Here is a 115,343-nt window from a genome sequence, read left to right as displayed (position 1 = left end):
GAGGCGGACGTGTGGTGGCGAACGGCCGGTCAGTTGCAGAATGCCGGAGAATTCGATGAGGCGCGCCGCTGGTGGCGGAAGGCGATCGCCCTTCGCCATCACGACCATTCGCCGTACGCGATGTACGAACTCGGCCTGATGGAAAAGCGCCAAGGCAATTTCGAGGAAGCCCGGCGCTGGTATGGCGAGGCGATCGCCAGTGGTCATCCCGAACACGCGTCCCGTGCCAAAGGCAGTCTGGGACTGCTGGAAAAGCAGCAGGGCAATCTGGACGAGGCCCGGCACTGGTTCGGTGCGGCGATCGCCACCGGTCACAGCGATTACGCGCCCTGGGCCATGGTCCATCTGGGCGCATTGCTGCACGAGAAGGATGAGATTGCTCCCGCCCGGCTCTGGTACGGGGAGACGATCGCCTCAGGCCATCCTGATCACGCGCCATACGCGATGAGCGACCTCGGGCTGCTGGAAAAGCAGCAGGGGCATGTGGAAGAGGCCCGGCGCTGGTATCGGGAGGCGATCGCCTCCGGTCACCCGGATGAGGCGCCCGGCGCGATGTACCGCCTGGCCGAACTGGAAATGGAGCAGGGCGACCTGGACGAGGCCCGGCGCCGCTACCGGGAGGTGGTCGCCTCCGGTCACTCGGAGGAGGCGCCCAAGGCGTTGCGCAGCCTCGCCTGGCTGGCAAGGGGCCGGAGCGATCTGGACGAGGCCCGGGACCTGTATCGGCAAGCGGTCGCCTCCGGTCATCCGAATGAGGCGCCTGCCGCGATGCGCAATCTCGGGTGGCTTGAGGAGCAGCAAGGGAAAATGGATGAGGCCAGGCGCTGGTATCGCCAGGCGATAGCCTCGGGCCACGCCGACCACGCGCCCGCCGCCAAACACAATCTCGGGTGGGTGGAAGAGCATCAGGGCAATGCGGAGGAGGCTCGGCGCTGGTATCGGGAGACCATCGCCTCCGGTCATCCGAACGAGGCGCCCGCCGCGATGCGCACCCTCGCATGGCTGGAAGACCACCAGTGGGGGAACACGGAGCGGGCGCGGCAGTGGTACCGCAAGGCGATCACGTCCGGTCACGAGAACCAGGCGCCTGCCGCGATGCGCAATCTTGGGGAGTTGGAGGTGCGGCAGGGGAATGCCGAGCAGGGCCGCCACTGGTATCGGGAGGCGATCGCCTCCGGTCACCCGGACGAGGCGCCCGGCGCGAAGCACAATCTCGGGTGGCTCGAGGAGCATCAGGGGAATGTGGAGGAGGCCCGCCGCTGGTACCGCGAGGCGATCGCCAGCGGACACGCGGAGACGGAGCCGCTCGCGCGCACGGCGCTGCGTGACCTCGAGAGGCGGGAAAAGGATCTACGGCGGGCCGAGCAGTACTCTCAATACGGCTATCTCGCCTACGCCGACCCGTCGATGATGCGGCCCCCGCACGCCCCGAAACCTGAGGAACCCCCGTCCCAGCAGGACCCTGCGCCGCCCCAATAACGCGACCAGTGATCGCTGAGCTGAGTGCCACGCGTTTCATCTCGTTTTTAAAAGCTCTTTTGGGAAACCCCCCGGGCCGGGCGCCGCCCTGCGTGCCGTTGGCCCGCTCGACTCGCCGAGCCCACGCATCGGTCGCGTATTTCAGAAAAATGTCCGTCAGGCTGCCGGCTTGGCTCCTGCCGCACAGAATTATCCCAAACCGAGCACTGATTCCGCTGCCCTCATAGCAGCGACGTTCCCCGCGACATCGTGGACTCGCACGACCCTCGCGCCCTGATAGACGCACGCCGTGTTCGCCGCAATCGTGCCGGCCTTCAGCGCTTCGCTGCCCGGTGCCACCCCGAGGCTTTCCCGGATGAAATGCTTGTTGCTGCATGCCACGAGCACCGGGTATCCCATTGCCGCGATCTCTCCCAAGCGGCGGGTTATCGTGTTCGAGTGCTCGGTGGTCTTGTTCAGGTCGTGACCCGGATCGATAAAAATCTTCTCCGGTCTGATGCCACAGCCGACCGCGGTGTCCGCCCGTTGCCGAAGGAAGTCCGCCACCTCGCTGACGACGTTCTCATAGTGGGGACGCGCTACCACTTCCCCCGGCCCGCCGATGCTGTGGGTGATGACGACGCTCATCCCTGTCTCGGCGATAAGGCTCGCCATCCCCGGCGCACGGAGCCCGTTCGTGTCATTGATCACGTCGGCACCCGCCTTGTAAGCCGCCTCCGCGACCTCCGGCAGGTGGGTGTCCACGCTGATCACGGCGTCACTCTTCTCCCGAATACCCTTGATCACGGGCGCCACTCGGTCTATTTCTTCCGCTCCCGACAACGGTGGCTGATCAGAGCGGAACGCCCGGCCCCCTACATCAAGCCATTCCGCGCCATCTCGTAGCGCCCGCTCCGCCGTCTTTATCGCCGCATCAGCCTCCATCGACCGATTCGGATCCAGGCCTGAGTTCGGCGTACGATTCACAATTCCCATCACGACTATGTGCCGGGACAGGTCGAATTCTCGCCTCCCCACTCGCCGTACCGGCGCAATAAGTTTTGGGTAGTACACTTGCATGACGTTCAGCTCCGTCCAAAATGAATGGTCCGCGCAAAGCCATGAAAAGGACCAGCATACGCCGCATCATGGGGGACGACCTAGCCGCCACCTCATTGGGGACCTGACCAGGGCCCTGGCGTAGTGGATATCTGTCCGGTTCCTTGGTCAGGTGAGGCCGAGGATGGGGAGGCTGCGGGTGGCGTTGCGGGAGATGCGGCGGGCGGCTTGGGCGAGGTTGTCGGCTCCGGCCAGGCGTAGGCCGCCGATGGCGAGGTTGCGCAGGGTGGCGTGCGGGAACAGCAGTCCCGCCTTGGCAGTGACGACCTTGAGCGTGCGGTGCTCGTCGCGTCCGTTCCCGCAGTCACGCTCGCGGTTCTGGATGGGGATCTGTTTCCACAGCAACCTCTTGACCTGGGCGTACAGGGTGGGCTGGTTTTTCTTGACGATGAGCAGGTAGTGCGCCCTCTTCTGCTCGGCCAGGAAGACGGCGTGATCGCGCTGCGTGTGCAGGGCATCGGCAGTGATCACGCAGTCGTTGAGATCGAGAGGTTGGAGCAGGGGTTGGAACCGGGTGATCTCGTTGGTCTTGCCAGGAGCGGGGGTTGTCCTGGCAGCTCGCTCAGCCGGCCACGAGCAGACCGCTTCGTCCAGCGCCCGTGCGTCGACCTTCTCCAGCAGCCGCCGCACGGTCGACTCATCCGGTGGTCGCCACTGCTTGCTCAGCGGGTCGCGCCGGACTCCCAGAGCGGCCATGACCTGGGCGGGTGCATCGGCGATCCACTCGCCGATCGCGGTGAACGACCGCGATCCTGCCAGCACGGCCGCCGAGGCGAGCGCCAACAGCCAGGCCAGCGTGTGGCGGACACCACGCGGGTCGCGTGGATCGGGGATGTGCTGGAAGCGTTCCAGAAGGCTGACGCAATCGGTGGCCGAGGCGGCCATCGGCGTCTGTTCGACCAGGTGGCAGAGGGCATCACTGATCGGCGATGACGGCAGGGCAGGCTCGGCCTTCTCAGGTGATCTTTTGGCGTAGAAAACCTCATGATCTCAAAGGTCGGGCCTGTTCGGTTGCCTCATGAACTGCTCAGCGGCCCGTGTCGGCGTACGCGTTCGAGTACAGAGCCAGACCTGATCGCATGCCGGGACGCGAGCTTGAAAACTAATAGACCAGTCTATAGATTTATCGCATGCGGATCCATCATCTCAACTGCGGGACCACGCGCCCCTTCGGCGGGCGTCTGGTCAGCGGCACCGGCAGCCCGCTGACCTTCGCGCGGAACGTGTGCCACTGCCTGCTTCTCGAGACTGACGCAGGACTTGTCCTGGTCGACACCGGGCTGGGGCTCGGCGACGTACGCAACCCCGGGCGACTGAGCCCGATGTTCCGGCGGCTGTCCCGCCCCGTACTGGCTGCGGACGAGACCGCTGCCCACCAGGTTGCCCGACTCGGCTACGAACTGGATGACGTCCGGCACATCGTGCTGACCCACCTGGATGTCGATCACGCAGGCGGGCTGGGAGACTTCCCGAACGCCAAGGTCCACATCTACGCAGCGGAACTGGAGGCCGCGCGGCGCCCACTCGACGCCCGCGAACGTTTCCGCTACCACGCCTCGCACTGGGCGCACGGCCCCGACTGGGTACCGCACACCACGACCGGTGACGACTGGTTCGGATTCTCCGGAGTAGGCGATCTGGCCGGACTGCCGTCATCGATCTTGCTCGTGCCGCTGGCCGGGCACACGCGCGGCCACGCCGGCGTCGCCGTCGACACTGGCCGCACCGACGGCGGGTCGAAGCGCTGGCTGCTGCATGCCGGCGACGCCTACTTCAATCACGCCCAGATGACGCACGATCCCTCCTGCCCACCGATTACCGGAGCGTTCCAGACCCTTCTGCAGGCTGACCGCGCCGCACGCATCCACAACCTGCAACGGCTCAACGACCTCGCGCGTACCGGAGAGGTGGACATCTTCTGCGCACACGACCCAGCAGAACTCGACCGCGCCCAGTCCGCGCAATCTTCCGGACGCGCCGCGAACACATCCAGCGCACCCGCCATCCCACCTGCTGCGGAGTAACCCATGGCGCCACGAGGCCAGACCAGGCAACAGATCCTGGACGCGGCCCAAGCTCTGTTCCAGCGGCAGGGCTACCACGCCACGGGGGTCAACCAGATCTTGTCCGAAGCGGGAGCGCCCAAGGGGACGCTGTACTTCCACTTCCCCGGCGGCAAAGAACAACTAGCCGTCGAAACGGTCACCCGAGCCGCCGTCGAATGGGGTCAGGCCATCGACGCAGTTCTCGCCCAGGCCGACCCTGCCGCAGCAGCGCACGCCATCACCGACCTGCTCGGCACCGTGCTGCAGCAATCAGGCTTCCGCGACGGCTGCCCGCTGGCCACCGTTGCCTTGGAGATCGCCGCCGACAGCGACCAGGTCCAAGCCGCCTGCTCCCACGGCTACCAACACTGGATCACCCTCATCGCGGCACGCCTGAGAGAACGCGGAATCCCCGACGCCGCGGCCGCTGAACTGGCGGTGTTCATCCTGTCCACCATCGAGGGCGCGCTCCTGCTCGCCCGAGTCCAGCGTGACACGGCACCCCTCCGGCAGGCAGCCACGCGGCTTGCGGCCCTCATCATCCAAGAAATCCCCGCGGTGACAGATGAACGCACAAACTGAGCCGCGGTGCGCAAGTGCCTTTCACCCTTACTCGGGAGCCGGTGGTCATCCGAGACGCTGAACAGCTCTGTACGTTTGCTTGTACGTGGTTCTGCGCTTGAAGCCGTACGCCGGCAGCCCGCGACATCGCCGGACCGTTCGTCCCTTGAAACGGACACCCAGGCCGTCAACGCCACCTCGCCAAGGCCCTGGGGACCTGACCGGTCGGCCACGTCGCGCTGCTGGGTTCCCGCCTCATCACAACGGCGGGCGGTGGCCAGTGCTGGAGGTCGACGAGCACGGGGGTGTCTTCCCGGCGAAGATCGACAAATGCCTGCATTTCATGATCAAGTGACGTTACCGTGGGGCCATCCGTATGGCGGCGCGTGCGCCGCCCACTGAGGAAGGACCATGTCTTGCGACAGAAAGCCGCACGGTTCGGCGTGACCCTGATGATGGCCGGCACCCTCGCTGTCGGTGCCCTCGCCGCCGCGACCCCGGCCAGTGCCACGGCGTCGGGCTGGGCCCCGTACCAGGGCTTCAGGACTCTTACGAACTGCGTCAAGGCGGGGACGGCCAAACTTGTCATGGAAAACTACAAGGAGTACGACTGCCGCTGGGACAGCCCGTTCTACATGCTCTGGTTGAGGAAGTAGTCGCGGGCGCGGTCAGGTGTTCCGCTGGCTGAGCCAGCACGCAGGAGACGTACGCCGTACATGGTCGCGCCCCGCGTGAGTTTGGCGTCGTCGCAGCCGGCGTGGGCCGGCGCGGCGACGCCGAGCCGCGCCGATGATCGCCACAGGCACGCATCCGTGACCAGCCGAACCCCGCGATCTCGGCCCCTACGAGTCACCGCGAAAAGTTCACAACCCAGCCACGGACAGTCCCCGCAACGGAGTGATCACTGCCATTGCAGCGAGCTTCGTGTCGTCCAGTACGTCTGAGCGCTCTCGGTCAGTACGGCCAGGCGCTCGTCCAGCTCCGTATCCCAGTCGACGCGGATCGCGGTCAGATTGCTGCTGAACTGATCCACCGAGGCGGCCCCGCTGAGCACCACGCCGGCCCACGGTTGGGCGAGGACGGCGGCCAAGGCCAGGGCGTCCGGCGTGAGGTCGCGTTCCCGGGCGGCCTGGGCGAGCACGGCAGGCGCGGCGTGGGAGGTCAGGCGGCCGTTCGCCACACCCTCCTTGACGATCACGCCCAGACCGGAACGGTGCGCCCGGGCCAGGGCCGGACCGGCGGATCGCTCCAGCAGGTTCCAGGTGGCCTGGACCGTGTCGAACAGACCGATCTCGACCGCCCGATCAATGGTGTCCGCCTGGCTCGGGCCGGTCGTGGACAGGCCGACCGAGACGCCCCCGGCGCGCAACTCGCGCAGCTCGGCCAGGATGTCCTTGTCGTCGAGCACGCCGCTTTCGACGGTGGCCGAGTGGATCTGGTACAGCGAAAGATGCTCGCCCAGCAGCTCTCGGGTCTGGTCCAGCTGGTGGCGCAGCCGGTCGGCGGACAGTTCCTTCACCTCGTGCCGGTCGGCGTCCATCTGCCAGTCGCCGACGTAGGCGTACCCCCATTTCGACCCCACGGTGACGGTCCCGGGCGCGATGGCGCGCTCACGCAGCCAGCCGGCGAGAAACTCCTCGGCCCTGCCGTAGGAGCGGGCCACGTCGAAGTACCGTACGCCGGCCGCCAGCGCCGCATCCAGCACCGCCCAGGTCCGCGCCCGCATCGCGGGGACGCTGCGATCACCGCCGAGATCTTCGTCCCTGCCGAGTGTGATGTACGCCGGCCGGCCCAGCGCGGCCAACCCGATCCCCACCGGCGTGACCGGCAACCCGACCCTGCCCATCGGCCGCACAGTCAGCTCATCACGCATCGCGGCGCCTCTGCTTTCTCAGTCGATACCGTTCGTCCGTCCACCACATGCTTACCGGGTCTCGCGCCGTGATCGGGATTAGGTCACGCCATCTTGGGCTCCCTGGACTGCTGGCACGCGCATCGGCCGGGACGGAACACTTCCACGGTCCGGTGTCAGGACGCCGCCAGCCGCAGGTCGCGGCCGCGTACGGGGTGTGTGGCGTTCGTCAGGAGTACCAACTCCGTGCGTCCGTCCTTACCCTCGGTAAGCGTCAAGCCTCCCTGGACGAATGGCCATCGGGCATGGCGTAGGTGACGCTGGTCCCCGACGTACCTCTACCCGCTTGCCCTGCTTGACCGCGCGTGGCTGCTGCTCCGGTGGCCGGCTCACTCCCGGGCGACGGGGTGAGGGCGTCTGGTCCGCACCCCGTCGCCCGTGGCAGCCGGCAGTTCCAGGTAGCTCCTATGACGCCCGTGCGGTCGCGGTGATCAGGCGGCCTTGCCGGAGGCGAGGTAGAGCTTCATGTCGGTGAAGTCGAGGGTGATGTTGTAGGGCTTCCAGAAGCAGTGGGCGAGGTGGGCCAGCAGGTCGAACCCGAAGGGGGCGATCGCGGCCTGTGGGTTCGTGTAGCAGTAGACGTCCTTGGCCACGGCGTGGCCGAGGCGGATCTCCTTCGGGTAGCAGGGGTAGGCGACAACTGGGTGGTTGTGGGCAGCAGTCTCGACCGGGCGGTCGTAGTCGGTGCGGATCTGCAACTGCTTGGCCGTTTCCCCGTGCATACCCGCGACGATCTCGCCGATTCCGCCGAAGTTCACGCCCACCACCCGTGGGCCGGAGCTGGCGCCGCCGGCGATGCTGCCCAGGCTGTGCAGCTGGTGCTCACGGGCCAGCCACAGCGGCAGGGGCTTGACGCCCGCCCGTTCGGCGGCGGCGCGTGCCTTGTCGGCCGCCTCGGGGGTCGGGCGGCGCAGGATCAGCGACCGGCCCGCGTAGTCGAAGGTGGTCAGCAGGTGGTAGAACACCCAGGTGCCGATCAGGCCGTCGCTGTCGGTGTCGACGTCTTCGCCCGACTCCGTCTCCGACCAGCCCACGGGGATGTTGCGCAGCTCGATGTCGCCCAGCTTGAAGGAGTCCAGCATTCCGTAGTGCGCCCATACGGTGCCCTGCCCGAAATCGGTCTCCTCACTGAAGATGGGGCTCAGCCCGGCCTCCTTGGCCACCGACCCGCGCAGGTTCAGATTCGGGGCGCCGGTGTAGGGCAGGAAGCGCCTCGCCGGTCCGCCGTTGAGCGAGGCCTCCACCAGCGGAAACGGGTCCATCTGCTTGATTTCCACCCGCGCGATGTCGCCGTGGATCTGATACGCCTCGCCGCTGATCGCCGCGAACCACTTGGCGTAGGTATCGTCGCCGGTCGCCTGCCAGCATCGTGCGGACAGGGCGAATTTGTCCTGCCGCATGTAGCAGTCGGCCAGGAAGTAGTTGGTGTCCTTGTCGTCGGGCGCCAGATGGAGGGCCATCTTGAGGTACTTCTCGGCCTCGGGGAACCGGTTGGACAGTAGCCCCACATAGCCGCGCTGGCGGGCCGCGCGCAGGTTCGTGGGGTCGGTGTTCAGGATCTTCTCGTACGCGCGGCCGGCCTCCTCGAACTTGCCGGCTTTGAACAGCGCGTCCGCGGCATCGGTGCCGACTGACGCCGTGGCCGCCGTGGCGGTCTTGCCCAGCAGCGGTGCGGTCGCGGCCGCACCGGCCACCACTGCGGCGCCCCGCAACAGCGAACGTCGGTCCCATTGCCTGCCATCAGCCATGTCTTCTCCTTTTCGTGATCACCTTCGCCGTAACGTTTCTGTCCGACGGACGGTCACAGCAGCTCCGGCCGGTTTCTCTCGCCCTGCTTTGATGAGGGCGACGCCGTGACGCCAGGCCGTACAGCGTCGTCCAGGTGCGGGTGGCCGGATTGCTTCGCCTCACGCTCCGTAAGTCGCCCGCCGGTCGAGCACGTCCACTGTCGGCCAGCCGTGTCTCTGCCTCGTCCGTGCCGTGTCATGGTCGTGTCACGGCCGCAACCGACGGTGGCAGCCGTCGACAAACCGCGACATCCGGCAGACGACGCGCGCACATTCGGCGCCAATACATCGCCCCCGATCGTGACCCGCGTACCGAAGTCGCCGGCGACTACCACCTGGACCGCCTGTTCGGGCCGGCAGCGACTTGACCCAGCGGGACCACAGCGGTTGTCGGGCCCGTATGTCCGTGGCGATCTCTATCATCTGGCCCAGTGATTGTCCGGGAGGGGACCCACCGTGGAGCGTCAGTTCGTGAGGATTGTCGATGGCCCGTTCGCCAGCTTTGATGCGGAGCTCGTCTCTGTGGACGGTGACAGGCTGACAGCGCAGGTGACGATATTTGGCCGGCAAACAGCGGTGGAACTCCATCGGGACCAGATAGAGCATCCCGAGGACGTACCCGAGCTGTGGTCCAGCGAGGCGGAGGCCGACGAGGAGGTCCTTGCGGGGCTGCGGGAGCGGATAGCGGCGCAATACGACGATCTCGAGTATGGGGCGAAGTTCGAGTTCTTTCTCGAGCGTGTCGATCTTCCCGAGGAGGATCTGGCCCAGGAGTGGGACGCTTACACCGCGTTGTGTGCCGAGGTTGACGCCGATGTGCGGCAGCGCAAGGCGGTGGCGTTGCGCGCGTTCGATCAGGAGATCGCTCCGCTGCCGGCCGGTGAGGCGAGACGGCGGGTGGCGGCCGACTCCGGCCGCTGGCTGCCGGCTGCGGCCGCCCGGGAAGAACGCCGGTCGCGGTATCCGGCCATCGACCGCTCCCATGCCGAAGAACAGTTGCTGGCCACGATATTCGGGCAGCCCGATCCGCCGCCGACGCTGTGGGAACGGGCCGACCGTCGGCGGGCCGCAGCGCGTTCCGCCGCCGATTTGCGGGACTACGCGGTGTGGAGGGCGGCGAATCAACCACAAGACCAGTCGGCTGCTGTGGCCCAGGTGGAGCACGAGCGCGCCGCGATCGAGGAACGCCTTGCCCGCGACTGGGGATTCCAGCTGCCCGACTCGATCTTCCGGTTCCGGGCCTTCCTGCTGTCCCTGGGCCCGACCGGAAAGCAGGCCCTCGACGACCTGGAACTGTACCCGTTCGGGATCATGGACCTGTTCGATGATCCCGCTCGCGGTTCCCGGGCCGGCATCGATGTGCGCGTACACGGCCGCTACTACCGCGACCCGCCCGAGTTCCTCACGTTCATGCACGGCGGCGGCGACGGGCTGCACTTCGGGCTCTGGTACGACGACGGACGCACCTGCACCGGCGTCGCCTCCTACTACAACAACGATGGTGGCGGCGTGGGTCTCCCGTCGCGTACCCCTCTCGAGGCCGTCCGGAACACGCTCGAATGGGGTTGGCGCCACCTCGGAGATTGGGACGATGAGCCGGCCGATCCCATGGACCTCGAGGTGGTCGTACGACGGCACCGGCTACGGCTCCTGCGCGAGGTCCTGATGACCTTCGAGACCGGCGACCGCGACGAGCAGGGCGAGGACTACCACAACGCTTACAAGGACTCGCCAGAACTGCTCGAGCGCGGAGATCCGGATCGGATCGAGACTCTGGACGGCGGCGGCGCGCTCGTCGACGGTGACACCGCAATTGAGCGCGGCCGTCAGAGGCCGTGGGAGGACTACGACTTCTGCACGGCCCTGCAAAAAGAGCTGACCGACGATCCAGCCGCCCGTGAAGCCCACGTCGCCGAGGCACGGCGCCGCTGCGAGGCCGGACACCCCGCCGACGCTCTCACCCTCGGCCGTGACCTGCACTGGATCAGCGCGGGAGACCCCGAGCTCGAACACCACGCCAGCGAACTACTCACCATGGCCTACCGTGCCCTGGGCCGCGACAACCTCGCTGCGATCGCCCAAGCCCACCACCGCCACCGCAGCCTCCCCCAGGTGCACGTCCTCGAAGAGACCTGATCGCAGTCACAAGTGCCGTTCAGCGGCACATCGCATCGATGAGATCCGGGAAATGCGGGAACTCCGCTCGTGCGCCAGTCACGATCTCGCTGGGGGAGCGGCGGCGGCCGGGTGCGTGTCGCTCGGCGATGGCGTGGAAGGCCTCGTTCGGCTCTGCCGGGGAGCCGGGGTCCGTGAAGGCCTCGGCGGGGCCCAGGCCGGCGGCGAACAGCCAGAGGAGGTCGCCGAGATCGCGGGCGATCACACCATACTCACCCTCGGAACCGATGTAGACGACGGGCTGGTCGGTGATCGCCGTGTCGGGCCGTACCAGCCAGAAGCCGGTGTAGTCACCCGCCCCGGTCGTGCCGAAGAAGCGGAACTCGCTGCCGTCGACCTCTTGGTTGCCGGTCCACAGGCGAAACCACCACGCTGTCCGGTCGGGCTCCTCGAACTGGTCGTACGGCTCGAAATCACAGCCGCTGGCCTCGTCGGTCTCCTCGTCCCACTCCCACTCGAAGCCGACCTCGGCCACCTCGGCCAGGGCGGTGGGCAATGCGAGATCTTCAGATGCGTTCGCCACCTCCGAAAGAGTAGACGATCGCTTGCGAGGAAGTTCCTGACGGCCCGAGGTCCCAGCTCCATGAACAACTCCTGGTTGTCTCTGCCGGCCTGTCAGTTGTTGGACACCCCGCGTCAGGCTCCGATTTGATGAGCGGCGCCGAGGGACTACAAGGCGGTGAAGCCGCCACCGCGAGCGCGAAAAACGCCTCATCCGGCCCCGGAACCCCTACATCACCCAAGGAGCGACATGACCGTCACCACCCCGGCGCTGGACCCTCGGACGGCCGCACTGCTCGTCATGGACTACCAGCCGGCCATCCTGGCCTCGCTCCCCGAGCCGGCCAACCCCGAAGCGCTGCTGTCACGGGTAGCCGGCACCATCGCCGACATGCGAGCCCACGGTGCCGCCATCGCCTATGTGCGGGTGGGCTTCACCGAAGCCGACTGGGCGGCGATCCCGCCGGCCAACAAGACCTTCTCCTTCATCGGCCGGCAGCGCCTCATGCACCACGAGGATCCCGCCACCGCCTTTCACGATCAGCTCGCCCCCGAGCCCGGTGACATCATCGTCCGCAAGACCCGCTACGGCGCCCTGTCCACGACAGACCTCGACCGGCAGCTCCGGGATCGCGGAATCACCACCCTGGTCATCGCCGGCCTCACCACCAGCGGCGTCGTCCTGTCCACCGTCATCGACGCCGCCGACCGCGACTACCAGCTCTATATCCTGTCCGACGGCGTCACCGACCCGGACCCGCAAGCCCACCACACCCTGATGACCAGCGTCTTCCCGAGACTGGCGCACATCATCGACACAGCCGAACTGCGATCGTTCCTGCACGAGTCAGCGATCGGCACGGTATAACCGGTCAGGCCGGTTCGGGGCCGCCGAAGTACTCGTCGTCTTCCGACTTGGCCGCGTCGGAGCCGGTCGCGCAGACCGCGCAGTCCTCGAGCTGGTGGAGGAGTACTCCGTACCAGCGGAGCACGCTCTGCTGGTCGATGGAGACCCCCATCGGCTCGAGTCCCGCGTGGGCCAGCTCCCGGCGGTTGATCCACTGGTGGATCGGGGCGACGAGGTCGGCGCCGAGGGTGGCGAAGGCGGGTGACTCGCCGTCGAGCAGTTCCAGCAACGCCAGCTTGACCATGTGGAGGGCGATGGGCACGATGTCGGTGGACAGTCCCGGCTGCGGGGCCACCGCGCGGTCGGTGTAGGAGACGCGCGCGGCGTCCTCCGCGCTGCTGATCTCGTTGTCGGCGGCCTGTTCGGGAAGCGCCTGTACGAAGCACTGGTAACAGGGCGTCAGACCGGGGACGACCCGCTGCACGATGCCGCCGTACGCGCGACGGTAGACACCCCCGAGGATCAGCGGAAGTCCCGCCTGCAGGCACATCCGGTTGATCAGCAGCCGGCTCTCCCGGGTGTCGGTCGCGCAGATCACCAGATCCGCCTCGATGTACTTGATCAGGTCCCTGACCTGCCGGCGGGTCTCTCCGTTCAGGTGCAGGCCGCTGGTGAAGACCCGCGCGGCGGGATGGTGCTGATGTACGACGTCGCGCATCGCGTTGGCCTTCAGCCGGCCGACGTCCGCGAGCCCGCACTCGTGCCGCGAGACGTTCCCCACCTCGAGCCGGTCATGGTCGAGGAGCAGGAAGCGGCCGACTCCGGCTTTGGCGAGTTCGCGCACGATGAAGCTGCCGCCGGAGCCCAGGCCGAGCACCGCGACGGACTTCTTCCGGAGCACGTCGGTCTCGAAGATGCCGTGCACTCGCTCGAAGGCGTCCGCGGCGGCGGGGACCACGGAGGTCCCGAGCCGTTCCCCGACCGGCCGGCCCAAGCCGGACGTGCGATGCGCGCGGATGCCGTCGTCTCCGGTCCAGCACACGATCAGCGGGCCGGGCTCGTCGAGGACCCAGTCGTCCGCGGGCTGTTCCGGCAGCACCAGAACGTCGTCGCCGGCCGCTCCCTCGACCGTTGCCAGGTCGCCCTGGTCACTCAGCCGCAGGCCCAGCCTCATCGGGCCGGGCGTCGCGACTCTCGCGATGACGGCGAGCGCGCTGTCGGTGAACACCACGTGGCGGGGCACGGTCGCCTGGTCAGTCATGAGCGAACGCCTTCATGTCCTCGGCAGACACGTTCGGGATCTGGTCGCCGGGCCGGTCGCCGACCGAGCGCACCTCGAACTTGCCGGTCTGCGGGTTGAGCACCATCCGCTTGCCGGACGGCGGGTTTCCCCCCGATGCCTTCATCTGTTCCATGAACGCCCGGATGTCGTTGTGTTTATCCGTGGCCATGGGGGCCTCCTGCGATTTCGGTTCTTTCACGCGTCTATGAGAAAATTCTTGATCGGCTTGCCGTCCTGCAGATGGCATTCATACGCGACGATCCACAGCAGGCCTTTCTCGACTATCTTCAGCATCGAGTGCTCGACCGACCAGTGCTCGGGGCGATAAGTGCAGATCTTCACCCACCCCGGCTGATCGGTCTTCCAGGTGTGCATATCGTGGCTGGTGCCATAAGACTCGATCGTCCGCCACCCCATATAGCCCTGCAACGGGCTGGGATAACTGATGTAGGTGCTCGGGCACTCGTCCGGGTAACCGGGCGGTACGGTGATCGTCATCCCGTAGCCGTTGCCCATGTTGCTCGTCCAGTAGCCGCTGACATATGTGTGACCGGTCGGCTCATAGAAGCTGAAGGACGGGAAGTACGTCCGCAGCCCGTTCGAGTCATCGACGAGTCGTATCCTCTGGTAGTAATCCCAGGCCACAGTTCCCCCCTAGAATTCAACGAAGCTTTTCCAGCAGCAGCACTCCCCACTTCAGCGGGACGCGCAGGTCGTACAGGTCCGCCCACTGCCGCGCGCGCCATTCCACGACCTCCTGCGACTTCCCGCGGACCACCGCGACCCTGCAGTCCGCGGTGACCGCACGTTCGCCGTCCCACGCGGCGAACAGGAGAAGACGCGTCGCGCGGCCGGGAATTCGCACGATCACGGCGATGCGGTCCGCGTGGATCACCTTGACCTCGACGTCGTAATGACCGGCCAGCGGCTGCACCGCGGGCTCGATGTACTGCGTGACGAAGTCGGGGAGATCAGGGATCGGCAGGAACGTGCTCCGGCCTCCAGAGGACAGCGACGGCTGCGGCGGCTTCGCGGGAGCCGCTGAGAGGTCCGTGGCATCTCGCGGTCGCTCCGGATCGTCCGGCCGCTTCTCGGAGACCGCCGAGCTGCCGGCCGGCTCCTCGGTTGCCGGCTTGACGTGCGAGGTCTCAAGTGAATCGTCAGCGCGATGGTCGTCGGCGACCTCGCCGACGTCCCCGGAGTCCGGCCGTACGCCAGAGACGAAGCGCCGCCACCCGGACACCGCCGACGCGGCTGACCCGGCGAGCCGGTAGGAGTCCTGCGGGAGGCGCGGAGCGGGCCGCATGGCCGTGCTGAGGCCAGGTCTGTCCACGAGCCCGCCCACCAGCCTGGCGAGGGTGCCGCGCAGCGGGCTCTCCCCGGGGAGCACGTGGAAGAAGGTCTCCGCCCTGGTGAGGTTGCGGGCGTCCAGATAGAAGAAGGGCGTGAGCTGGACGCGGTAGTCGGTCCCGGGCCTGCCCAGGCCGCGCCGGGAATTCGGCGGTTCCTGGCTGACGAAGTTGGCGAGTATCTCGGTGTACTGCGGACGGTGATACTTCTGCGCGTACCTGCGGGTACGTTCACGGTCGCCACTGCTCGGTTCCATCAGACCGATCCAGTGATGGGAGTGCCACATGCCGATGCACTGGACCCCGAACCCGTCCCAGGCGACCTGCTCGAGCGCGCGGGTCACCTGCGGGTCGAGTTCCAGAGAGGCCTGTCGTTTCAGGACCTCTCCCGCCGGACGCGTCGCGAGGAAGACGGTCGGCCCGCCGCCGTGGCCGAAGAGGCCGAAGAGGCTGCCACCGGTCTCCAGCTCGTGATGGTCCACTGTCTCGTCGGTGATCACCGCGAGCTCGGACTCGTAGATGCGGACCACGAAATGTTCGCTCATCCGAGCACCTCCACGATGTCCAGCAGGGTCCGTTCCGGTGACCAGATGGACGCGTCGAGCTCGAGGTGCTCCGGTCCGGTGTCCTCCACGAAGAAGACGTCGGGCGGAGTGGCGGGGAAGCCGGCGTCGAGCACGAACGAAACCCCCAGGGCGTTCGTCGAGACGATCAGCGCCACGCGATCTCGATCGAGCTCCAGGGTCTCCACGGTGAAGCCCCGTCGCTCGAGTTCCATGACTTCCATCTCCACCCGGCAGGCGAACACGTCCTGTGCCCCGACCTCCTGGGCTCCGATGGCCTGAGCCGGTGCGCCCACCGGGCCGGGCACGGGACCGCCGACGGGCCCGGCCGTGTCCGGGCGCAGGCTCACCGCGGCGCCGCGTAGCTGCCAGTAGGTCTCCACGCAGGTCAGTACGAACCAGGCCACGATCCCCGCGACGATCTGCTCGTCCGGGTAGTCCAGCTCGGTCATGTTGACGTACTGCCAGACAGGCAGCGCGCCCTCGCCGGGCCGGTCCGTGGTCGTCCGGTCGTCCCAGCCGAAGCACGCGATCCGGATCGGGAAGCCCGTCTGACCGTCGATCGTCGGGAAGAGGGAGCTCAGGTACGCGAACGCGTTGAGGTGATCTCCGTCGGCTTCGAAGTAGACGAGCACCGCCGGGTGCGAGGGGAACTCCAGGGCGCTGATCTCCGCCGCACCCGTCGAGCCCTCGATCAGCCGGCTCACCCCGCTGTCGCTGACGAACGCCCCGGTGTGCAGCGCGGCGTGCCGGGAGAAGTCCGGGATCTGGCGTAACGCGTCGTGGACCAGACCGGGGACCCGCCCACTCGTCCCACCGGCGAAGCTCATCGGCGAGACCAGCACCGCCGGCCGCTGATCGGTGGTCATCGAGCGCAGCCGCCCGATGGTGCCCAGCGGATAGTGGGTGTTCAGGTTTTTGTAACGTTCCAACAGGAGTTGTCGCTGATGCTCTTCGTCCAGGTAGGCCATCCGCGCGGCATGCCGTCGTTCGTCGGCGACCTGGCTCAGTCGGTCTTGGTGGTTCATCGTACGGATGACGCCGCGGGTGCGTAATTCGTCGCCGATGAGTTGCGGAATCAAGTTGACGAAGCCCTTGATCAGAGTTCCCCCGATGAGACCGAGAAACCACTCCATGCCTCATGTCCCCCTGTTACCTCTATAACGGGATTCCCCGGGTCCCGTGCACAGGAAGCCATCATAAACCGCTATGGCCGAAGAATCATGCAATATAACGGCTTTAGCAACGTCGCAGGATCGGGTCTGTTTCTTGAGGGAATGAATGGCTTCTATGGGCGGATTGTCAAAAATGCTCGCCGTAGTAGACGACTGACGCGATTGTTATAAATTGCCCGATATATGCTCGAAGTTGATCTAGATCTAGTAGTGTGCGGCGATGAACGTGAGAGAGCCCGACTGGGCATATGTGGCCAAGTCCCTTGTCAAGGTCGTGGCCGTCACCGCGGCGCTGTTACTGGTCCTCGGCGTGGGCGAGCGGGTCCTGTGGCTGTTCGTCGACTTCGACGACGAGCGGACGGCCCAGGTGTACGGCACGGCCGCCCGCGTCGTGAACCCGGACAAGCGCTTGGCGAACGGCCACACCGATGGCGGGGGACTGCGGGGGACGACTTACACGCTGTGGGGGGAGCCGCGCAAGGCCGGTCCCAGCGAGGGTGAGGAGGAGTACGAGATCGTGGAGAACTCGTTCGGGTCCGTCCGGGCTCCCTCCCTCGACGGGCCGTCCGGCAGCCTGGCCTACGCGATCGATTCCGTGCGGGAGGCCCCCGACGTCGACGAAGGGCTGAAGGAAGCGGCCCGGAAGGCCATCGACGCACTTCCCCAGACGCTCGACGCCGTCGCGGTCGTGGAGTTCGCGGGCACGATGACCACCGATCGGCTCGTCGCCTTCAACCGGAGGCACAGCATCTGCGGAGGAGAGGACGTCTCCTACCTCTACTCGCTGTCCTCCTACGACGACTCCAGCGATCCGCCCGCGGTGAACGCGGTCGTCTGGAACCGCGGCATGACCAAGGACGGCTTCTCGGCGGAGGTCACCTATCAGTGCGAGACCGAGCCGGTGGCGGCGCTGGCGGAGTTCCGCCGGTGGGTCGGGCTGCTCAACGAGGGGGATGACCTCGACGAGTTCGACCTGTACTACGAGCTGCTCACCGAGGACGCCGAGGACGGCGGCGTGTACGGGCTCGTCGTCGACCGCTGGAAACTGGCCGACCTGCGCAAGCTCCTCGACGACCCGGAGGTGCGGACGGTCCACCTCGCCGACGTCGCCTTCGACCTCGGCGAAGCCGATCAATCCCGACAAATATCATGATATATGGCCGAACGCAGTTACGATCTTACGCACCGTAGACTATCGTGACCTTCTGGAAATCCCGCTTTCCTGTTTGCCCATCGTTCCGCCGAGACCGAGGATGCCCATGTCGCCTGGCCCGGCCATGCCTCAGTCCGAACCGCATCAGGCACTCAACCGTGCCGGCGTCGCGGAAGGGCGCGCGTCACACCGACGCGATCCCAGCCTGCCGCTGCGCGAGACCCCCACGCGCCGCTAGCGCAGGCTCTCCGGCGGTCAATAGCTGTCCGCCGGTTTTCCCCCGACCCCAGGATCGCCATGCCGCCAGACTCCTTCAGCGTCCCGATAATGATCGGCGCCGCCGTTCTCGCCCTCGCCCTCGTGGGCGTCCTGATCCTCCACACGCGGGTACGCCGCGACCTCGCCCAGGCCCGTGGGCAGCTCGTTCAGGCCCGTCAGGCCCAAGTGCACCTGACGGGCGAGTCCAGCGCCAGGGACCAGCGGCTGGTGCGCGCGGAGCGCCAGGCCAAGGAGAGCGCGGAGTTACTGCGCGAGGCGCGCGCCCAGCAGGACCTCGTGCACGCCGAGAGCGAGTACCTGGTCTCGAAGCGGATTCCCGCCCTGCTGTCGCACCTGCGCGCCCCGCACGTGATCGTGCCCGGCGTACAGAACCCGGCGCTCGCCGGCACGAACGTCGACCGGCTGCACCGCGCCATCCTCGACACGCTCACCCGCGGCGTCCGCGAGGAGGGCGAGCGCATCGACGAGGCGGCCCAGGCGGTCGTCAGAGGCGCGATAGCCCGCGTGCAGACCCAGGCACTACGCGCCCAGGACCTGCTCGCGGACGTGCAACAGCGTTACAGCGGCGACGAGCACACCGCGCTGCTGCGCGAGGTGCTGGGGCTCGACATGTTCAACGAACTCATCATCCGCCGCGTGCAGGTCACCGGCATCGCCTGCGGCGCCACGCCCGGCCTGTCGCGTGACGACACCTATCTCGTGGACCTCATGGTGGGCGCCATCTCACGGGTGGAGAACTTCGAGCAGCGCATCGAGGGCCCGGCCAACCACCTGCGCCGCCGGATCGGGGTCGCCGCCCGGGCCGCGGAGTCGATCCTGTTCACCACCGCCGAGCTGCTGGCCAACGCGGTCCACCACTCCCACGGCACGCTGAAGGTGACCATCGCCGTGCACGAGACCAACAACGGCGCCGCCATCGTCATCGACGACGCCGGAGTCGGCCTCAACGAGGAGCAGTACGCCCGCGCGACCCGCCTGCTGAGCGGCACCCACCCGGTGCGCCTGGTCGACCTGGGCAACCCGCCCCGCACCGGCTGGGCCGCGATCGGTCGCCAGGTCGCGCACTACGGCATGCAGGTCACGATCAAGAAGAGCGCCTTCGGCGGTGTCCAGGCCGTGCTGAGCATTCCGACAGCCCTGCTGGTGGAGATGCCCGAGGACAGCAGGCCGTCGGTGCTGGCACCCGAGCCGGTCCGCGCCGGCGTCCCGACCGCCGCCACGGTCATCCGATCGGGACCCGCGGCCGCCTTCCGGCCGGAGCCCGTGCGGTCCGAGCCGGCGGAAGCGCGCCGTCCGGAACCCGCGACAGGGCCCCAGAAACGCCAGACGGAGGAGCTGGCGCCGCTGCCGCAGCGCCGCCGCCAGCCGGCGCGGGCCGCGTCCGGCTCCAAGCCCACCCGCTCCAGCGGTGCCGACGGCTCGGGCGGAAAGGTGCTCACCACTCCGGAGGAGGCCCAGAAGCGGTGGGGGGACTTCCAGGTCGGAGCCGAAGCGGGCCGCCGCGAAGCGCTCCCGCCGCAGCAGCAAGACATCACCGAAGGGAAATGACCGCTCCATGGACACTCACAGTGCTTCCGGTCGCGTTCAGACCAAGGGGCGCCCGTTGTCCCTCGACGTGTCCTGGGTCCTGTCGCCCCTGCTGGCGCTGCCCGGAGTCACCCGCGGCGTGGTGCTGAGCCGTGACGGGCTCATCCTCGGCGGCTCGTCCGACGTCAGCACCGAGACCGGCGAGCGCGCCGCCGCCATGACGAGCTCCGTCCTGGCGGCCGCCCGCGCCCTGTGCGACGGCCTCAGCGACGGCTCCGAGGACGAGGTGGTCGACATCGTCATCTCCGCCGGCAGCGGCTACTACTACGTCGCCCCGGCCGGCGACCGCGCCGCCATCGTCGTCGCGGCCACCGGAGCGGTCAACATCGGCTCGCTGGCCTACGAGGTGCAGCTCCAGGTGCAGAAGCTGATCAAGGCTCTGGACGAGGCCAGCGCGGCCAGGGTGCCCCGGACATGACCTCCGGACGGCAGCGGCGGCGGGTCGTCCCGGACTACATGGCCGCCGCGAGATTGACCGTGCCCGAGCACATCACCGTCGAACGCACGACCCTGGTGTCCATCGTGCCCGACGCCGCCACCGACGGGCTCGACCCTCCGGGGTCGCATCTGCTGGCCCTGCTGGAGGGCGGGCCGTTGTCGGTGTACGAATGCGCCGCGCATCTGGGCCTGCCGTACTGCGTGGTGCGGTTGCTGGTCGCCGGGCTCGTCGGCGGCGGAACGCTGCTGACCCGCGATCCGCCGGCCGCCGACCTGCCCGACATCGAGATCTTGGAGTTGGTGCTCAGTGGCCTCCGCGCTCTCTGACAGCCGTATCAGTACCGACCACATCCCGGTCAAACTGGTCATCGCAGGACCGTTCGGTGTGGGCAAGACGACCATCGTGGACGCGCTCTCGGAGATCAAGCCCCTCAACACCGAGGAGGTGCTCACCCAGGCGGGCACACTGGTCGACGACCTCACCGGCGTGAACCGGAAGACGACCACGACCACCGCGATCGACTTCGGCCGTCTCACCCTGCCGGGTGTGGTGCTCTACCTGTTCGGGGCGCCGGGGCAGACCCGGTTCCAGGTCCTGTGGAAGGAGCTGGTCCGTGGCGCGCTGGGGGTGCTGGTGCTGGCCGACACCCGCCGCATCGACGACAGCTTCGCCGTACTCGACCTGGTGGAGAACGCCGGCATCCGCTACGCGGTGGCCGTCAACCACTTCCCCGACTCGCCGGATTATCCGCTGGAAACCGTGCGCGAGGCGCTCGACCTGGACCCGAGCACGCCGCTGGTGGTGTGCGACGCCCGTGACCCCGCCTCCGCCCGCGCCTCGCTGATCGCGCTGGTGGAGCACATCAGAGAGCTGGTGCTGTCATGACCCTGCGCTACATGCCCGACGCCGGGCGGCTGTACGGGGAGGAGTACGCCAGGGACCCGCAGGCGGTCTACGCGGAGCTGCGCCGGCGGCACGGCGCGGTCGCGCCCGTGGAGATCTCCCCGGGCATCGGGGCCCACCTGGTGATCGGCTACCAGGCCGCCCTGGAGGTGCTCACCAACGCCGGCGGCGTCTGGAGCAAGAACCCCAGCGCCTGGCAGACCCAGCTCCCCGACACTCCCGAAGCCGCGGGAATGATCGCCATGCTCGGCTACCGGCCCAGCGCGCTGTTCGCCGACGGGGCCGAGCACGCCCGCTACCGGAAGGTGGCCTCCGACTGCTTCGCGCTGGTCCAGCCGCACAAGCTGCGCCAGATGGTGATCGAGGTGTCCGACTCGCTCATCGCCCAGTTCGCCGCGAAGGGCGAGGCCGACCTGGCCGCCGACTTCGCCCGGCCCATCCCGCTGCGCGTCTTCAACCTGCTCTTCGGGCGGCCCGACTCCGACAGCGCCACCCTGAGCAAGGCCCTGTCGGACATGATGGAAGCGGACGGCGAGGTGGGCAAACGGGGCAGCGACGCCTTCAGCCAGTACATCGGCGAGCTGATCCAGTCCAAGTACGCCCAGCGGGGCGACGACCTGACCTCCTGGTTCATCGACCATCCAGCCGGGCTGGAGGGCGATGAGCTGGTGCAGTCCGTGGTGCTCGTCATGGCGGCGGGCTTCGACCCCACGTCCAGCCTGATCTCCAACGCGATCTCCCGGATGGTCAGTGACGACCGCTACTACAGTTCCCTGTCCAACGGGGCGCTCAGCACGTACGACGCCGTGATGGAGGCGCTGCGCGCCGAGCCCGCCATGGCGAACTTCGGCCCGTACTTCGTGCGCCAGCCCGTGCACTTCCACGGCACCTGGATCCAGCCGGAAGAGCTGGTCCTCGTCTCCTACGCCGCGGCCAACACCGAGCCCACCAACGTCCCTGAGGAGCTGCGCTCCGACGGCGGCGCGTACCTGAGCTTCGGCGCCGGGCCGCACCGCTGCCCGGTCAGCGACCCGGCCCTGCTCATCGCCGTGACCGCGATCGAGCGACTGACCTCTCACCTGAGTGACCTCGAACTGACCGTGCCGCGTGCGGAACTGCCGTGGCGGCCGGGCCCGTTCCACCGGTCGCTGGCGCACCTGCCGGTGCGCTTCACTCCCATCCGTCCAGATCAGCCGGGAGATTCCCCTTGGGCGCCGCATTCCCCGTCGTCCTCGACCCCGTCGGGGCCGATCGCCCCGCCGAGCTCCACCAGCTACGTGACCTCGGCACCCTGGTCCTCGTAAAACGGGCCGGGTGTCGCATCGGCGCTTCAGCCCGCGAGGCGGAGCGCCTCCGCGGCGACCGCGTGGCGTAGGCCGCGGATGCCGTCGCGGCCGCGTACCGGGTGTACGGCGTTCGTCAGCAGCACCACGGTCAGCCCGCGCACCGGATCGACGACCAGTGAGGTGCCGGTGAACCCCGAGTGGCCGAAGGCGGCGGCGCCCAGCGGTCCCACGATGGCCGGGTCGCCGATGCGTACGCCGAGGCCGTGCCGGAACGCCGCGCCTTCCGCTCCCTGGTCGCGGAGCATCTCGGCCACGGTCTCCGGGCGCAGTAATCCGCCGCCGCCGAGCCGTAGCGTCTCGCCGAACGTCAGCAGGTCGTCGGCCGTCGCGAACACGCCCGCGTGCCCCGCCACGCCGCCCAGCCCGTACGCGGTCTCGTCGTGCACCTCGCCCCGCACACAACCGGGCACCTGCGGCTCGGGTGTCCCGCCCGCGACGGTCCCCTGGTGTTCCGACGGCCCGTCGGTGGCGGCGGACCCTTGGCGCTCCGGTTTCCATTCGGTGGCGGCGACCCGGGGGAGCGTCGCCGGTCCCGGCCGGTAGCCCGTGTCCGCCAGGCCGAGGAGGCCGGTGATCCGCTCGCCGACCAGCGTGTCGAGCGGCGCGCCGCCCGCCAACTCGGCGATGCGGCCCACCATGACCATGCCCACGTCGGTGTAGAGGTAAGGACCGCCGACCGGGCCGGTGACCGGGGTGCCGATCATCGCCGCCATGCGTGTGGCCGGGTCGGCGTCGGGGAGTTCGAGATCGATGCGTCGGGTGGGCTGCAGACCGGCCGTGTGGGTGAGCAGGCGCCGCAGCGTGACTCGCGGGTCGCCGACCGGCAGCCAGGCCGCCACCGGCTCGTCGAGGTCCAGGCGGCCCGCTTCGACCAGCGACAGCACCACGGCCGTGGTGAACAGCTTGCTGATCGACGCCAGGTCGAAGACCGAGTCGCGGGCCGCCGGTGGCCGGTCGGCGGCCAGGGTTCCTTCGGCGTCGGCATAGCGGACGAGCTCCCCGGCGACGGCCGAGGCCGCGACCGAGCCGTCCACGGCGATCAGCGCCACCGCCGCCGAGCACACGCGTGGCACGCCGTCCGCCAGGATGGCGTCCAGCCGATCGGACATCGTCCAGCCTCCCCGTAAATCCACCGGCTCGTGGGTTCACCGCGCCCACGAGCAGTTCCGGCTCACCCAGGAATCCGGCTCACCCAGGAATCCGGCTCACCCAGGAATCCGGCCCGCGCAGCAGGCCGGCCTGTAATACAAGCCCGGCGTCCGCCGGTCAGCTGCTCAGCGCGTCGCTGAGCCGCTCGCCGTGCGATTCGAGCAGCGCCCGCGCCCCACCGGCGTCGAGCCCGTGCTGGATCATCAGCACCGCTATCTTCACCTGGCCGCTCGCCGCGTCCAGCGCATTTTCCGCCGTGTCGTGGTCGGCGCCGGTGATGTCGCTGACCATGCGGACCGCCCGGTCCGCCAGCTTGCTGTTCATCGCCGACATCTCGACCATCTTGTTCCCGTACGTACGGCCGAGCCGGATCATGGAGATGGTGGAGATCATGTTGAGCACCAGCTTCTGAGCCGTGCCCGCCTTTAGACGGGTGGAGCCGGTCACCACCTCAGGTCCCACCACCACCTCGATCGCGTGCTCGGCGGCGGCCGACAGGGGCGCGCCGTCGTTGCACGAAAGGCCGACGGTCAGCGCGCCCCGGCGGGTGGCCTCCGCCAGCGCACCGAGGACGAAGGGCGCACGCCCGCTGGCCGACACGCCCACCACCGAGTCGAGCGCGTCCACCTCCAGCGCCGTGAGCGAGGCGGCGCCCGCTTCGGCGTCGTCCTCCGCGCCCTCGACGGAGCGGGTGAGCGCGTCGAGTCCGCCCGCGATGACGCCCTGGACGAGCGACGGATCGGTGCCGAACGTGGGCGGGCACTCGGAGGCGTCGAGCACGGCCAACCGCCCCGACGTACCCGCGCCGACGTACAGCAGCCGCCCGCCGTCGGCCATGCGCGCGGCGATCGCGTCGATGGCGGCGGAGATGGCCGGGATCACGACGGCGACCGCGGCGGGCACGGCGGCGTCGGCCTGGTTCATCAGCCGGGCGACCTGATCCGTCGGCAGCCGGTCGATCTGGCTGTAGCGGGGATCGCTCTGTTCGGTGGGCGGCTCAGGGAGCGGATTGATCATGACGCTAATTTCCACCCTCTACTTCTCTCTTGTAAATATCTTTCAGACAATGGGTTAATGACGAACGTACGCACCGGCGCTGAACGGCTGGCCACGGATCCCACCCTGGTGGGCGGCGACCGGCTGGGCCTGATCACCAATCCCACAGGCGTCCTGCCTGATCTGACCCCGACGACGGACGCTCTCAGAGCGGCCGGAGTGCCGTTGACGGCGCTGTTCGGCCCTGAGCACGGCATGCGGGGCACCGCTCAGGCGAACGCCAGCGAGCACGACACGATCGACGCCAGAACCGGCCTGCCCGTCTTCGACACGCACAAGGTCTCCGGCGCGGCGCTGGACGAGGTGGTGGCGCGATCCGGCGTGGACACGCTGGTGTTCGACATCGCCGACGTGGGGACCCGCTTCTACACCTACATCTGGACCATGTACGACCTGATGGCCGCCGCGAGCCGGCTGGGCCTGCGGTTCGTGGTGCTGGACCGGCCCAACCCGCTCGGCGGGACCGTCGAGGAGGGGCCGCTGCTCGATCTGGAGTTCGCCAGCTTCGTCGGCAGGTTCCCGCTGCCGGTGCGCCACGGCAGGACCGCGGGGGAGTTGGCCACGCTGTTCGGCTTCGACCTGGACCTTCAGGTGGTGCGGATGGACGGCTGGTGGCGTGGCATGACGTTCGGCGAGACCGGGCTGCCCTGGGTGATGCCGTCGGTCAACATGCCGACCACCGACACCGCGTACGCCTATCCGGGCACCGGGCTGTTCGAGGGCACGAACTTCTCCGAGGGGCGCGGCACCACCCGGCCGTTCGAGCTGGTCGGCGCGCCGTACGTCGATGACCGGTTCGCGCCCGCGCTCAACGCGCTCGGCCTGCCGGGGGTGCGGTTCAGGGAGACGTGGTTCACGCCGATGTTCCACAAGCACGCGGGCGCGACCGTGCACGGAGTCCAGCTGCACGTGTACGACCGGGACGCGTACCGGCCGGTGCTGACCGGACTGTCGATGCTGCACGTGGCCCGTACGCTCTACCCCGGCGAGTTCGCCTGGTGGGGGCCCGAGCTGTTCATGGACCACCTGTGGGGCTCCGACACGCTCACGCGGTGCCTGGACGCCGGGGAGGACCCGCGCACCCTCTGCCCGGACCCCGTCCACCCCGAAGGACGACTGCTCTATGCGTGACATCACGCCAGATCGCGTCGATAGAGCCAGAAGACGCGTTCCGTCCGCGCGCCCACGGCCCGCGAGTAGAACCGCAGCGGCCCGACCCAGCTGATCTGGGCGCTGGACTGCCCGGCGGCGCGCATGTCGGCCAGGCAGCGGCGGAGCAGCACCCCGCCCACGCCGAGCCCGCGCGCCTCGGGCGCCGTCCCCATCGGCCCGAACCAGGCGGGGCGCGACCCCCAGGCGGCGAATCCCAGGATCCGGCCGTCGCGCTCGGCGTAGTGCAGCCCGGTGGCGTTGACGGCCTCCCAGGCCCAGTTCTCGTTCCAATGCTCGCGCACGAACGCGGCGACCCGCTCGCGCCCCTGCTCGGCCGCCGTGTGGACGTACACGTCCCGCTGGGCCAGCCGTACCAGGTCGTCGTCGACGGACAGGTCCGTGGCGAGGCCGGCGGTCATGTTCCAGGCCATGTGGTAGCGCTCGTAGCCGAGGCTCTCCGCCAGGCACGCGGCGGCGGTGTAGCGCACGTCGATGCCCGGCCAGGCGTAGCAGGGCGGGTTCCCGGCGAAGCGCGCCTGCGTCACGCCCGCCGAGCGCAGCCACTCCTCGGCCGCGCGGACCAGTTCCCGGCCGTGTCCCCGGCCCCGCACCTCGGGGTGTACGGCCAGCAGGTCGATATGTCCGACGGCCGGATCCTTGCCGGACACCGAGGCCATGACGACCCCGCCATCGATCACCAGGGCGGTCCAGCGCCGGCCGGTGGGCGGGTTCGCCAACCGGTCGACGAGGGCGGGCCCCTCGCCCGGGTCCAGCGTGAGCGCCGCCCGCGCCACCTCCGCGGCGTCCCGCAACTCCGCGGCGGCGCTCGCCTGGCGGACAGGCGTCACGGCATCGCCGGCCTGGGCCACTGGGTCACACCTCGCTCATCGGGCGGGCGATGACGCTGCGCCGCTGCGGGTAGTAGCAGGCGTGCTCCTGCGGAACACCTTCCGTCACCCGGAGCAGCGGCCGCTCCTCCGTGCACCCGTCTCCGCGGAACGGGCACCGGGCCGCGAACAGGCACCCGCTCTCGGACTGGCCCTCGGCCAGCGACTCCAGCGGCACCACCGGCTCCTCGCCGGGCAGTTCCAGCCCGTGCAGCACGGGGATCGCCGACAGCAGGGACTGCGTGTACGGATGCACCGGGTCGGCGATGATCGTGTCGACCGGGCCCCGCTCCACGACCTGGCCGCGGTAGATGACGTACAGCTCGCCGTCGCCGCCGATGTAGCGCGCGGTGGCCACGTCGTGCGTGATGAACAGCACGCTGACCCCGAGCCGCTCGCGCAGGTCCTTCAGCAGCGCCAGGATGCCGAGCCGCAGCGACACGTCGATCATCGAGACCGCCTCGTCGGCGACGAGCATCTCGGGATCGACGGTCAGCGCGCGGGCGATCACGACGCGCTGCCGCATGCCGCCTGAGAGCTGGTGCGGGTAACGCGACAGGACCGTTCCCGGATCGAGGCCGACCAGGGACAGCACCTCGGCGGCCCGCTCGTCGATCCACCCCTTGGACCGGCCGGTCTGCCCGGCCCGCAGCGCCAGCGGCGCCTGGAGCGTCTGGTAGATCGTCCGGGTCGGGTTCAGGGCCGAGTACGGGTCCTGGTGGATCATCTGGATCTTGCGGAAGTGCGGCTGCCGGTGCTTGTGCTTGAGCGGCGACATGGGCGTGCCGTCGATCTCGATGTCGCCCGCGTCGTACGTCTCCAGCCCGGCGATGATGCGCCCGAGCGTGGTCTTGCCGCAGCCCGACTCGCCGATGAACGAGGCGGACCCGCCCTTGGCGATCTCGAAGTCCACACCGCGCAGCGCCGGGACCTCTCTGTGGCCGAGCACGTTGCCCCGCTGCTTGAACGTCTTGGTGATGCCCGTTCCGGTAATCACGAGGCGTGCTCCTTCACCGACACGGCGTGGCAGGCCACGACCCTGGCTCCGTCCGCCACGACCGTGGGATCGACGGTGTCGCAGACATCCATCCGCAGCTCGCAGCGCTCCCTGAACACGCAGCCCTCCTTCGGCACCGTCACCAGCGTCGGCGGGCGTCCCGGCAGCGCCCGGGCCTCGTCGATGTCGCCGACCAGCCGGGGGATGGCCCTGATCAGGCCCCTGGTGTAGGGGTGGCGGGGCGAGCCCAGCACCTGCCTGGTGGGGCCCTGCTCGACCAGCCGGCCGCCGTACATGACCGCGAGCCGGTCGGCCACCTCGGCCACCACGCCGATGTCGTGCGTGATCACCAGGGTGGTCAGACCGCGTTCGGCGTGCACCTCGCGGACAATCTTGAGGATGTTCGCCTGGGTGATCATGTCGAGCGCGGTCGTCGGCTCGTCCAGCACGACCAGGTGCGCGTTGAGCACCAGCGCCAGCATGATGCCGACCCGCTGCCGCATGCCGCCGGACAGCTCATGCTGGTGCGAGTCCAGCACGCGGGCCCCGTCGAGGCCCATCCGGCCGAGCAGCTCCTTGGCCTCGCGGACCAACCCGCGCAGGTCCTCGACGCCGTGCGAGCGGCCGAGGTCGAGCAGCTGCTTGCCGACGGTCTTGAGCGGATTGAGCGAGTTCTGGGCGGCCTGGAAGACGTACCCGATATGGGCGCCCCTGGCCTTGCGCAGTTGCTCGCCCGCGAGCCCGACCACGTCGCCGAGCCCGTCGATCTCGACGCTGCCCGCTGAGATCCGGCCCGGTGGCTGCACCGCGTTGAGCAGTGACAGGGCCAGCGTGGACTTGCCGGACCCCGACTCGCCGACGATGCCGGTGATCGTGCCGGGCTCCAGGGTCAGGTTGATGCCGCGTACGGCGGGCAGCTCGCCCGCCGACGTCTTGTAGACGACCGTGAGGCCGTCGATGCGCACTCCCGGCGCTTGGTCCGCCACTGCTACTCCTCACGCAGCCGGGGGTTGAAGATCTCGTCCATGGCGTCGACCACGAGCACGATGCCCAGGGTGAGCAGCAGGATCGCCAGCAGGGGCGCCAGCAGGTACCCGAGCGCGTTCGTGGTGATCATGGCGCCTGCCTGGAACACGGCCAGATTGAGCATCACACCCCAGTTGTCCGACTCATAGGGCAGGACGCCGAGGAAGAACAGGCCGACCTGCGCGTAGACGGCGCCGGTGACCGCGATGAGCATGTTCATCGCGATGTAGGGCGCCATGCTGGGCAGCAGTTCCTTGCTGATGATGTGCCTCGTGGACAGGCCGAGGCCGCGCGCGGCCTCGATGAAGCCGCGTTCACGCAGGGAAAGGGTCTGCGCGCGCACCGCCCGCGCCACGCCGCCCCAGCCCAGCAGGCCGAGCACCAGGCCCATCTGGATCGGGCTGCCGAACTTCCAGACGGTCGCCAGGACCAGCAGCAGGGGCAGGCCGGGGATGGTGAGCTTCATGTCGGTGACCCGCATGAGCACGGTGTCCCAGCGGCCCCGCTTGAACCCGGAGAACAGGCCGAGCGAGGTACCGAAGACGACCGTGATGAGCGCGGTCACCGCGGCGCTCAGCAGGACGTAGCGCGAGCCGGTGATGACCAGCGCGAGCACGTCCCGGCCCTGAGGGTCGGTGCCGAACCAGTGAGCCCAGCTCGGCGGCTGGGTGATGGCGTTGGGATTGTCCGGCAACTGCGCCGGGAAGAACATCGGCCCGAAGACGCCCATGAACGCGAAGCCGGCGATGATGATCACACCGAACATCCGGCTGGGCTTGCGCTTCATCACCCGCCAGACGCCGAGCCAGAAGTTCCGGCGCATGGTCGCGGAGGTGGACATCGTCGGCTCGGGGATCAGCGTGTCGCTCATGACGCGTCCTCTCCGCTCCGCACCCGTGGGTCGATCACCGTGTAGAACAGGTCGGCCACGATGTTCGCGACGATGATCGACGCGGTGATCAGCAGGAAGGCGCCGCCCATCAGGGCGTAGTCGCGATCGTTGACGCTGTCGATGAGCATCAGCCCCAGCCCCGGATAGTTGAAGATCTTCTCGATGAACACGGCGCCACCGAGGAGCAGCCCCAGGGAGAGGGCGAGGATCGTGAAGAGCGGCAGGATCGCGTTACGCGCGATGTAACGGAAGACGATCGAGCGCTTCATGCCCCGGAGCTCGGCGGCCAGGATGAAATCGTCGCCCAGCACGGTGACCACGCTGGACTTCATCGCCAGGACCCAGCCGCCGTAGGCCGACAGCGCGTACGTGACGACCGGCAGCACGGCGTGCTCGATGAGCGAGCCGATGTAGCCGGCGTTGAAGCCCGGATCGAACAGGATGTCCACCGGTCCGTCCGCGGGCAGGATGGGGATCAGCGTCGCGAAGATCACCACGAGCAGCAGCGCGAGCACGTACTGCGGGATGCCGTGCAGCAACGAGCCGGAGATGGCCAGCGCGTCGCCGAGCTTGCCCGTGCGCTTGATCGCCGCGTACACGCCGAGAACGACCCCGACCAGGAAGCTGAGCAGGGTGCCGACCAGGACCGGTAGAACGGTCCACTTGGCCGCTTCGGTCAGCACGTCGAGCACGGGAGTGCCCGGCCTGCTGACGGAGACGCCGAGGTCGAAGTGGAGCAGGCCGCCCATGAAGTCGGTGTACTGCTGCCAGAGCGAGCCTGTCGGCTGGAACCCGTAGAGCACCTTGACGGCCTGAGCGGCCGCCTCGGGCGCCATGCCCCCCTCGACCAGCTTCTCGTAGCGGGCGGCCATGGGGTCGCCCGGGATGTTGTTGATGATGAAGAAGCTGATCGTGGCGACTACCAGGATCATGACGAACCCGCGGGCCAGGTGGCCCGCGAGTCGCCGGGTAATGATCATCATAAATTTACTGCTTCGACTTGACCATGCCGAGCTGGATCCACACACCAGAGGCGAGAACGCCGGTGCCGAGACGGAGAATCTCGTCGTCGTGTGGCCAGCCGGTGAATCGGCTGTTGTTGACGAACTGGTTGTTGACGTAGTCCCAGAGCTGGATGACCGGGAGGTCCTGGTTGGCCGCCGTCGCCAGCTGCGCCATGATCGGCTTGGCCTGGTCCTCGGTGGCGGAGTTGAGCTTGCCGGTCAGCTCGCCCGGGTTGATCTTGGCGCCGTCGACCTCGATCTGCTCGGGGTCGCCCATCCAGTTGCCGCCCTTGCCCGCCGGGGAGTGCTCGATCTTGCCCGCGACGTTGGTCCAGCCGTTGGAGGCCCCGTAGAGGCGCTGGAAGATGTCATACGGCGCGGGGCCGAGCGCCATGAGCCAGAAGCCCACGTCGTACTTGCCCGCCGACAGTTCCTCGAGGTAGAGCGGGTAGTCCGTGGTGGTCACGACCTCCGCGTCGATGCCGGCCTTGATGAGCTGGCTCTTGATGTTCTCCTGCGCCGAGAGCCAGTCGGAGAAGCCGGCCGGCGCGTGCATGGACACCTTCCACGCCTTGCCGTCGGCCAGCATCCACTTGCCGTCCTTCTTCGTCAGGCCGGCGTCCTTGAACTCCGCCTCGGCCTTGGCCACGTCCGGCTTGTACGGATCGAGCTTCGGCAGCGTGTCGGGGATCCAGGCCTGCGCGGCCTTCTGGTGGATGCCGGTGGTGGTGATGGCCGGCGTGCCACCCTCGGGCGAGGCGACCTTGGTGACCTGGTCGCGGTCGATGAGGTAGGCCAGGCCCCGGCGCACGTGCACGTTGTCGTACGGCTTCTTGGACTGGTTGAAGGCCATGCTCACGGCCACCGGCGAATAGCCCTTGATGACCTCACTGCCCGGGGCCGCCTTGATCCGGTTCATCACGTCCGTGGGAGCGGCGACGAACCCGGAGGCGTCGAGCTTGCCGGCGGTGAGGTAGTTCCAGATCTGCTCGTTGCCGGTGTAGTTGAGGAACTTCACCTGCGCCGGAGCCACATTGGCGGCGTTGAAGAAGCTCTTGTTCTTGACCAGCAGCGCCTCGCCGGGGTTGACCCGCTCCAGCACGAACGGGCCGGCGGAGACGTCCTTGGGCGGCGCGAAGGTGAGCACCTTCTGCCCCAGGGCGGTGATCTCCTCGCGGGCCTTCTCGGCCTCCGCGCCCTCGCCACGGGCGGCCTTGAGCTTGTCCCAGAAGTCCGCCGGAAGAACGCTGCTCCAGACGTGGGCGGGCAGAACCGCCGTGTCGAGCACGCCGCGGGCGAACTTCGGACTGGGGTTGGCCATGTCCTGCGTGATCTTCAGCGTCTGCGGGTCCACGACGGTGACCTCGGCGGCGGCGCCCGCCGCGCCGGGCGTGACCGAGAAGGCCGTGCTGCCCTGCGTGTACGCGATGCCGATGGACATCTTGACGTCCTCGGCGGTGACCGGCTTGCCGTCCGACCACTTGGCGTTGGGCTGAAGCTTCAGCGTGATGGACGAGTTGTCCGGAGCGATCTCCCAGCTCGCGGCGATGCCGGGCAGAGCCTGGTTGGGATCCGTCAGGTGGTTCTTGACCCACGCGATGCGCATCGAGTTGAAGCCCGAGAAGGAGTTGCCCTTCGGGTTGTACGGGTTGGCCGGCGCACTCGCATCGAGGCCCGGCCGGTTGACGTCGATTGTGGTGAAGAGCCCGCCACCACCGCCCGAGCTGGACTTGTTGGTGGAGCCACTGCTGCACGCTGTGGCAGTGGCCAGGCCCAGCAACGCTACTACCGCTGCTAGTCGCTTCATGTACCGCTCCGGGGGATGTCTCGGACCTGTTGAGGATCGCGGGGGATTAGCCCGGACCCTACGGTCACGCACAGGTCACGTCAATAATCTCCAGATGTTGTGAGGGTAATGTAATTTTTCTTCATAGGCTTCTTGATGGAGCTCGGCGCCATCAATCCAGCATAAGGACCGCAGCCCCGTTGACCTGCCCGTCTGCCAGATCACGGAGCGCTACGTCGGCCCTGTCGAAGGTGTAGGGCGCCGTCGTCACGTGGGGCGGATGCCCGAGTGCCAGGTCGAAATATTCCCGTCCGTCGGCCCGGGTGTTGGCGGTCACGCTCCGTAGCGTCCGTTCCTGGAAGAGGTGGCGCTGGTAGTTCAGCGTGGGGATGTCGGTGAGGTGGATCCCGGCCACGGCCAGCGTGCCGCCCCGGTCGAGCGCCTCCAGCGCGGTGGGCACCAGATCGCCTACGGGCGCGAACAGAATCGCCGCGTCCAGCGGCTCGGGCGGCCTGTCTCCGGCGGACGCCGCGCCCAGTCGCAGGGCCAGCTCCCTGGCGGCGGCGGACCTGGTCACCACGTGGACGACGGCCCCATGGGCGATCGCCGCCTGGGCGGTCAGATGGGCGGACGCCCCGAACCCGTAGACCCCGAGCCGCCCGCCCTCCGGCACCTCGGCGCGCAGCAGCGCCCGATAGCCCACGATCCCCGCGCACAGCAGGGGTGCCAGCGTCTCGGCGGGCAGGTCTTCGGGCAGGGGATAGACGTAGGCGGCGGGCACGGTCAGATACTCTGCGTAACCGCCGTCGGCGTCCCACCCGGTGTAGGCGGACGAAGGGCAAAGATTCTCTTTACCCGCCAGGCAGTACCGGCAGGCGCCGCACGTCCACCGGAGCCAGGCGACCCCGACCCGCCCGCCGATGTCCCCGTCGCCGCTGACCACGCGCCCGACGACTTGATGGCCGGGCGAGATCCCCGGGTGCCGGGGCGCCAGGTCCCCTTCGATCAGGTGCAGGTCGGTCCGGCACACCCCACAGGCCTCGACCTGGACCAGCACCTCACCCATCCCCGGCTCTGGTATGGGCTTGTCCACCATGATCAGCAGCCGGGCCGGGTCCGGAATCCAGGCCTTCATCGGAAACCTCCTCAGACGGTCGACAACGCGCACGTCACGGCGCTCAGCTAATCCCACCTGAGGAGCGTTCCCCTGGACAGGGCCCCGCCACGGTCGGTGGGTGGGGCCGGCCCATGCTGGCCGTAAAAAAGTTTCAGGACGCCAGCCGGGACTGGGCGAGAGTGGCGTACAGGGCGGCGCCGTCCGGCAGGACGGCGTCGTCGAACTGCGCCTCCGGGGAGTGGTTGTACGGCGCGACCGCCGGATCGCGGTCCGGCGGGCAGGCCCCCAGGAAGGCGAACGCCCCCGGGACGTTCTCCAGCACGTACGAGAAGTCCTCCGACCCCATCACCGGCTGCGGTGTGACGAGGAACCGCCCGGGCCCGAACAGCTCCTCCGCCGTCCTGGAGACGAACTCCGTCTCGGTGGCATCGTTCACGGTGACCGGGTACCCCATCCCGAACGACGTCTCGACCGACAGCCCGTGCGCGGCCGCGACCCCCTCGACCACCTCCACCAGCCGCCGTTTCGCCAGCGTCCGGTTGGCCGCCGAGAACGTGCGCAGCGTCGCCTCGAAGCGCGCCTCGTCCGGGATCACGTTGTCGACCGTGCCCCCGTGGAAGGACCCGACCGTGACCAGCACCGGGTCGAACACGTCGAACGACCTGGTCACCATCGTCTGCAGCGACGCCACCATCTCGCAGCCCGCCTGGATCGGGTCGAGCGCGCGATGCGGGCTGGCGCCGTGGCCGCCGCGCCCCTTCACCGTCACCTTGAACACGTCGGCCGCGGCCATGAGCGGCCCCGGCCGGGAGGCGAACAGGCCCTGGGGCAGCATCGACGAGACGACGTGCAGCCCGTACGCCGCCACGGGCCGCGCGCCCGCCGCGTCCAGCACGCCCTCCTCGATCATGTACTTGGCGCCTTCATGGCCCTCCTCGCCCGGCTGGAACATGAAGATGACGTCCCCGGCCAGTTCCTCGCGCCGCGCGCTGAGCAGGTGCGCGGCGCCCGCGAGCATGGTGGTGTGCAGGTCGTGGCCGCACGCGTGCATCTGCCCGTCGATCTGCGAGCGGTAGGGCAGGTCGTTGCGTTCGGCGACCGGCAGCGCGTCCATGTCACCGCGCAGAAGTACGGCGGGGCCCGGCCGGCCGCCCCTGAGCACGGCGGTGACCGAGCTGAGCGCCTTACCGGTGGTGATCTCCAGAGGCAGCCCGTCGAGCGCCGTGAGGACCTTCTCCTGGGTACGCGGCAGCGTGAGGCCGATCTCCGGAGTGGTGTGCAGCGAGTGGCGCAGCCGGACGAGATCGTCCCGCATGTCCCGCGCGGATTCAGTGAACGACATGAAGAACATTCTTCATGTGCCAGTCAGGAAGTCGATATAGGACACTCTGTACGATGGGCCGGGTGACTCAGCGTAAACGGATCGATTCCTGGCTTTCCGACATGGACGGCGTGCTCGTGCACGAAGGCAGGCCGGTCCCGGGCGCCGACGTGTTCATCAAAAAGCTCAGCGAGTCCGGCAAGAAATTCCGGGTGCTGACCAACAACTCCATCTACACCCAGCGCGACCTTTCGGTACGGCTGGCCGCCGCCGGCCTCGAGGTGCCCGCCGAGTCGATCTGGACCTCGGCGCTGGCCACCGCCCAGTTCCTGCACGACCAGCGGCCGGGCGGCTCCGCCTACGTGATCGGCGAGGCCGGGCTGACCACCGCGCTGCACGAGGTCGGCTATGTGCTGACCGACCTCGACCCCGACTACGTGGTGCTCGGTGAGACCCGCACCTACAGTTTCACGCAGATCACCCGGGCCATCCGCCTCATCGAGGGCGGCGCCCGCTTCATCGCCACGAACCCCGACCCGATCGGCCCGTCCACCGAGGGCTCGCTGCCCGCCTGCGGCGCGGTCGCCGCGATGATCACCAAGGCCACCTCGGTCGAGCCCTACTTCGTCGGCAAGCCCAACCCGCGGATGATGCGCAGCGCGCTCAACGAGATCGAGGCCCACAGCGAGACCACCGCGATGATCGGCGACCGGATGGACACCGACATCGTGTGCGGGATGGAGGCCGGGCTCTACACCATCCTGGTGCTCACCGGCGTGACCCAGCGCGACCAGATCGACCGCTTCCCCTACCGGCCCTCGCTGGTCGTCGACTCGGTGGCGGATCTCATCGAGCTGATCTGAACCTGACGCCGGTTGACAGGTATGCCTGGGAGGGTCGTCCGCATGACGCGCATCTATCTGGAGGTCGGCCCGAAGAAGGTCTTCGCCTGTTCGCTGGAGTGGCCCGGCTGGTGCCGCGTGGCCAAGGGCGAGGAGGCGGCCATCGACCTGCTCATGGAGTACGTGCCGCGCTACCGGGTGATCGCCGGGCGGGCCGGGCTCCGGTTCGAGCCGGGTGATCCCGTGGTGGTCGCCCGCGAGCCGGGCAGCGAGATGACCGACTTCGGCGCGCCGTTCGCGATCCCCGAGCTGGACCAGGCGCCGGTCGACGCCGAGACCGCGGGCCGCTGGGTGGCGCTGCTGCGCGCCGCCTGGGAGCTGTTCGACGAGGTCTCCGCCGAGTCGCCGGAGGACCTGCGCAAGGGGCCGCGGGGCGGCGGGCGCGATCTGTCGAAGGTCATGGAGCACGTCGAGAACGCCGAGCGCGCCTACGCCAGGAAGGTGGACGTACGGCACAAGCCGTACAAGAGCCGGGAGGACCGTGACGCCATGCGCGAGGAGCTCGCCGAGGTGCTGTCACGTCCATGGCAGCCGCCGCAGACCACCGGCTGGCCGCCCGCCTACGCCATGCGGCGGACGGCCTGGCACGTCATCGACCATCTGTGGGAGATCGAGGATCGCCGATGAGGCGCGGCAGCGCGCTGATGTTGCGCGACAGGTAGGCGGCCACGGCCTCGGGGACGACGTGCCGGGAGGTGATCTCCGTCTCGCGCAGCGGTAACCGCACGACCTCGTACTCGCCGCGCGACGGGTCCTCCAGCTCGGGCCCGTGACGCAGGGCCGGATCCATGGCGACCAGGCGGCAGCCGTACACGTGCTGGGTCTTGATCCCGCCCTGCCACGGATAGGTGACCGTGGTCAGTGGCGTCACGCTCGAGACGGTCGCGCCCAGCTCCTCCAGCAGCTCCCTGTGCAGCGTGTGCTCCAGGCTCGCGTCCTGTGGCTCGACGTGGCCGCCGGGCACCGACCAGTAGACCTGGCGCCCCGGCACCGTCCGCCGGAAGATCATCAGTCGCTCGTCGTGATCGAGTAGGACGCCCCGGACACTTGGTCGCATAAGGTCACCCTATTTGGCCGCCGTGACCTTCGGGTAGCCTAACTTACGGTACCGTAACTACAGGGAGACGATCTTGATGGCGATGACTCAGACGGAACTTCTGCACGAGCTGGAGCCCGTGGTCGCCGGGGAGCTGGACCGCCATAACGCCATGGCGAAAGAGTGGTTCCCCCACGAGTACATTCCGTGGAGCGAAGGCCGCGACTTCGACGGCGTCTACGGCGGCGAGGCATGGCAGGACGGCGACTCGAAGCTTCCCGAGGCCGCCCGGGTCTCGCTCATCGTCAACCTCCTCACCGAGGACAACCTGCCCAGCTACCACCACGAGATCGCCACGACGTTCGGCCGTGACGGCGCCTGGGGCACCTGGGTGCACCGCTGGACCGCCGAGGAGGGCCGGCACGGCGTCGCGATCCGCGACTACCTCACGGTGACGCGCGCGGTCGACCCGGTCGCGCTGGAGCGGGCCCGCATGGCGCATATGGAGGCGGGCTTCGCCACCGAGTACGGCACCATGCTCCAGCAGCTCGCCTACGTCTCCTTCCAGGAACTGGCCACCCGCATCGCGCACCGCAACACCGGCCGGGCCTCCGGCGACGAGGGCTGCGAGCGGCTGCTGGCCCGGATCGCCGCCGACGAGAACCTGCACATGCTCTTCTACCGCAACCTGCTCAAGGCCGCCTTCGAGCTGGACCCCAACCAGACCATGCGCGCCGTGACCGACGTCGTCAAAACCTTCCAGATGCCCGGCTCCACCATCGAGGGCTTCACCCGCAAGGCCATGATCATCGCCCACGAGGGCATCTACGACCTGCGCCTGCACCTCGACGACGTGCTCATGCCGGTCCTGAAGCAGTGGGCCGTGTTCGACAAGACCGGCCTCGACGCGGGCGGCGAGCAGGCCCGCGAGGAGCTGGCCGCGTTCCTGGCCAAGACCGAGACGACGGCGGCCAGGTTCGTCGAGCGCAGGGCCGAGCGCAAGGCACGCGCCGCCACGCGATGATCGAGCAAGCCCTGGAGGTGATCACCAGCCGTAGCCGAACGGCTCGCGCGGCCGGTACGGCGCCTCCAGGCGGGCCTCCTCCTCCGCGGTGAGGACGAGGTCCACGGCGGCCAGCGCGTCGTCCAGCTGGCCGGGGCGCGTCGCCCCCACGATCGGCGCGGCGACGCCGCCGTTGCCGTTCCCGGGCCTCTTGCCGAGCAGCCAGGCCAGCGCCACCCGCGCGGGCGGCACGCCACGCTCCCCGGCGACGGCCCGCAGGGCCGCCACGATCCCCTCGTCCTCGGGCGCCCGGTCCTCGTGGGCCGCCCTGGTGGTGGCCCGCCCCTCCCCGCCGGCCAGCAGACCGCGGGCGAGCGGACTGTACGGCAGCACGCCCAGGCCCTGGTCGGCGCAGTAGGGGAGCACCTCGCGCTCCTCCTCCCGGTAGGCGAGGTTGTAGCGGGTCTGCATCGATACGAACCGGGTCAGACCCGCCGCCTTCGCCGCGTGCTGCGCCTTGGCCAGCTGCCAGCCGTACATGAGGGAAGCGCCGATGTAGCGGGCCTTGCCCGCCTTGACCACGTCGTGCAGCGCCCGCATGGTCTCCTCGACGGGCGTCTCGTCGTCCCAGCGGTGGATCTGGTACAGGTCCACGTGGTCGGTGCCCAGCCGGCGCAGCGAGGCGTCGATCGAGTCCAGGATGTGCCTGCGCGACAGGCCCCGGTCGTTGGCCCCCTCGCCCATCGGGAAGCCGACCTTGGTCGCCAGCACGTAGTCGTCGCGGCGATCGAAGAACCTGCGCAGCAGGCTGCCGGTGATCTCCTCGCTGACGCCGCCGGAGTACATGTCGGCGGTGTCGAAGAAGGTCACCCCGCCGTCCACCGCCCGGCGCACGATCGGCTCGGCGGCCTCCTCGGGCAGGAACCAGGGCGAGTCCGCCGGATCGCCGAAGCTCATCATGCCCAGGCCGATCCGCGACACCTTCAGGCCCGAGCCGCCCACGCGTGTGTATTCCATGGGGATCATCATCCGGCAAAGCCAGTGCTTCCCCTTGACCCGGAGCTGGTCTTGGACATCCCCGACATCGGGAAGGTTCCCGACTACGGGCAACACATCAACATCTCTAGGAGTGAAGGGTGAAAATTTTCGGGATCGCCGCGAGCCTCCACGCGGGATCATTTATCAACAAATTGCTGGAGGCAACGGGCAGGGAGCTGCCCCCGGGGGTGCGCCTGGAGTGCTGGCGGGGACTCGGCGCGGTTCCGCCCCACGCGCTCGGCCCCGTACCCGAGCCGGTGGCGGGCCTGCTCCGCAAGGTCGACGAGTGCGACGCGGTGCTGCTCACCGCGCCCGAGCACAGCCTGCTCCCGGCTGAGCTGGGCCACATGCTGCGCTGGATGGCGGCCGGCGGGCGCCTGGCGGGCAAGCGCGTCGCCGTGATGAGCGCCAGCGTGCGCGCCTGTGGCGCCATGTGGGCGCAGGCCGAGCTGTTCAAGGAGCTCACCGGCGCGGGCGCGGTCGTGATGGGCAGCGAACTGGTGCTCTCGCCCACCTGCCCGCACTTCGACGACCAGGGCCGTCTGACGGCCCTCTACCTGCGCGATCAGGTACGGGAGATCGTCGGCCAGCTCTGCCCCGTGCCGCTCACCGTGCGGCCGGTGTTCTCGGGCCGGCTCGTCCTGACGGGCCCTTCGGCATAGCCGGTCCCCGGGTCAGGGGCTGCGGCGCAGGCGCTTGACGTCGGAGCGGAGCTTCTTGGTGGCGATGCGGCGCTCGACCGAGCCCCGGCTGGGCTTGGTGGCGCGGCGGCGCTTGGGCGGGGGCGCGATGGCCTCGCGGATGCGCTGGGCCAGGCGCTGTTCGGCGGCCTCGCGGTTGCGCAGCTGGGAGCGGTACTCCGACGCGGCGATGGTGATCGTGGGTGCGCCCAGCCGGTCGAGGGCGCGGGCCTTGAGCGCCGGTGACAGAGCCGTCGTGGCGGAGACGTCGAAGACGAGTTCCACCCGGCTGTCGGTGGTGTTGACGCCCTGGCCGCCCGGGCCGGAAGAGCGGGAGAAACGCCAGACGAGCTCGGCGTCCGGGATGACGACCGAGTCGTTGACGACCAGCGGGCCGGGCATGTCGGGGTACTCCTGTTCCTTCAACGTGGAATGTCACCGTATCTGAGCGACATATCCCTAATGCAACGGCATTTCCAATAACGGAGGTCGCTGCGATTATGGAGACAACGATCTGTGGGGGAGGCCGATTCCGTGGTGCACGTGACAGCGGCGGCCGATTCCGTGATGCACGTGACGCCGGGACAGATAGCGCTGACGGTGCCACTGGCCATAGCCTCCGCCACGGGATTCCTCCTGCTCCGCTGCCAGGGCAGGGGCCGGCCCTTCGGCCCCGCAGGCTGGTGGCTGGCGGTCGTCATCATCCTGCTGACCGGCCTGGTCTCCTCCGGTGTGGCACTGGTGAGCGGTGCGCTGCTGGGCAATTCTCTGTCCACGGTGCTGGGCGCCGCCGCGCCGGGCGGACTGTGGCTGAGCCAGATGCGCTCCCGCGAGGACGAGCGGCGCTCGCTGGCCAAGGAGGCGGCGACGTTCTGGCTGGTGTCGCTGCTGGCCCGGCTCGACCAGGCGATGGCCGAGGACCAGCGGCGCTGGTGCGAGCGGCGGGTGGACGATTCGTGGAGCGTGTACGAGTTGAGCATGGCCGCCCACCGCTACCACGAGCGCATCGGCGAGCGCCTCTCACCGGAGGAGCGCAGGAAGGAACGGGTGCACGCCCGGCTGGACGCGATCGAACGGCGGCTGGACGTGGCGGCGCTGATCGAGGACGGGGCGCCACGCTCCAAGGTGATCACCGCGTTGCGCGGCTCCCGGCAGACGCGACTGGCAAGGTATGAGCGGTATGTCAATGACCTGACCCGGTTACACGGCATCCTCCGGCATGACGCGGAGAGCGACGTCCTGCGACTGCTGGCCTCGGCCTATCGGGCCGGGTATCGGTCGCTGCCCAGGTTCGTGCCGCCGGCGCGGTCACGGATCGCCGCGCCGCTCAGGCCCCACCCGTGAGTCCTCTACCTCTGAGTCTCTTCGACGAGCAGGATGGACTCCTCCTCGGCCTCGCTGAGCGTGAACTCGATGCGGGCGCCGAGCGCCTTGACGACGGCACCGAGTGTGCGGAGCGTGAGGTTCTCGTCTCCCGACAGGATCTGGCTCACCCTGCCCGGCGAAACGCCCATTGAAGCGGCCAGATCAGCACGGGACATCTTGTGCTCCCGCATATACCAGGTGATCTCGTCGACGGCGTCCTGGGCGAGACTGCCCGGACTCACCTCTTCGGGCGTGCTCCGGCGAAAGGCCATCTCGGTCTCGCTCTCAGCGCTCGGTTCCTTGTCTCTTCACTTTAGCTCTACCTAAACCTTTAGGCAAGCCTAAACCTGCATGCGAACTGCAAGTGAGGTGTGTCACTATCGCCGGGAATCACGGGGTGAATGGGGAGGCGCTGTGGCGGGCATCGTCGGCGTGCACGGGATCGGCAAGTACAACTACTACGTGGCGGCGGGCAACTCGGCGACGGGGGCGGCGGAGGCGATGCGCCTCAAGTGGGACCGCTACCTGCATGCGGCGCTCGGGGGAGAGAGCCGCGACTACTTCAGCGAGGTGGCCTACTTCTCCCACCTGCTGCACGACGGGCAGCCCGAGCAGGGCCCGCAGGCGTTCGCGGCCCTGCCGGCCCCCGCGCAGCAGGTGCTCGTCGACTGGGCCAGAAACCTGAACGTGGGCGAGCGCTTCACCGGAGCGCTCAAGATGTTCACCGGCTGGCTGCTCACCCGGCTCGACAGCAGGTCGGCGGCGTTCGCGTCGCTGTTCGCGCCGGAGGTGGCGGCGTACCTGACCGACCCGGCCAGGCGCGTGCGCTGCCAGGAGGCCGTCCGCGACGCGATCAGGAAGCACAGTCCGCGGGTGGTGATCGCCCATTCGCTGGGCAGCGTCGTGGCCTACGAGACGCTCTGGGCCAACCCCGACCTCGAGGTCGAGCTGCTGCTCACCCTCGGCAGCCCGCTCGGCATGCGCAACGTGGTCTTCGAACGCCTCCTGCCCGCCCCGATCAACGGCCTCGGCCGGCGGCCCACGGGCGTCAAACGCTGGGTGAACATCGCCGACAAGGACGACATCGCCGCCATCCCCGCCGATCTGCACGGCAGCTTCACCGGCGTGGACGTGGAGGAACAGGTCAATCTCGACTGGATCGACTTTCACACCGCCGAGAAATACCTGGGTTGCCCGGCGCTCGACCCGCATCTGCGACCATTCCTGCCATGACGTGGATTGTCTTCGACTACGGCAGTGTGCTGTCCCTGCCTCAGCCCGAGTCCGACGCCGACGAGATGGCCCGGGCGGTCAACACCGATCCCGAGGCGTTCAAGCGGCGCTACTGGGAGCACCGCCTGGAGTTCGACCGGGCGTCGCTGACCCCGGCCGCCTACTGGTCGGCGGTCCTCGGCCGGCCGGCCGCCATCGCCGAGATCGCCCGGCTGGTCGCGATGGACGTGGCGAGCTGGGCCTACCCCGACGAGGGCACGGTCGCCATCCTGAACGATCTCCTCGACCGTGGCGGTGACGTGGCCCTGCTGTCCAACGCGCCCGCCTGCGTGGCCGACGGCCTGGACGGGCTGCCCTGGATCGCGGCCATCGAGCAGCGCTTCTACAGCGGCAGGATGGGCCTGGTGAAGCCGGACCGGGAGATCTTCGACCGGCTGGCGGCCGAGCTCGACGCCGACCCGGCCGAGATCGTGTTCATCGACGACCGGGCCGAGAACGTGGCCGGGGCCGAGCGCGCGGGCATGACGGGCGTCCGGTTCACCTCCGCCGAGGCACTGCGAGAGACGCTCGAGGCGTGACACGCTGCGGCGGGAGGAGGAGGACCGGTGCTGTTCATCCAGCCTTGACTCCGCAGTCACGACCGGGTCAGCCAGGGTGGACATACCTGGACCGTGGACCGCAGATCCTTCCTCGCCGCGGCGGCAGTGACCTTCCTGTTGCCGTCCCAGCAGGCCGAAGCCCAGCAGACCCGAACCCTCAAGACCGATCCCTTCACCCTCGGCGTGGCCTCCGGAGACCCGTCGACCGACGGCTTCGTCCTCTGGACCCGCCTCGCCCCGAACCCCCTGTCCGGAGACGGCCGCGGCGGCATGCCCTCTCGCGGCGTGGACGTCGACTGGCAGGTCGCCACCGACGAGCGTTTCTCGTCGATCGTCAGATCCGGTACGGCCGAGGCCCGGCCGGGCGCCGCGCACAGCGTCCACGTCGAGGTCGCGGGCCTGGAGCCGGGACGCGACTACTTCTACCGGTTCAGGAGTGAAGGCAGGCTCTCGCCCGCCGGCCGCACCAGGACCACGCCGACGGGCGAGACGCCGCTGAGCTTCGCGGTCGCCGCGTGCGCGCACTACGAGCACGGCTACTACACCGCCTACCGGCGGCTGGCCGAGCAGGAGCCCGAACTGGTGGTGTTCCTCGGCGACTACATGTACGAGTACGGCCCGAGCGGCTACACCGCGCTGGCCGGGCGGGTCCGTACACACACGCCGGGCAAGTGCGAGACGCTGGCCGACTACCGGCTGCGGCACGCCCAGTACAAGAGCGACCACGACCTCCAGCGGGCGCACGCGGTGGCGCCGTGGCTGGTGGCTTTCGACGACCACGAGGTGGAGAACAACTGGGCCGGGTCCGTCTCCAGCACCGGCGCCCCCGCCCCGGCCTTCGCCCGGCGCCGGGCGGACGCCTTCCGGGCGTACTACGAGAACATGCCGCTGCGCCGGGCCAGTGTGCAGGGCGCGGTGCTGCGGGTGAACCGGCGCGTCTCGTGGGGCTCGCTGGCCCGCTTCCACCTGCTCGACACGCGGCAGTTCCGTGACGACCAGGCGTGCCTGGACGGGGTACGCGCCGGGTGCGACGACCGGCTGGCGGCCAAGCGCTCGCTGCTGGGCGCCGACCAGTGGCGCTGGCTGGAGGACGGCCTGCGCGAGTCCGGGACCCGGTGGAACCTGCTCGGGCAGCAGATCCTGATGGCGCAGCGCGACTACAAGGTGGGGCCGGGCCGCGAGGTGAACCTGGACTCATGGGACGGGTACGCCGCCGAGCGGACCCGCCTGCTGGGCTCGCTGTCCGGCACCTCGAACCCGGTCGTGCTGACCGGCGACGCCCACATGCACCACCTGGCCGACCTCAAGACCGACTTCGACGACCCCGACTCGCCCGTGGTGGCCAGGGAACTGGTGACCTCGTCGATCGCCAGCGACGGGGACGGGTATCGGGACAAGACGTGGATCGCCGAGGCGTTGCAGGAGAACCCGCACATCTCCTACATCGACCAGCGGCGGGGCTACATCATGGCCAAGGTCACTCGTGACGATATTTCCGTCGATTACCGGACGCTGGACTACATCTCCCGCAAGGGCGCCCCCGCCAAGACCGCCCACAGCCTCACGATCCCCGCCACCGCCCACGCCCGAACCTGAACCTGAACCCACCGGTCGATCCCGGCCGTCTCGGGCGTCCGACCCTGAACCCACGCCCGTCTCCCGCGCCCGAAGCTGAACGTCCGCTGGGAAAGGGCTGAGGGTTCGCTCAACGCAGAAGCGGCCGAGCCACCGAGGTGGCCCGGCCGGGGCCGTCAGCTCTCCGGCCAGCTGGTGTCCGGGAACTCGCCCGTGGCGCTGCCCGCCATCACCACCTGATCGCTCTCGCTCAGCCCCGAGGTGATCTCCACGTACTGGTCCCCGCGCACCCCCGTACGCACCACCCGCGCCGAGTCGTGCCCGCCCGAGCGCACGGTCACCACAGTCGTACCGTCCGCGCGGCTCTTCACCGCCTCGGCCGGCACGTAGATCCCGTCGTTGGCCGTGCCCGTCGTCACCGACACCGAGGCCGTCTGCCCGAGCATCAGCCCGCGCGGCGGCTGGTCGAAGGCGAGCGTCACCGAGTAGCGGACGAGCTTGTCGCTCACCGTGGCGGTCGGCGCGATGCGGGTGACCTTGCCCGCGTACTTCTCCGAGCCGCGCGTGGCCAGGGTGATGCTCGCCTCCTGGCCGAGTTTGAGCTTGTTCACGTCGGATTCGGTGACCAGCGCGTCGACCTGGAGCTCGTTCAGGTCGCCGAGGCTGATGAACGTGCTGGTGCCCGCCGTGTCGCCGACCGATCCGGCAACCGACAGGACCGTGCCCGAGGCGGGGGCCACGATCCGGGTGCCGCGTACCTCGTCGGCGGCCTGCTCAAGGGCGGCCTGGGCGCGGTCCACGTTCGCGCCGGCCTGGTCCTCGCTGATGCCGCCCTTGCCGTTCGCGCCGGCGCAGGGGCTGCCGCCCTGGGACTGGCGGGCTCCCGGCGTGGCCTTTCCGGTGGGCCTGCCCGAGGCGCCGGGCTTGCCGGTGGGCTTCCCCGTGGCCTTACCTGTGGGCTTGCCCGTGGCCTTGCCGGTCGGCTTGGCGGAGGACTTGCCTGTGGGTTTGGCGGACGGTTTGGCGGAGGGCTTGCCGGTGGCGGTGCCGGTCGGCGAGGCCGACGGCCGGCCGCCGTCCGGGGTGGCCGTCACGGTCGCGGTGACGGTCGCCGTCGCCGTGACGGTCACCGTGACCGTGGGCTGCGGCTCGTGGCCGCTCGGCGTGGGCTCCGGGGACGGCGTCCAGGTGGGCCGGGGGGTCGGCGTCGTGGCCGGCGTGAGCGTGGTGGTGGCGTCTGCGATGGGCACCGCCGAAGGCCCGAAAGCGCCCTTGGCCGCGACCGCCCCCACAACAGAGGCGGACGTGCCGCCGCTGCTCGGCGAGCACGTGGCCGTGCTGGTGGCGGCGGTCGAGGCGGTCTCCAGGGCCTCCTCGGCGGCGGCTAGGTCGGCGGCGGCGGCCGTGTAGCCCTCACGCGCCGCCGTGCCGTCCACCCGGGCCAGCACCTGCCCCTTCTTCACCTTGGCGCCGACCTTGACGTAGACCTTGGTCACCGTTCCGGAGCCGCCGAATCCCAGGTCGCGCCGCGAGCCGTCCACGGTGTTGCCCGCGGCCGTGACCGAGGCGGTGACGACGCCCCGCTTGGCGGCTGCCAGCCGTACCTGGGCGGTGGGCTCCGGATCGTCGCGGAGCGCCAGCACCAGGCCGGAGCCGGCCACCAGGACGGCAAGGGCGAGCCCGCCTAGCTTGAGCGCCTTAGGCGGGAAAGTCGGTCTCATGGGGGCCCATCATGGCGTGAGCAGGTTAGTACGGGGCTGCGAGGCAGCTCAGAGTTGTCTGTGTGTCGCCAGATGCGTGGACTTTGTCAGCGAACCTTCAGCTAGCTCGCGGCTGTAGCGCAGACTGGTGTGCAAGGGTCACCGGCTGTGAAGGTGTCGACAAGGCGCAGAGCGCTGATAACCAACGGAGCCCTAGGCGTGCTCCTGCTGGGCGGTGTCGCGTTCGCGTACGCCCAGCTCGGCACGGGCGAGGTGGCCACTGAGACGGCCACCCGGACGGTGACCGCCGGGCGCGGCACCGTGACCGCCTCGGTGTCCGCCTCGGGCGCGGTGGAGAGCTCCAGGAGCAGGGCGCTCGCGTTCGGGACGAGCGGGACCGTCGAGCGCATCTACGTCAAGGCGGGGGACAAGGTCCGCAAGGACGACATCCTGGCCAAGCTCGACGACGCGGCGGCGGAGGAGAGCCTGTCGGCCGCGCGCGCCACGTACAACAGCGCCGTCGATGACGGGACCTCGACCGCCCAGCTCTACGCCGCCTACATCAAGGCGCGCAACGCCTACCGGGAGGCCCAGCGGACGGCCACGGCGACGGTGCTGAGAGCGCCGTTCGCCGGCACGGTCACGGCCGTGAACGGCGCCGTCGGCGGTTCCTCCAGCGGATCCGGCACCTCCAGCGGCACCTCGACACAGAGCACCGGACAGAGCGGGCAGAGCGGCCAGTCCGGGAGCGGATCGGGGTCCGGGTTCATCGACCTGGCCGACACCGGCAAGCTCCAGCTCGTCGGCACCTTCACCGAGTCGGACGTCAGCAAGCTCAAGGTCGGCCAGGCGGCCACCGTCACGTTCGACGCGCTGCCGGGCGTCACCGCCACCGGCAAGGTCACCCAGATCGAGCCGGTCGCCTCCACCAGCAACAACGTCGTGCAGTATCCGGTGACGATCTCCTTCACCAAGGTCCCCAAACAGGTGCGCCTGGGGCAGACCACCACCGTCGAGGTCGTGACCGGCCAGGCGGAGAACGTCATCACCATCCCGTCCACCGCGCTCTCCACCAGCGGCGGCACGAACACGGTCACCCTGCTCAAGAACGGCCAGCAGGTCAGAACCCCGGTCGAGGTGGGCGTGCAGGGCGCCGCGCTGACCGAGATCAAGTCGGGCGTCGCCGAAGGCGACCAGATCGTCCCGCCCGCCACCTCCACCACCACGGGCACCGGCAACCAGCGGCAGGGCGGCTTCGGCGGCGGCTTCCCGGGCGGCGGCGGCGTGCCGGGAGGCGGGCGATGACGACTCCCGTTCTGCGCGTGCAGAACCTGGTCAAGGAGTACGGCGAGGGCGACGCCAGGGTACGGGCGCTGCGCGGGGTGAACCTCGACGTCGAGCGGGGAGACTACGTCGCCATCATGGGCGCCTCCGGCTCCGGCAAGTCGACGCTGATGAACATCCTCGGCTGCCTGGACGTGCCCACCACCGGCCGCTACCTGATCGACGGCGCGGACGTCGGGCAGCTCGACGAGCACCAGCTCGCCAAACTACGCAACCGCCGGGTCGGCTTCGTCTTCCAGTCGTTCAACCTCATCCCGCGCATGAGCGCGCTGGCCAACGTCGAGCTGCCGCTGGTCTACGGCGGCGTCGGCCAGGCCGAACGGCGGCGGCGCGCGCTGGCCGCGCTGGAGCAGGTCGGACTCACCGACCGCGTCCACCACGAGCCCAACCAGCTCTCCGGCGGCCAGCAGCAACGCGTCGCCGTGGCCAGGGCGCTCATCACCGCCCCCGCCCTGCTGCTGGCCGACGAGCCCACCGGCAATCTCGACACCGCCTCCACGCAGGACGTTCTGGAGATCATGGACAGGCTCAGCGAGTCGGGCCGCACGATCGTGCTCATCACGCACGAGAACGACGTGGCGGCGCACGCCAAGCGGGTCATCAGGCTGGTGGACGGCGAGATCGTGGAAGACATCCGGCAGGGGCCGATCGACGGGCCGCCGCCGCGGATGGCGGAGGTCGCCCGATGAACCAGCTCGAGATCCTGCGCTTCGCCCTGCGCGGGCTGCTGGCCAACAAGATGCGCAGCTCGCTGACCACGCTCGGCATCCTCATCGGCGTCGCCGCGGTCATCCTGCTCGTCGCCGTGGGCGAGGGCTCCTCGCAGAGCATCCAGAAGAACATCCAGCGGCTCGGCGCCAACACGCTGACGATCTCCCCGTCCTTCTCGGGCGGCGGCGGTGGCGGGGGCGGCGGATTCGCGCGGGCCGGGGGCGGCGGTGGCGCGCCCGGCGGCGGGCAGAACACCGGCCCGCGTACCCAGGCCAGGCAGCTCAGCCTCGCCGACGCCAAGGCCCTGACCGACAAGACGGTGGCGCCGTCGGTCGCGTCGGTCTCGCCGGTCGTGACCGCCTCCTCGGCCGCCACCACCTACGGGGCGGCCAGCCACTCGATCTCCCAGCTCATCGGCACCTACCCGAGCTACTTCGAGGCCACGAACAAGCCGGTGACCAAGGGCACGTACTTCTTCAACGACGACGTGCTGGCCGCCAGGAAGGTGGTGGTGCTCGGGCAGACCGTGGTGGAGGAGCTGTTCGGCACCCTCGACCCGGTCGGCAAGCAGGTGACGATCTCCGGCGTGCCGTTCACGGTCGTCGGCGTGCTGAAGGAGAGCGGGTCGACCGGCGGGCAGCAGGACGCCGACGACGTAGCCATCGCGCCGCTGTCGGCCGTACAGCAGAGCCTGACCGGGTTCGACTCGCTCAACTCGATCGTCGTGCAGGCGAGCGGCTCGGCGGCGACGGAGTCGGCGCAGTCCGAGGTCACGGCCATACTCAACCAGCGGCACGGCATCACCGGCACCGCCTCGGCCGACTTCCGGATACTCAACCAGGCCACCCTGCAGGAGACCGTCAGCGCGGCGACCGGCACGTTCACCGTGCTGCTCGGCGCGGTCGCGGCGATCTCGCTGCTGGTCGGCGGCATCGGCATCACCAACATCATGCTGGTGACCGTCACGGAGCGGACCAGGGAGATCGGCATCCGCAAGGCCATCGGCGCGCCCAGGAGCGCGATCCTGGGCCAGTTCCTGATGGAGGCCACGCTGCTGAGCCTGGTCGGCGGGCTGTCCGGGGTGCTGGTGGCGTTCCTGGGCACCCGCTTCACCATCGCGGGCATCGAGCCGGTGCTCGTCCCGTCGTCGGTCGCGCTTGCGCTGGGCGTGTCTGTCGGCATCGGCTTGTTCTTCGGCAGCTATCCCGCCAACCGAGCCGCCAAGTTGCGGCCGATCCAGGCCCTGCGCCACGAGTGACAGACCCCCCGAAGGAGACAGAAATGGCGAAACTAGACGCCTCGCCGTATCCGGACGACCTGAACAGCGAACTGGCCGTCCAGCCGCGCAAGCCGCTGTCGAAGGTGACGCTCGGGCTGATCGCGGGCGTGGTGCTGGTGGCCGGGGTGGTGATCGGCATCCAGGTACAGAAGGCGATGGGCGCGCCCGCCACGGCCGCCGCCGGCCAGCAGGGCTTCGGCAGGCAGGGGCAGGGGATGCCCGGCGGCTACGGCCAGCAGCCGGGCGGCAGAGGACAGATGCCGGGCGGGTACGGTCAGAGGATGGGCGGCGCCGGTGGCGGCGGCACCGTGGGCACCGTCGAGAAGGTCGAGGGCGGCAAGATCTACGTCAAGACCATGGACGGCAGCACGGTCACGGTCACCACGACCGACGCGACCACGGTTCAGGTGACCAAGCCGGGCAAGCTGGCCGACCTGCAGACCGGCACCAATGTCGTGGTGCGCGGCGAGAAGGGCGGGGACGGCTCGGTGGCGGCCACCTCGATCAGTCAGGGGGGAGGCATCAGATGACCGAGCCGGAGGCCAGGCTGCTGGTGGTGGATGACGAGCCCAACATCAGGGAGCTGTTCTCCGCCAGCCTGCGGATGGCCGGGTTCGAGGTGCTCACGGCGGCCGACGGCAAGGAGGCCCTGCGGGTGGCCGAGCAGAGCACGCCCGACCTGGTCATGCTCGACGTGATGCTGCCCGACCTCGACGGCCTGGCGGTCGCCGGCCGGCTGCGCTCGCGTGGCCGCCGGGTCCCGGTGCTGTTCGTGACCGCCAAGGACACGCCGGAGGACCGGATCGCCGGGCTCGGGCTCGGCGAGGACTACGTGACCAAGCCGTTCAGCCTGGAGGAGGTCATCGCCCGGATCCGGGCGGTGCTGCGCAGGACCAGGCGCGGCACGCCGCCACCGAACCGGCTGCGGATCGCCGACCTGGAGCTGGACGAGGAGACGCACGAGGTGTGGCGCGACGGCGTCCAGGTGCGGCTGTCGCCCACCGAATACCGGCTGCTGCTGTACTTCATGCTCAACGCGGGACGGGTGCTGTCCAAGACGCAGATCCTCGACCACGTCTGGAACGGCGACTGGCGCACCGACGTCGGGCTGGTCGAGTCGTACGTCTCCTACCTGCGCCGCAAGATCGACACCGGCGAGCGGAGATACCTGCACACGCTGCGCGGCGTCGGCTACATCCTGCGCCCGCCCAAGGATTGAGCCCGGCCGGGAAATGACATGAGGAGGTATCTCGCGCGGACGCCGCTCTGGCTGCGTCTCGTCTCGGCCACCCTGCTGATGGTCACGCTGGCCATCACGCTGACCGGGCTGTTCGCCGTACGGCTGCTGCGTGGTTATCTCGTCGAGCGCGTCGACCAGCAGCTACGTGCCGCCAGCACGCCGTGGCGCGGCGCTCCGCCGCCTCCAGATCCGCAGCCGCGCCCGCAGCCGCAGCGTTTCTACGGTCTGTTCCACTCGGTGCTCGTCGACCCGACCGGCGCCAAGATCAGGACCATGACCGAGTCGACCGAGACGCACACCCCGAAGCTGCCCAGGCTCACCACCGCCGACGTCGCCCGCATAGCCGGACAGCCCTTCACCGTCGAGTCGCAGGCCGCCGACGGCCCGTCCTGGCGGGCCGTCGCCATGCCGGGCCGCGACGGCGACAGCAGGATCATCGCGATCAGCCTGGGCGACCTGGACGACACGGTCTCCCAGCTGCTGCTGATCGTGGCGGTCGGGGGCGGCGGGACGCTTGTGGTGCTCGGTTTCGCCTGTTACTGGCTCGTACGGCGGAGCCTGCGACCCTTGGGGGAGATCGAGCGGACCGCCCGCCACATCGCGGACGGCGATCTGTCACGTCGGGTGCCACTCTGGGCGGGCACCACCGAGGTCGGCAAGCTCGGCCGGGCCCTGAACGGCATGCTCGGCCGGATCGAGGTGGCCGTGCGGGAGCGCGAGTCGGCGGCCGAGTCGGCGCGCGAGTCGGCCAGGGCGGCGCGGCGCTCGGAGGAGCTGACGCGCCGGTTCATGGCCGACGCCTCGCACGAGCTGCGGACCCCGCTCACCTCGATCAGGGGGTTCGCCGAGCTGTTCCGGCTCGGGGCGGACAAGGATCTGACGGAGGCGACCCGGCTGCTGAGCCGGATCGAGGGGCAGGCCGCGCGGATGGGCCTGCTGGTCGAGGACATGCTGCTGCTGGCCAGACTCGACCAGCGCCGCGAGCTCGACGCACGGCCCGTCGACGTCCTCAGCGTCGCCGCCACCGCCGTGATCGACGCCCAGACGCTCGCGCCCGACCGGAAGATCGAGCTGGTCATGCTGTACGAGAGCGAGGGGCCGGTGCTCGTGACCGGTGACGAGCCGCGGCTCGGGCAGGTGCTGGGGAACCTGGTGGGCAACGCGCTCTCACACACCCCGCCGGGCACGGCCTTCACCGTCGGGGTGGGGGCGCGTGACGGGCAGGCCGTCGTCGAGGTGAGCGACGAGGGGCCCGGGTTCTCGCCGGAGGTGGCCGAGCGGGTGTTCGAGCGGTTCTACCGGGCCGATCCGGCGCGTAGCACCGGTGGTGCCGGGCTGGGGCTGTCGATCGCGGCCACGCTCGTCGAGGCGCACGGGGGCAGCGTCTCCGCGTCGAGCATGCCGGGCAAGGGCGCCACCTTCCGTGTCACGCTCCCGCTGGCTCCGTCCCAGGTCGCGCCACCTCGGGTGAAGGGGTCTCTGCAGCCGAACGCGTAGCCTCGGTCGGTGGGTCGGTGGGTCGGTGGGTCGGTGGGTCGGTGGGTCGGTGGGTCGGTGGGTCGGCGGGCCGGCGGGCCGGTTGGTGGGTCGGCGGGCCGGTCGGTCGCTCAGCCTCGGCCGAAGGCGTAGCCGTACAGGCCGGGGCCGCTGCTCAGCTCGCGGACCTTCCCCGGTCGCAGCCCGGGACGGGTGCCCGGCTGGCGCGAGCCCGGCACGTACAGCACCTTGCCCTGGTCCGGCGCCGCCACCACCAGCCCATACAGCGGACGCTCCATGGTGAGCGACCGGTAGCGCCCGCCGAGCGCGGGCAGCGCGGCCAGTGACGCGCCGAAGTCCCGCCCCTTGCCCTTGATCAGCAGGTTGCCGTCCTTGGTCAGCCCGCCTTTCCTGGCTCCGGCCAGCACCTGGACCCCCTTCTCGCCGGGTACGCCGACGGCCAGCTCGTCGTCGCCGTCCCCGTTGAAGTCCCCGGCCGCCAGCGCGGCGCCGAACCTGTCGTAGTAGCGCGGCTCGCCCTTGAGCAGCCGCTGCGTCCACATCTCCGAGCGCGCGCCGCGCAGCAGCCCGCTCCCGTTCCCGTACAGCACGTGTATGGCTCCGTCGCCGTAGTCCATCGCCCGCTGGTTGGCGCTCAGCCCCTCGCCGGGTACGCCGACGACCAGATCGGAGTGCCCGTCGGCGTCGAAGTCGCCGGTCGTGAGCGATGCCCCGAACGCGTCCCACTTCTCCGCGGCGCCCTTGATCCCGGAGCTGCTCTGCGTCAGGAGCCGGGCCCGCTTGCCCCGTACGTCGATGACGGTGACCGAGCCCTGGCCGTCCTGGGTGACGCTGTCGGCGGGCGCGCCCACGGCCAGCTCGTCGCGCCCGTCGCCGTCGAAGTCGCCGGTCGCCAGCGCCGCGCCCCACTGGTCCGTCACGTTCGCCGCCTCCCGGATCCACGGAGTCTTCTGCGTGATCTGGTACGGCTTGCGGCCCTTCATCCAGTAGATCGTGACGCCGCCGCCCGTACGGTGGCCAGGGGCGCCCACCACGAGCTCGTCGCGCCCGTCGCCGTCGAGGTCGCCGGCCGCCAGCGACGCCCCGAACCGGTCGCTCGACGGCTTGGCCGGCGCCAGTTCCTTGCCCGGCCGCAGGCCCGCGGGCGAGCCGTGGAACAGCTCGACGACGCCGTTGCCGTCGGCCCCCGGCACGCGCTCGCCCGCGAACTCCTCCGACACGCCCACCGCCAGGTCGGCGCACCGGTCACCGTCGAAGTCACCGACCGCGAGCGCGGAGCCGAACGAGTCGCCCGGCTCGGCGCCCTCCTGGGTCAGCTTCACCTTCTGGCCGTTGCCGTACACGACCGTCACAGAACCGGCCCGCCGGTTGTCGTACGGGGCGGCCACCGCCAGATCGGGACGGCCGTCGCCGTCGAAGTCGGAAGGGGATCCGCCGCATGACGGAGCCGCGGCGTGGGTCGTACCCGAAACGAGGGGGAGAACCAGGCAGGCGGCCAGCAGAGCGTTCATACAGGTAGGTATGTCCGCCCCGCCCGAACCAGGTCTTAACGCCACGGGAACGTGCCAGGATAGGCGGGTGGACATCGACCTCGCGGATCTGGCTTTCTGGCGCCGGCCCCTCAAGGAGCGGCACGAGGCGTTCGCCAGGCTCCGGCAACTGGAGCATCCGGTGTTCTTCCCGGAGAAGAAGGTGCCGTTCCTCCGGTCGGGAAGCGGCTTCTACGCCCTGGTCCGGCACGCGGACGTGGTCGAGGCCAGCCGCGACGCCAAGGTCTTCTCCAGCGAGCCGGCCGTCACCAATCCGGAGCCGCCCGGCTGGGTCAAGCAGGTGTTCGGCGAGTCGATGGTCAACATGGACGACCCGCGTCATGCCCGGCTGCGCCGCATCGTCACCCGCTCGTTCAGCCCGCGCATGCTCTCCGGCCTGCAGGACGACATCGAGGCCGCCTGTCAGCGGATCGTCGACGACGTCGTCGAGCAGGGCCCGAGTGACTTCGTCCGGCAGGTCGCGGCCCGGCTCCCCATTCACGTCATCTGCGACATGATGGGCATCCCCGACGACCTGCGGGCCAAGGTCCACGAACACGTCGACGTCTCCACCGCCTACACCGGCGTACGCCCCAGCCTGGTCCGCAGCGTGCAGCTCGCCGGCCAGAACATGCTGGCCCTGCTCGCCCTCCAGCGCATGGTGATCAAGCTGGGGCACGAGCGGGCCGCCGAGCCGCAGGGCGACCTGGTGTCCCTGCTGGTCACCGCCAACCCCGACGGCGAGAAGCTCACTGACCGCGAGCTCGGCTCCTTCTTCGCCCTGCTCCTGGTGGCGGGTAACGAGACCGCCCGCAACACCATGGCCCACGGCATCAAGCTGCTCACCGACAACCCCGCGCAGCGCGAGCTGCTGATGGCGGACTTCGACGGCCGCATCGGCAACGCGATCGAGGAGATGGTCCGCCACGTGTCGCCGATCATGCAGTTCCGGCGCACGCTGACCCAGGACTACTCCCTGCGCGGCCTGGAGCTGAAGAAGGGCGACAAGGTGGTCCTCTTCTACGGCTCGGCCAACCGCGACGAGACGGTCTTCCCCGACCCCGACAGCTTCGACATCACCCGTGAGACCAAGCCGCACGTCGGCTTCGGCGGGCCGGGGCCGCACTTCTGCCTTGGCGCCAACCTGGCCAGGCAGGAGATGCGGACGATGTTCCGGGTGCTGCTGACCAGGTTGCCGGAGATCCGCGCGGTCGGCGAGCCAGACTTGCTGCTGTCCAACTTCGACAACAGCGTCCGCAGCCAGGGGTTCACGTTCTGAGCTGCTCCTCAGGGGCCAGGACGTTCCTCCTGATCGTCAGGCAGGTGATCAGCGCGGAGACGCCCATCAGCGCGGCGCTGATCAGCATCGCGGTGTGGAAGCCCGCGTTGAAGACGGGTGGGTTCTTGAAGGCGTCGCCGACCAGGCCGACCAGGGGCGGCACCGCGGCCACCGCCAGCAGGCCGCCGGTGCGGGCCACCGCGTTGTTGACACCGCTGGCCGTACCGGCGTAGCGCTCGCTCACGGTGGCCAGCACGGTCGCGGTCAGCGGCGCCACCACCGCCGTCAAGCCGAGCCCGAACACCGTCACCGCGGGAATGACCTGCAGCGCGTACGAGGCGCCGAAGCTGATCGTGCTCATCCACACGAACCCGAGCCCGGCCACCAGGATGCCGATCGTCATCGGCCAGCGCGGGCCGTACCGCTTGGCCACCTCGCCGGCGCGCGCCGACAGCAGCAGCATCAGGATCGTCACCGGCAGCACCGACAGCCCGGCCGCGGTCGGCGGGAACTTCGACACCACCTGCAACTGCACGACGAGCAGGAAGAACACCACGCCCATCGCCGCGTACACGAACAGCGTCACCACGTTCACGGCCGTGAACACCCCATCCCGGAAGATGCTCACGGGCACCAGCGCGTCGGGGGACCTGCGCTTCTCCAGCACCACGAACGCCACGCCCAGCACCATCCCCACGACCAGCGGTATCGTCGCCCCCCTCTCGATCAGGCCGTAGGTGAGGAAGGCCAGGGCCAGCGCCGCCAGCACCGCGCCCAGCACGTCGAATTTCCCCGCGGCCTGCTCGTCCCTGCTCTCGGGCACATGCCGCAGCGTTACCAGCACGACGATCGCCGCGAACGGCAGGTTGATCAGGAACGCCCACCGCCAGCCCGCCGTCTGCACCACCGTGCCACCCAGCAGCGGGCCGAGCGCGGCGGCCACCCCGCCCAGCCCGGACCAGGCGCCGACCGCGCGCGGCCGGTCGTCCCTGACGAACGACGCCTGGATGATCGCCAGCGCCCCCGGGGTGAGCAGCGCGCCGCCGACGCCCTGCAGTCCGCGGGCGGCCACCAGGAACTCGATGTTCGGCGAGAGCCCGCACAGCGCCGAGGCCAGCGCGAACCAGACCGTGCCGATCAGGAACACCTTGCGCCTGCCGTAGCGGTCGCCGAGCGAGCCGCCCAGCAGGATCAGCCCGGCCAGGGTGAGCGTGTACGCGTTGATCGTCCACTGCAGCCCGGCCATGTCGGCGTCGAGGTCCTTGCCGAGAAAGGGCAGCGCGACGTTCACCACGGTGCTGTCGAGCATGGCCAGGCCGGAACCGAGCACGGTCGCCGCCAGGATCCAGCGCCCACGGGCGGATTTCAGCGCTACGTGATCGTCGTCCATGGAGTCAATCTTGTCACCGCTTTCTGGTGCATTTGGGCTCCCCCCGGCAAGTGGGGCCATGTTGTCGTTCTACGAACATCTCCCGTCCTTTTACGACTTACCGGTCTGCGATCGGGAGGCCGCGCGGGAACTGCCCGCCGGCGCCGCCTCGCGCATCACCGGAATGTTCGCCTTACGGGGACTCGACCACGCCCTCACCCAAGGAAGACCTCGACAACCTGCTGAGCCGGGCCGACGGCCCGCGCATCCGCGCGATCGTGTGCTCGGCCCCGGCACCAGGCTCCGTGCCGCCGGGCTGGTGCCCACAGACGGCGACTGGACACCGGTCCCCGGCGAGGGCGGGCCGCCAGTGAGGGCCGGGCTACTGCCGCCTGCGGCCTTGAACTCGGCAGAGATGGCGGTCGAGTTGCTGGCTGGGGCCGCTGACCGGGTGTCCGCGCTGACCTGCTGTCCGCGCTGATCGGGTGCCGCGCTGCGCCGCCTTCGACGACTGGCGCTCCATCGCGGTTGCGGAGGGAGCGTGCTGACCTTTGTTGTCGGGAATCGCTTCTGGGGAGCGGCTGCGGGATCGGGCTGTTCGCCGCCGCTCTGGAGCGTCGGCGGCTGCCCGAGCAGTACGTGGTCGCCTGGGCCGACGTACGGGCCGGCCTGGCGACCGACAATTCACGGCGCGGTGTTGCCCAGGGCCCTCAGCACGAAGCCCGTCACCAGTTCCCCCGCCGTCTCGACGGTGACCGCGCCGCTGATCAGGGGCACCCGCTCCGCGCCGATCACTGCGAGGATCATGCGGGCCGTCGCCTCGACGTCGAGTACCTGGAAAGCGGCTGATTCGATCCCGCTCTCCAGGATCTCCACGAGGATGCGCTGCATGGGCGCCACGTGTTCGGCGAGCTGCTGGTAGGCGTCGGGACCGAGCGCGGCGCCGAGATCGGCCGCTCCCGGATGCGGGTGCGCCAGCAGACCGGTCAGCTGCAGCCGGACGAACACGCGCAGCCGGTCGGCGGGAGACGCCCCGGCCGGCAACTCCCGCTCGTAGTCTTCGATGAAGTAGCTGGTGACCCGCTCGGTGAAGGCCAGCAGCAGGGCGGCCTTGTCCGGATAGTAGTTGTAGAGGACGGTCCGGGTGATCACGGCCTCGTTCGCCACGTCCGTCATCGAGATGGCGTCGATCCCCTGCACTCTCGACAGGCGGGCGACGGCCTGCAGGATGCGATCGCGCGTCTGGGCTCGGTGCTCACCGATCGTGGCGGCGGAGATGCGGGGCATGGGTCCCATGGTAGGCCGGGGCACGGAGGCGGACGTTTATCCCGCTATAAGTTGACTTGTGCGCGGTCCGCATGGGCACCAACCCCACCTGCCGCGCCTGCTCCATGAATAGCACGTGCGGCACGGGCTGTCCGGCCGCCGTCATCTCCCGAGGCGGCCGAGTCGGCGACGTGGACGCCGAGCAGTGCCCTGCCCTGAGCCCGAGAAACACCCCAACCGTTCTACGGTGAACCCAGCGGGCCGAAGGTCCGCATTGCGATGCTCGGCCCGAGGGGGTTCCCGAAGACTTCTTAGCCGACTGGACGGGAAGCCCGGTGGTGGCCGTCAACTATCCTCAGTCGCTAGCCGCTGAGGGCGGTCCAACGATCTCATCGAACGCACCGTCGCTGAGACCATGACGGAATGCCAGGATCTCTGAGTCCGTGAAGTGCAGGACCTGGCCGTTGGGATCCTTGGAGTCGCGGACCTCGATCATCCCGTTATGTCTTCTCAGCTCAACGCAGTTGCCGTTGCCGCCGCTGTAGGGGCTCTTCTTCCAGTCGGTATCCACGAGCTCCATCCCGCGCCCCTTCCGTAACTGCGTCATGCGAGGCGTTCTGTTACTTCTATCAGCATAGATGCTGAATCGTTTGGGCTCAGTGCGCTGGCCTTCAGGTAGTCGAACACGGATTCGTAGGTGCCTACCTCTGGGGCTTCTTCCAGGTAGACGGCGCTGGTCATGTTCTCCAGGTACACGATGTCCATGTTGTTGGCGCCTGGGAACCGCAAGATGCTGAACGGTCCGGTCAGGGCGGCATGTGCGCCAGCCCGGAACGGCAGGACCTGAACCATGACGTTGGCTCTCTGATTCATTTCGGCCAGGTGCTTGAGTTGCTCGGCTCTGACGGAGGCACTACCTATGTGCTGGCACAGAACGGCCTCGCTCACGATCGCGGACAGGGTGAAGTCACGGTCGTTGATGCGTTCTTGGCGTTTGAGCCTGACCGCGACGAGATGATCGATCTCATCCGGCGAGTCGCCGGGCCGGAATGCGGCGGTGATCACTCGCGTATAGGCTTCGGTTTGCAGTAGCCCAGGCACGAGGCTCTGCTCGTAGTTCTGCACACTGCCGGCTTCAGCCTCAAGCCCGATCAGGGTGGCGTACTCGCCTGACAGAACGTTTCCGTACTGCCTCCACCAGCCTTTCTGCTGTGCTTCCCGATTGAGGGCCAGGAGCGCCTCTCGTTCTGGATCGACAATCTCATACAGATCGAGGAGGAATCGAAGATCGCGAGGGCGTATCCCTCGTCGGCCCGTCTCGATACGGCTGAGGGATGCAGTGGTAATTTCCATATGATCGGCAACCGCCTGCATGGACATACCACGCTCATTTCTCAACCGTCGCAGTTCGGACGCGAGGCGGCGTCTGCGCACTGTCGGGCTTGTCTCTGCTGTCATCGCGGCTCCACGGAATCTGCTTTTGGAAACTTCCAAAAGCAGCTACCAACTCTCGACTGTCTTAGGTAACTTCCAAGTGTAGGGCTCGACCACGCCGATCGTCCGCGAAATGGCGGGCACGGCGGGGCAATCGACGGTGCATCAGCGGAGGTTTGTCATGCCTTTCACCCACCACGATGTGCGACATCTCAGTTACCTAACGCTACTGGATCAAGGGCTGAGCCATCTCAACGCAGACGTCAGTTGGGACCTTCGCCCCGCTCGGCTCGTCCTGCGGACATGGTCCGCTTCGATCGGGATTCGCGCCGATTTCCGGCAGGGTCGTTGGATCTACACGTGGGGTCCGTGGCCCTGGCATCGGGTGGACGCCGACCACGAAGACGTGGCCGACCAGATCTACCGTGCGATGGGTGGCATGTGATGGGTCGGACTCTCGGCGAATGCCGATTGCCTGGTACGGCAGCCTCGGTCTGTGTGGCGCGGCAGTTCGTCAAGATGCTGCTGACCGTTATCGGTAGTGACAGTGGTGATGCGCTGCTGGTCCTTACCGAGCTGGCGGCGAACGCGGTTAGGCACACTTACTCCGGCTTGCCGGGCGGTCACATCCGGGTTCGTGTTGTGCGGCTCAATGCCGGTCTGATTCGGGTCGAGGTGCTTGACGACGGATCACAAAGTCTCCCCACGCTGCGCGATGCGAGTTTGAGCGACGCCTGCGGGCGCGGGTTGCGGTTGGTGGAGGAGTTGGCCTCAGAGTGGGGCTGGAGGCACTTCGGGGGGCAACGCTGCGCGGTCTGGGCGCTCATGAATGCGTCTGCGCTGCATGGCCAGAAAGGGGAGAATGGCGATGTCTGAGATCAGTTCGGGCCGGAACAAGGACAGCGTGATCTACTCGAGGCTGCAAGCTCGCGAGAGTGACCAGCCGGTCTCGATGTCCACCCTGCACGAAAAGAGGAATGCCGAACGGTACTCGCCCCCGGGGGCTGCACGAGAGGTCCTGCTAGGTGTCTTCGGTTCCATGCTGGCCGGCCCGGACAGGCGCCGGTGTATCGCGTACTACCTGTCCCCCTGAGTTGGGGTGGAGCAAGGGCAGCCGGTTGGTCGGCGGGCGGCGGGTTGTGCCCGTCGTGCTGCTCGGCGGCGCGCCGGGACCGTCCCCAGGCCGCATGCCCGGATGCGCCTTTGGCCGGGCCGCGCGGCGGTGCGGAGTGCCGCCGCCCTTGATGCCTATAAGAATCGACACGCTGGACTCCACAGGTTTCACCGACGCATACGCGTAAGAGCTGTTTCTTGGCCTCGATCTATCTCGTTCTTGATCTGGTGGGCTAAAGGGTTCGGCTGAAGGTCGATTTCCTTGCTGTGGTCAGCGTGGGTGCCCGGCTGTCGCGCCGGGTGGGCGGGGTTCCACGGGCCCGCGGGAGTGCCTTTCTGCTCGTAGAGACGGGTTGGCGCTGGTCAGGTCGGTGCCGGCAGGGCGTGTAGCCGGGTCAGGGCGGTGATGATTTGCCTGGCCCAGGGCCATTGGATCGGGATGCGGCGATCACCGTGGGCGACACCCCGGCGATCCGCATCTACACGGCCTGGTAGCGGCGCTGGGAGATCTCAACCTGGCGAGTCTTGCTGACAACCATGAGAGACCTCCCAATGCTGATGCCGACTGGATGGAAATTCCGAAATGGCGGCATGTCGTTTTGCCTGGTCAGTCGGCTTTCCACAGAGTCAGTTAACGAATTTTCCACGCCAAGTCAAGATCTTGTGTTCCCTTAAGGCCAGATGTGAAGATCTCCGACATACATCCACGTCTGAAACGAAAGGGACAAATGTGAATTTCTTGACACGCTACTTAGGTAGAGCAGCTCTGGGGGTGGTGCTAGCAGGCGCCTTATGCTCTACCCCGCTCGGCCCCATCGCTTCGGCACAGGCAGCCGACGATCCCGGAGCTGCAAAATCGACAGTAACCACATCGCCCCCGGGCCTGTCACCGCCCACGCAAGCAGATGGGGACGCTGCCCGAATCCGAGCGGCCAACGCCTCCATGCGCGAGGACACAAGCGCCGGAAGGAAGTCCACCTCACCTAGCAAGGTCACCTCGTCTCGCCCTTGTGAAGAGGTGAAGAAGCAGCTAAACAGTCTACGGGCCAAGGGTGTGGACAAGGTCATGTGCACCCGCCCACCCAAGCCGAAGATCTCCGCCGAGGAACCTCCGGGCGGCGTGCCCCCTAACGTACCCAGCTGGTGCAAGGACGAGAGCACTGGCTGGTACGGCTTGACCCGTTTCAATCAGTGCTTCTGGCAGACCGAAGGTATTGACTGGATCATCGTCGATACCGGTGAGGTCGTCGGCGGCATAGAATTCACTCACTACGTCGATATGGTCACCCTGTGGAACAAAGGCGAGCTCACCTATGGCGAGCACATCTATCCACACAGCGAGTGGGGCGACTGGAATACCGCGATGCAGATCAGCTTCGGTGGACACTGTAACCCCAACTGTACGGCGACATCCGTCACCGGCCCGAAGCCGCTGCAATTGCGCACATGGATGCAGTTCAACGCGACGTTCGCGGTCAGCCTTCCCGCCAGGACGGTTGAGAACATCAGCTTCGACTCTCAGATCACCTGGGCCGCCCCCGACAGCGGCGACTTCGACAACATCGAATACGTTACCGACGGTCCTATCGATCTGCGCTGCGACAACGGCATGCTCAAGGGCTTTACCAACACGGGCTGCGTCTTCTCCGACACCTGGCCTACTCTGACCTACAAGCGCAGTGTGGTCGAGGATATCGTCGGCCACATCAGCCGCGCCCAGGCAAGGGGCAACCCTGGCGCCGTGGGCGACGTCCCACTCACCCGCATGTACGACGACGCGGACGCCGAGCAGAACCGCGCCGATGCGTGCAGCTTCCTCACCGGTCCGCCTCCGACCGGGGCAAACTGTGACGAGTATCCGATGGCACACACCTATGAGGGCGCGTACACCGGCGGCGGCGATTACCCCGGCGACTTCTCCGTCGAATGGGTAGACGCCACCCAGAACAGCAGCGCCGGCGGCCAGTTCGGCAGCTTCGCTAACAACCAACGCCTGCTGGACAAGGACCCGTTTTACGTCTTCCCCGACATGAATTCCTAACCCCAGAAAGGTCTTCTCCCCATGACTGGCGCCGCGCCGTCGTCCTATCAGGCGAACGTCTGGCTGTCCTACCACCAGCTGCAGATCCGGGACGCGAACGAGCTGGGTCCTGAGTTTCCGAAACGTTGGGACAACGGCTTGATCGCAGTGGCGGATGAGCCGGATGGCGCGACGATTCTCACGGGCATCTCCATCGGTGCCGTTGACGTCACGGTGCAACTGACCGAGGGTCCTCCGACTCTCGATCTGGACCGCTGGGAGGAGATCGTCGAAGTCTCCATCGAATCCACGAGCGGATCACTCATCGTTTGCGGGCTCGATGGGGACCTTCCCAAACTGCCGAACCTTGCCTGGCTGGGGAAGGGCTTCTACCGGCTTCGGGTGCACGCTCGCGGGCGTGACACCATGCCGGACGGTTCGACCGGCGCCACCCCGGTTGAGCACTACCTGATCATCTCGTGGCAGGCGGAACCCCAGCCGGACATACCCTTCAAGTACGCTGACGTGTTCGGCGCAGGGATCCGACAGCGGCACGGAGGCGTCTAGGTCGCTCACGCGGTATTTGACCTCGATCTCCTGCGCCTCACCGATCACATGAACCTCCCCAGCCTGTGTGGCTGGGGAGCCTATCGGGGTGGGGAGGGCGATGAAGGCAGTCGCGAATGATCGAATGGCTTGCGCGGGCATCTCCGGATCAACGTCAGGCCGGCCTCCGGCTGGCCGGTTGTGCGAAGCCGTCCCGTGCATCCTTGCTGGGAATCTACGGCGCCCGACGACAAGATCATTTGTCAGAAGTGCAGACGGAGCCAGTCTGCGCAACAGGACCGTCCATCGGTGGACCTCCGGGTCGTCCTCGCCAGTCCGAACCATGGCCGCCGTGTGGCCGACCGAGCGGCGGCTCGCTGGGGCCAGGCCGAGCCGCCGATCGCGGTCAGGTGCCCCAGCGGCGGACGTTGGCCTGCTCGGCGTCGCGCATGATCCCAGTGGCGTCATGCAGGGCCGGGCCGAAGCGCTGCATGGTGTCACCCATCGTCACCACGGCCTCGTTCCAGTTGCGCTTGGCCTCCAGGTAGACGCCCTTCGCGGAGCCGTCCCAGGTCTCCAGGATCTTCAGGTCGTTCTCCAGGTCGGTCAGCTCGCCGACCAGGCTGCCGTACGCCCGGCCGAGCTCGGCCGCGATCTCTTCCATCTGGTCGAAATTAGCGAGAATGATGTCCGGGTCGCCCATGGCCACCCCTCCTTAGCAGTCGGTGTTCAGAGCTTGCCGCCGTTGAGCGCGGCCATGAGGTTCTGCGTGACGGCCTGCGCGGAGGTGCTGGCCTCCTCGTACTCGATCCCGGAGCCCTTGAGGTTCTCGGCGATCAGGTGGAGGGCGTCGATGACCTTCTTGAACTGCGGGTTCCACTCGTTGAGAACCTGCGCGTAGACGGTCGCCGACTCGCCCTTCCACGCGCCGCCGAGCTGCTCGGGGATCTGGAGCAGCCTGCTGTGGATCTGGCTGATGTGCTCGTGCGCGGTCAGCGCGCGCGTGGCCGCGTCCTGCTGACTTCCTTGCTGGTACGTGGTCGGCTGCGTCACGGTTCGCCTTCCGGTGTGGTGCGGTCAGGCGTGAATAACCCGCCTGAAACGTGCGAGAATTTCGTGCGACGCGAGCCAATATAAGTGCGCACGCGGCGGCGAAGCCACGATTTCAATTTTCCTGTAAATGTTGGCGAATGCGCGTACTTCGCGACCCGACATGCGGCCGACCAGCGTCAACGCCTGTGCCGACGGTGCGGGAAAGAGGGCGATATTCGAAATGCGCGCCGATCGGTCAGTGGCGGCGCGGCCACTCGTATTTCACCGGCAGGGCGTCCTATGCGGCGGCCTTGATCACGTGGAACAGCTCGCCGAGCACCTCGGTGTTGAGCTGGTAGGCCAGCTTGACCTCGCCGATCATGCGCTGCTGCTCCCGCTCGCCGAAGGGCAGCGCGTCGAGGCGGGCGCGATATTCGTTCTTGAACCTGGGCAGGCTGCCGACCTCGTCGAACAGATAGAAGTCGACCCCGCCGCCCTTCTGGTAGCCGTAGATCTTCTGCAGCTCCATCCGGATGAACTGCCCGCCAGACAGGTCGCCCATGTAGCGGGTGTAGTGGTGGGCGATGTAGCCACCCGGCCAGTCGGCCACCTGCTCGATCCGCGCCACCAGGGTCCGGGTCGCCTTCGAGGGGGCGATCCGGTCGCGCCAGCCGGCACCGTAGACGGTCCGCAGGTCACGCTCCAACGCTGGCTCCCGATAGAGCTCCGGAAAGACGAACCGCCCGGCCACCGGGTGGTCGACCAGCGTCTTGGCGGCGCCGTCGAGAGCGAGGTAGGCGAAGTAGTGCTGGGCGACGAGCTCGCCGTAGTCCTGCTCGCTCAACCGGCCGCTCATCAGCTCTTTGAGGTAGCTCTCGTCCTCGGCCGACTCGTGGTCGCCCCAGGTGGCGTTCTTCAAGATCTCGGAGAACGACGTCACGCTTCACCTCAATGTGTGGCCGGGGTCTTTCATGACAAAGTGTCACAAACCCTGGATGGGCACGTCAAGTTGATGACGACACACTGTCATTAAACCCGACCCTGTCATGCTGGTGTGGCAGCCACCACGTCGCCGGGGCGGCCTAAGGCGATCAACGTGAGATTGCGTAGCGACGGCGTGCCGGGTGCGAAGTAGTCACTGTGCCCGCCGGGACCGACCTCAAACACCCGCGCGCCGTACCCGGGACTCAGCGCGTCGGCCCCGAAACCGAGCGGCCCGAGCTTCACTTTCGGCACGAACCTGATCCAATCGCTCCCGCCCACACCCGCCCACACCCTGGTGGCAGACGGCGTGGGGTCGGATGGCGCGGGGTTGAGCAGCGTGCGGTCGAGCAGCGTGGGCGTGGGGTTGAGCAGCGGGGGGCCGGATGGCGTGGCGTTGGGCAGCGTGGCGTTGGAGGGTGCGGAGTCGGCGGGTGTGGGGTTGGACAGCATGCGGTCGGATGGTGTGTCGATTCCGGGGCTGCCGAACAGCGCCATGTCGGCCACGGGAAGGTCCGGCCCGGCCTTGGCGCACACGACGGACCCATAGCTGTGGCACAGCAGCGCGATCGGTGCCGACGTCCGCGCGTGCAATTCCGTGACGGTACGGCGAAGTGCCTTCGCTCCCTCGACGGCCGCCGTGTCCGTGATGGCGCCCAGGCTCCACGTTGGCGGCGCGTCGTAGCCGAGCCAGGCGACCACGGCCAGTCTCTCGCCGTGCCCGACCTTGGCGGCCTCGGCCAGCAGCGCCCGGGCCGCGCCGCCCGGCCGCTTCGTGCTCGCCTCGAAGGTGGCCACCGTGGTGTCGGCACCCGGCACGACGATGGCGACGCGATCGGCGGTGGCCAGATCGCCGTAGACCTTCACGAGCCGGCCACTGTGCTGGCTGGGCAGTGCCAGGACCGCGCCGAACGCGAGACTTCCGGCGAGCGTGAGCATTCTGAGCATGATCAGAACTTATGGAAGGGAGGGCGTCGACCGCGTCACCGCTGGGTTTGAATTCTCCGGTAGTACCTGGGGTTGATGCGGCCGTCGGTGAGTACCCAGGGGTGACGCGGTGGTCGGCAAGCGTCTGGGGTGACACGGTCGAAGCCAAATACCTGGGGTTGATGCCGCGGCCGGCAAGTACCTGGGGATGACGCATCCGAAGTCAAATGCCCGGGGAGGCAAATGCCTGGCGGTGACAGCGCCTTCGCCTGGCGTCTGGCGGACGAGGTGGTCAGCGCGTGTAGCGGTGCTTGGCGCCGGGTGGGAAGTACTCAGGATCGCCCAGTTCCCGCAGCCGGATGAACGGCGCCTGCCGAGCCATCGGCACATACGCCGCGAACTCGCTGTTGAGCCGGAGCAACTGCGCCAGGATCGACTCGCCCACGAGCCGGGCCGTCTCCTCCGACGGCTTCTCGCCGGGCATCAGCTCCACCGTCACCGTGAGATGCCGGTCGCGCCGGTCGTCCTCCACCGCCTCCATGACGAACTTCCCGGTGACCAGCGAACTGACCGCCGGCTGCTGGAGTCCGATGGAGATGTTCTCCGGGAACACGTTCGCCCCGTAGTAGGACACCGTGAAGTGGCTGCGCCCGAACACGTACACGAACGGCCGGGAGGGACTGGTCGCCGACGGCTCGAAGCCGCATTTCCCCAGGAAGCGGAGCATCCGCTCGAACGGCACGATCCCGCCCTCGTCGGCGATGTGATAGCGGACCAGCGGGATGCCGTTGTCGCCCGAGAACACCAGCGTGCCCTCGTGCTCCTCGAAGAAGCGGACCTCAGGGTCGTACTGGACGAGGGTCGGCAGCCGCGACTCGCCGAACAGCTCCCTCGCCGCCCCGGGACGTCCGGCGAGGAACCGGCGGATCTCCACGGAGAGAGGAGTCTCGTTGCCCAGCACCCCCGCGTCGGCCGTGCCGTACAGGGAGGCGATGCCGCGCACCGGGTCGGCGATGCCCGCCTTGTCCGCCACGAGCGCACGCCACTCCTCGCTGAACACCTCGCCGGCCGTGACGAGCTTGACGTTCCACCTGGCCCAGGGCAGCCCCGCGTCGATGACGTCCTTGAGGAAGGGCGGATAGCCGAGCAGCACCACCTGGTCGAAGTGCGGGGCCAGCTGCGGGATGACGCGAAGGATCTCCCGCTTGTCGTTGCCGGGGGCGACCACGGTGATCGGGTAGCCGCGCTCGGCCAGGTGACGGCAGCAGGCCAGGGTGAACAGCCCGCCCACCCAGGTGCCGAGCGCGAAACAGACGACGGCTAGCGTCCTGCGCTCCCGGGCCTCGAACGAGTCCCGGAACACCTCCTCGAACCGCGACGCGATCACCCGCTCGTCGGAGGCGGACCGCGGCCAGAACGACGGCGTGCCCGTCGAACCGGACGAGACCGCGATCATGTCGCCGATCACGCCGTCGCGGCAGAGCCGGGGGAGCGGATGGCGGTTGAGATAGCCGTCCTTGGTGAGCAGCGGCAACCGCGCGAAGTCGGACATAGTGGTCACCTGGCCTGGGTCGACGCCATGCTCGGCGAGGAACTCCCCATACGCGGGCACCGACGCGGCCACCTGACGGAAAAGCGCAAGCGGATCCATTTCTCAGACGGTAGGTCCTGCCTCCCGTCCACGCACGCGGTCACGCCCGCCTGTCCGCGAAGAGGACGCTCACTCGCCCGGGCGTACCAGCCCCGTCTCGTACGCGTAGACGATCGCCTGTGCCCTGTCGCGCAGCCCCAGCTTCATCAGCACCCGCCCCACATGCGTCTTGACCGTCTGCTCCGCCACCACCAGCTTCACCGCGATCTCCTGGTTGGACATCGCCTGCGCGACCAGCGCGAGCACCTCCGTCTCGCGCTCGGTCAGCTCCGCCAGCCGGCGCACCGTCGGCGCCCGAGGCGCGCCCAGCCGGGCGAACTCGTGGATCAGCCGCTTGGTGACCGCCGGAGCGATGAGCGCGTCGCCCGCCGCGACCACCCGCACGGCCTCGGCGAGCTGGACGGCCGAGGCGTCCTTGAGCAGGAACCCGCTCGCCCCCGCCCGCAGCGCCTCATAGACGTAGTCGTCGAGGTCGAAGGTGGTCAGGATGAGCACCTTCGGGCCGTCGCCCGACGACAGGAGCCGTCTGGTCGCCTCCAGTCCGTCCATGACCGGCATGCGTACGTCCATGAGCACCACGTCGGGCCGCAGCTCGGCCGCCTGACGGATCGCCTCCTCGCCGTTGGCCGCCTCGCCCACCACCTCGATGTCGGCCTGCGTGCTCAGGAACACCGTGAACCCGGTGCGCACCATCCCCTGGTCGTCCGCGATCAGGACCCGGATCACGTCGTCTCCTCCGTAGCCGCCACCGCGATCGGCAGCGTGGCGGTCACCTGGAAACCGCCTCCGTCGACCGGTCCCGCCTCCAACGTGCCGCCGAGCAGCGCCGCCCGTTCGCGCATGCCCACCAGCCCCTGCCCGGCCCCCGCGGGGCCGCCCGGCGCGGTGCCGCCGCCGTTGGCGACGCGCAGCCGTAAGGCGTCGCCGTCCTGCTCGACGGTGATCGTGACCGTGGCGCCGGGCGCGTGCCGCATCGCGTTGCTCAGCGACTCCTGCACGATCCGGTACGCGGACAGACCCACGGCGGGTGGCAGCGGCCCGAGCGGCTCCGGCCGCCTGACCAGCACGGTGAGCCCGGCGGCGCGGGCGTTGGACACGAGCTCGTCGAGCCGGTCGAGGCCGGGCTGCGGCGCGGTATCGGCGCGGCCGTCCTGGTCGCGCAGCACGCCGAGCACCTGGCGCAGCTCGGCGATGGCCTCCAGGGACAGGCTGCGGATCTCGGCCAGGCCCGCCTCCAGCAGGGCGGGATCGCCGGCCGCCTTGAGCGGCACCGCCTCGGCCTGGATGGCGATCACCGACATGTGGTGGGCGACCACGTCGTGCAGCTCCCGCGCGATCCTGGCCCGCTCTTCGAGCGCGGCCTGGGCGCTTTCGGCGAGCCGCGAGCGCCGTTCCTCCTCGGCGAGCCTGGCCGTGGCGTTACGGCGTACGCGCACGTTGTAGCCGAACAGCAGAGCGACGGTCACCATGACCGTGACGAGGTACAGCGAGTCGGGATCGACGATCCACGCGGCCAGGAAGCTCAGCACCCACACCGCGACGGTGATCGGGCGGTCGCAGCGCACGGCCACCGAATAGGTCACCAACGGGTACATCACCACCAGCCCTAGCGAGTAGGGCGGACTGCTGGTGCCGATTGTCTGCGTCACCCAGAGGGCGACCGGCAGCAGGACCATGGTCATCCGCCAGGCGGCCAGCGGCCATCGGTCGCGCAGCGCCACGGGCACGGACACCGCGGCAGTGGCGAGGTAGAGCAACGGGTCGTTGACCGGCAGCTTGGCGACGTCGTTCCAGTCGACGAGCTGGGAGTATGTGCTGACGAACAGGAGCAGCGCCACCAGGACGTCCACCACCTGGACCAGGTCGAGAACGCCGGTCAGCGGCTGCCAGCGGGGCAGCCGGAAACGCAGCCAGCGCGAGCGGGGCGGCGGCGGGTCCGCGTCGCCCTGGAACAGCGCCAGCGCGAAGGGCCGCACCACTGCCGAGAACACGCGACCACCCTACGGGCGCGTGGCCGGGCGGGCATCAACCCTGGGTCGTCATCCCCAGGTATGACTGGCTTACATGATTACGATCGCCGTGAGCGAACATCGGCAAGCCTGGGAACAATCACGGGCTCTAATGAATTGAGTCGGTATAACTCAACCCTTTGGAGTTCGAATGAGTGAGAGCTTGATCCTCCCGGTCCTGCCGCTGGACGACGAGGTCGTCCTGCCGGGCATGGTGGTTCCGCTGGACCTGTCCGACTCCGAGGTGCGGGCGGCCATAGACGCGGCCCAGGCATCTGGTGGCAACAAGCCGCGGGTCCTCCTCGTTCCCCGGATCGACGGTCGTTACGGCGCGGTCGGCGTGCAGGCCGTTGTCGAGCAGGTCGGAAGGCTGCCCGGTGGCGAGCCCGCCGCGGTGGTGCGGGGCGTCAACCGGGTTCGCGTGGGCACCGGCACGACCGGCCCCGGCGCCGCCCTGTGGGTGGAGGCCATCGTGATCGAGGCCGTCTCCGCCGGCGAGCGCGCCCAGGAGCTGGCCAAGGAGTACAAGGCCCTGGCCACCACGATCCTGCAGAAGCGCGGCGCCTGGCAGGTGGTCGACCAGGTCAACCAGATCGACGACCCTTCGGTGCTGGCCGACAGCTCCGGCTACACGCCTTGGCTGACGACGGCCCAGAAGGTCGAGCTGTTGGAGGCCGCCGACCCGGCCGACCGGCTGGCCAGACTGGTCGAGTGGTCGCGCGAGCACCTCGCCGAGCTGGACGTGGCCGAGACGATCCGCAAGGACGTCCAGGAGGGCATGGACAAGCAGCAGCGTGAGTTCCTGCTGCGCCAGCAGCTCGCCGCAGTCCGGAAGGAGCTCAAGGAGCTCAACGGCGACTCCACCGAGACCGAGGAAGAGGACTACCGGGCCCGCGTCGAGGCGGCCGACCTGCCGGAGAAGGTGCGCGAGGCCGCGCTCAAGGAGGTCGACAAGCTGGAGCGTACGTCCGACCAGTCTCCCGAGACCGGCTGGATCCGTACCTGGCTCGACACCGTCCTCGACCTCCCGTGGAACGAGCGGACCGAGGACAACTACGACATCACCGGCGCCCGTGAGGTGCTGGACGCCGACCACACCGGCCTCGCCGACGTGAAGGACCGCGTCATCGAGCACCTGGCCGTGCGCAAGCGCCGTCAGGACAAGGGCATGGGCGTGGTGGGCGGCCGCCGCAGCGGCGCCGTACTCGCGCTCGCCGGTCCTCCCGGAGTGGGCAAGACCTCGCTGGGCGAGTCCGTCGCGCGGGCGATGGGCCGCAAGTTCGTCCGCGTCGCGCTCGGCGGCGTCCGCGACGAGGCGGAGATCCGCGGTCACCGGCGCACCTACGTCGGCGCGCTGCCCGGCCGCATCGTCCGCGCCATCCGCGAGGCCGGGTCGATGAACCCGGTCGTCCTGCTCGACGAGGTCGACAAGGTCGGCGCCGACTACCGCGGCGACCCGACGGCGGCCCTGCTCGAGGTGCTCGACCCCGCGCAGAACCACACGTTCCGCGACCACTACCTCGAGGTCGAGCTGGACCTGTCCGACGTGCTGTTCCTGGCGACGGCCAACGTCCTGGAGGCCATCCCCGGGCCGCTGCTCGACCGCATGGAGGTCGTCACGCTCGACGGCTACACCGAGGACGAGAAGGTCGCCATCGCCCGTGACCACCTGCTGCCCCGGCAGCTCGACCTCGCCGGACTGACCGCCGACGAGGTGGGCGTCGAGGACGCGGCGCTGCGCAGGCTGGCCGCCGAATACACCCGGGAGGCCGGCGTACGGTCCCTGGAGCGCTCGGTCGCCCGCATCCTGCGCAAGGTCGCGGCCAAGAACGAGCTGCCCGTCACCGTCGGCGAGGACGACCTGGTCGGCTACATCGGCCGCCCGAGGTTCGTGCCGGAGTCGTCGCTGCCCGAGGCCACCCAGCGCACCTCGGTGCCCGGAGTGGCGACCGGTCTGGCGGTCACTGGCGCGGGCGGCGACGTCCTCTACGTCGAGGCGTCCCTGGCCGAGCCGGAGACCGGCGAGACCGGGCTGACCCTCACCGGCCAGCTGGGCGACGTGATGAAGGAGTCGGCCAGGATCGCGCTCTCCTACCTGCGCTCGCACGGCGCGGAGCTGGAGCTGCCGGTCACCGCGTTCAAGGACCGCTCGGTCCACGTCCACTTCCCCGCGGGCGCCGTGCCCAAGGACGGCCCCTCGGCGGGCGTGACGCTGACGACCGCGCTGGCCTCGCTCCTGTCCGGCCGTACGGTACGCAGTGACGTGGCCATGACCGGTGAGATCTCGCTCACCGGTCGGGTGCTGCCGATCGGCGGCGTCAAGCAGAAGCTGCTGGCGGCGCACCGGGCAGGCATCACCACGGTCCTCATCCCGGCCCGCAACGAGCCGGACCTGGACGACGTGCCCGAGGAGGTGCGTAACGAGCTGACGATCCACCCGGTCAGCGACGTGCGCGAGGTCCTCGACATCGCCCTGTCCCCGGCCCAGGTCGCCTCCCCGGTCGCGGCCTGACCTGACCGACCAGCTGCCCCGCTGTACTCCGGTACGGCGGGGCTTTTGGTGTTTTGGGCGAATCATTCGTTCATTTGACTGAATGATTCGCTCATGCTTTTCTGGGGCCCATGTTGTACGGCACGCCCGCGCTGGAAGCCGCCGACAAGGCGGTGCTCGCGGAGATCGAGGACATGCGGCGGGACCTCAAGTATCGGCTGGCCGAGACGCATCGCTGGGACGGGCAACTGCGCAGGCAGTTGCGGGCTCGGGCGATCCAGGGGTCCAACTCGATCGAGGGTTACCGGGCCAGCGTGGAGGACATCGAGTCGATCATGGCGGGGGAGGAGCCGCTGGAGACGTCGGTGCCGGTGTCGCGGGAGATCGCCGGATATCAGCAGGCGCTGACCTACATCCAGGTGCTTTCGCGGGCGCCGGTGTTCCGGTTCGACGTGGGGCTGCTCCACGGGCTCAACTTCATGGTCATCGGTCACCATCGCGACAAGTCGCCGGGCGCGATCCGGCCTGGTGGCATCTATATCCGCGACTCCGACTCGGGCGCCGTGGTCTATGAGGGGCCCGACGCCGACCTGGTGCCGGGCCTCCTGGACGAGCTGGTCGGGTGGCTCAACGAGGGCGATCGGGACTGCCCGAGCTATGTCCGGGCGGCGATGGCCCACTTCAACCTGGTCAAGATCCACCCTTGGCGCGACGGCAACGGCCGGATGTCCCGCGCGCTCCAGACGCTCGTCCTGGGCAGGGAGCAGATCATGCTGCCCGAGTTCTCCTCCATCGAGGAGTGGCTCGGTCAGCAGCGCACCACCATCGAGTATTACGACGTGCTCGGCCTGGTGGGCGGCCGGCAGTGGGGCCCGCACGGGGACACCCTGCCGTGGGTGCGCTTCTGCCTGAAAGCTCATCACATGCAGGCGCAGCGGGTGAGCCAGCGGCTCGCCGAGGCCGGAGAGATCTGGATGCTGCTGGAGGAGCAGGTCGACGCCGACGGCCTCAACAACCGGAGCGTCTCCGCCCTCTACGAGGTGTTCGTGAACAGACGCCTGCGCAGGAGCCGCTACCAGGCCGACGAAGGGCTCAGCCAGGGCCAGGCCGCGCGCGACCTGCGCGACCTCGCGGCCAAGGGGTGGCTCCAGCCGTACGGCGAGACCAAGGGCCGCTTCTACGCCCCAGGCCCGCGCATGGCCAGGATCAAGGCCGACTTCGCCGAACGTGTGACCCCGCTGCGCGATCCCTACCGGTAGGAGTTGGCCGACTGAGGTCGGGCTGAGCGCTCTCCTTCGGTGTTACGGGATCAGGGGATGGTGACGAGGACGGTGTCGGTCTTTCCCAAGCGGGCCGCGTGCTCAACGGCCTGTGCGATCTCGTCGATGTCGTACTGGGCCGCCACGTCGAATGCCTCGGCTGCCCCACGGGCGGTGGCCAGGTCATGGGTGCGCTGCCCAGCGGAGGACTGTCAGGCCCCGCTCGCCGCTTCCCCACCTGCGGCATTGAACCGCTTTGCCCGTCGCATGCAGCCGCATTCGGGCTGACCTCGGCTACGAGTGCAGTTGGTCCAGCAAGTCGGCTGCCACGGCCAGGATGCGGCACTCCGCCGGGGTGAGTCGTTGGGCCATCGCCTGGGCCAGCCACAGGTCCGTGGTGCCGGCCTGCTCGGTGAGCATCGCGGTGCCCCGTTCGGTGAGGACGATGTGGTGCCGGCGGCGGTCGTCCTCGTCGCGTGAGCGGCGGATCAGGCCCTGCTCGTCCAGGGCGGCGAGGGCGCGGGTGACGGACTGCGGTTGCAGGTGTTCGGCCGTGGCCAGCTCTCCGGCGGTCATAGGGCCGCGTCGGCGCAGGTGGCCGAGAAGGGAGAGGGCCAGGGCGCCCGGGCCGTGTGCGGGGCGCTCCTCGCGCAGGCGCCGCGCCAGGCCGACGGCCGCCCGGCGGAGCGATACGGCCGTGGCTCGTAGTTCCTCGTCGTCCATGATTATTACGGTAGCACTTACTAAATGTCTGGATATAGAGGTAGTTAGCGGGAAATTTACTACGCAATGCGTAGGAAGGTGGTAGGGTCCGGCGTCGGGAGGTGCCGACGTGGGGATCGAGACGCGACGTATGATCGCCGCCGGGCTGGGGCTCGGTGGGCCGGTCGCCTGGGGCGTCGCCTCCGGGCACCCTGCCCTCGGCACGCTGGCCGCCCTCGGCGCCCTTGCCGTCAGCGGCGTCTCCACAGGTGCCGGGCCCGCAGACGCTGGGCCCGCAGGTGCCGGGCGCACCGGTGCCGGGCCCACTGGTGCCGGGCCCACTGGTGCCGGGCCCACCAGTGCCGGACCCACTGGTGCCGGGTCTGGGGGCGTCGTGCCGGTTGGTGGCGTCCCTGCGGGCGCCACGCCCGCCGACAGCGTCTCCAGGGCCGCCGCCGCACCCGTCGATGGCGTGGTCGCAAGGGGCACGGCCTTGGCGGAGGGGTTTAGGCGAGGTGGTTACGCGGTCGCGACCACGACCGTGGCGGGGCTCGTCGGTGCTGCCGTCGGCGGGCATGGCTGGATCGCGGCGGTCACCATCGTGCTCGTCGCGGCCATGGTGGCGGTGGTGGGCGGGATCAGCCGTCCCATGGCCGAGCACACCACTCGCTTCATCGTTTTCATGGTCATCTCGACCGGCCTGGCCAAGCACGCCGCTCCTGTCGCAGCCGCCGTACTGTTCGCCGAAGGGGCGATCTGGGGCCTGCTGGTCACCGCGCTGTGCACCCACACGAGACAACCGCGCACGAAACGACCGCGCCTCGGAGTCCGTCGCACAGAGCCCGCCGTTGTACCGCCGGCGAACCCCGCGCCCACCAAGCGAGCGCTGCTGCGCCGCTGGTGGCGGACGCTCGGGACCGTGCGCGGCTGGCAGTACCCCATCCGCCTGATCACCTGCCTGTCCGCCGCCGAGATCATCGGCCTGGTGTGGCCACAGCCGACCGCCTCCTGGATCGCCGTCACCGTCGTGATCGTCGTCAGGCGGCAACTGGACGGCGCGCCGCGGCGGGCGATCGAGCGGGCCGCGGGTACCGGCGCCGGAGTGCTGGCCGGGTCCGCCGTACTGTTGTGGGTGCCGGCGCCGTGGCTGTTCGTGCTGCTCGTCGCCGGGCTGGCCGCGGTCAGGCCGGTGCTCAAGGATCGCGACTACACCTTGTACGCGACCGTCATGACGCCGCTCGTCCTGCTGCTCATGGAGGGCGGCGGACGCGTGGCCCCCGCCACGATCGGGTACCGGCTGGCCGACACGGCCATCGGGTGCGTACTGGCCCTGGGTCTGGGATTCCTGCCCTGGGCAGTACGCAACTGGGCAGTACGCAGAAAGAGGAGCACACGTGCCGTCGTGGACTGAACATGCGATCTGGTGGCAGGTCTACCCGCTCGGCTTCACCGGGGCCCCGGCCACCGCTCGACCGGAGGTGCGGCACCGGCTGCGCCACCTGGAGGCGTGGCTGGACTACGTCGTGGAACTGGGCTGTTCGGGGCTCCAGCTCGGCCCGATCTTCGCCGCCGAGACTCACGGCTACGACACCGTCGATCACTTCAGGATCGACCCCCGCCTCGGTGACGACGCCGACTTCGACTCTCTCGTCGCCGAGGCGCGGCGACGCGGGCTGCGGATCATCCTCGACGGCGTGTTCAACCACGTCGGCCGGTCGTTCCAGGCGGACGAGCGATGGTTCAGGAGGGGGTCCGAGGGCTACGAGGTGTTCGAGGGGCATCAGGGGCTCGTCGCGCTCGACCACGCCGAACCCGCCGTGCGGCACCACGTCGCCGCCGTCATGAACCACTGGCTCGACCGTGGCGCGGCGGGCTGGCGGCTCGACGCCGCCTATGCCGTACCGGCGTCGTTCTGGCGGGAGGTCCTGGGCGAGGTGCGCGCGCGGCACCCGGAGGCGTGGTTCGGCGGCGAGGTGATCCACGGCGACTACGCCAGATATGTCGCCGAGTCGGGGCTCGACTCCGTCACCCAGTACGAGCTGTGGAAGGCCATCTGGAGCTCGCTCAACGACCGTAACCTCTTCGAACTCGCCTGGGCCCTCGACCGCCACGACGGGCTGCTGGACACCTTCGTCCCCCTCACGTTCGTCGGGAACCATGATGTCACCAGGATCGCCACCCGGCTTGAGGACCCTCGGCACCTCGGCCACGCCCTGGCCGTGCTGTTCACCGTCGGCGGCCTGCCGAGCGTCTACTACGGGGACGAGCAGGCGTTCCGGGGGCTGAAGGAGGAGCGGGCGGGCGGTGACGACGCGATCAGGCCGGCGTTCCCCGCGGAGCCGGGCGGCCTCGCCCCGGACGGGACCGACGTCTATCGGCTGCACCAGCGGCTCATCGGCCTGCGCCGGCGTCACCCGTGGCTGGTCAGAGCCCACACCACCGCCGAACACCTGACCAACACGGCCGTGGCGCTCCGCTCCCGGCCCCGCGACGGCGGCGGGACGGAGATCGTCACCCTGCTGAACCTCGGCGACGAGCCGCACCGGTTCCCGATCGGCCAGGTCGACGTGGCCGAGCCGCAGCGTGGTGTGAGCGACCCGGCCGTCGTTCCGGCGCACGGCTGGAGCATCGTGATCCAAGTCACCGAGGAAGTAGGGAATAGCGGGAAGACAGGTAGACGTTAACAATGGCGTGAACGAGGCATACGCGACAGACCAGAGCGCCCGCAGTGGCGCCAGGTGTTGCTGTATGGGGCGAATGTTCGCCGTGGACTGTCAGAACCGATAGCCAGACGTCCCCACCTCGAAGGTCACCCATGATTTCTCCCAGTTTTGTGCTGCGCAGGCTGAGCCACCTGCCCTTCCACCCCGGCACGCGTTAGACCGCCCGCCCACGGGCCCTCTGACGATGACGATGTCGATTCCAGCGGCGTACTGCCGCTCTTAGTGGTGGGGATTTTTGGTGATACAGGCGTCCGGCCTGCGCAAGGTGTATGGGAACACCGTCGCCCTCGACGGCGTCGACCTGCACGTACGCGAAGGCGAGATCTACGGCGTGCTCGGCCAGAGCGGCGCGGGCAAGAGCACGCTCCTGCGCTGCGTCAACCTGCTCGAACGCCCCACCGCGGGCACCGTGACCGTCGCCGGGCAGGACCTCACCGCGCTGCGCAGCGGCGACCTCAACCGGGCCAGGCAGCGCATCGGCATGATCCACCAGCATTTCGCGCTGCTCTCCTCGCGCACGGTCGCCGGGAACGTCGCGTTCCCGCTGGAGGTCATGGGCGTGCCCAGGGCCGAACGGGAACGCCGCGTCACCGAACTCCTCGACCTGGTCGGCCTCAGCGGCCGGGGCGGCGACCGCCCGAACCAGCTCTCGGGCGGCCAGAAGCAGCGCGTCGGCATCGCCAGGGCGCTGGCGGGCAACCCGTCGGTACTGCTGTCGGACGAGGCCACCTCCGCCCTCGACCCGGCCACCACGCAGTCGATCCTGTCCCTGCTCAAGCGGCTCAACACCGAGCTCGGCCTGACGATCCTGCTGATCACCCACGAGATGAACGTGGTCAAGAGCATCTGCGACTCGGTCGCCATCATGTCGGACGGCCGCGTCGAGGAGTCGGGCACGATCGCCGACCTCATCAGGACGCCGGGATCGCGACTGACCCGCGAGATCTTCCCCCTGCCCGAGCCGGCGCCCGCGGGCTCGATCACGCTCACCTTCACGGGCGACCCGCATCAGCCGGTGGTGTCGGAGGTGGTGCGCAAGTTCGACGTGGACGTGAGCATCCTGGGCGGCTCGATCGAGAACCTCGCGGGGAGCGCGGTCGGTCGCCTGCGAGTGTCCCTGTCGGGCGACGAGGAGGCCTCCGCGCTGGACTTCCTGCGCGCGCGGGGGGTGGTGTTGTGAAAGCCGCTTCTGTCGTACGGCACAGCAAAGCCATCTCTGCTGTACGGCACAGCACGGTGGGCCCCACCCGCCGTCCGTGGCCGGGCCCTGTCCAGGGACACGCTCCTCCGGTGGAGTCGGCTGAGCGCCGTGACGTGCGCCTTCTTGACCCCGGTCCGTGGCTCTGGCCGGCCGCCGTGATCTCCGCGCCGGTCTCCACCGTCCGACGTCCCGCAGTCTCGGCGCGGCGGGCGACGCCCGGCCGACTGTCCGGGGGCGCCGGGTCGGCATTCAGGACGGGAATCGGCCGGCTGTCCGGGGGCGCCGGGTCAGCGTTCAGGGCCGGAATCGGCCGGCCGTCCGGGGGAGGGCCGGAATCGGCAGACCGTTCGGGACGCCGGACCGGTGTTCAGGGCGGAAGTCGCCAGACCGTTCGGGGGAGGGACAGCTATGACCTGGGATGAGATGGGACCGCTGCTCTGGGAGGCGGCCGGGCAGACGGCGCAGATGGTCGGCTGGTCGACCCTGTTCACCGTGCTGTTCGGGCTCCCGCTCGGCGTGGCGCTCGTCGTGTTCGATCGCGGTGGGCTGCGGCCGCTGCCGGCGGTCAAGTCGGTGCTGGGCGTCGTGGTGAACGTGGGGCGGTCGCTGCCGTTCATCGTGCTGATGATCGCCATCATCCCCTTCACCCGGCTGGTCGTGGGCACCACCATCGGTACCGCGGCCGTGGTCGTGCCGCTCACCGTGGGGGCGGTGCCGTTCTTCGCCAGGCTGGTGGAGACGGCGCTGCGCGAGGTGGGGGCCGACGTGGTGCAGGCCGCGCAGGCCATGGGCGCGGGCCGTACGACCATCGTGCGGAAGGTGCTGCTGCCCGAGGCGCTGCCCGGCCTCGTCGCCGCGGTGACCGTCACCGTCGTCGCGCTCATCGGCTACTCGGCCATGGCCGGGACCATCGGCGGGGGCGGGCTGGGGGACCTCGCCGTCAGGTACGGGTACCAGCGGTTCGAGACCCTGCTCATGATCGTCACCGTCGTGCTGCTCATCGTGCTGGTGCAGCTGATCCAGAGTTTGGGCGACCTGGTCGCTCGCCGCTTGTCACATAGATAAGGAAAAATCATGAAATTTCGGAACATTGTGGGCGCTGTTGCCCTAGCCCTGTTGCTCGCCGCATGCGGAACGTCGCAGGGTGCTACCGGCAAGACCGCCGAGTCCGCCGACACCGTGCTGAAGGTGGGCGCCAGTCCGGTGCCGCACGCCGAGATCCTGAACTTCGTCAAGCAGAACCTGGCCCCGGCGGCCGGGCTGAAGCTGGAAATCGTGGAGTTCACGGACTACGTGCAGCCGAACGTCCAGCTCAGTGAGGGCCAGCTGGCCGCGAACTTCTTCCAGCACAAGCCCTACCTGGACGACTTCAACGCCTCCAAGGGCACCAAGCTGAGCTTCGTCACCCCGGTGCACCTGGAGCCGCTGGGGCTGTACTCGAAGAAGGCGACCACGCTTGCCGCCCTGCCGCAGGGCGCCACCGTGGCCGTGCCCAACGACGCCACGAACCTGGGCCGCTCGCTCAAGCTGCTCTCCGACAACGGCCTGGTCAAGCTCAAGGACGGCGCCGGCACCGCGGCGACCGAGCGTGACGTGACCGACAACCCGAAGAAGCTGGTGTTCAAGCCGCTGGAGGCGGCGCAGTTGCCCCGCTCGCTCGACGACGTCGACGCTGCGGTCATCAACGGCAACTACGCCATCGAGGCCGGGCTCAAGCCCGCTTCGCAGGCCCTGGCGCTGGAGAAGTCCGAGGGGAACCCGTACGTCAACGGGCTGGTCGTGCCTGCCGGGCACGAGAAGGACGCGAACATCGTGACCTTGGGCAAGCTCCTTCAGGACCCGAAGGTCAAGGAGTTCATCAAGCAGAAGTACGCCGGTTCCGTGATCCCTGCCGGAGAATAACACCATAAATCCGGAAGATCGGGAAAGTCCTCTTATCTCGTCACCTGTGGTGTTAAGTGGGTTGAAAGTGGGCGGCAATCGGTCAGACGTACCAAGACTGGGTCAGCAATACCTCTCCCGAGGAGGACCCAGTGCGATTCGTTTCACGAATCATGATCGGCGTCGCGGCCACCACCATGGTGGCCATCGTCGCACCGGCATCGGCCAATGCCACCACGGCGACAACCGCCACTCCAGTTACCACCAGCACCTCGTCCCACTTCTACGACGCGGACTGGGGACCCTACTTCTCCAGCGATCACAAGGCCAAAGCGGAAGGCCACGTGACCGTGGACAAGAAGCGGTTCAAGTTCTGGTACTGGAAGACGTTCATCGTCAAGCAGAAAGTGTGCACCTTCGACAAGAAGAGCCACAAGAAGCACTGCGAGTTCGTCGTCAAGAAGATCAAGAAGCGCGTGTGGGAGTGGCGATTCAGCTACATCTTCACCGTCGACAGCACCCTCACCACCTACAAATGGTGGGGCCGCGACAAGTGCGCGTGGGAGACCTTCAAGGTCGTCGACCGCGACGGTCACGCGAGCTTCAACTCCTTCTCCAACTGCCGCAGGCACCCCGCCGACTACTCGTTCTCGGGTAAGGACGCGGCGCACATCTACGTGGATGTGAGCAGAGGCAACAGGCACGGACCGACCGGCTTCCACTCCGGTTGGCAGGACGTGTATCACGCCGCTGCCTGAGCGGACCGCGAAGCCGCGATCTCGACGATGAGATCGCGGCTTCGCCGTACTTTTCGATCATCATTCCCTGGCGCCGCGCGCACTTCGCCGAATACTGTTCGGTCATGCATCCGGGAGCCATCGCAGCCGTCACGCCAGACAAGCCCGCTGTGATCATGGCGGGCTCCGGCCGGGTCGTCACCTACCGTGAGCTGGACGAGGAGTCGAACCGGCTGGCCCACCTGTTCCGCGCCGCCGGGCTGCGGCCGGGTGACCATGTCGCCTTCATGCTCGCCAACCATCCGCTCTACCTGGCTATCGCCTGGGCGGCGAACCGCGCGGGCCTCTACTACACGGCGATCAGCTCGCGGCTGGGGACCGACGAGCTCGCGTACATCGTGAACAACTGCGGCGCCCGGGTGTTCCTCTCGGAGGCGAGTCTGGCGGAGGTCGCCACCTCGATCACCCCCGTGACGCCCGGCGTCGAGCTGCGCCTCATGCTGGACGGCACCGCCGAGGGCTTCGACTCGTACGAGGAGGCGGTGGCCGGACAGCCGCCCATGCCGATCGACGACGAGTGCCAGGGCTCCGACATGCTCTACTCCTCCGGCACCACCGGCCGGCCCAAGGGCGTCAAGCCCGCCCTGCCGGGCACGCCGCTGACGGAGCCGAACCTGCTGCTCAAGCTCGTCGAGGCGCTGTTCGCGCCGGCGGGCGACAGCGTCTATCTGTCGCCCGCGCCGCTCTATCACGCGGCGCCGCTGCGCTACTGCATGACCTTCCAGCGGCTCGGCGCGACGATCGTGGTGATGGAACGCTTCGACCCCGAACGTTATCTGGAACTCGTCGAGAAGTACGCGGTGACGCATTCGCAGCTCGTCCCGACCATGTTCATCAAGATGCTCAAACTGCCCGACGAGATCCGGAAAAAGTACGACCTGTCGTCCCTGCAGTGCGCCATCCACGCCGCCGCCCCCTGCCCGGTGCCCGTCAAGGAGCAGATGATCGCCTGGTGGGGCCCGATCATCCACGAGTACTACGCGGGCACCGAGGGCAACGGCTTCCTCTACACCGGCTCGCAGGACTGGCTGGAGCACCCGGGCACGGTCGGCCGCTCACTGCTCGGCACCGTGCACATCTGCGACGAGGACGGCAACGCGTTGCCGCCGGGCGAGCACGGCACGATCTTCTTCGAGAGCCCCACCCGCTTCGAATACCACGACGACCCCGACAAGACCCGCTCCGTCCAGGATCCTCAGGGGAGGGGCTGGACCACGCTCGGCGACATCGGCTACCTGGACGCCGAGGGCTTCCTCTACCTGACGGACCGCCGCTCGTACATGATCATTTCAGGCGGCGTGAACATCTACCCGCAGGAGGCGGAGAACATCCTGTGCCTCCACCCGAAGATCGCCGACGTGGCCGTCTTCGGGATCCCGGACGAGGAGATGGGCGAGCAGGTCAAGGCCGTGGTGCAGCCGGTGTCGATGGCCGAGGCGGGGCCGGCGCTGGAGGCGGAACTGATCGAGTATTGCCGGGCGCGGCTGGCCCACTACAAATGCCCGAAGTCGGTGGACTTCCGCGCGGAACTCCCACGCCATCCCACGGGCAAGCTTTACAAGCGGCTGCTGAAGGACGAGTACTGGCCTGCACGCAAGTAATAATCATGGACAAGCGTCGGCCATCGCGTCGAGTTCCGCGTACCGGGTCCGGCAATCGCGATAGAGCGGGAGCAGTCCCTGTTCCGCGGCTTCCCGAAGGGAAGGAGCGGTCCTGTCCATCTCGGACAGAATGAACTCGTGCTCCCGCGGCCAGGGCACGTTCAAGTCGCGGTCCAGCGGGTTGATGGAGACGGTCGCGCTCGGCGCGTAAAGGCTTGAGCAGAGATACCAGACCGTCACCTCCTTGGTCAGCGCGAGGAATCCGGCGGCGAGACCCTCCGCGACGTAAAGGGCCCGCCTGCTTTCGGCGGTCAGCTCGACCGCGACGTGCTCGCCGAATGTGGGCGAGCCGATCCTGGTGTCGAGTACGACGCACAGCATGGCTCCGTGCGCGCAGTTGAAATAGCGGGCCTGGCCCGGCAACCGCACGACATGGAGGCCGCGTATGGTGCCGCGATGGGAGGCCGAGCAGTTGACCTGGGCCACCCAGAGCGGATGACCCACCGCTTTCCGGAACGCCGGCTGGCTGAATGGCTCGAGGAAGATTCCCCGCAGGTCGGGATAGATTTGCTGTTCGATCAAAAAGGAGCCTTCTATGTCAAGCTCTTCGATGTGCATGCCCGCGAACCTTTCCCGTAGACATATTCTCTCGTGATAATCCAAGGCTTTCAGCGGGGCATAAACGCGACAACCCCTAAAACCACCCCTATCCCCCCTATCGCCAAATTATGGCGCGTTTTTCAAGTGGCGAAATGCGGAATTCATCGAAGCCATTCGGGCGCGCGAGAAAATCACCTCACACGGATTCTTGTGCTCTTCGTCAGAGCCGCGCGAAGGCGCGTGAAAGCCGCGTCAGGTGCGACAATTCATCCTTCATGGCCGGCAATCCAGGGCTGAGCGCCGGTTCGCCGGACGTGACATCACGGGTGACCGCGGGTTTCCGGTCCGCCGCGGAAGGATGGGTGATACTCGGCCACGCCGCGTGTCTCTTCGTGGCCGCGAACGCATGGAGGGCCTGGGCCACGCTCTGGGCGTGCACGGCCGGGCTCATGCTGTCATGAAACGGTTTTCCGGCGTAGGACTCGAGGACGAGCAGACAGTCACGGATCTCGATGACGTAGCGATAGAGCTGGTATCCCACGGAGTCGCCGACCCTGGGCGGTTCTCGTCGGAGTTCCGGCATGGCCGCGGTCAGCGTCGACCACAGGGGGCGAAGCCGATACAGCGCCCGCCGCTGGGCCGCGGCCCGCAGCGGCGTGGCGAGCCGTGGCCCCCAGACGCCGATGGTGGGACCGGCCAGGATCAGCGTCGTGCAGCCGAGCCCGAGGTACGTCACCGCGTGGGTCGACGCGCCTGGAGGCGTCGGCAGGGAGAAATAGCTGGTCAGCGCGGTGGCGCCCAAGTAGCTCACATAGAGGAGCCCGCCGGCGTCACCTGCCGCGACAAGCCGCAGCCCCAGCCGCAAATATGGCTGATGCGTGTATCTCACGTATCGCCAGGTCCGGCGGAGCGTGTCGAAAAGGCCGGCCGCGATATAGGCGAGGAAGGCCAGATAGGCCCCGATGATGAGCAGGTTCTCGCCGTGCACGACGAGAAAACCCGCGCCCGCGTCGTCCGGAACTCCGGAGCCCAGCAGCAGGGCCCCCATCACGATGATGTCCCCGGCGGCCCACAACATCTTCGCGCGAGCGCCCGCCGACCGGTCGTCCGCCGGTGACGTCAGGTAGGTCACCACGATCCAGAACGCGCACATGGAGGCGATGGAGAAGCTGAACACCAGCCAGCGCCCGAGCCCGTTGACGTGGGTGATGGCGTCGAGCCCCGGCTGGATGTCATGGAACTGCACCAACACGCTGAGGCTGAGCGTGACGATGTGGGCCGAATAGGCGAGATCCACGGGCGATCGACGTTTCCGGACGAGCCGTACGGTGGCAAGTACGGCGATGGTCCAGATGATCGAAGCCTCCCCCCAATACATCACGTCGTCCACGTCAAAATCCCCTTCCGGACCCCCACGCCTGTTCGAGGTTCCGCACTACCTCGGCTATTTCCGGGGGTGGTGTCGCCGCCGGTACGGTGTATCTGGCCGAACCCAGAACCCGCGGCGCCAGGATGAGGTCGGCGAAATCCTCCGCCGCGTCCTCGGCGGGATCGGCGTAACCGGTCCTGAACAACACGCGCCGAATCATGTCCGTGTTGAGTTTGGGCAGCAGCATGCGCTGGAGCTCTTCGCTCCGCCAACCGCTGTCCTGATGGCCGAGCACGAGGTGGCCGAGCTCGTGCAGCAAAATGTGGCACTCGTGCAGAGGCGACGAGCTGCGCACGTAACACAGATAGTCGGCGCCGCCGGTCTGGATATAGAGGCCGCACGGAGCACCGCGACGCGCCGAGATGGGGATCATATGGATGGGGCGGCCTCGTCGCCCCTCAAGTCGTTCAATGAAGAGCTCGAGGTCGAAGGGGTCGGGTATGACTCCCTCGGCTTCCAGCTCCTCGATCAACACCTCATGCGGTGTCCGCTGCTCCTTCTTCACAGCATGCCGTCTCTTCTCGTCTCCTATTTGTCGCGGTGGCGTTGCTCAAGCCGGGCCGTTCGTTCGATCAGCTCGGCCACCATGTCGCGCGCCTCCGGAGACAGCTCGAAGAAAGCGCGCAGCTGAGCGCCCTTCATGCCCGTGTCACGCAGCAGCGCGAGTAGTTCGACCTGGTCGCCGATCTGCTTCGAGGCCTCGTCGTCGAAGAAATACGCCGGCGACACCTGGAAGAAGGCGGCGAGCGCCTCGATCAGGCGCTTGGTCGGGTTGGTGGCGCGCCCGGTGCTCAGCTTCCACAACGAGGTGTGGGAGACCTGTTCGCCGGTGAGCTCTTCGATGCCGGCCGCCGCCTCCGCGTAGGAGTAGGGACCCCGGCCGGCTGGATAGACCGTCCGGAACAGAAAGTCGATCTTGTCGGCAAGGGATGGCGAGGACGGCTCGCCTTGCGACATGTTCTCGTCCGTCATCACTCACCACTTAGGTTCATCAACTATGTTCTCAGATCTTCGCGAACCATGGAACCTAGTTGACGGGGTTATGTGCTTCTGTAGCCCTCCGAGAGTACTCCCTAAAGTTGATTGACAACAGAAGTTCATCACTTTTAGGCAGTCCGAGCGTGAAGGGAGAGTCGTACTGGCTCGGCGGGAAAGGAGCAGTGGCAGCGCCAGCACGCCATGGGCTCGATCTGGTGGCAAGGAGATGGGTCGAGGACAGCCCATATGAGCTGGTTGGGGCGGATTTGCGGACTAATCCGGGGTTGGCGTGGTCCGCGGGGCGGGCCGGTGATGCACATCCGCACCGTGCGGACCGGCCGGGCCGAGCCACGTCGTGAGGGCGGTCCGGAGCGCGTCGAAGTCTGGCCGCTCGCCGGCGCGGGTGACCCAGGCGACATGTCCGTCGGGGCGGATGAGTACGGCGTCCGCACCGAGATCGGAGCCCTCAGCGGGATGGGCGCGGACGAGATCGACTCGGTCCGCCCAGCCGGTCATGACGCTGTCGAGCGGTGGGAGACCGCCAAGATCCAGCAGAACCGCATGGGCACGGTGCAGGAGTTCGTAGATGCGGCCGCGGTCGAGGTCGAGATCCGGGATCCGGCGGCCGAGGAGGTCGTCGGTCCCCTCCATCGGGTACTGGAGGTCGGTTGCCGTGATCATACCGGCCAGGCGCAGCCGTACCTCGTCGATGCCGATGAGCTCGTCCAGCACCTCGCGCAGGGCGGAGGTGTGATCGTCCACACGCCAGAGTGCGGTCTGGGCGCGGGTGTTGTGCAGGACGCGGGTGCCGACCGGGTGGCGTTCGGCCTGGTAGGTGTCGAGCAGCAAGTCCGGGGTCTGGCCGCGGACGACGGCGGCGAGCTTCCAGCCGAGGTTGACCGCGTCCTGCACGCCGGTGTTCAGGCCCTGACCGCCCGCCGGGAAGTGGATGTGCGCGGCGTCGCCGGCCAGGAGAACCCGGCCCACGCGGTAACGGTCGGCCTGGCGGGCCGCGTCGCCGTGCCGGGAGAGCCAGCGCGGCGAGTGCATCCCGTAGTCCGTCCCGGCGATCTTGAGCATGGCCTTGCGGAGGGTCTCCAGAGTCACCGGTTCGTCCCGGTCGGCGACGTGATCGAACTCGTTGGTCAGCACCCGGTACCAGTCCGGACCGTACGACAGCACCGAGAACCTGCCGTGCTCGCGCCGCTCCTGGAAGATGTCGTCCACGGGCGGCTCGGCGAGCTCGACGTCGCCGAGCATCGCGGTCATCGTGGCCGGGGTGCCGGGGAACTCGATGCCGGCGAGTCCGCGCACGGTGCTGCGGCCGCCGTCGCAGCCGACGAGGTAGTCCGCCCGGACGCGCGACCCGTCCGCGAGCTCCACCGTGACACCCGTTTCGTCCTGGGTGAACCCTGTCACCTCGGCGTCGCGGCGCAGCCGTGCCCCCAACTGCGCCGCGCGCTCCTCCAGCAGCCGTTCCACCTCGGCCTGCAAGATGAGCAGAGCGTACGGATATCGCGTCGCCATATCGGATAGGTCGAGACCGAGTCCGGAGAAGTGCACGTCCTGCCGCGGCCGTCCGCGCTGGAGAAACCGGTCGAGGAGGCCCCGCTGATCGAGCGTCTCCATCGTGCGGATGTGCAGGCCTCCGGCTCGCGATTCCACCGTTCGAGGCTCCGGGAGCCGCTCGAGGACGAACACGTCGATGCCGGCGAGCCCCAGCTCGCACGCGAGCATCAGCCCGGTCGGCCCCGCCCCAGCGATCACTACCTGTGTATCGGTCATGGTCAACTCCTTGGTCATCCTTCAGTCGAATTGGTCCACACACGCATCGGGCGGGGACGCGTTCCTCGATCGCCGCAGAACGGGTCACCTGCCGCGCCGCATCTGCAGCGGCAACTCAGCTCGCACCACGGATGCGCGATGCGACGTACTGCGCTGCGGCTTGCCGACTCCTAGCGGCTGATCTGACGCGGAACCGCCACCGCGAGGAGCTTGTCCGGGTTGCGGATGACGTAGAAGTTGGTGATCTTCCCGTCGCCGACCTCGAACAGGCAGACGCCTGCCAGGTGATCGCCGTCGTAGGCGGCCATCGCGGGCGCGTTGTTGCAGTTGACCATCTCGATCCGCGAGTCCGGCCGCCGCCCCGCGCGGAAGAGTTCCATGACGAGCACGGCCACTTTCGCCGCGCCCACCACCGGCCGGCGCGCCGCGGTGGCCTTGCCGCCGCTGTCGGCGGTCCAGGTGGCGTCCGGCGCGAGCAGCGCGAGCAGCCCTTCCATGTCGCCGGTGGCCGCCGCGGTCATGAACTGCTCGGTGATCCGTGTGGACTCCGCGGCGTCGACGGGCTCGAAACGCCTGCGCCGCGCCTGTACGCGCTCGCGGGCACGGTGCGCCACCTGGCGCACCGTCACCACGGATTTGCCCACCGCTTCGGCGATCTCGTCGTAGCCGAACCCGAACACCTCGCGCAGTACGAACACCGCACGCTCATCGGGAGTAAGGGTTTCGAGCAGCACGAGCATCGCCATCGACACCGACTCGGCCAGCACCACATCGGCCGACGCATCACTCTCGTCGAGCAGCAGCGGCTCGGGCAGCCAGGAGCCGATGTACTCCTCGCGACGGCGCGTGCTCGCCCGCAAGGCGTTGAGCGCCTGACGGGTCACCAGCCGCGCCAGATATGACTTGGTGTCGCGCACTGTCGCGAGGTCCACTGCGGACCATCGCAGATAGCTCTCCTGCAGCACGTCGTCGGATTCGGTCGCCGAGCCGAGTATCTCGTAGACGATCGTGAACAGCAGCGGCCGCAACAGGGTGAACCGCTCGGCATGCTCGTCGGCGCTCACCGGGAGGTGACCACCCGCGCGGTGGAGGCCGGCTGCTCGGGACGAGGGCCGCCCCTGGGCCAGCCCATGGAACCCGGCTTGCCCGCCTCCAGGCGGATCCTCTTCGACACCACGAACTTGCAGGTCACCTCCTTGATTATTGCGCCCATGCGGCCGCCGATGTAGACGTTCATCGCGGTGTCGTCCTTGCCGGCGATCTGTCTGATGCCGGCGTGCCGGCCGAGGCTGACGCACGCGCCCGTGAAGGCCAGGTTGATCACCGCCGGTTCGGTCCCCGCGATACGGGACAGCACGGTGTCGGCGGCCTGCGCCCCGAGCGGCCCGGCGGCGTAGCCGCTCATCCGCAGCGGCCGGCCCGACGGTGCGGCGGCGTCGCCCGCCGCGACGACACGGTCGTCGTCGACGCTGGTCAGCGTCTCGTCGGTGAGCAGCCGGCCGAGCGCGTCGGTACGCAGCCCGCTCGCCGCCGCCAGCTCCGGCACACCGAAACCGGCCGTCCAGATGGTCAGCGCGCTCGGACGCACCACACCGTCGGTGAGGGCGACCGCGTCCGGCCGGACCTCGGTCACCCCGCCGCCCTCGATCACGGCGACACCGTGCCGGCTCAGCCATTTGGCGACGTATCGGCGCCCCCCTGCGCTCAGGTAGGGCGCCAGGGTCCGGCCGCACACCAGCGTGACGTTGCGTCCTTGTTCGGCCAGTTCGGCGGCCGTCTCGACGCCGGTCAACCCACCGCCGACCACGGTGACCGGAGCATCGGGGGGCAACTCCTCCAGCCGGGCGCGGAGCCGCTGCGCGGACTCCAATTCCGCGATGGGCCAAGCGAATTCGGCCGCGCCTGGCACCGAGGGGACCGAGCCGGTGCTGCCGACCGCGTAGATGATGTAGTCGTAGTCCAGGGCGCGGCCCGACGCCAGCCGCACGGTGCGGGCGGTGGTGTCGATACGCGTTGCGCTGTCGACGACCAGCTGGATGCCCTCGCCGAGCAACGTGCCGTAGTCGATCGTGGCGTCGCCGGTACGGGCCACGAACTGGTGCAGCCGGATGCGTTCGACGAACTCCGGGCGCGGATTGATCAGCGTGATGTCGACGTCGTCGCGCACCCGCAGACGGTTGGCCGCCAGCGTTCCGGCGTAACCGCCGCCGATGACCACGACCTTGTGGGATGTGTTGTGTTCGGTCATGCCCTCAGGACACCGGGGATCGCAGAGACGTGACAGGACGCGACGTGACGTGCGTCACTCCACTCAAGAGCGCGGAACACGTGGTCCACACCGTGAGCGACAGCGACCTCCCCTCTCGGGCAGCGAGATCAGTGCAGGTCAGCGAAATCCGACCAGGGGCGTCGACCTCCCTCCACGACCGCGGGCAACCAGAGACGGTCAAGGGTGAGGGTCATCCGGCCTGGCCTGCCTGTGAGCCGGCAGGAGGTCGTTGTGGTGCTACCTCGAGTACGTGAGGCATCCCGATGGTGGTGGTCTGACCGCCGAGCAGCCCTTACGGCGGGAGCAGGGGCGGCTGCCCGCTTCGCTGAAGGTGCCGGCTACGTGGGAACACAGGTCCCGTCCAGATCGTCTCTCCTCGTGATCGTGAGAGTCTGGCTGGGATTCGCCTGGCCTGCGCTGTTATGGAGCTCGCCCGCCTGGGCGTGATGACGCTCCAGGACGTACCGCTTCGCGACGGTGTCTGGTTGGGGCTCGGCGTTCAGCTGCTCAACGTGCTGCTCGCCTTCGTGTTGTACGCCGGAAGAGTGATCCTTCGCCCGACTCCGCTCGACCTGGAGCAAGCCAGGGCGGGTCGTTCGGATCCGTACTCTTACGGCGGCATACTCGGGTTCGGCCGGAACACGCTGGTGCAGGTTCGAACAAGCCCGAGCACGTGTACACGCTGACCTGGCCACACCCCTTGTTTCCAGGTGGCGATGGTCAGAAACGCCGCGCCACTCAGAGGCGGGTGGAGGGGAAGCGGCGCAACGTCGGGCTGAGCGTGGTCGCGGCCGCGACCACGGCGAGCGCGGCGGCGCAGGCCAGGATGCCGGCGGACCCCGCCGTGACGAGCGCCCCGCCGAGCAGCGGGCCGAGCGCCGCCGCGCCGCCACCGCACAGCCCGACGATGGCCGTCAGCCGCCCGCGCAGCGCGTCCGGGGTGACGGTGATCTGGTAGGTCAGGACCGTGGTGTTGGCCAACGGGACGAAGAAGGCGGTACATCCGAGCAGCAGCCCGAGGGGCAGCCCGCTGGGCACGACCGCCATCAGCGCGGTCAGCGCGGCCGTGACCCAGGAGAAGCCGACGATCACGACGGGCGCCGGCAGCGCGGCGTGCAGGCGGTCGGCCAGCGCCGCGCCGAACAGCCCGCCCGCCCCCATGCAGGCCATGCTCAGCCCGATCACGCCGGCGCCCACCTGGTCCTCATGAGACGTGGCCAGCACGATGATGATCAGGGTGGTGAAGACGAGGTTGGACATCAGCATCCACAGCAGCGTCGTCCTGATCACCCGCTGGCCCAGCACCCACCGAAACCCGGCGACCAGGTCGCCGCCCGGCCCCTGCTCCTCCTGGACGGGCTCCGGACGCGGAGGCAGGCGCAGGAAGAGCAGCGCGACCGAGGAGAACGCGAGCATGACGGCGTCCACGACGAACGGGATCGCCCGCTGCACCGCGAACAGGAAACCGGCGAGCGCGGGGCCCAGCAGGGTCGCGATGAACGGCCGGGCGGTGTTGGCGGCGACCGCGCGCGACAGTTGCGAGGCGGGCACGACCTGCGGCAGGGCGGCCTGCTCCGCGGGCTCGAACGCGGCGCCGAGCAGGCCGTCGATCAGCGCCACCAGCAGGATGTGCGGGAAGGAGTAGGCGTCCAGCCACACGGCGATCGCGACGGAGGATATGGCGAGCGCGCGCCCGGTCTGGCAGATGAGCAGGGTCCGCCTGCGGTCCCAGCGGTCGGCGATCACCCCTGCCGGGATGTTGGCGAGCAGGTGACCGACCGCCACCACCGACGAGGCCAGCCCGGCCTCCAGCGCGGAGCCGGACATGGCCAGGATCAGCAGGGGGATCGCGATGAAGTTGATCTCGTTACCCAGCTCGGAGAGGAACTGCCCGCTCCACAGCGTGGCATAGCCCCTGTTACGCGACAGCGGAGGAGGCGTGGTCTCGACGGCGGATTTCTTCATGGTCGAAGAGTTCCTCCTGCTCAGGACTCTGACGGCAGGCGCCGGGCCAGCCGTCCGGTCACTTGGATCAGCTCGATCCGGCCGCCGTCACCGAGGAAGCGGCCCACGTGCGCCGTTCGGCCGTGCGGCGGCGGCTCGCCGACGGCGAACACCAGGCCGGGGAAGCACGTGATCGGCCCCGTGGACCGGAGGGTGAGGCCGCCCGCGTCGTCCGCGGTCACCTCGAACCGGGCCGCGCCGTTCGCGTAGGCCCCCGCGCAGCCGGGCGGGCCGGGCACGGGTGGGCCGGGATCGGCGAGCGGGCGGTGGTCGCCCACCTCGACGCCCGCCGCCGACAGCCGTTCGACCAGGTCACGCCACACGGCCAGGCCGGTGTTCGCGTTCGTGGTCAGCGCGACCACCGTGCCGCTGATGGGCTCGAAGCGCAGGTGGCACGAGGTGCCCTCGCCCGTGCCGTCGTGGCCGAACCACTCGACGCCGTCGCGGCGGTGGATCGCCCAGCCCAGCCCCCAGCCGTCCGCCATGCCGTACGGGCCGATGGGGACCCCGGCGAGCCGGTCCTCGCGCATCCGCAGCAGTGTGTCCTCGCCGAGCAGCGCCGGCAGGGACGGGTCGGCCAGATGCAGGCGGGCGAGGGCGACCAGGTCGGCGGCGCTGAGCGCGAGCGCGCCGTCCGGGGCCTCGACGGGCGAGTCCCCCTCCTCGGCCACCGCCACCACCAGGTCACGGGCCGGATGCACGCTGTGGCCGGCCGCCGCGCGCCGGGCCGTCCGCGGGCCTGCCACGAAGGCGGGCACGATCTCCAGTGGGGCGAGCAGCAGGTCCTCGACGGCCTCCCACCAGGTCATGCCGGTGACGGTCTCGATCAGATGGCCGGTGAGGACGTAGCCGGCGTTGGAGTAGGAGAACGCCGGGCCGATGCCGGGCCAGGCCGGGCGGCAGTGCTCGGCGGCCCAGGCCCGCCGGGTCGTCGCGCGCTCGGCGTCCTCGGCGTTGGCCGCCAGGCCCGCGGTGTGGCTGAGCAGGCGATCCAGGGTCAGGTCCGCGGCGACGGGCCCCAGCTCGGGGAGCGGTTCGGCCAGCGGCGTGCCGAACCCCACGTCGCCGTCGTCGGCCAGCATGGCGGCCAGCGTCGCGGTGAACGGCTTGGTCAGCGAGCCGAGCGGGAACGCGGTGCCGGCCGTCACCGGACGGCCGCCGGGAGTCTCCACGCCGTACTCGGCGCTCGCCGTCCGCCCGTCGTGGTGGACGGCGAGCTGGGCGCCGGGCACCCGGTGCCCGCGCGACAGATCGGCGAGCAGGCCCGGCAGGTCGAGGGTGTCCATGTCACCCCTCTCGGCCCGGCTCGCCGGAGTTGGCGGCCCCGGGGTCTGCGGCTCTGGAGTCTGCGGCGCCGGGGTTTGCGGCTCTGGAGTCTGCGGCCCCCGAGTCGGTGCCCCTGGAGTCGGTGCCCCCGGGGCCGGACGCGCGTGGGCGGTTCGCGGCGCGTCGGGGGCCGGCGTGGCGGGCGAGTGAGCGCAGGGCGGTGAGTAAGGTCTCCGCGAGGCGGTCCACCGTGGCCCGGTCATGCAGGTTCTCCGAGTAGTACCAGTCGAACGACAACCGGCCGTCACGGATCGCGCCGACGACCTCCAGCAGGTGGTCGGCGTGTTCGAGGGGGCTCTGCTCGCATCCGATCGGGTCGTGGAAGGCGCGCAGGAAGCCGCCGCCGGAGTCCCCGGCCGCGTCCGCCTGCCCGTGGTAGTTGAAGGCGACCTGCGGGGCGGGCCGGGACGACAGCGCCGCCCCCGGGGATCCCGGCGGGCTGAGGTGACGCAGCACGCCGTAGCCGAGCCCGTTGCCGGGGATCGCGCGAAGCTGCTCGCGCACCGTCCTGACGATCTTCACCCAGTCGTCGCCGCCGGGCAGCGTGAGGGCCGCCGGGTATTCCGTGGTGAACCAGCCGACGGTCCTGGTCAGGTCGATGTCGTCGAACAGCTGCTCCCGGCCGTGGCCCTCCAGGTCGATCACCACCCGCTCGTCGCCGCTCCACCGGCTCAGGGCCCAGGCAAGGGCCGCGACCAGCAGCTCGTGCAGCCGTACGCGGAAGGTGGCGGGCGCGGCGCGGACCAGCGCGCGGGTCTCCTCCTCCGAGAGCGCGCCCGGCACGCTCCTGACCGAGCCGACGAGGTTGACGCCGTCGCGGTCCACAGGCAGCGGCGCCGCCTCCGGCAGCCCGCCCCAGTACGCGGCCTCCCGGCCTGCCTCCTCGCTGGCCGCGTACTCGGCCAGCCTGGTCGCCCACTCCCCGAACGACGAGGTGCCGGGGCCGAGGTCGATCGTCTCCCCGGCGGCCGCCTGCCGGTAGGCCGTCTCCAGGTCCTCGGTCAGGATCCGCCAGGAGATCGCGTCCACGACCAGGTGGTGGACAGTGAGGTACAACCACGGCCGCCGCTCCGGGCCGAGGTCGAAGAGCAGGGCCCGGCACAGCGGCCCGCGGGCCAGGTCGAACCCGGCGTCCGCGGCGGCGGCCAGCTCGTCCATCCCGGCGCGCCGCTCGGCGTCCCCGTCCAGGCGGCTGAGATCGTGCCGAGTCAGCGGCACGTGGCCGCCGCCGTCCGGGCCGGCGCCGTCAGGGGCGGTGCGTTGCCGCCAGTCGTCGTCGTCCCGCTCGAAGCGTGACCGCAGCGCGTCGTGCCGCCGCGCCAGCGCTGCGAGCGCCGCCCGCAGGGCCTCCTCGTCGACCGGGCCGCTCAGCTCGGCGAGCATGGACTGGTTGTAATGGTGCGGGGCGACCCTGTGGCCGAGCAGGAACGCCCGTTGGATCGGGGTCAGCGGGATCGGCCCGGCGACGGCGCTTCCTGACGTGCTCCCGGACGCGGGCACGACGTCCCGGGCCACGGGGGCCAGCTCGGCGATCGTCTGGTGCAGGAAGAGGTCCTTGGCCGAGATCCCGACGCCGGCCTGCTTGGCCTTGGCCACCATCTGCATGCTGAGGATGGAGTCGCCGCCGAGGTCGAAGAAGTTGTCCTCGATCCCGATGGCGTCGGCCTCGACTCCCAGCACCTCCGCCCACACCCGGGCCAGGGCCGACTCCACGCCGTCGCTCGGCGCGAGCCGGTCGCCCGCGCCGAGCGGCGTGGCGGACGGCTCCGGCAGGGCGCGCCGGTCCACTTTGCCGCTGCTGGTCAGCGGCAGTTCGTCCAGCGTCATGAAGAAGTGCGGCACCATGTAGCCGGGCAGGCGGCGCCGGGCGAAGTCGCGCAGCGCGTCGGGGCCGGGCGCCGCGTCGGCGACCGGCACCAGGTAGGCCGCGATCCGCGGTGCGCTCTGCCGGTCGTCGAGCACGACCGCGGTCGCCCGCGCCACCTCCGGGTGCTCGCCGAGCACCGCCTCGATCTCGCCGGGCTCGATCCGGAACCCGCGTACCTTCACCTGGTCGTCGGTCCGGCCGAGGTACTCCAGGGTCCCGTCGGGACGCCACCGCGCCAGGTCGCCGGTGCGGTACATGCGCGCGCCCCCGGCCTCGTACGGATGGGCGACGAAACGCGCCCCGGTGAGCGCGGGCCGGTTGAGGTAGCCACGGCCGAGCTGGTCGCCGGCGAGGTACAGCTCCCCGGCCGCGCCCACGGGGACCGGCCGCAGCCCGTCGTCCAGCACGTACGCGCGGGTGTTGCGCATCGGCCGGCCCACGATGGGCCGTTCGCTGTCGGAGAGCCGGCAGTACAGGGTGTCCACGGTGCACTCGGTCGGCCCGTAGTAGTTGTAGCCCACCGTGTCCGGGGCCTGCCGCAGGTCGCGCCACAGAGCCTCGCCCACCGCCTCGCCGCCCAGCATGAGCACGGCCGGGCGGTGCCGCTCCCCGGTGAGCAGGCCGAGCGGGAGGAGCTGCTCGGCGTAGGACGGCGTCAGGTCGAGCACGTCGATCCGGTGCCGGTCGATGTAGGAGAGCAGTGCCTCCGGGTCGCGCCGCGTGAGGTCGTCGATCACGTGCAGCTCGTGGCCGTCGGCCAGCCACAGCACGCCTTCCAGCGAGGTGTCGAAGCTGAACGCCGCGGTGAGCCCCGTCCTGAGCCGGGAGCCGCCCGCCTCGGCGCGGATGAGCTCGGCCCGGTGGTCGAGGAACAGGTTGGCCAGCCCGCGGTGCTCCAGCACCACGCCCTTGGGTCTGCCGGTGGAGCCGGAGGTGTAGATCACGTACGCAGGGTGTTCAGGACGCGGCCCGGGCCAGGCCGGGGCGCTGTCCGGTTGCCCGTCGAGCAGCGCGGGATCGTCCAGCATGATCAGATCCCCGGGCACGGGTGGCCCGAACGCCGCCTCCCGGTCGGTCAGTACGATCACCGGCGCGGCGTCGTCCAGCATGAACGCCAGGCGCTCGTCCGGCAGCTCCGGATCGAGCGGGAGGAAGGCGGCGCCGCTCTTGAGCACCGCCAGCAGGGCCACGACCGTCCGGTCGCCGCGCGAGCAGGCCAGGCCCACCAGCGTCTCGGGTCCGGCCCCGTGGGCGCGGAGCAGGTGCGCCAGGCGGTTGGCGCGCGCGTCCAGCTCGGCGAAGGTGAGCGCCCGGTCGCGGAAGACCAGGGCGGTCAGGCCGGGGTCGGCGGCGGCCCGCTCCGCGAACAGTTCGGCGAACAGCGCGGGCGGTTCCAGGACGCGGGTGTCGTTCCACCCGGTCAGCACCTGCTCCCGCGCGGTGTCCGTCATGATCGGCAGGTCGGCCAGCCGGGCGCCGGGGTCGGCCGCGACGGCCTCGAGCAGGATCGTCAGGTGCCCGGCCAGCCGGTCCGCGGTGGCGTGGTCGAACAGCGCGGTGCTGTAGCCGATGGCCGCCGTCAGCCGGCCGCCGTGCTCGTGGAAGTCGAACGTCAGGTCGTGGCTGACCTGGTCGGCCACGGCCGGCAGCGGCGCGGTGCGCAGTCCCGGCAGGTCCGAGTCGGCCGACGGCGTGTTGTCCAGCACCATCATGACGTCGATCAGCGGGTTCCTGCTCGGGTCCCGTTCCGGCCGCAGCCGCTCGACCAGCTGCTCGAACGGTACGTCCTCGTGCTCGAACGCCTCCAGCACGGTCGACCTGACCTCGGCGAGGAACGCGGCGAACGACGACGAGCCGCGCACCGTGGACCTGAGCACGACGGTGTTGACGAAGAACCCGACCAGCCCCTCCAACTCGGCCCGGCCGCGCCCGGAGGTCGCCGTGCCGACGGCGACGTCCCGCTGGCCGCAGATCCGGGCCAGGAGGATCTGCGCCACCGCGGTCAGGACCATGAACAGCGTGGCGTCGTGCCCGCGGGCCAGCGCCTTGAGCCGATCCAGCGTCCCGGGCGCGACGTCGAGCAGGCGCACCGCGCCGTCGGCCACCCGCACCGGGGGGCGGGGCCGGTCGACCGGCAGTTCGAGCGGCACGAGGCCGGTCAGTCGGCGCTCCCAGTAGCCGGGGTCGGACGGGTTCCGGCGCTGCCAGGAGGCGTAGTCGGCGTACCGGATGGGGAGCGGTGGCAGTTCGGCCCGCTCGCCCCGGAGCGCGGCCGCGTAGCAGGCGCCGAGCTCGGCGGTGAGCACGCCCATCGACCAGCCGTCGGTCGCGATGTGGTGCATGACCAGCGCGAGCGCGTGCTCCGTGGCGCCCATCCGCACCAGCGTGGCCCGCAGCACGGGCCCGCGCCGCAGGTCGAACGGCCGGGACGCCTCGCGCGTCACGAGCTGCCGCATCGCGCCCTCGGGATCGTCGTCCTCGGACACGTCGGTCACCCGCAGGGCGAGCGGCTCGGGCGGGCGGATCGTCTGCACGCCGCGGCCGTCCACGTCGCCGAAGACGGTGCGCAGCGCCTCGTGCCGGGCCACGAGCCGGTCGAGCGCGGTACGCAGCGCCGCCTCGTCCAGCTCGCCGGACAGGCGCAGCCCGAACACGGTGTTGTACTCGGAGCTGTCCGGCTCGAACTCGCTGAGGAACCACAGCCGCTGCTGGGCGAACGACAGCGGCAGATCGTCATCGCCCGCGACCCGTTCGATGTCGTCGGGCCGACCTGCCCTCCCCAGCGTGCCCGCGAAGCCGGCGATGGTGGGCGTGTCGAACAGCTGGCGCGGTGAGGGCGCCGCGCCGAGCGCCGCGCGGACCCGCGAGATCACCTGGATGCTGAGGATGGAGTCGCCGCCGAGGTCGAAGAAGTCGTCCTCGATGCCCACCTCGGTCACGTCCAGCCCGAGCACCTCGGCCCAGATCGCGGCCAGCAGTGACTCGGTGGCGTCGCGCGGGGCGACCCGGGGGACGGCCGAGTCGAGCGGGCCCTCGGGCACGGGCAGGGCCCGGCGGTCCAGGGTGCCGCTCGCGGTCAGCGGCAGGGCGTCCAGCCGGGCGAACGCCGACGGCACCGCCTGAGCGGGCACCCGCGCGGCCATGAACGCGCGCAGCGCGGCCGGGTCGGGCGCGGCGTCGCCCACGGGCACGACATAGCCGATCAGCCGGGTCCGCCCGGCGTCGTCCCGGTGCCCGGCCGCCGCCGCGGCGGCCACGTCGGGGTGGCGGGCCAGCGCGGCCTCCACCTCGCCCAGCTCGACGCGGAACCCGCGTACCTTGATCTGGTCGTCGGCGCGTCCGACGATCTCCAGGTTGCCGTCGGCCCGGCGGCGGCCCAGATCGCCCGTGCGGTACATGCGCTCCCCGGACGCGTCGCGCAGGAACCGGCCCTCCGTCAGCTCGGGACGCGCCCAGTAACCGCGCGCGACCCCGTCACCCGCGATGTAGATCTCGCCGGTGACGCCCACGGGCACCGGGCGCAGCCCGGCGTCGAGCACGTGCACGCGGGTGTTGGCGAACGGCCGCCCGATGGGCGCGTACGGCCCCTGTCCCAGCGGGTCGGCGCCGAGCTGGAACACCGTCGAGTCGACAGTGGTCTCCGTCGCGCCGTAGGCGTTCACCGCGATCGTCCCGGGGCCGAGGCGGCCGAGCACCCGCTCGGCGTCGGCCACCGGCCAGCCCTCCGAGCCGACCATCAGCACCCGCAGCGCCTCCGGACGCCGGCCGGTGCGCTCCAGCTCCTCGGTCACCGCCGCCGCCAGTAACGGCACGGTCACCATGAGATGCGCGCCGGTGCTCAGCAGCAGGTCCGCCATGGCGCGCGGGTCGCCGACCCGGTCGGCCGGGCAGATCACCATCTCGCCGCCGAACATCGCCGACAGCAGGAAGTCGCCGAAGAACAGGTCGACCGACTGGCTGGAGACCGCCAGGCAGCGGGGCCGGGTCCCGGCCAGGCCGTAGCGGGCGTCCCAGGCGTGCAGCATGTGGTGGACGTTGCGGTGCTCGACCATCACGCCTTTCGGCCGTCCCGTGGAGCCCGAGGTGTAGATCACGTACGCCAGGTCGTCCGGCGTCACGTCCACGCGCGGCGGGCCGGCGGGCAGGGCAGCGAGCTCGTTGCCGTCCAGCAGGACGACCTCCGCCCCGCCGGCGTCGAGCCGGTCGAGCAGCGCCGGCCGGGTGACCACGAGCGGGGCGGCCGCGTCGGCCAGCATGGCGCCCAGCAGGGCCCGCGGGTAGTCCGGGTCCAGGGGCACGAACGCGGCCCCCGACTTGAGCACGCCGAGCAGCGCGGTCACAGCGTCCACGTCGCGCTCGACGCACACGCCGATCAGCGTGCCCGGCCGCGCGCCCCGCTCGATCAGGTGGTGCGCGAGCCGGTTGGCCCGCTCGTCCAGCTCGGCGAAGGTCAGGCTGTTGACGCCGCAGCTCACGGCGGTGGCGCCGGGGGTGCGCGCCACCTGCTCGGCGAACAGCTCGTGGACCGGCCGGACGGCGGGGAAAGGCGCCCCGGTGTCGTTCCACTCCGCGAGCTGCCGCCGTTCGGCGTCGGTGAGCACGGGCAGGTCGGACATCCGCCGCGCGGCGCCGCCGGCGAGGGCGCCGAGCACGGTCTCCAGGTGGCCGAGCAGCCGGGTGGCGGTGGCCTCGTCGAGCAGCGCCGGGTCGTAGTCGGCGGCCAGGGTCAGTTCGTCGCCCGCGTGCACGGTGATCATGAGGGGGTAGTTGCTGCGCTCGTCGCCGAGGTGTTCGAGCACCCGTACGCCGTGCCCGTCGCGCCGGCCCTCGGGGTAGTTCTCGAACACCAGGACGCTGTCGAACATGGGCACGCCGCCCGGCAGGTCGCCGCACCGGTGAACCTGGGCGGGGGAGAGGTAGTCGTACTGGCGGCACTCGGCCTGGTCCTCCTGCAGCCGCCGCAGCCAGCCGATCACCTCGGCCTCGCCGTCCACCTCCACCCGGACGGGCAGCATGTTGATGAACAGCCCCACCATGGACCCGGCCCCCCGCAGCCCGGCGGGACGGCCGGAGACGGTGGCGCCGAAGCAGATGTCACGCTCGCCGCTGTAACGCGACAGAAGGATCGCCCAGGCGCCCTGCAGCAGCGTGTTCACGGTCAGCCGGGCGCTCCTGGCCCGCTCGTACAGGCGGGCGGACCGCTCGGCGGGCAGGCTCAGCCGCACGGCGGCGGTGGAGCGGGACTGGTGTGCCCGCACCGGGGGCCGGTCGAACGGGATCGGCGTCGGCGCGGTGAACCCGGCCAGCTCCCGCCGCCAGTGCCCTTCTGCCGCCGCAAGGTGCTGCCGGCCGAGCCATTCCACGTAGTCCCGGTACGGCCGGCGCACGGGGGCCGGGCGGCCCGCGTACCGCTCGAAGACCTGCGTCAGCACCTGGGCCGCGCTCCAGCCGTCGAGGAGGAGGTGGTGCGCGGTCCAGAAGACCCGCACCCGGGTGCCGGACAGGCGGGCGACGATCAGCCGCGTCAGGGGCGCGGTGGCCAGGTCGAGCGTCCACTCGGCGCGGCTCGCCCACAACCGCTCGGTCTCCGCCCGCTGGGCGGCCTCGGACAGCCCGCGCCAGTCGTGGTGGACGACTGGGACGGCCGCGCCGCGGCGCACGACCTGGACGGGCTCGGGCACGTCCTGCCAGACGATCGCCGTACGCAGGGCCGGGACCTGGTCGGTCACCTCCTGCCAGGCCCGGGCCAGCCGCGCCGGGTCGGCCACGCCGTCGAGCAGGAGGCTGAAGTGCGAGGTGTAGGTGTCGGACGCGGGGTCGGCCAGCGAGTGGAACAGCAGGCCGCCCTGCAGCGGGGTGAGCGGGTAGACGTCCTCGACCGAGCGTCCGTCGCCCGCGACGCGGTCCACGGCCGCCTGGTCCAGCCTGGCGAGCGGAAAGTCCGAGGGGGTGCAGCCGCCCGCGCCGGGCCGCGCGCAGTGCTCGACGATCTCCGCCAGCGCCGCCGTCATCCGGTCCGCCAGGGCGGTCACGGTCCGCTCGCGATGCCGGCGGTGCGAGTAGGACCAGCGGATCTCCAGGCGGTCCCCGCGCACCACGGCGTTGATCTCCAGCAGGTGGGTGCGCTCCTGCCGCGGGTCGCGCTCGGTGCCCTCGGGCGTGGGCAGCATGCCTCGCGACTCCATCCGTCCCAGGTAGTTGAAGGAGACCTGGGGCTGCCTGTCGTTGCGCAGCTCGGCCCCCGCCGGGGACAGGTGGCGCAGCGCGCCGTACCCGAGCCCGCGCAGCGGGACCGCCCTGACCTGCTCCTTGACGGACCTGAGCACCTCGCCCCAGCCGCCCGCCGGGATCCGCAGCGCCAGGGGGGAGACGGCGGTGAACCAGCCGACCGTACGCGACAGGTCCACCTCCGGGAACAGGTCCTCGCGGCCGTGGCCCTCCGTCTCGACCAGCACCCGGTCGCCGCCCGCCCAGCCGGTCAGCACCCGCCCGAGCGCGCTGAGCAGCACCTCGTCGACGCGCGTGCGGTAGACCTCCGGTACCTCGCGCAGCAGCCGCCGGGTGGCGTCGGCGTCCAGCGTGGTGGTCACCGACCGCAGGTCGCCGGCGACGTTGCCGCCCCGCGTGTCCGCCGCGTCCAGGGGCAGCGGGGCCACCCCGGAGGCCAGCTCCTGTACGCGCCGCCAGTGGCCCAGCTCGTGGTCGAAGCCGCCCGCCGCGGCGTGGTCGCGCAGCCTTGTGGCCCACTCGCGGAAGGACGTGGAGCGCGGGCCCAGGCGGATCGGCTCCCCGGCGGCGGCCTGGCGGCAGGCGATCTCCAGGTCCGACAGCAGGATGCGCCACGACACGCCGTCCACGACCAGGTGGTGGGCGGCGAGGAACAGCCGCCGGGGGCCGTCGCCGGTGAAGAGCAGGGCCTTGATCAGCGGCCCCCGGTCGAGCTCGAACGAGGTCTGCGCCGCCACGGCGGCCCGGTGCGCGTGCTCGGCGCGCTCGTCCTCGGGCACGGTGGACAGGTCGACGCGGCGCAGCAGCCGCCCGTGCTCGGCGGCGGCGTTGTGCTGCCGCCAGCCGTCGCCGTCGCGCTCCAGCCGCAGGCGCAGCGCGTCGTGCTGCTCGACCAGCGCCTCCAGCGCCGCCTCGATCGCCTCCTCGCCGGCCTCGGCGGGCGGTTCCAGCGCGATCGCCTGGTTGAACCGGCTCAGGCTGTCGCCCAGGTTCTCCAGGAACCAGTGCTGGATGGGCGTGAGCGGCACCTCGCCGCTCACCGGGCCGTCCCCGGCGGGGCTCTCCTCGTCGGCCAGGTCTTCGGGCAGGTCGTCGGGCAGGTCGTCGGCCAGGTCGGCCACGGTCTGGCGGAGGAACATCTGGCGCGGCGTGAGGGCGAGCCCCGCCGCCCGTGCCCCGGCGACGACCTGCAGGCCGAGGATGGAGTCGCCGCCGAGGTCGAAGAAATTGTCGTGGACGCCCACCCGCTCCACGCCCAGCACCCGCGCCCACACCGCGGCCAGCGCGCGTTCTGCGGGCGTGCGCGGCGCGACGTACTCCTCGCCGCTGTGGCGGGCGCCGGTCGGGATGGGCAGGGCCTGCCGGTCCACCTTGCCGCTGTGCGTGAGCGGCAGCGCGGGCAGCAGCACGAACGCCGTGGGCACCATGTGCTCGGGCAGCCGCCGCCGCAGGACCTCGCGCAGCTCCGCGGGGTCCGCGCCCCCGTCGGCCGGTACGAGGTAGGCCACCAGCCGCCTGGTCCCGTTCGCGTCCTCCTTGACCGCCGCGGCGGCGGCGACCACGGTGGGCTGCTCGGCCAGCGCGGCCTCGACCTCGCCCAGCTCGATGCGGAACCCGCGCAGCTTGACCTGGTCGTCGGTGCGGCCCGCGTGCTCCAGCCGGCCGTCGGCCAGCCAGCGGGCCCGATCCCCTGTGCGGTACATGCGGGCGCCGGGCGGCCCGTACGGGTCCGCGACGAACCGCGCGCCGGTCAGCCCCTGCCTGTTCAGGTAACCCCGGGCCAGGCGCGTGCCGCCCAGGTACAGCTCGCCCGGCACGCCGATGGGCGCGGGCCGGAGCCGCTCGTCCAGCACGTACGTCCGGATGCTCGGGAAGGGCCGCCCGATCGGGACCGGTCCCGGGTCGGCGTCGGCCGGGGTCAGCGGCTCGCTCAGGGTGGCGCCGACCATGGTCTCCGTGGGGCCGTACCCGTTGAACATGCGCCGCCCCGGCGACCAGGCGCGCACCAGCTCCGGCGGGCACGTCTCACCCGCCACCACCAGCACCGCGCCCTTCGGCACGCCGTCCTCGGGCAGCGTCGCGATGGCGGTGGGCGGCAGCGTGACATGAGTGACCCGCTCGCGGGCGATCAGGCCCGCCAGCGGCGTGCCCGGCGGGCGCTCCGCGTCGGTGGCGACCACGAGCGTGCCCCCGGACAGCAGGGCGAGCACCAGTTCCCAGAAGGCGCCGTCGAAGGAGAGCGAGGCGAACTGCAGGACCCGTGCGCCCGGCCCGGCGCCCATGCGCTCGCGCTGGATGCGCACCATGTCGTGCACGCCCTCGTGGGTGACGACCACCGCCTTGGGCCGGCCCGTCGAGCCGGAGGTGTAGATCACGTACGCGGGGTTCTCCGGCCGCGCGGCCGGCGCGGGGGCGCTGCCGGGCAACCGGGCCAGGGCCGGGTCGTCCGGCTCGACGAGCGGCAGGCCCGGGGGCAGCGCGCGGGCGCTCTCGCGGGTGGCCACCGCCAGCACGGGCCGGGTGTCGTCGATCATGGCGGCGATCCGGTCGGCCGGCTGGTCCAGGTCCAGCGGCAGGTACGCGGCCCCGGCCTTGAGCACGGCCAGCACCGCCACGACCATGTCGATCGACCGGGGCAGCGCCACCGCGACGTACCGCTCCGGCCCCGCACCTCTGGCGGCCAGCAGCCGGGCCAGGCGGTTCGCCCGCTCCTCCAGCTCGCCGTAGCCGACCGTGCGGCCGCCGCACACCACGGCGTCGGCCTCGGGCCGGGCCGCCGCCTGCTCGGCGAACAGCTCCGTCACCGTCCGTCCCTCCGGCCCCGTGCCGGTCCCGCACCACAACGAGGCCAGCAGGTGGTGCTCGGCCCGGCCGAGCAGGGGGACGCCGGCCAGCGGCGCGCCGGGCGCCGCCGCGACCCCGGCGAGCAGGCGCACCAGGTGGGCGGTCATCCGCTCGGCGGTGCCGGGCCCGTACAGGCTCGCGTTGTAGGCCAGGCTCCCGGCCAGCGCGCCGTCCCGCTCGGTGAAGTCGAACGAAAGGTCCATGCTCGCGGCCAGCACGGGCGGCGGCACGTCCGTGACGCGCAGGCCGGGGAACGCGGCCGTGCCGGGCGGCAGGTTGCGCAGGTTGACCGCGACCTCCGTCAGCGGCGGCCGGCTCGGGTCGCGCTCCGGGCGCAGCGTCTCCACCAGCCGCTGGAACGGCACCTGGTCGTGGGTGAACGCGTCCAGCACCGTCGCGCGCGTGCGTCCCAGCAGCTCCTCGAACGAGCACGACTCGTCGACCTCACCGCGCAGCACCAGCGTGTTGACGAAGAAGCCGACCAGGTTCTCCGTCTCGACCCGGTCGCGGCCGGAGACGACGGTGGCCACGGCCACGTCCGGCCGGCCGGTGTAGCGGGCGAGCAGCGTGTGCACCGCCGCGACCAGGGTCATGAAGAGCGTGGCGCCGGTGCGCTCGCCGAGCTCCCGCAGTCGCGCGGCGACGTCCGCCGGGATCTCGAACGAGCGGGCCGCCCCCACCGAGCTCCTGACCGGCGGGCGCGGCCGGTCCGTGGGCAGGTCCATCGGGGCCAGCCGGTCCAGCCTGCGGCGCCAGTACGCGAGCTGGGCCTCGGCCTCTGGGCCCGACATCCGCTCCCGCTGCCAGACGCTGACGTCGGCGTAGCTCACCGGCAGCGGCGGCAGGCCCGCGGGCGCGCCTCCGTCGGCGGCGGCGGCGTACAGCGCGGCCAGGTCGTCGAGCAGCACCCGCGACGACCAGCCGTCGGTGACGATGTGGTGGGCGTAGGTGGCCAGCACGTGCTCGCGCGGGCCGAGCCGGATCAACCGGGCCCGGAACACGGGGCCCTCGCGCAGGTCGACGGGCCGGCGGGCCTCCTCCTCCAGCAGGCGGTCCAGCTCCGCGGGGCGCTCCGACAGGTCCGTCACGGGCAGCGGCACCTCCGCGGCGGGCATCACCCGCTGGGTGCCGCGACCGTCCTGGGAGCCGAACGTCGTGCGCAGCGTCTCGTGCCGCGCCACCACCTGGGTGAGCGCCGTCCGCAGCGCGGGCACGTCCAGCGTCCCCCGCAGCCGCACGACCAGGGGCACGAGGTAGTCGACGGCGAAGGGGTCCAGCTCGTACATGAACCAGAGCCGTTCCTGGGCGGGGGAGAGCGGCACCGGGCCGGTGGTGTCCGTGCGCGGGATCGACTCCCGGTCCGACAGGCCGTCCGACAGGCCGGACAGCCGCCGTAGCACCTGGTCACGAAGGTGTTCCGGTAGCGCCGCGATCCGCTCGTCCCGCTGGGAAGAGATATGCATCGAGGTGTTCTCCAAGCCTCCGGTTGACGGTCGGCCGCACCGCGCCTGGAAAACTGTTCGACAAGCGGGCGGTCCGGTCACCGCGGGCGTCGTCCCGCCCGCCCGCCGCTTTCTCCTCGATCTTCGCAGCGGCCGCCCGGTCGCTCCAGAGCCTTGAATCGACGGCTAAAGAACCAGCTCAGAGGCTTGTTTCAGCAGAGGGGCCGGGATTTGTTTAGGTGGTTTGCGCGGGGTAGATCATGCATGTCATAGTCGCGGTTAGTGGGAAATTCGACATGATCGTATAGTGATGCGGAATTGTTAACCTGGAGAGGGTATGATTCCCGCCGGCGAGAAGTTCAGGCTCCTACGACGTCGATGCGAGGCTATTGCCCGGCGATTACCCATGCCCAGGCCCTATCGCGTACGGACGCTGTGCGAGCTGGTCGCCGCCGAGCGCGGACGCCCCATCCGGCTCCTGGAGCTGCCCGGTGACGACGAGATACTCGGCGCCTGGCTGGCCACCGATGAGACCGACCTGATCTTCTACAAACCCGACACCACGCCGCCGCACCAGGACCACATCATCCTGCACGAGCTGGGCCACGTCATCTGCGAGCACTATCCGGCCGCCAACGTGAAGGACCAGCGGCATCTGCTGTTCCCCAGCCTGAGCCCCGCCGTCGTCCGTCGCGTGCTCAAGCGCACCACCTACTGGTCGGAGGAGGAGCAGGAGGCCGAACTACTCGCTTCGCTGATCTGGCGGCGGGCGTGCAGGGAGTCGCGGCCGCGGACAGCCGCCGTGCGGCGCATGGATGCCGTGCTCACCGGAACCGTGAACCTGCCCGGCGGCAGGGGCTCCGGCCACGGCTGTGAGTGAGTGGCTGCGGCTGTACAGCCCCGCTCTGCTGCTGTGCGCGCTCACCGCGTTCCGGCTGGCCGACCACCGCTCCTGGGCGCGAGACCCGGCCCGGCGGGCGGTGTTCGTCATCGTGGCCGCCCTCGCCGCCTCCATGACCGTCAACACGCCCTGGGTGTACGACATCGTCTGGCGCCTGACGGGCGTGCCGAACCTCGCCCGGCTGCTGTCCCACCTGTTCATGCTCGCCGTCGCCTGGTCGATCCGGACGGTCGTGCTGCACGTCAGCCCACCACTGGGAGGGCCACGCCGGCGTATGTGGTGGGCGGTCGCCTGGCCGGGGATCGTCGTGTTCGGCATGTGCCTGGCCTTCGCCCTGTCCGACACGCCGGTCAACAGCGTGCGCTTCGCCGTCCAATACGGGGGCACCCCCGGCGTGCTCGAATACTGGCTCATCTTCCTGTGCTACCTCGTGCCGGTCCTGTGCCACGTCACCTGGTTCGCCCTGCTTGAGGCCAGGCAGAGCGAGAACTGGGCGGTGCGCGTGGGCCTGCGGCTGATCGCCGCGGGCGCCGCTCTGACCGTGATCTACCACCTGCACAAGGCGGCCTACTTCGCCTGCCGGCGCTTCAGCCTCCCCTACCCCGACGAGCTGCGGGCGCCCCTGGACATCCTGCTGACGCCGATGGCCGCCTTCGCGGTCCTGCTCGGCCTCGCGCTGCCGTCGTGGTGGCCGGCGCGGCTGCGCTGGCTCCGCGACTTCTGCCTCTACCTGCGGCTGCGTCCGCTGTGGCGGGCGCTCTACCAGGCCAACCCGGACATCGCCCTCATGGCCCCAGCCCCCTTTCTCGTCGAGCTGTTCACCTTCCGCGACCTGGACCTGCGCCTGTACCGGCGGTTCGTGGAGATCCGGGACGGCAGGATCGCGCTGGAGTCGTACCTGGACCCGAGCGTGGCGGACGCGGCCAGCAGGGAGGGCGCGCGGTCCGGCCTGCGCGGGCAGCGGCTGGAGGCGTTCGCCGAGGCCGCCATGCTCGACGCGGCCATCGCCGCGCGCGCCCGCGGGCAGCCGCCCGCCGGCGCGGCCGGGACGGCGGCCGTGCCCGGCGGCGCCGACCTGAGCAGCGACGCCGCCTTCCTCGGGCTCGTCTCACGCGCCTACCGGCGGCGGCACGCGCGCTGAGGCGCGGTCACGAACGGCGGACCGCCTTCTCGAAGGTGTCGGTCACGAACGGCGGACCGCCTCCTCGAGGGAGTCCAGGATCTTGTCCTGCACCATCTCGGACAGCGCGGCCACCGTCGGCGCCGAGAAGATGTCGCGCGGCGATAGCTCCACGCCGAAGGCGGGACGCGCTCGCGACGTCACCCGCAGGCTGGTGATCGAGTCACCGCCCAGCGCGAAGAAGTCGTCGTGCACTCCCACCCGGTCCAGGCCGAGCACCTGCTCCCAGATGCGGCCGAGCGCCTCCTCCGTCGGGTTGCGCGGCGCGACGTACACCTCCGTCTCGTCCCGCCGCGGAGCGGGCTCGGGCAGGGCGTCGCGATCGACCTTCCCGTTGGCGTTCAGCGGCAGCCGCGCCAGGCACACGAACGCGGCGGGCACCATGTACGCGGGCACGCGCGCGCCCAGGGCCGCGGCCAGCTCCGTGTGCGACGGCTCGGGCGCGCCGGCCGCCGGCACCACGTACCCCACCAGCGTCCTGCGCCCGGCGGCGTCCTGCCTGGCCACCGCGACCGCCTCGGCGACACCGGGGTGCGCCAGGAGCGCGGCCTCCACCTCTCCCATCTCGATGCGGAAGCCCCGGATCTTCACCTGGCCGTCCGCCCGGCCGAGGAACTCGAGGTCGCCGTCCCGCGTCCAGCGGACCCGGTCCCCGGTGCGGTAGAGCCGCGCCCCGCTGCCGAACGGATCAGCCACGAACCGCTCGGCGGTCAGCGCCGGCCTGCCGAGATATCCCCGGGCCAGGCCGGCGCCCGCCAGGTACAGCTCGCCCGGCGCCCCCACGGGCGCGGGCGCGAGGCCGGCGTCCAGGACGTAGGCGCGGGTGTTGTCCATGGGCCGGCCGATCGGCGCCCGTCCCGTCCGCACGACCTCGGGCGTCATCTCCCGGCACGTGACGAACGTGGTGGTCTCGGTGGGCCCGTACACGTTGTGGACCGCGGTCGCGGGGCAGCGGGCGGTCACCCGCGCGAACGCCTGCGGGGAGGCCGCCTCGCCGCCCGTCCACACCTCCCGCAGCCCGGCGAAGCACTCGGGCGACTCCTCGGCGAACAGGTTGAACAGCGCCGTCGTGATGAACATCGCCGTGACGCCGTGCTCGGACACCAGCGCGCGCAGCCCCCGCGCGTCCAGCTCGCCCGGCGCGACCACCACCTCGCCGCCGGCCAGCAGCGGTACCCACATCTCGTACGTGGCCGCGTCGAAGGCGTGCGGCGAGTGGAACAGCACCCGCTGGTGCCCCCCGGTGCGCCAGCGGTGGTCCCACGCCAGGCTCACCACGTCGTCGTGAGTGACCGCGACGCCCTTGGGCAGCCCGGTCGAGCCCGAGGTGTACATCACGTACGCCAGCCCCTCGGGTGACACGGTCGGCGGGGCGGCGGCGGACGGCGGGACGGGCAGGTCGCCGTCCACCTCGACGGCCGGGACGCCCAGGTCCGCGGTACGTCCCGCCAGCGACCGGTCGGTCAGCACCGCGACCGCGCCCGTGTCGCGCAGGATCCACCGCATGCGGTCGGGCGGGAAGTCCGGGTGCAGGGGGACGTAGGCGCCCCCGGCCCTGAGCACGGCCAGCATCGACACCAGCGCGTCCGGCGAGCGGGCCTGCAGCACCGCCACCCGGGACTCGGCGCCCACCCCGAGCGTCGTCAGCACCCGCGCCAGCTCCCCGGCGCGGCGGTCGAGCTCCGCGTACGTCAGCCTTTCGCCGCCGGACCGCACCGCCACCGCGTCGGGCACGGCCCGCGCCCGCTCGGCGAACAGCTCGTGGACCGGCCGGCGCGGGTATTCGTGCGCCGTGTCGTTCCACTCCGTCAGCGTCCGGCGCTCACGGGCGCTGAGCGCGCCCAGCGACCGCACGCTCCGGCCGGGCTCGGCGGCCAGCCGCCCGAGCAGTTCGGACAGGTCGTCGCCGAGCCGCCGCACGGTCGCGGCGTCGAACAGCTCCCGGTCGTAGAGCAGGACGAACGACAACTCCGTGCCCGGATAGACGATGAGGTTGAGCGGATAGCCGTTCGCCTCGGCGGCGTCCACGTCCCGCAGTCGCGGGCCGGGGGCGGAGTAGTCGATCGGGTAGTTCTCGAAGACCACGATGCTGTCGAACATCGCCGGCCCCGGCGGCAGCTCGCTCCACGAGCGGATCCGGGCGAGCGAGGCCGCCTCGTGCTCCCGCGCCTGTACCTGCGACTCCTGGAGGTCGCGCAGCCAGGGCAGTACCGGGCGGCGGCCGTCCACGCGCACGTGGACGGGCAGCGTCTGGATGAAGATCCCGATCATCGACTCGGCCCCGTCCAGGTCCTCGGGCCGGCCCGACGCCGTGGCGCCGAAACACACCTCGGACTCGCCGCTGTGGCGCGACAGCAGGATCGACCACGCGCCCTGGATGACGGTGTTGAGCGTGAGGCCGGCCGCCGCGGCCTGCTCGGCCAGGCGCCGGGTGAGCTCGGACGGCAGGGCGACGCGGACCCGCTCGGCCGCCTTGGGCCGGTGCTCTCTGCCCGGCGGCCGATCGTAGGGCAGTGGCGTCGGGGCGGTGAGCCCGGCCAGCGCCTGCCGCCAGTGGGCCTCGGCCGCGCCGAGATCACGGCCGTTCAGCCATTCCACGTAGTCGCGGAAGGGACGGCGCGGCTCGGGCGCGCCGCCGTCGCTGTTGCCCGCACTCTGGCGGGCATGGACGGACAGCACGTCGCGCAGCAGCCGGTGCACGCTCCATCCGTCGAGCATGATGTGGTGCAGGGTCCAGACGACGCGCACCGTGTCGTCGCCCAGGCGGATGATGGCCAGCCTGGACAGCGGCGCCGCTGTCAGGTCCAGGCCCCTGGCCCGGTCCGCGGCGAGCAGGGCGGCCAGCTCGCCGCGCCGCTCGTCCTCGGACAGGTGACGCCAGTCGTGGTGGGCGACCGGCAGGCGGGCCCGGCCGTGGACGACCTGTACGGGGTGGTCCAGGCCGTCCCAGGCCACGGACGTGCGCAGGACGGGCGTGTGGTCCACGACCGACTGCCACGCCCGCGCGAGCTCGCCGGGGTCGCCGACGTCGTCGAGCAGCATCTCGAACTGGGCCATGTAGACGTCGTCACCGGCCGCCAGGCACTCGTAGAGCATGCCGCTCTGGCTGGGGGTGAGCGGGTAGACGTCCGCCACGTCGCGGCCGTCGCCGACGAGCCGGTCCAGGCTCGCCTGGTTCAGGCCCGCGAGCGGGTAGTCCGACGGGGTACGTCCTCCCGCACCGGGCTCGGCGCAGTGGCGCACCAGCCGGGTCACGTTCGCGGCGAACTCGTCCGCCAGCCGCTCGACGGTGGCGTCGTCATGCAGGTTCGAGGAGTACTCCCAGGTCAGCTCCAGCCGGCCACCGCGGATCGCGCCGACCACGTCCAGGATGTGCGGCCGCTTGTCCTCGGGGTGCTGGAACAGGCCGATGGGCGCGACGTCCTGGTAGAGGTCCTGCGCGGGCGGGTCGAAACGGCCGAGGTAGTTGAAGCAGACGCTGGGATGGCAGGCGGGCGCGGTGCCGCGCAGGTAACGCAGCACGCCGTACCCGAAGCCGCGGCCTGGAACGGCCCTGACCTGCTCCTTGACACTCTTCAGCAGCTCGGCCCAGCCGCCGCCGGAAGGCAGGCGGAGCGCCAGCGGGAAGTACGTGGTGAACCAGCCGACCGTGCGCGACAGGTCGGTGTCCGGGAAGATCTCCTCCCTGCCGTGGCCCTCCGTGGCCAGCAGGAGGTCGGGGCGCCCGGTCCAGTCGCCCAGGGTGCGGGCCAGCGCGGCCAGCAGCACCTCGTTGATCTCCGTCCGGTAGACGCCGGGGACGTCGCGCAGCAGGGCCCGCGTGGTCGCCTCGTCGAGCACCGCCGTCGTCCTGCGGCCCGAATCCACGAGGTTGGCGCCCTGGCGGTCCAGCGGGACGGCCGCCCGCCGCGGGTCGCGGGCCACCTCGCTCCAGTGGCCGAGCTCGTGGTCGAAGGCCCCGGCAGCGGCGTGCGCGGCCAGGGCGCGGCTCCAGTTCTGGAAGGAACCGGTCTCCGGGCCCAGGTCGACGGGCTCGCTCCGGTGGGCCTGCCGGTAGGCGGTGTGCAGGTCCTGCAGCAGCACCCGCCAGGACACACCGTCCACGACGAGATGGTGCGCGGTCAGCAGCAGCCGCGGCGCGCCCACGCCGGTGAACAGCACCGCCGCGAACACGGGCCCGTGCTCGACGTCGATGCTCCGGTGCGCGGCCTCGCTCTCGCGGGCAGTCACGCCCCGGGGGTCCGCCTCGCCGTCGAGCCGGACGTGTCGCAGCACGTCCTCGCCCGCCGCCGGGGCCACCCGCTGGGCCCGCGAGGCGCCGTCGGCGGTGCAGCGCGTCCTCAGTGCGGCGTGCCGGGCGACCAGGGCCGCCACCGCCACGCCCAGCGCCCGCTCGTCCACGTCCGCGTCCAGCTCCATCTCCATGTACTGGTGGAAGGTGCCGGGCACGGTGAACCGGTCGAACAGGAAGCGCTGGATCGGGGTGAGCGGGGCGGGCCCGGCGTCCGGCGCGGGAGCGCGCGCGGGCTCCTCGGCCCGCCGTACGTGCGGCGCCAGGGCCGCCACGGTCTGCCAGCGGAACAGGTCGCGCGCGGTGTGCCTCAGCCCGGCGCGCTGCGCTCTGGAGACGACCTGGATGGCCAGGATGGAGTCGCCGCCCAGCGTGAAGAAGGAGTCCTCGGCCCCCACCCGCTCGACGCCCAGCACCTCGCCCCAGATCCCGGCCAGCTCCCGCTGCACCGGACCGGCGGGCGCGACGTAGGCCGCTGTCCCCGCCCGCGCACCGGGCTCCGGCAGCGCGGCCCGATCCAGCTTGCCCCGTTCCGTCAGCGGGAACGCGGGCAGCACCATGATCACGGCGGGGACCATGTGATCGGGCAGCGACGCGGCCAGGAAGGCGCGCAGCTCGGCCGGATCGGGCTCGTGACCGCCCGCCGGGATCACGTAGCCGACGAGGCGGTCGCGTCCCGGGGTGGCTAGCACGACCGCGCCGCCCACCGACGGATGGCGCTGCAGGACGGACTCGATCTCGCCCGGCTCCACCCGGAAGCCGCGGATCTTCACCTGGTCGTCGCCGCGCCCCAGGTACTCCAGCTCGCCGCCGGACAGCCGGCGCACCAGGTCGCCGGTCCGGTACATCCGGCCGCCCGCGGGGCCGAAGGGGTCGGCGACGAAGCGCTCCGCCGTCAGGTCGGGCCGGTTCAGGTACCCCCTGGCCAGGCCGGGGCCCGCCAGGTACAGCTCACCGGGCACGCCCACCGGCACCGGGTTGGCGTAGGCGTCGAGGACGTAGCCGGCGCTGCCGGTCACCGGGCGGCCGATCGGCGGCAGCCCCTCACCCTCCCGGCTCACGTCGCCGGCCGTGGCCACGACGGTGCTCTCGGTGGGGCCGTAGTTGTTGACCAGCCGGAACGGGATGCCCGGCCGGGGCCGGCGGCGCAGCACGTCGCCACCCGTCAGGACGGTCCGCAGCGCGGTGCCGTCGATCGCGGGCAGGTCCAGGACGGTCTCCAGCCGGGGCGTCGGCAGGAAGCAGATCGTGGTGCCCATCGCGGCGAACCAGGCCACGAGCGCGTCCGGATCGTCCAGCGTCGCCTGCCCGGGGAACGCGACACGAGCACCCGCGCAGAGATAGGGCCAGATCTCCCACACGGCGGCGTCGAACCCGAGAGAGGCCACCTGCGACGCCCGGTCCCGCGGCACCACCCCGAAGGCCGCCACGTGCCAGGCGCACAGGTCGGCCAGGCCGCGATGCTCGATCATGACGCCCTTGGGCCGGCCCGTGGAGCCGGAGGTGTAGATGACGTAGGCCAGGTCGCCCGGCTCCGTCAGCTGTTCGGGCTCGGTCTCGGGACAGCGGGCGAGCTCCGCGTCGTGCTCGGGATGGATGACGGGCAGCCCCTCGTGGCCGGCGTCGGCCAGGACGATCGGCGCGCCGGTGTCGGCGACCACGTACGCCAGCCGCTCGGGCGGCGTGCCGGGGTCGAGCGGCACGTACGCGCCCCCGGCCTTGATCACGCCGAGGGCGGCGGTCACCACGCCGGGGCCGCGCTCCATGCACACCACGACGGGCACGCCCCGGCCGACACCGAGGGCGCGCAGCCGGTGCGCCAGCTTGTTGGCCCGCCGGTCAAGCTCGGCGTAGGTGCGGGTGCCGCCGTCCCACTCCAGCGCGACGGCGTCGGGCGCGAGCCGCGCCCAGTCGCGGAACTGGACGTGGACCGGCCGGTGGTCGCCAGGCGCGCCGGCCACGGACACCGGACCGGTCTGATCGGATGCCGTACGGGCGGGCCCGGGCAGGGCGGCGGACGGCAGGGGGACGCGGGACAGCGGGCGGTCCGGCGCCGCTGTGACCGCCTCCAGCAGCGCGAGCAGGTGCGCGGCCAGCCGCTCGGCGGTCGCCGCCTCGAACAGGTCCGTGCTGTACTCGATCATCGCGTCGAGCGCGCCGTCGTCCTCGCGCTCGACGAACTCCAGCGTGAGGTCGAAGATCGAGGATTCGTGCGGCAGCCGGTGCGGCTCGGTGCGCGTCCCGCCGAACCGCGGCGCTTTGGGCGGCGCGTTCTGCAACGCCACCATGGCCTGCACGAGGGGCGTCCTGCTCGGGTCACGCGCCGCGTCGAGCTCGCGCACCAAGCGGTCGAAGGGCACGTTCTGGTTGCCGAACGCGTTGAGCACCGTCTCCCGTACGTCGCCCAGGAACTCGGCGAACGTGGCCCGCTCGTCCACGGTGGAGCGCAGCACCAGGGTGTTGATGAAGCAGCCGATGAGGGGTTCGAGCTCCGGCAGGTCACGCCCGGAGACGGGGGTGCCGACCGAGACGTCCCGCTGGCCGGCGTACCGGGACAGCAGCACCTGACAGGCCGCCACCAGCACCATGAACGGGGTCGCCTCGTTCCGCGCGGCGACGTCCCCGAGCGCGGAGGCCAGCTCCGCCGGGACGGTGAAACGGTGCGCGGCGCCGGCGGAGGAGCGCACGACCGGCCGCGGGCGGTCGGTGGGCAGGTCGAGCGGGCTGATCCCGTCGAGCTGACGACGCCAGTAATCGAGCTGGTCCGCCAGGCTCTCGTCGTTCCAGCGCTCCCGCTGCCAGGCGGCATAGTCGGCGTAGCGCACGGGCAGCGGCGCGAGGCGGGCTCGGTGCCCGTGGCGGGCGGCGTCGTACAGCAGGCCGAGCTCGTCCGCCAGGATCCGCATCGACCAGGCGTCGATCACCGAGTGGTGCAGGCTGAGCACCAGCAGGTGGTCGTCGCCGGAGCGGCGCAGCACGGCCAGCCGCAGCACCGGGCCGCGGGCCAGGTCGAAGGGCAGGCCCACCTCGCGCCGCAGCACCCGTTCCAGTTCCTCGTCGGAGAGGGCGGCGACGTCGGTGACGGTCAGCGGCACCTCGGCGTCGACCGCCGCGCGCACCGTCTGCACGGGCTCGGAGTCGACGGCCTCGATCGTCGTGCGCAGCGGCTCGTGCCGGGCGATGAGCTCGCCCAGCGCGGTACGTAGCGCCTCAGGGTCGAACGGGCCGCGCAGCCGGTAGCCGAACCGGACGTTGTACTCGGCGCTGCCGGGGTCGTGGACGTGGAAGAACCAGAAGCGCCGCTGGGCGTAGGAGAGCGGGGCGTCGCGGCCCGGGGGCAGCGGGGTGACGACGTCCGCGGCGAGGCTTCCGGTCACGCCATGGTCCGCTCCGGCGGCCGCGCGCTCGTCCGCGCCGGTGGGTGTGTGGTCGTTCGCGCCGTTACCCGCGCCGTTACCCGCGCCGTTACCCGCGCCGTTACCCGCGCCGGTGCCGCTGGCCACGCGGTGGCCCGGACCGTCGTGCGCGTTTTCGGCCGGTGTCAGGGAGGCCGCCAGCGCGGCCACCGTGCGTTCGCGGAAGATCGACCTGGCGGACAGGCTCGTGCCGAGCGCCGCCCGGATGCGCGGCACCACGCGGAAGGCCAGCAGGGAGTTGCCGCCGATGGCGAAGAAGTCGTCGGTCACGCCCACCCGGTCCAGGCCGAGCACCTCGGCCCAGAGCTCGGCGATCACCTGCTCCTCGTGGCCGCGGGGGGCCGTGTAGCCGGTGGCGGTGCCGTCCTGGCGGCTCGGAGTCGGCAGGGCGCTCCTGTCCACCTTGCCGCTCGCCGCGAGGGGAAGCCGGTCGAGAGGATGGAACACCGAGGGGATCATGTACTCGGGCAGGTCACGCGCGAGGAAGGCGCGCAACTGCTCGGGCGAGGGTCCGGTCCGCCGGGCGGAGGAGGGCTCGGGGCCCGATCCGGGGGAGTGGCCGGTCGGTTGCGCGGGCGTGGGGGCGGGGTGTGGTGCGGGGGAGTGGCCGGTCGGTTGCGCGGGCGTGGGGGCGGGGTGTGGTGCGGGGGAGTGGCCGGTCGGTTGCGCGGACGTAGGGCCGGGGTCCGGTGTGGGCGACGGGCCGGGGCGGCCGACCGGGACGACGTAGGCCAGCAGGCGGTCGCCGTCGGCGACGACCGCGGCGGCGGCCACCCGGGGGTGCCGGGACAGGGCCGCCTCGATCTCGCCGGGCTCGATCCGGTGTCCCCGGACCTTGACCTGGTCGTCCGAGCGGCCGAGGTACTCGAGGTTCCCGTCCGGCAGGAGGCGGACCACGTCGC

Annotated in this window: 91 protein-coding genes (2 of these 91 cut by a window edge); 42 read left to right on the top strand and 49 right to left on the bottom strand. The window is 69.9% G+C overall.

The annotated features are described in order from the left end of the window. Positions 1-1,479, top strand: the 3' portion of a protein-coding gene (locus tag KME78_RS38285; protein WP_219534353.1) for a tetratricopeptide repeat protein. 1,380 nt of this gene lie to the left of the window's left edge; only the last 1,479 of its 2,859 coding nucleotides appear in the window; its start codon lies off the left edge, out of view; it ends in the stop codon at positions 1,477-1,479. Between the two features lie 189 nt (positions 1,480-1,668). Here the strand turns inward: KME78_RS38285 and folP are convergent, their stop codons facing one another. Next, complete coding sequence (gene folP / locus KME78_RS38280; RefSeq protein WP_219534351.1) at positions 1,669-2,538, bottom strand: dihydropteroate synthase; 870 nt, start codon at positions 2,536-2,538, stop codon at positions 1,669-1,671. Between the two features lie 147 nt (positions 2,539-2,685). Continuing rightward, positions 2,686-3,462 carry a transposase family protein gene (locus tag KME78_RS38275; protein WP_219534350.1) on the bottom strand — a complete coding sequence of 259 codons (777 nt, stop codon included), beginning with the start codon at positions 3,460-3,462 and terminating at the stop codon, positions 2,686-2,688. 245 nt (positions 3,463-3,707) lie between these two features. Between KME78_RS38275 and KME78_RS38270 the strand changes: the two genes are divergently transcribed. The 3 genes from KME78_RS38270 to KME78_RS38260 all read left to right on the top strand — a co-directional run bounded on the left by KME78_RS38270 (position 3,708) and on the right by KME78_RS38260 (position 5,839). Next, positions 3,708-4,601, top strand: coding sequence for an MBL fold metallo-hydrolase (locus tag KME78_RS38270; RefSeq protein WP_219534349.1), 894 nt, complete (start codon positions 3,708-3,710; stop codon positions 4,599-4,601). A gap of 3 nt (positions 4,602-4,604) precedes the next feature. Then, the gene (locus tag KME78_RS66515) at positions 4,605-5,204 is read left to right on the top strand and encodes an LmrA/YxaF family transcription factor (protein WP_219534348.1); all 600 of its coding nucleotides are present in this window, start codon (positions 4,605-4,607) and stop codon (positions 5,202-5,204) included. Between the two features lie 395 nt (positions 5,205-5,599). Further along, entirely contained in the window at positions 5,600-5,839 is a 240-nt protein-coding gene (locus KME78_RS38260) for a hypothetical protein (RefSeq protein WP_219534346.1), read from the top strand. 245 nt (positions 5,840-6,084) lie between these two features. Here the strand turns inward: KME78_RS38260 and KME78_RS38255 are convergent, their stop codons facing one another. Next, positions 6,085-7,056 carry an aldo/keto reductase gene (locus KME78_RS38255; protein ID WP_219534344.1) on the bottom strand — a complete coding sequence of 324 codons (972 nt, stop codon included), beginning with the start codon at positions 7,054-7,056 and terminating at the stop codon, positions 6,085-6,087. Between the two features lie 470 nt (positions 7,057-7,526). Further along, on the bottom strand, positions 7,527-8,843 hold the full coding sequence (locus KME78_RS38250; protein WP_219534343.1) for a retropepsin-like aspartic protease: 1,317 nt from the start codon (positions 8,841-8,843) through the stop codon (positions 7,527-7,529). 510 nt (positions 8,844-9,353) lie between these two features. On the opposite strand from KME78_RS38250, the gene KME78_RS38245 reads away from it, so the two are divergent. Then, positions 9,354-11,018, top strand: coding sequence for an ADP-ribosylation family protein (locus KME78_RS38245; RefSeq protein WP_219534342.1), 1,665 nt, complete (start codon positions 9,354-9,356; stop codon positions 11,016-11,018). A 19-nt stretch (positions 11,019-11,037) separates the two neighbouring features. Here KME78_RS38245 and KME78_RS38240 read toward each other — a convergent pair whose 3' ends face one another. Continuing rightward, on the bottom strand, positions 11,038-11,580 hold the full coding sequence (locus tag KME78_RS38240) for an SMI1/KNR4 family protein (protein WP_308127288.1): 543 nt from the start codon (positions 11,578-11,580) through the stop codon (positions 11,038-11,040). 228 nt (positions 11,581-11,808) lie between these two features. Here KME78_RS38240 and KME78_RS38235 point away from each other — a divergent pair, with 228 nt between their 5' ends. Then, entirely contained in the window at positions 11,809-12,426 is a 618-nt protein-coding gene (locus KME78_RS38235; protein WP_219534341.1) for a cysteine hydrolase family protein, read from the top strand. A 4-nt stretch (positions 12,427-12,430) separates the two neighbouring features. On the opposite strand, the gene KME78_RS38230 is transcribed toward KME78_RS38235, so the two are convergent. Genes KME78_RS38230 through KME78_RS38210 form a run of 5 tightly spaced genes read right to left on the bottom strand, consistent with a single transcriptional unit; the run spans position 12,431 to position 16,735 of the window. Continuing rightward, the gene (locus KME78_RS38230) at positions 12,431-13,666 is read right to left on the bottom strand and encodes a HesA/MoeB/ThiF family protein (RefSeq protein ID WP_219534340.1); all 1,236 of its coding nucleotides are present in this window, start codon (positions 13,664-13,666) and stop codon (positions 12,431-12,433) included. Next, entirely contained in the window at positions 13,659-13,856 is a 198-nt protein-coding gene (locus tag KME78_RS38225) for a hypothetical protein (protein ID WP_219534339.1), read from the bottom strand. The genes KME78_RS38230 and KME78_RS38225 overlap by 8 nt, the downstream gene beginning before the upstream one ends. Positions 13,857-13,882: 26 nt before the next feature. Beyond that, positions 13,883-14,332, bottom strand: a complete 450-nt coding sequence (locus tag KME78_RS38220) for a hypothetical protein (RefSeq protein ID WP_219534338.1) — start codon at positions 14,330-14,332, stop codon at positions 13,883-13,885. A gap of 16 nt (positions 14,333-14,348) precedes the next feature. Beyond that, positions 14,349-15,581, bottom strand: coding sequence for a hypothetical protein (locus tag KME78_RS38215; RefSeq protein ID WP_219534337.1), 1,233 nt, complete (start codon positions 15,579-15,581; stop codon positions 14,349-14,351). Then, positions 15,578-16,735 (bottom strand): hypothetical protein, encoded by a 1,158-nt coding sequence (locus KME78_RS38210; RefSeq protein WP_219534336.1) that lies wholly within the window; start codon positions 16,733-16,735, stop codon positions 15,578-15,580. Before KME78_RS38210 ends, KME78_RS38215 begins: the two co-directional genes overlap by 4 nt. A 259-nt stretch (positions 16,736-16,994) precedes the next feature. On the opposite strand from KME78_RS38210, the gene KME78_RS38205 reads away from it, so the two are divergent. The 6 genes from KME78_RS38205 (at position 16,995) to KME78_RS38180 (ending at position 22,439) form a co-directional block, all read left to right on the top strand. Continuing rightward, the gene (locus tag KME78_RS38205; protein ID WP_219534335.1) at positions 16,995-17,927 is read left to right on the top strand and encodes a hypothetical protein; all 933 of its coding nucleotides are present in this window, start codon (positions 16,995-16,997) and stop codon (positions 17,925-17,927) included. A gap of 297 nt (positions 17,928-18,224) precedes the next feature. Further along, on the top strand, positions 18,225-19,754 hold the full coding sequence (locus tag KME78_RS38200) for a hypothetical protein (protein WP_219534334.1): 1,530 nt from the start codon (positions 18,225-18,227) through the stop codon (positions 19,752-19,754). 55 nt (positions 19,755-19,809) lie between these two features. After that, positions 19,810-20,211, top strand: coding sequence for a roadblock/LC7 domain-containing protein (locus KME78_RS38195; protein ID WP_219534333.1), 402 nt, complete (start codon positions 19,810-19,812; stop codon positions 20,209-20,211). Beyond that, complete coding sequence (locus tag KME78_RS38190; RefSeq protein ID WP_219534332.1) at positions 20,208-20,558, top strand: DUF742 domain-containing protein; 351 nt, start codon at positions 20,208-20,210, stop codon at positions 20,556-20,558. Before KME78_RS38195 ends, KME78_RS38190 begins: the two co-directional genes overlap by 4 nt. Further along, complete coding sequence (locus KME78_RS38185) at positions 20,539-21,117, top strand: GTP-binding protein (RefSeq protein WP_219534331.1); 579 nt, start codon at positions 20,539-20,541, stop codon at positions 21,115-21,117. The genes KME78_RS38190 and KME78_RS38185 overlap by 20 nt, the downstream gene beginning before the upstream one ends. Continuing rightward, positions 21,114-22,439: a cytochrome P450 family protein gene (locus tag KME78_RS38180; protein WP_219534330.1), complete on the top strand. Its 1,326-nt coding sequence runs from the start codon at positions 21,114-21,116 to the stop codon at positions 22,437-22,439. Before KME78_RS38185 ends, KME78_RS38180 begins: the two co-directional genes overlap by 4 nt. 26 nt (positions 22,440-22,465) lie before the next feature. On the opposite strand, the gene KME78_RS38175 is transcribed toward KME78_RS38180, so the two are convergent. Beyond that, positions 22,466-23,590 carry a serine hydrolase domain-containing protein gene (locus KME78_RS38175; protein WP_219534329.1) on the bottom strand — a complete coding sequence of 375 codons (1,125 nt, stop codon included), beginning with the start codon at positions 23,588-23,590 and terminating at the stop codon, positions 22,466-22,468. A gap of 157 nt (positions 23,591-23,747) precedes the next feature. Further along, on the bottom strand, positions 23,748-24,647 hold the full coding sequence (gene murQ / locus KME78_RS38170) for an N-acetylmuramic acid 6-phosphate etherase (RefSeq protein WP_219534328.1): 900 nt from the start codon (positions 24,645-24,647) through the stop codon (positions 23,748-23,750). A gap of 57 nt (positions 24,648-24,704) precedes the next feature. Here murQ and KME78_RS38165 point away from each other — a divergent pair, with 57 nt between their 5' ends. Next, entirely contained in the window at positions 24,705-25,817 is a 1,113-nt protein-coding gene (locus KME78_RS38165; RefSeq protein WP_219534327.1) for an exo-beta-N-acetylmuramidase NamZ family protein, read from the top strand. A gap of 2 nt (positions 25,818-25,819) precedes the next feature. Here KME78_RS38165 and KME78_RS38160 read toward each other — a convergent pair whose 3' ends face one another. The 8 genes from KME78_RS38160 to KME78_RS38125 form a co-directional block, all read right to left on the bottom strand. Continuing rightward, positions 25,820-26,707 (bottom strand): GNAT family N-acetyltransferase, encoded by an 888-nt coding sequence (locus KME78_RS38160; RefSeq protein ID WP_308127287.1) that lies wholly within the window; start codon positions 26,705-26,707, stop codon positions 25,820-25,822. Between the two features lie 4 nt (positions 26,708-26,711). Continuing rightward, positions 26,712-27,722, bottom strand: coding sequence for an ABC transporter ATP-binding protein (locus KME78_RS38155; protein WP_219534326.1), 1,011 nt, complete (start codon positions 27,720-27,722; stop codon positions 26,712-26,714). Further along, entirely contained in the window at positions 27,719-28,708 is a 990-nt protein-coding gene (locus tag KME78_RS38150) for an ABC transporter ATP-binding protein (RefSeq protein ID WP_308127286.1), read from the bottom strand. Before KME78_RS38150 ends, KME78_RS38155 begins: the two co-directional genes overlap by 4 nt. A 2-nt stretch (positions 28,709-28,710) precedes the next feature. Further along, on the bottom strand, positions 28,711-29,619 hold the full coding sequence (locus KME78_RS38145; protein WP_219534325.1) for an ABC transporter permease: 909 nt from the start codon (positions 29,617-29,619) through the stop codon (positions 28,711-28,713). Next, entirely contained in the window at positions 29,616-30,623 is a 1,008-nt protein-coding gene (locus KME78_RS38140) for an ABC transporter permease (RefSeq protein ID WP_219534324.1), read from the bottom strand. The genes KME78_RS38145 and KME78_RS38140 overlap by 4 nt, the downstream gene beginning before the upstream one ends. 4 nt (positions 30,624-30,627) lie before the next feature. After that, positions 30,628-32,451, bottom strand: a complete 1,824-nt coding sequence (locus KME78_RS38135; protein WP_219534323.1) for an ABC transporter substrate-binding protein — start codon at positions 32,449-32,451, stop codon at positions 30,628-30,630. A gap of 151 nt (positions 32,452-32,602) precedes the next feature. After that, positions 32,603-33,565 carry a zinc-dependent alcohol dehydrogenase family protein gene (locus KME78_RS38130; protein WP_219534322.1) on the bottom strand — a complete coding sequence of 321 codons (963 nt, stop codon included), beginning with the start codon at positions 33,563-33,565 and terminating at the stop codon, positions 32,603-32,605. 133 nt (positions 33,566-33,698) lie between these two features. Continuing rightward, positions 33,699-34,889, bottom strand: a complete 1,191-nt coding sequence (locus tag KME78_RS38125; protein ID WP_219534321.1) for a M20 metallopeptidase family protein — start codon at positions 34,887-34,889, stop codon at positions 33,699-33,701. 53 nt (positions 34,890-34,942) lie between these two features. On the opposite strand from KME78_RS38125, the gene KME78_RS38120 reads away from it, so the two are divergent. Both KME78_RS38120 and KME78_RS38115 read left to right on the top strand, forming a co-directional pair. Beyond that, positions 34,943-35,731, top strand: coding sequence for an HAD-IIA family hydrolase (locus KME78_RS38120; RefSeq protein WP_219534320.1), 789 nt, complete (start codon positions 34,943-34,945; stop codon positions 35,729-35,731). A 42-nt stretch (positions 35,732-35,773) separates the two neighbouring features. Next, positions 35,774-36,397, top strand: coding sequence for a hypothetical protein (locus KME78_RS38115; protein ID WP_246652779.1), 624 nt, complete (start codon positions 35,774-35,776; stop codon positions 36,395-36,397). Here KME78_RS38115 and KME78_RS38110 read toward each other — a convergent pair. Continuing rightward, the gene (locus KME78_RS38110) at positions 36,360-36,827 is read right to left on the bottom strand and encodes an NUDIX domain-containing protein (RefSeq protein WP_219534318.1); all 468 of its coding nucleotides are present in this window, start codon (positions 36,825-36,827) and stop codon (positions 36,360-36,362) included. The two genes, KME78_RS38115 and KME78_RS38110, sit on opposite strands and share 38 nt — an antisense overlap. Before the next feature lie 82 nt (positions 36,828-36,909). Here KME78_RS38110 and KME78_RS38105 point away from each other — a divergent pair, with 82 nt between their 5' ends. Continuing rightward, positions 36,910-37,830, top strand: a complete 921-nt coding sequence (locus KME78_RS38105) for an acyl-ACP desaturase (RefSeq protein ID WP_443687876.1) — start codon at positions 36,910-36,912, stop codon at positions 37,828-37,830. 21 nt (positions 37,831-37,851) lie between these two features. Here KME78_RS38105 and KME78_RS38100 read toward each other — a convergent pair whose 3' ends face one another. Beyond that, positions 37,852-38,826, bottom strand: a complete 975-nt coding sequence (locus KME78_RS38100) for an aldo/keto reductase (protein WP_219534317.1) — start codon at positions 38,824-38,826, stop codon at positions 37,852-37,854. Positions 38,827-38,945: 119 nt separating this feature from the next. On the opposite strand from KME78_RS38100, the gene KME78_RS38095 reads away from it, so the two are divergent. Next, entirely contained in the window at positions 38,946-39,509 is a 564-nt protein-coding gene (locus KME78_RS38095) for an NADPH-dependent FMN reductase (RefSeq protein WP_219534316.1), read from the top strand. Positions 39,510-39,521: 12 nt separating this feature from the next. Here the strand turns inward: KME78_RS38095 and arfB are convergent, their stop codons facing one another. After that, positions 39,522-39,929 carry an alternative ribosome rescue aminoacyl-tRNA hydrolase ArfB gene (arfB, locus tag KME78_RS38090; protein ID WP_219534385.1) on the bottom strand — a complete coding sequence of 136 codons (408 nt, stop codon included), beginning with the start codon at positions 39,927-39,929 and terminating at the stop codon, positions 39,522-39,524. A gap of 132 nt (positions 39,930-40,061) precedes the next feature. Between arfB and KME78_RS38085 the strand changes: the two genes are divergently transcribed. Next, positions 40,062-40,871: a hypothetical protein gene (locus KME78_RS38085; RefSeq protein WP_219534315.1), complete on the top strand. Its 810-nt coding sequence runs from the start codon at positions 40,062-40,064 to the stop codon at positions 40,869-40,871. Positions 40,872-40,876: 5 nt separating this feature from the next. On the opposite strand, the gene KME78_RS38080 is transcribed toward KME78_RS38085, so the two are convergent. Then, positions 40,877-41,164, bottom strand: a complete 288-nt coding sequence (locus tag KME78_RS38080) for a helix-turn-helix domain-containing protein (protein ID WP_219534314.1) — start codon at positions 41,162-41,164, stop codon at positions 40,877-40,879. Between the two features lie 142 nt (positions 41,165-41,306). Here KME78_RS38080 and KME78_RS38075 point away from each other — a divergent pair, with 142 nt between their 5' ends. The 3 genes from KME78_RS38075 (at position 41,307) to KME78_RS38065 (ending at position 44,320) form a co-directional block, all read left to right on the top strand. After that, positions 41,307-42,125, top strand: coding sequence for a hypothetical protein (locus KME78_RS38075; RefSeq protein WP_219534313.1), 819 nt, complete (start codon positions 41,307-41,309; stop codon positions 42,123-42,125). Further along, on the top strand, positions 42,122-42,703 hold the full coding sequence (locus tag KME78_RS38070; RefSeq protein WP_219534312.1) for an HAD family hydrolase: 582 nt from the start codon (positions 42,122-42,124) through the stop codon (positions 42,701-42,703). Before KME78_RS38075 ends, KME78_RS38070 begins: the two co-directional genes overlap by 4 nt. A 93-nt stretch (positions 42,704-42,796) precedes the next feature. After that, positions 42,797-44,320, top strand: a complete 1,524-nt coding sequence (locus KME78_RS38065; protein ID WP_219534311.1) for an alkaline phosphatase D family protein — start codon at positions 42,797-42,799, stop codon at positions 44,318-44,320. A 155-nt stretch (positions 44,321-44,475) separates the two neighbouring features. Here KME78_RS38065 and KME78_RS38060 read toward each other — a convergent pair whose 3' ends face one another. Then, positions 44,476-46,020, bottom strand: coding sequence for an efflux RND transporter periplasmic adaptor subunit (locus tag KME78_RS38060; protein WP_219534310.1), 1,545 nt, complete (start codon positions 46,018-46,020; stop codon positions 44,476-44,478). A 198-nt stretch (positions 46,021-46,218) separates the two neighbouring features. On the opposite strand from KME78_RS38060, the gene KME78_RS38055 reads away from it, so the two are divergent. Genes KME78_RS38055 through KME78_RS38030 form a run of 6 tightly spaced genes read left to right on the top strand, consistent with a single transcriptional unit; the run spans position 46,219 to position 52,070 of the window. Further along, complete coding sequence (locus tag KME78_RS38055; protein WP_308127285.1) at positions 46,219-47,304, top strand: efflux RND transporter periplasmic adaptor subunit; 1,086 nt, start codon at positions 46,219-46,221, stop codon at positions 47,302-47,304. Next, entirely contained in the window at positions 47,301-48,032 is a 732-nt protein-coding gene (locus KME78_RS38050; RefSeq protein ID WP_219534309.1) for an ABC transporter ATP-binding protein, read from the top strand. The genes KME78_RS38055 and KME78_RS38050 overlap by 4 nt, the downstream gene beginning before the upstream one ends. Beyond that, positions 48,029-49,312 (top strand): ABC transporter permease, encoded by a 1,284-nt coding sequence (locus tag KME78_RS38045; protein WP_219534308.1) that lies wholly within the window; start codon positions 48,029-48,031, stop codon positions 49,310-49,312. The genes KME78_RS38050 and KME78_RS38045 overlap by 4 nt, the downstream gene beginning before the upstream one ends. Before the next feature lie 23 nt (positions 49,313-49,335). Next, positions 49,336-49,863 carry a hypothetical protein gene (locus KME78_RS38040; protein ID WP_219534307.1) on the top strand — a complete coding sequence of 176 codons (528 nt, stop codon included), beginning with the start codon at positions 49,336-49,338 and terminating at the stop codon, positions 49,861-49,863. Then, entirely contained in the window at positions 49,860-50,552 is a 693-nt protein-coding gene (locus KME78_RS38035; RefSeq protein ID WP_219534306.1) for a response regulator transcription factor, read from the top strand. Before KME78_RS38040 ends, KME78_RS38035 begins: the two co-directional genes overlap by 4 nt. A gap of 18 nt (positions 50,553-50,570) precedes the next feature. Then, positions 50,571-52,070: a sensor histidine kinase gene (locus KME78_RS38030; protein WP_219534305.1), complete on the top strand. Its 1,500-nt coding sequence runs from the start codon at positions 50,571-50,573 to the stop codon at positions 52,068-52,070. Between the two features lie 110 nt (positions 52,071-52,180). Here the strand turns inward: KME78_RS38030 and KME78_RS38020 are convergent, their stop codons facing one another. Further along, positions 52,181-53,581: an FG-GAP and VCBS repeat-containing protein gene (locus tag KME78_RS38020; RefSeq protein ID WP_219534304.1), complete on the bottom strand. Its 1,401-nt coding sequence runs from the start codon at positions 53,579-53,581 to the stop codon at positions 52,181-52,183. Positions 53,582-53,648: 67 nt separating this feature from the next. Between KME78_RS38020 and KME78_RS38015 the strand changes: the two genes are divergently transcribed. Further along, entirely contained in the window at positions 53,649-54,878 is a 1,230-nt protein-coding gene (locus KME78_RS38015) for a cytochrome P450 (RefSeq protein ID WP_308127284.1), read from the top strand. Here KME78_RS38015 and KME78_RS38010 read toward each other — a convergent pair. From KME78_RS38010 to KME78_RS37995, 4 genes are all read right to left on the bottom strand, one after another. Next, complete coding sequence (locus KME78_RS38010; protein WP_219534302.1) at positions 54,868-56,268, bottom strand: MFS transporter; 1,401 nt, start codon at positions 56,266-56,268, stop codon at positions 54,868-54,870. The genes KME78_RS38015 and KME78_RS38010 overlap by 11 nt on opposite strands. A gap of 663 nt (positions 56,269-56,931) precedes the next feature. Beyond that, positions 56,932-57,534, bottom strand: coding sequence for a TetR/AcrR family transcriptional regulator (locus KME78_RS38005; protein ID WP_219534301.1), 603 nt, complete (start codon positions 57,532-57,534; stop codon positions 56,932-56,934). Between the two features lie 334 nt (positions 57,535-57,868). Continuing rightward, positions 57,869-58,093, bottom strand: a complete 225-nt coding sequence (locus KME78_RS38000; RefSeq protein WP_219534300.1) for a DUF397 domain-containing protein — start codon at positions 58,091-58,093, stop codon at positions 57,869-57,871. A gap of 23 nt (positions 58,094-58,116) precedes the next feature. Further along, positions 58,117-58,971, bottom strand: a complete 855-nt coding sequence (locus tag KME78_RS37995) for a helix-turn-helix domain-containing protein (protein WP_219534299.1) — start codon at positions 58,969-58,971, stop codon at positions 58,117-58,119. A 279-nt stretch (positions 58,972-59,250) separates the two neighbouring features. On the opposite strand from KME78_RS37995, the gene KME78_RS37990 reads away from it, so the two are divergent. The 3 genes from KME78_RS37990 to KME78_RS37980 all read left to right on the top strand — a co-directional run bounded on the left by KME78_RS37990 (position 59,251) and on the right by KME78_RS37980 (position 62,647). Then, entirely contained in the window at positions 59,251-59,823 is a 573-nt protein-coding gene (locus tag KME78_RS37990; protein ID WP_465264799.1) for an ATP-binding protein, read from the top strand. A 1,255-nt stretch (positions 59,824-61,078) separates the two neighbouring features. Next, positions 61,079-62,101: a NucA/NucB deoxyribonuclease domain-containing protein gene (locus KME78_RS37985; RefSeq protein WP_219534297.1), complete on the top strand. Its 1,023-nt coding sequence runs from the start codon at positions 61,079-61,081 to the stop codon at positions 62,099-62,101. Between the two features lie 21 nt (positions 62,102-62,122). Then, positions 62,123-62,647, top strand: a complete 525-nt coding sequence (locus KME78_RS37980; protein ID WP_219534296.1) for a hypothetical protein — start codon at positions 62,123-62,125, stop codon at positions 62,645-62,647. 385 nt (positions 62,648-63,032) lie between these two features. Here KME78_RS37980 and KME78_RS37975 read toward each other — a convergent pair whose 3' ends face one another. The 7 genes from KME78_RS37975 to KME78_RS67445 all read right to left on the bottom strand — a co-directional run bounded on the left by KME78_RS37975 (position 63,033) and on the right by KME78_RS67445 (position 69,208). After that, positions 63,033-63,329 (bottom strand): WXG100 family type VII secretion target, encoded by a 297-nt coding sequence (locus KME78_RS37975; protein ID WP_219534295.1) that lies wholly within the window; start codon positions 63,327-63,329, stop codon positions 63,033-63,035. A 26-nt stretch (positions 63,330-63,355) separates the two neighbouring features. Beyond that, positions 63,356-63,679: a WXG100 family type VII secretion target gene (locus KME78_RS37970; RefSeq protein ID WP_219534294.1), complete on the bottom strand. Its 324-nt coding sequence runs from the start codon at positions 63,677-63,679 to the stop codon at positions 63,356-63,358. Between the two features lie 277 nt (positions 63,680-63,956). Continuing rightward, entirely contained in the window at positions 63,957-64,598 is a 642-nt protein-coding gene (locus KME78_RS37965; RefSeq protein WP_219534293.1) for a biliverdin-producing heme oxygenase, read from the bottom strand. 104 nt (positions 64,599-64,702) lie between these two features. Beyond that, positions 64,703-65,587: an alpha/beta hydrolase gene (locus tag KME78_RS37960; protein WP_219534292.1), complete on the bottom strand. Its 885-nt coding sequence runs from the start codon at positions 65,585-65,587 to the stop codon at positions 64,703-64,705. Positions 65,588-65,858: 271 nt separating this feature from the next. Then, positions 65,859-67,217 carry a phenylacetate--CoA ligase family protein gene (locus KME78_RS37955; protein WP_219534291.1) on the bottom strand — a complete coding sequence of 453 codons (1,359 nt, stop codon included), beginning with the start codon at positions 67,215-67,217 and terminating at the stop codon, positions 65,859-65,861. A 69-nt stretch (positions 67,218-67,286) separates the two neighbouring features. Then, positions 67,287-67,943 (bottom strand): response regulator, encoded by a 657-nt coding sequence (locus KME78_RS37950; protein WP_219534290.1) that lies wholly within the window; start codon positions 67,941-67,943, stop codon positions 67,287-67,289. Continuing rightward, positions 67,940-69,208, bottom strand: a complete 1,269-nt coding sequence (locus KME78_RS67445) for a sensor histidine kinase (RefSeq protein ID WP_219534289.1) — start codon at positions 69,206-69,208, stop codon at positions 67,940-67,942. Before KME78_RS67445 ends, KME78_RS37950 begins: the two co-directional genes overlap by 4 nt. Positions 69,209-69,377: 169 nt before the next feature. On the opposite strand from KME78_RS67445, the gene lon reads away from it, so the two are divergent. Next, positions 69,378-71,738: an endopeptidase La gene (gene lon / locus KME78_RS37940; RefSeq protein ID WP_219534288.1), complete on the top strand. Its 2,361-nt coding sequence runs from the start codon at positions 69,378-69,380 to the stop codon at positions 71,736-71,738. 110 nt (positions 71,739-71,848) lie between these two features. Then, a complete protein-coding gene (locus KME78_RS37935; RefSeq protein ID WP_219534287.1) occupies positions 71,849-72,976 on the top strand; it encodes a Fic family protein in 1,128 nt (375 codons plus the stop codon). A 294-nt stretch (positions 72,977-73,270) separates the two neighbouring features. Here KME78_RS37935 and KME78_RS37930 read toward each other — a convergent pair whose 3' ends face one another. Further along, positions 73,271-73,699: a MarR family winged helix-turn-helix transcriptional regulator gene (locus KME78_RS37930; protein ID WP_219534286.1), complete on the bottom strand. Its 429-nt coding sequence runs from the start codon at positions 73,697-73,699 to the stop codon at positions 73,271-73,273. Positions 73,700-73,808: 109 nt separating this feature from the next. Here KME78_RS37930 and KME78_RS67440 point away from each other — a divergent pair, with 109 nt between their 5' ends. The 7 genes from KME78_RS67440 to KME78_RS37895 all read left to right on the top strand — a co-directional run bounded on the left by KME78_RS67440 (position 73,809) and on the right by KME78_RS37895 (position 81,881). Continuing rightward, entirely contained in the window at positions 73,809-75,089 is a 1,281-nt protein-coding gene (locus KME78_RS67440) for an FUSC family protein (protein WP_219534285.1), read from the top strand. Continuing rightward, the gene (locus KME78_RS37920) at positions 75,073-76,362 is read left to right on the top strand and encodes an alpha-amylase family glycosyl hydrolase (protein ID WP_219534284.1); all 1,290 of its coding nucleotides are present in this window, start codon (positions 75,073-75,075) and stop codon (positions 76,360-76,362) included. Before KME78_RS67440 ends, KME78_RS37920 begins: the two co-directional genes overlap by 17 nt. Positions 76,363-76,639: 277 nt before the next feature. Beyond that, positions 76,640-77,581, top strand: coding sequence for a methionine ABC transporter ATP-binding protein (locus KME78_RS37915; protein ID WP_219534283.1), 942 nt, complete (start codon positions 76,640-76,642; stop codon positions 77,579-77,581). A gap of 429 nt (positions 77,582-78,010) precedes the next feature. Continuing rightward, complete coding sequence (locus tag KME78_RS37910) at positions 78,011-78,667, top strand: methionine ABC transporter permease (RefSeq protein WP_219534282.1); 657 nt, start codon at positions 78,011-78,013, stop codon at positions 78,665-78,667. Positions 78,668-78,673: 6 nt separating this feature from the next. Further along, positions 78,674-79,504, top strand: coding sequence for a MetQ/NlpA family ABC transporter substrate-binding protein (locus tag KME78_RS37905; protein ID WP_372455031.1), 831 nt, complete (start codon positions 78,674-78,676; stop codon positions 79,502-79,504). A 131-nt stretch (positions 79,505-79,635) separates the two neighbouring features. Continuing rightward, on the top strand, positions 79,636-80,241 hold the full coding sequence (locus KME78_RS37900; protein WP_219534280.1) for a hypothetical protein: 606 nt from the start codon (positions 79,636-79,638) through the stop codon (positions 80,239-80,241). A 104-nt stretch (positions 80,242-80,345) separates the two neighbouring features. Then, positions 80,346-81,881, top strand: a complete 1,536-nt coding sequence (locus KME78_RS37895) for an AMP-binding protein (RefSeq protein ID WP_219534279.1) — start codon at positions 80,346-80,348, stop codon at positions 81,879-81,881. A 3-nt stretch (positions 81,882-81,884) separates the two neighbouring features. Here the strand turns inward: KME78_RS37895 and KME78_RS37890 are convergent, their stop codons facing one another. The 10 genes from KME78_RS37890 to KME78_RS37845 all read right to left on the bottom strand — a co-directional run bounded on the left by KME78_RS37890 (position 81,885) and on the right by KME78_RS37845 (position 104,674). After that, positions 81,885-82,499 carry a dTDP-4-dehydrorhamnose 3,5-epimerase family protein gene (locus KME78_RS37890; RefSeq protein WP_246652776.1) on the bottom strand — a complete coding sequence of 205 codons (615 nt, stop codon included), beginning with the start codon at positions 82,497-82,499 and terminating at the stop codon, positions 81,885-81,887. A gap of 202 nt (positions 82,500-82,701) precedes the next feature. After that, complete coding sequence (locus tag KME78_RS37885) at positions 82,702-83,871, bottom strand: MAB_1171c family putative transporter (protein WP_219534278.1); 1,170 nt, start codon at positions 83,869-83,871, stop codon at positions 82,702-82,704. Position 83,872: 1 nt separating this feature from the next. After that, a complete protein-coding gene (locus tag KME78_RS37880; protein ID WP_219534277.1) occupies positions 83,873-84,415 on the bottom strand; it encodes a hypothetical protein in 543 nt (180 codons plus the stop codon). A 23-nt stretch (positions 84,416-84,438) separates the two neighbouring features. Then, the gene (locus KME78_RS37875; RefSeq protein WP_219534276.1) at positions 84,439-84,882 is read right to left on the bottom strand and encodes an XRE family transcriptional regulator; all 444 of its coding nucleotides are present in this window, start codon (positions 84,880-84,882) and stop codon (positions 84,439-84,441) included. A 279-nt stretch (positions 84,883-85,161) separates the two neighbouring features. Continuing rightward, complete coding sequence (locus tag KME78_RS37870) at positions 85,162-86,673, bottom strand: FAD-dependent monooxygenase (RefSeq protein WP_219534275.1); 1,512 nt, start codon at positions 86,671-86,673, stop codon at positions 85,162-85,164. A gap of 170 nt (positions 86,674-86,843) precedes the next feature. Continuing rightward, positions 86,844-87,737, bottom strand: a complete 894-nt coding sequence (sigJ, locus tag KME78_RS37865; protein WP_219534274.1) for an RNA polymerase sigma factor SigJ — start codon at positions 87,735-87,737, stop codon at positions 86,844-86,846. Then, positions 87,734-88,921: an NAD(P)/FAD-dependent oxidoreductase gene (locus tag KME78_RS37860; RefSeq protein WP_219534273.1), complete on the bottom strand. Its 1,188-nt coding sequence runs from the start codon at positions 88,919-88,921 to the stop codon at positions 87,734-87,736. Before KME78_RS37860 ends, sigJ begins: the two co-directional genes overlap by 4 nt. A gap of 759 nt (positions 88,922-89,680) precedes the next feature. Continuing rightward, a complete protein-coding gene (locus KME78_RS37855) occupies positions 89,681-90,907 on the bottom strand; it encodes an MFS transporter (protein WP_219534272.1) in 1,227 nt (408 codons plus the stop codon). Between the two features lie 20 nt (positions 90,908-90,927). Further along, positions 90,928-92,232 (bottom strand): serine hydrolase domain-containing protein, encoded by a 1,305-nt coding sequence (locus tag KME78_RS37850; protein ID WP_219534271.1) that lies wholly within the window; start codon positions 92,230-92,232, stop codon positions 90,928-90,930. A gap of 1 nt (position 92,233) precedes the next feature. Continuing rightward, on the bottom strand, positions 92,234-104,674 hold the full coding sequence (locus KME78_RS37845; protein ID WP_219534270.1) for a non-ribosomal peptide synthetase: 12,441 nt from the start codon (positions 104,672-104,674) through the stop codon (positions 92,234-92,236). A gap of 385 nt (positions 104,675-105,059) precedes the next feature. Between KME78_RS37845 and KME78_RS37840 the strand changes: the two genes are divergently transcribed. Next, the gene (locus tag KME78_RS37840) at positions 105,060-105,533 is read left to right on the top strand and encodes an ImmA/IrrE family metallo-endopeptidase (RefSeq protein WP_219534269.1); all 474 of its coding nucleotides are present in this window, start codon (positions 105,060-105,062) and stop codon (positions 105,531-105,533) included. Further along, a complete protein-coding gene (locus KME78_RS37835; RefSeq protein ID WP_219534268.1) occupies positions 105,526-106,695 on the top strand; it encodes an MAB_1171c family putative transporter in 1,170 nt (389 codons plus the stop codon). Before KME78_RS37840 ends, KME78_RS37835 begins: the two co-directional genes overlap by 8 nt. A gap of 42 nt (positions 106,696-106,737) precedes the next feature. Here KME78_RS37835 and KME78_RS37830 read toward each other — a convergent pair whose 3' ends face one another. Further along, on the bottom strand, positions 106,738-115,343 hold the 3' portion of the coding sequence (locus KME78_RS37830; RefSeq protein WP_246652804.1) for a non-ribosomal peptide synthetase. Its footprint extends 1,318 nt past the window's final position; only the last 8,606 of its 9,924 coding nucleotides appear in the window; its start codon lies off the right edge, out of view; its stop codon occupies positions 106,738-106,740.

The organism is Nonomuraea guangzhouensis (genome assembly GCF_019396345.1).
GTDB lineage: Bacteria > Actinomycetota > Actinomycetes > Streptosporangiales > Streptosporangiaceae > Nonomuraea > Nonomuraea guangzhouensis.
The sequence above is the reverse complement of the archived record's forward strand: the minus strand, read 5'-3'. Positions and strand labels throughout refer to the sequence as shown.

Bases quoted from the DNA above. Each gene is read 5' to 3' on its own strand.
- KME78_RS38040 (WP_219534307.1), top strand. From the start codon at position 49,336: ATGGCGAAACTAGACGCCTCGCCGTATCCGGACGACCTGAACAGCGAA.
- KME78_RS38060 (WP_219534310.1), bottom strand. From the start codon at position 46,020: ATGAGACCGACTTTCCCGCCTAAGGCGCTCAAGCTAGGCGGGCTCGCC.
- murQ (WP_219534328.1), bottom strand. From the start codon at position 24,647: ATGATCAATCCGCTCCCTGAGCCGCCCACCGAACAGAGCGATCCCCGC.
- KME78_RS38030 (WP_219534305.1), top strand. From the start codon at position 50,571: ATGAGGAGGTATCTCGCGCGGACGCCGCTCTGGCTGCGTCTCGTCTCG.
- KME78_RS38250 (WP_219534343.1), bottom strand. From the start codon at position 8,843: ATGGCTGATGGCAGGCAATGGGACCGACGTTCGCTGTTGCGGGGCGCC.
- KME78_RS38225 (WP_219534339.1), bottom strand. From the start codon at position 13,856: ATGGCCACGGATAAACACAACGACATCCGGGCGTTCATGGAACAGATG.
- KME78_RS38125 (WP_219534321.1), bottom strand. From the start codon at position 34,889: ATGTCGTTCACTGAATCCGCGCGGGACATGCGGGACGATCTCGTCCGG.
- KME78_RS37955 (WP_219534291.1), bottom strand. From the start codon at position 67,217: ATGGATCCGCTTGCGCTTTTCCGTCAGGTGGCCGCGTCGGTGCCCGCG.
- KME78_RS38255 (WP_219534344.1), bottom strand. From the start codon at position 7,056: ATGCGTGATGAGCTGACTGTGCGGCCGATGGGCAGGGTCGGGTTGCCG.
- KME78_RS37855 (WP_219534272.1), bottom strand. From the start codon at position 90,907: ATGAAGAAATCCGCCGTCGAGACCACGCCTCCTCCGCTGTCGCGTAAC.
- lon (WP_219534288.1), top strand. From the start codon at position 69,378: ATGAGTGAGAGCTTGATCCTCCCGGTCCTGCCGCTGGACGACGAGGTC.
- KME78_RS37980 (WP_219534296.1), top strand. From the start codon at position 62,123: ATGACTGGCGCCGCGCCGTCGTCCTATCAGGCGAACGTCTGGCTGTCC.
- KME78_RS38235 (WP_219534341.1), top strand. From the start codon at position 11,809: ATGACCGTCACCACCCCGGCGCTGGACCCTCGGACGGCCGCACTGCTC.
- KME78_RS37875 (WP_219534276.1), bottom strand. From the start codon at position 84,882: ATGACGGACGAGAACATGTCGCAAGGCGAGCCGTCCTCGCCATCCCTT.
- KME78_RS38000 (WP_219534300.1), bottom strand. From the start codon at position 58,093: ATGGAGCTCGTGGATACCGACTGGAAGAAGAGCCCCTACAGCGGCGGC.
- KME78_RS38145 (WP_219534325.1), bottom strand. From the start codon at position 29,619: ATGAGCGACACGCTGATCCCCGAGCCGACGATGTCCACCTCCGCGACC.
- KME78_RS38100 (WP_219534317.1), bottom strand. From the start codon at position 38,826: ATGGAATACACACGCGTGGGCGGCTCGGGCCTGAAGGTGTCGCGGATC.
- KME78_RS38045 (WP_219534308.1), top strand. From the start codon at position 48,029: ATGAACCAGCTCGAGATCCTGCGCTTCGCCCTGCGCGGGCTGCTGGCC.
- KME78_RS37870 (WP_219534275.1), bottom strand. From the start codon at position 86,673: ATGACCGATACACAGGTAGTGATCGCTGGGGCGGGGCCGACCGGGCTG.
- KME78_RS38070 (WP_219534312.1), top strand. From the start codon at position 42,122: ATGACGTGGATTGTCTTCGACTACGGCAGTGTGCTGTCCCTGCCTCAG.
- KME78_RS38180 (WP_219534330.1), top strand. From the start codon at position 21,114: ATGACCCTGCGCTACATGCCCGACGCCGGGCGGCTGTACGGGGAGGAG.
- KME78_RS38200 (WP_219534334.1), top strand. From the start codon at position 18,225: ATGCCGCCAGACTCCTTCAGCGTCCCGATAATGATCGGCGCCGCCGTT.
- KME78_RS37845 (WP_219534270.1), bottom strand. From the start codon at position 104,674: ATGCATATCTCTTCCCAGCGGGACGAGCGGATCGCGGCGCTACCGGAA.
- KME78_RS38130 (WP_219534322.1), bottom strand. From the start codon at position 33,565: ATGAAGGCCTGGATTCCGGACCCGGCCCGGCTGCTGATCATGGTGGAC.
- KME78_RS38140 (WP_219534324.1), bottom strand. From the start codon at position 30,623: ATGATGATCATTACCCGGCGACTCGCGGGCCACCTGGCCCGCGGGTTC.
- KME78_RS38005 (WP_219534301.1), bottom strand. From the start codon at position 57,534: ATGCCCCGCATCTCCGCCGCCACGATCGGTGAGCACCGAGCCCAGACG.
- KME78_RS38135 (WP_219534323.1), bottom strand. From the start codon at position 32,451: ATGAAGCGACTAGCAGCGGTAGTAGCGTTGCTGGGCCTGGCCACTGCC.
- KME78_RS37850 (WP_219534271.1), bottom strand. From the start codon at position 92,232: ATGGACACCCTCGACCTGCCGGGCCTGCTCGCCGATCTGTCGCGCGGG.
- KME78_RS37840 (WP_219534269.1), top strand. From the start codon at position 105,060: ATGCCCAGGCCCTATCGCGTACGGACGCTGTGCGAGCTGGTCGCCGCC.
- KME78_RS38105 (WP_443687876.1), top strand. From the start codon at position 36,910: ATGACTCAGACGGAACTTCTGCACGAGCTGGAGCCCGTGGTCGCCGGG.
- KME78_RS37960 (WP_219534292.1), bottom strand. From the start codon at position 65,587: ATGCTCAGAATGCTCACGCTCGCCGGAAGTCTCGCGTTCGGCGCGGTC.
- KME78_RS38035 (WP_219534306.1), top strand. From the start codon at position 49,860: ATGACCGAGCCGGAGGCCAGGCTGCTGGTGGTGGATGACGAGCCCAAC.
- KME78_RS37995 (WP_219534299.1), bottom strand. From the start codon at position 58,971: ATGACAGCAGAGACAAGCCCGACAGTGCGCAGACGCCGCCTCGCGTCC.
- KME78_RS38120 (WP_219534320.1), top strand. From the start codon at position 34,943: ATGGGCCGGGTGACTCAGCGTAAACGGATCGATTCCTGGCTTTCCGAC.
- KME78_RS37930 (WP_219534286.1), bottom strand. From the start codon at position 73,699: ATGGACGACGAGGAACTACGAGCCACGGCCGTATCGCTCCGCCGGGCG.
- KME78_RS38020 (WP_219534304.1), bottom strand. From the start codon at position 53,581: ATGAACGCTCTGCTGGCCGCCTGCCTGGTTCTCCCCCTCGTTTCGGGT.
- KME78_RS37935 (WP_219534287.1), top strand. From the start codon at position 71,849: ATGTTGTACGGCACGCCCGCGCTGGAAGCCGCCGACAAGGCGGTGCTC.
- arfB (WP_219534385.1), bottom strand. From the start codon at position 39,929: ATGCCCGGCCCGCTGGTCGTCAACGACTCGGTCGTCATCCCGGACGCC.
- KME78_RS38165 (WP_219534327.1), top strand. From the start codon at position 24,705: ATGACGAACGTACGCACCGGCGCTGAACGGCTGGCCACGGATCCCACC.
- KME78_RS38080 (WP_219534314.1), bottom strand. From the start codon at position 41,164: ATGGCCTTTCGCCGGAGCACGCCCGAAGAGGTGAGTCCGGGCAGTCTC.
- KME78_RS66515 (WP_219534348.1), top strand. From the start codon at position 4,605: ATGGCGCCACGAGGCCAGACCAGGCAACAGATCCTGGACGCGGCCCAA.
- KME78_RS37860 (WP_219534273.1), bottom strand. From the start codon at position 88,921: ATGACCGAACACAACACATCCCACAAGGTCGTGGTCATCGGCGGCGGT.
- KME78_RS37990 (WP_465264799.1), top strand. From the start codon at position 59,251: ATGGTCCGCTTCGATCGGGATTCGCGCCGATTTCCGGCAGGGTCGTTG.
- KME78_RS38205 (WP_219534335.1), top strand. From the start codon at position 16,995: ATGAACGTGAGAGAGCCCGACTGGGCATATGTGGCCAAGTCCCTTGTC.
- KME78_RS38275 (WP_219534350.1), bottom strand. From the start codon at position 3,462: ATGGCCGCCTCGGCCACCGATTGCGTCAGCCTTCTGGAACGCTTCCAG.
- KME78_RS37975 (WP_219534295.1), bottom strand. From the start codon at position 63,329: ATGGGCGACCCGGACATCATTCTCGCTAATTTCGACCAGATGGAAGAG.
- KME78_RS38175 (WP_219534329.1), bottom strand. From the start codon at position 23,590: ATGTCCGATCGGCTGGACGCCATCCTGGCGGACGGCGTGCCACGCGTG.
- KME78_RS38270 (WP_219534349.1), top strand. From the start codon at position 3,708: ATGCGGATCCATCATCTCAACTGCGGGACCACGCGCCCCTTCGGCGGG.
- KME78_RS38230 (WP_219534340.1), bottom strand. From the start codon at position 13,666: ATGACTGACCAGGCGACCGTGCCCCGCCACGTGGTGTTCACCGACAGC.
- folP (WP_219534351.1), bottom strand. From the start codon at position 2,538: ATGCAAGTGTACTACCCAAAACTTATTGCGCCGGTACGGCGAGTGGGG.
- KME78_RS38215 (WP_219534337.1), bottom strand. From the start codon at position 15,581: ATGAGCGAACATTTCGTGGTCCGCATCTACGAGTCCGAGCTCGCGGTG.
- KME78_RS38210 (WP_219534336.1), bottom strand. From the start codon at position 16,735: ATGGAGTGGTTTCTCGGTCTCATCGGGGGAACTCTGATCAAGGGCTTC.
- KME78_RS38110 (WP_219534318.1), bottom strand. From the start codon at position 36,827: ATGCGACCAAGTGTCCGGGGCGTCCTACTCGATCACGACGAGCGACTG.
- KME78_RS37890 (WP_246652776.1), bottom strand. From the start codon at position 82,499: ATGCACATCGAAGAGCTTGACATAGAAGGCTCCTTTTTGATCGAACAG.
- KME78_RS37910 (WP_219534282.1), top strand. From the start codon at position 78,011: ATGACCTGGGATGAGATGGGACCGCTGCTCTGGGAGGCGGCCGGGCAG.
- KME78_RS38010 (WP_219534302.1), bottom strand. From the start codon at position 56,268: ATGGACGACGATCACGTAGCGCTGAAATCCGCCCGTGGGCGCTGGATC.
- KME78_RS38190 (WP_219534332.1), top strand. From the start codon at position 20,208: ATGACCTCCGGACGGCAGCGGCGGCGGGTCGTCCCGGACTACATGGCC.
- KME78_RS38050 (WP_219534309.1), top strand. From the start codon at position 47,301: ATGACGACTCCCGTTCTGCGCGTGCAGAACCTGGTCAAGGAGTACGGC.
- KME78_RS38115 (WP_246652779.1), top strand. From the start codon at position 35,774: ATGACGCGCATCTATCTGGAGGTCGGCCCGAAGAAGGTCTTCGCCTGT.
- KME78_RS37895 (WP_219534279.1), top strand. From the start codon at position 80,346: ATGCATCCGGGAGCCATCGCAGCCGTCACGCCAGACAAGCCCGCTGTG.